The organism is Agreia sp. PsM10, assembly GCF_030433855.1.
In the GTDB taxonomy this organism is placed as follows: Bacteria; Actinomycetota; Actinomycetes; order Actinomycetales; family Microbacteriaceae; genus Agreia.
In genome coordinates this window covers 1-115,343 of sequence record NZ_JARUXC010000002.1, presented here as the reverse complement: position 1 = coordinate 115,343, position 115,343 = coordinate 1, and the positions used below count along the sequence as shown (strand labels likewise).

94 protein-coding genes and 2 pseudogenes (1 of these 96 running past the window's edge) are annotated in these 115,343 nt (G+C 67.7%); 24 read left to right on the top strand and 72 right to left on the bottom strand.

The window, feature by feature from the left end; all coding sequences use genetic code 11:
- Positions 1-1,693, bottom strand: partial view of a helicase HerA-like domain-containing protein gene (locus QCD70_RS02585; protein ID WP_301213581.1) — the 5' portion only. 146 nt of this gene lie to the left of the window's left edge; the window shows 1,693 of its 1,839 coding nt (coding positions 1-1,693); it begins with the start codon at positions 1,691-1,693; the stop codon falls past the left edge of the window.
- Positions 1,694-1,847: 154 nt separating this feature from the next.
- On the opposite strand from QCD70_RS02585, the gene QCD70_RS02580 reads away from it, so the two are divergent.
- Positions 1,848-2,765: a hypothetical protein gene (locus QCD70_RS02580; RefSeq protein ID WP_301213580.1), complete on the top strand. Its 918-nt coding sequence runs from the start codon at positions 1,848-1,850 to the stop codon at positions 2,763-2,765.
- Between the two features lie 87 nt (positions 2,766-2,852).
- On the opposite strand, the gene menC is transcribed toward QCD70_RS02580, so the two are convergent.
- From menC to QCD70_RS02525, 11 genes are all read right to left on the bottom strand, one after another.
- Positions 2,853-3,962 (bottom strand): o-succinylbenzoate synthase, encoded by a 1,110-nt coding sequence (gene menC, locus QCD70_RS02575; RefSeq protein WP_301213579.1) that lies wholly within the window; start codon positions 3,960-3,962, stop codon positions 2,853-2,855.
- On the bottom strand, positions 3,959-5,245 hold the full coding sequence (locus tag QCD70_RS02570) for a saccharopine dehydrogenase family protein (RefSeq protein WP_301213578.1): 1,287 nt from the start codon (positions 5,243-5,245) through the stop codon (positions 3,959-3,961). Before QCD70_RS02570 ends, menC begins: the two co-directional genes overlap by 4 nt.
- 9 nt (positions 5,246-5,254) lie before the next feature.
- The gene (gene arfA, locus QCD70_RS02565; RefSeq protein ID WP_301213577.1) at positions 5,255-6,766 is read right to left on the bottom strand and encodes an arabinosylfuranosidase ArfA; all 1,512 of its coding nucleotides are present in this window, start codon (positions 6,764-6,766) and stop codon (positions 5,255-5,257) included.
- A gap of 55 nt (positions 6,767-6,821) precedes the next feature.
- The gene (locus tag QCD70_RS02560) at positions 6,822-7,703 is read right to left on the bottom strand and encodes a carbohydrate ABC transporter permease (RefSeq protein ID WP_301213576.1); all 882 of its coding nucleotides are present in this window, start codon (positions 7,701-7,703) and stop codon (positions 6,822-6,824) included.
- A complete protein-coding gene (locus QCD70_RS02555; protein ID WP_301213575.1) occupies positions 7,700-8,620 on the bottom strand; it encodes a carbohydrate ABC transporter permease in 921 nt (306 codons plus the stop codon). The genes QCD70_RS02560 and QCD70_RS02555 overlap by 4 nt, the downstream gene beginning before the upstream one ends.
- A 97-nt stretch (positions 8,621-8,717) precedes the next feature.
- Positions 8,718-10,082, bottom strand: coding sequence for an ABC transporter substrate-binding protein (locus QCD70_RS02550; RefSeq protein ID WP_301213574.1), 1,365 nt, complete (start codon positions 10,080-10,082; stop codon positions 8,718-8,720).
- Positions 10,083-10,430: 348 nt separating this feature from the next.
- A complete protein-coding gene (locus QCD70_RS02545) occupies positions 10,431-11,441 on the bottom strand; it encodes a LacI family DNA-binding transcriptional regulator (protein ID WP_301213573.1) in 1,011 nt (336 codons plus the stop codon).
- A 35-nt stretch (positions 11,442-11,476) separates the two neighbouring features.
- Positions 11,477-12,187, bottom strand: coding sequence for a phosphatase PAP2 family protein (locus QCD70_RS02540; RefSeq protein WP_301213572.1), 711 nt, complete (start codon positions 12,185-12,187; stop codon positions 11,477-11,479).
- 52 nt (positions 12,188-12,239) lie between these two features.
- The gene (locus tag QCD70_RS02535; protein ID WP_441004905.1) at positions 12,240-13,526 is read right to left on the bottom strand and encodes a multidrug effflux MFS transporter; all 1,287 of its coding nucleotides are present in this window, start codon (positions 13,524-13,526) and stop codon (positions 12,240-12,242) included.
- 54 nt (positions 13,527-13,580) lie between these two features.
- Positions 13,581-14,678 (bottom strand): glycerate kinase, encoded by a 1,098-nt coding sequence (locus QCD70_RS02530; RefSeq protein WP_301213570.1) that lies wholly within the window; start codon positions 14,676-14,678, stop codon positions 13,581-13,583.
- Positions 14,675-15,877, bottom strand: a complete 1,203-nt coding sequence (locus QCD70_RS02525) for an ROK family protein (RefSeq protein WP_301213569.1) — start codon at positions 15,875-15,877, stop codon at positions 14,675-14,677. The genes QCD70_RS02530 and QCD70_RS02525 overlap by 4 nt, the downstream gene beginning before the upstream one ends.
- 91 nt (positions 15,878-15,968) lie before the next feature.
- On the opposite strand from QCD70_RS02525, the gene xylA reads away from it, so the two are divergent.
- Both xylA and QCD70_RS02515 read left to right on the top strand, forming a co-directional pair.
- A complete protein-coding gene (xylA, locus tag QCD70_RS02520; protein WP_301213567.1) occupies positions 15,969-17,162 on the top strand; it encodes a xylose isomerase in 1,194 nt (397 codons plus the stop codon).
- An 86-nt stretch (positions 17,163-17,248) separates the two neighbouring features.
- The gene (locus QCD70_RS02515; RefSeq protein WP_301213566.1) at positions 17,249-18,652 is read left to right on the top strand and encodes a xylulokinase; all 1,404 of its coding nucleotides are present in this window, start codon (positions 17,249-17,251) and stop codon (positions 18,650-18,652) included.
- 154 nt (positions 18,653-18,806) lie between these two features.
- Here QCD70_RS02515 and QCD70_RS02510 read toward each other — a convergent pair whose 3' ends face one another.
- The 9 genes from QCD70_RS02510 to QCD70_RS02470 form a co-directional block, all read right to left on the bottom strand.
- Positions 18,807-19,904 carry a substrate-binding domain-containing protein gene (locus QCD70_RS02510; protein WP_055942272.1) on the bottom strand — a complete coding sequence of 366 codons (1,098 nt, stop codon included), beginning with the start codon at positions 19,902-19,904 and terminating at the stop codon, positions 18,807-18,809.
- 54 nt (positions 19,905-19,958) lie between these two features.
- Positions 19,959-21,329, bottom strand: a complete 1,371-nt coding sequence (gene mmsB / locus QCD70_RS02505; protein WP_301213565.1) for a multiple monosaccharide ABC transporter permease — start codon at positions 21,327-21,329, stop codon at positions 19,959-19,961.
- Entirely contained in the window at positions 21,329-22,876 is a 1,548-nt protein-coding gene (gene mmsA / locus QCD70_RS02500) for a multiple monosaccharide ABC transporter ATP-binding protein (protein ID WP_301213564.1), read from the bottom strand. Before mmsA ends, mmsB begins: the two co-directional genes overlap by 1 nt.
- Positions 22,877-23,002: 126 nt before the next feature.
- Positions 23,003-24,193 (bottom strand): ROK family transcriptional regulator, encoded by a 1,191-nt coding sequence (locus tag QCD70_RS02495; protein WP_301213563.1) that lies wholly within the window; start codon positions 24,191-24,193, stop codon positions 23,003-23,005.
- A 163-nt stretch (positions 24,194-24,356) separates the two neighbouring features.
- Positions 24,357-25,874: an L-arabinose isomerase gene (gene araA / locus QCD70_RS02490; RefSeq protein WP_301213562.1), complete on the bottom strand. Its 1,518-nt coding sequence runs from the start codon at positions 25,872-25,874 to the stop codon at positions 24,357-24,359.
- Positions 25,871-26,593 carry an L-ribulose-5-phosphate 4-epimerase gene (locus QCD70_RS02485; protein ID WP_441004904.1) on the bottom strand — a complete coding sequence of 241 codons (723 nt, stop codon included), beginning with the start codon at positions 26,591-26,593 and terminating at the stop codon, positions 25,871-25,873. The genes araA and QCD70_RS02485 overlap by 4 nt, the downstream gene beginning before the upstream one ends.
- The gene (gene araB, locus QCD70_RS02480; protein WP_301213561.1) at positions 26,590-28,266 is read right to left on the bottom strand and encodes a ribulokinase; all 1,677 of its coding nucleotides are present in this window, start codon (positions 28,264-28,266) and stop codon (positions 26,590-26,592) included. Before araB ends, QCD70_RS02485 begins: the two co-directional genes overlap by 4 nt.
- A 103-nt stretch (positions 28,267-28,369) precedes the next feature.
- Entirely contained in the window at positions 28,370-29,389 is a 1,020-nt protein-coding gene (locus QCD70_RS02475) for a LacI family DNA-binding transcriptional regulator (protein WP_301213560.1), read from the bottom strand.
- Positions 29,386-30,042 (bottom strand): hypothetical protein, encoded by a 657-nt coding sequence (locus QCD70_RS02470; protein WP_301213559.1) that lies wholly within the window; start codon positions 30,040-30,042, stop codon positions 29,386-29,388. Before QCD70_RS02470 ends, QCD70_RS02475 begins: the two co-directional genes overlap by 4 nt.
- A 141-nt stretch (positions 30,043-30,183) precedes the next feature.
- Between QCD70_RS02470 and QCD70_RS02465 the strand changes: the two genes are divergently transcribed.
- Together QCD70_RS02465 and QCD70_RS02460 are read left to right on the top strand one after the other, a co-directional pair.
- Positions 30,184-30,768: a hypothetical protein gene (locus QCD70_RS02465; protein WP_301213558.1), complete on the top strand. Its 585-nt coding sequence runs from the start codon at positions 30,184-30,186 to the stop codon at positions 30,766-30,768.
- Positions 30,769-30,770: 2 nt separating this feature from the next.
- Complete coding sequence (locus tag QCD70_RS02460; protein ID WP_301213557.1) at positions 30,771-33,320, top strand: LuxR C-terminal-related transcriptional regulator; 2,550 nt, start codon at positions 30,771-30,773, stop codon at positions 33,318-33,320.
- A 12-nt stretch (positions 33,321-33,332) separates the two neighbouring features.
- Here the strand turns inward: QCD70_RS02460 and QCD70_RS02455 are convergent, their stop codons facing one another.
- The 4 genes from QCD70_RS02455 to QCD70_RS02440 form a co-directional block, all read right to left on the bottom strand.
- A complete protein-coding gene (locus QCD70_RS02455) occupies positions 33,333-34,169 on the bottom strand; it encodes a MetQ/NlpA family ABC transporter substrate-binding protein (protein WP_301213556.1) in 837 nt (278 codons plus the stop codon).
- Between the two features lie 41 nt (positions 34,170-34,210).
- Positions 34,211-34,918 (bottom strand): methionine ABC transporter permease, encoded by a 708-nt coding sequence (locus QCD70_RS02450; protein WP_301213555.1) that lies wholly within the window; start codon positions 34,916-34,918, stop codon positions 34,211-34,213.
- The gene (locus QCD70_RS02445) at positions 34,915-35,910 is read right to left on the bottom strand and encodes a methionine ABC transporter ATP-binding protein (RefSeq protein ID WP_301213554.1); all 996 of its coding nucleotides are present in this window, start codon (positions 35,908-35,910) and stop codon (positions 34,915-34,917) included. Before QCD70_RS02445 ends, QCD70_RS02450 begins: the two co-directional genes overlap by 4 nt.
- A 100-nt stretch (positions 35,911-36,010) precedes the next feature.
- Positions 36,011-36,472 (bottom strand): GNAT family N-acetyltransferase, encoded by a 462-nt coding sequence (locus tag QCD70_RS02440; protein ID WP_301213553.1) that lies wholly within the window; start codon positions 36,470-36,472, stop codon positions 36,011-36,013.
- Between the two features lie 67 nt (positions 36,473-36,539).
- Between QCD70_RS02440 and QCD70_RS02435 the strand changes: the two genes are divergently transcribed.
- Complete coding sequence (locus QCD70_RS02435; protein WP_301213888.1) at positions 36,540-37,292, top strand: ArsR/SmtB family transcription factor; 753 nt, start codon at positions 36,540-36,542, stop codon at positions 37,290-37,292.
- Positions 37,293-37,346: 54 nt separating this feature from the next.
- Here the strand turns inward: QCD70_RS02435 and QCD70_RS02430 are convergent, their stop codons facing one another.
- Together QCD70_RS02430 and QCD70_RS02425 are read right to left on the bottom strand one after the other, a co-directional pair.
- Complete coding sequence (locus QCD70_RS02430; RefSeq protein WP_301213552.1) at positions 37,347-38,687, bottom strand: O-acetylhomoserine aminocarboxypropyltransferase/cysteine synthase family protein; 1,341 nt, start codon at positions 38,685-38,687, stop codon at positions 37,347-37,349.
- Complete coding sequence (locus tag QCD70_RS02425; protein WP_301213551.1) at positions 38,684-39,883, bottom strand: MalY/PatB family protein; 1,200 nt, start codon at positions 39,881-39,883, stop codon at positions 38,684-38,686. Before QCD70_RS02425 ends, QCD70_RS02430 begins: the two co-directional genes overlap by 4 nt.
- A 98-nt stretch (positions 39,884-39,981) precedes the next feature.
- Here QCD70_RS02425 and QCD70_RS02420 point away from each other — a divergent pair, with 98 nt between their 5' ends.
- The 5 genes from QCD70_RS02420 (at position 39,982) to QCD70_RS02400 (ending at position 46,265) form a co-directional block, all read left to right on the top strand.
- Positions 39,982-41,424, top strand: coding sequence for an NtaA/DmoA family FMN-dependent monooxygenase (locus QCD70_RS02420; RefSeq protein WP_301213550.1), 1,443 nt, complete (start codon positions 39,982-39,984; stop codon positions 41,422-41,424).
- Between the two features lie 185 nt (positions 41,425-41,609).
- Positions 41,610-42,479 (top strand): DUF1684 domain-containing protein, encoded by an 870-nt coding sequence (locus QCD70_RS02415; protein ID WP_301213549.1) that lies wholly within the window; start codon positions 41,610-41,612, stop codon positions 42,477-42,479.
- Entirely contained in the window at positions 42,476-43,726 is a 1,251-nt protein-coding gene (locus QCD70_RS02410) for an LLM class flavin-dependent oxidoreductase (RefSeq protein WP_301213548.1), read from the top strand. The genes QCD70_RS02415 and QCD70_RS02410 overlap by 4 nt, the downstream gene beginning before the upstream one ends.
- The gene (locus QCD70_RS02405) at positions 43,723-45,102 is read left to right on the top strand and encodes an NtaA/DmoA family FMN-dependent monooxygenase (RefSeq protein WP_301213547.1); all 1,380 of its coding nucleotides are present in this window, start codon (positions 43,723-43,725) and stop codon (positions 45,100-45,102) included. The genes QCD70_RS02410 and QCD70_RS02405 overlap by 4 nt, the downstream gene beginning before the upstream one ends.
- Positions 45,102-46,265: an FAD-dependent oxidoreductase gene (locus tag QCD70_RS02400; protein ID WP_301213546.1), complete on the top strand. Its 1,164-nt coding sequence runs from the start codon at positions 45,102-45,104 to the stop codon at positions 46,263-46,265. The genes QCD70_RS02405 and QCD70_RS02400 overlap by 1 nt, the downstream gene beginning before the upstream one ends.
- A 51-nt stretch (positions 46,266-46,316) precedes the next feature.
- Here the strand turns inward: QCD70_RS02400 and QCD70_RS02395 are convergent, their stop codons facing one another.
- The 3 genes from QCD70_RS02395 to QCD70_RS02385 form a co-directional block, all read right to left on the bottom strand.
- Entirely contained in the window at positions 46,317-50,702 is a 4,386-nt protein-coding gene (locus QCD70_RS02395) for a beta-L-arabinofuranosidase domain-containing protein (protein WP_301213545.1), read from the bottom strand.
- Positions 50,703-50,943: 241 nt separating this feature from the next.
- The gene (locus QCD70_RS02390) at positions 50,944-51,888 is read right to left on the bottom strand and encodes a quinone oxidoreductase family protein (protein ID WP_301213544.1); all 945 of its coding nucleotides are present in this window, start codon (positions 51,886-51,888) and stop codon (positions 50,944-50,946) included.
- A 114-nt stretch (positions 51,889-52,002) separates the two neighbouring features.
- Entirely contained in the window at positions 52,003-53,301 is a 1,299-nt protein-coding gene (locus QCD70_RS02385; RefSeq protein WP_301213543.1) for an HNH endonuclease signature motif containing protein, read from the bottom strand.
- A 198-nt stretch (positions 53,302-53,499) separates the two neighbouring features.
- Here QCD70_RS02385 and QCD70_RS02380 point away from each other — a divergent pair, with 198 nt between their 5' ends.
- Positions 53,500-54,543 carry a GNAT family N-acetyltransferase gene (locus QCD70_RS02380; RefSeq protein WP_301213542.1) on the top strand — a complete coding sequence of 348 codons (1,044 nt, stop codon included), beginning with the start codon at positions 53,500-53,502 and terminating at the stop codon, positions 54,541-54,543.
- A gap of 73 nt (positions 54,544-54,616) precedes the next feature.
- Here QCD70_RS02380 and QCD70_RS02375 read toward each other — a convergent pair whose 3' ends face one another.
- From QCD70_RS02375 to QCD70_RS02355, 5 genes and pseudogenes are all read right to left on the bottom strand, one after another.
- Complete coding sequence (locus QCD70_RS02375; RefSeq protein ID WP_301213541.1) at positions 54,617-55,645, bottom strand: ABC transporter substrate-binding protein; 1,029 nt, start codon at positions 55,643-55,645, stop codon at positions 54,617-54,619.
- A gap of 79 nt (positions 55,646-55,724) precedes the next feature.
- Positions 55,725-56,558 (bottom strand): amino acid ABC transporter ATP-binding protein, encoded by an 834-nt coding sequence (locus tag QCD70_RS02370; RefSeq protein WP_301213539.1) that lies wholly within the window; start codon positions 56,556-56,558, stop codon positions 55,725-55,727.
- A pseudogene (locus QCD70_RS02365) lies at positions 56,555-57,514 on the bottom strand (amino acid ABC transporter permease); the annotation flags it as partial. The pseudogene QCD70_RS02365 and the gene QCD70_RS02370, both read right to left, overlap by 4 nt.
- Positions 57,515-57,790: 276 nt before the next feature.
- Positions 57,791-58,312, bottom strand: a pseudogene (locus QCD70_RS02360) (GNAT family N-acetyltransferase); the annotation flags it as partial.
- Positions 58,212-59,354, bottom strand: coding sequence for an LLM class flavin-dependent oxidoreductase (locus tag QCD70_RS02355; RefSeq protein ID WP_301213538.1), 1,143 nt, complete (start codon positions 59,352-59,354; stop codon positions 58,212-58,214). The pseudogene QCD70_RS02360 and the gene QCD70_RS02355, both read right to left, overlap by 101 nt.
- 161 nt (positions 59,355-59,515) lie before the next feature.
- Here QCD70_RS02355 and QCD70_RS02350 point away from each other — a divergent pair, with 161 nt between their 5' ends.
- Complete coding sequence (locus QCD70_RS02350) at positions 59,516-61,618, top strand: FAD/NAD(P)-binding protein (RefSeq protein ID WP_301213537.1); 2,103 nt, start codon at positions 59,516-59,518, stop codon at positions 61,616-61,618.
- A gap of 290 nt (positions 61,619-61,908) precedes the next feature.
- A complete protein-coding gene (locus QCD70_RS02345; RefSeq protein ID WP_301213536.1) occupies positions 61,909-63,708 on the top strand; it encodes a M1 family metallopeptidase in 1,800 nt (599 codons plus the stop codon).
- Between the two features lie 87 nt (positions 63,709-63,795).
- On the opposite strand, the gene QCD70_RS02340 is transcribed toward QCD70_RS02345, so the two are convergent.
- From QCD70_RS02340 to QCD70_RS02315, 6 genes are all read right to left on the bottom strand, one after another.
- Complete coding sequence (locus tag QCD70_RS02340; RefSeq protein WP_301213535.1) at positions 63,796-65,346, bottom strand: serine hydrolase domain-containing protein; 1,551 nt, start codon at positions 65,344-65,346, stop codon at positions 63,796-63,798.
- Positions 65,347-65,348: 2 nt separating this feature from the next.
- Positions 65,349-66,005 (bottom strand): histidine phosphatase family protein, encoded by a 657-nt coding sequence (locus QCD70_RS02335; protein ID WP_301213534.1) that lies wholly within the window; start codon positions 66,003-66,005, stop codon positions 65,349-65,351.
- A 92-nt stretch (positions 66,006-66,097) separates the two neighbouring features.
- Positions 66,098-67,069: an NAD-dependent epimerase/dehydratase family protein gene (locus QCD70_RS02330; protein ID WP_301213533.1), complete on the bottom strand. Its 972-nt coding sequence runs from the start codon at positions 67,067-67,069 to the stop codon at positions 66,098-66,100.
- The gene (locus QCD70_RS02325) at positions 67,066-69,759 is read right to left on the bottom strand and encodes an alpha/beta fold hydrolase (RefSeq protein WP_301213887.1); all 2,694 of its coding nucleotides are present in this window, start codon (positions 69,757-69,759) and stop codon (positions 67,066-67,068) included. Before QCD70_RS02325 ends, QCD70_RS02330 begins: the two co-directional genes overlap by 4 nt.
- A gap of 77 nt (positions 69,760-69,836) precedes the next feature.
- On the bottom strand, positions 69,837-70,859 hold the full coding sequence (locus QCD70_RS02320) for a 3-oxoacyl-ACP synthase III (RefSeq protein ID WP_301213532.1): 1,023 nt from the start codon (positions 70,857-70,859) through the stop codon (positions 69,837-69,839).
- A gap of 196 nt (positions 70,860-71,055) precedes the next feature.
- Positions 71,056-71,916, bottom strand: coding sequence for an SDR family oxidoreductase (locus QCD70_RS02315; RefSeq protein ID WP_301213531.1), 861 nt, complete (start codon positions 71,914-71,916; stop codon positions 71,056-71,058).
- A gap of 89 nt (positions 71,917-72,005) precedes the next feature.
- Here QCD70_RS02315 and QCD70_RS02310 point away from each other — a divergent pair, with 89 nt between their 5' ends.
- Positions 72,006-72,401: a winged helix-turn-helix transcriptional regulator gene (locus QCD70_RS02310; RefSeq protein WP_301213530.1), complete on the top strand. Its 396-nt coding sequence runs from the start codon at positions 72,006-72,008 to the stop codon at positions 72,399-72,401.
- Positions 72,402-72,485: 84 nt separating this feature from the next.
- Here the strand turns inward: QCD70_RS02310 and QCD70_RS02305 are convergent, their stop codons facing one another.
- Positions 72,486-73,979: an MFS transporter gene (locus QCD70_RS02305; RefSeq protein ID WP_301213529.1), complete on the bottom strand. Its 1,494-nt coding sequence runs from the start codon at positions 73,977-73,979 to the stop codon at positions 72,486-72,488.
- 228 nt (positions 73,980-74,207) lie between these two features.
- On the opposite strand from QCD70_RS02305, the gene QCD70_RS02300 reads away from it, so the two are divergent.
- Together QCD70_RS02300 and QCD70_RS02295 are read left to right on the top strand one after the other, a co-directional pair.
- A complete protein-coding gene (locus tag QCD70_RS02300) occupies positions 74,208-75,623 on the top strand; it encodes a dihydrolipoyl dehydrogenase family protein (protein WP_301213528.1) in 1,416 nt (471 codons plus the stop codon).
- Complete coding sequence (locus QCD70_RS02295; protein ID WP_301213527.1) at positions 75,620-76,045, top strand: META domain-containing protein; 426 nt, start codon at positions 75,620-75,622, stop codon at positions 76,043-76,045. The genes QCD70_RS02300 and QCD70_RS02295 overlap by 4 nt, the downstream gene beginning before the upstream one ends.
- Positions 76,046-76,069: 24 nt before the next feature.
- Here QCD70_RS02295 and QCD70_RS02290 read toward each other — a convergent pair whose 3' ends face one another.
- Complete coding sequence (locus QCD70_RS02290; RefSeq protein ID WP_301213526.1) at positions 76,070-76,957, bottom strand: helix-turn-helix transcriptional regulator; 888 nt, start codon at positions 76,955-76,957, stop codon at positions 76,070-76,072.
- A gap of 101 nt (positions 76,958-77,058) precedes the next feature.
- On the opposite strand from QCD70_RS02290, the gene hxlB reads away from it, so the two are divergent.
- Both hxlB and hxlA read left to right on the top strand, forming a co-directional pair.
- Positions 77,059-77,634, top strand: coding sequence for a 6-phospho-3-hexuloisomerase (gene hxlB / locus QCD70_RS02285; RefSeq protein ID WP_301213525.1), 576 nt, complete (start codon positions 77,059-77,061; stop codon positions 77,632-77,634).
- A gap of 52 nt (positions 77,635-77,686) precedes the next feature.
- On the top strand, positions 77,687-78,310 hold the full coding sequence (hxlA, locus tag QCD70_RS02280) for a 3-hexulose-6-phosphate synthase (protein WP_301213524.1): 624 nt from the start codon (positions 77,687-77,689) through the stop codon (positions 78,308-78,310).
- A gap of 334 nt (positions 78,311-78,644) precedes the next feature.
- On the opposite strand, the gene QCD70_RS02275 is transcribed toward hxlA, so the two are convergent.
- From QCD70_RS02275 to QCD70_RS02175, 21 genes are all read right to left on the bottom strand, one after another.
- Complete coding sequence (locus QCD70_RS02275; RefSeq protein WP_301213523.1) at positions 78,645-79,088, bottom strand: hypothetical protein; 444 nt, start codon at positions 79,086-79,088, stop codon at positions 78,645-78,647.
- Between the two features lie 84 nt (positions 79,089-79,172).
- Positions 79,173-79,583, bottom strand: coding sequence for a hypothetical protein (locus tag QCD70_RS02270; RefSeq protein ID WP_301213522.1), 411 nt, complete (start codon positions 79,581-79,583; stop codon positions 79,173-79,175).
- Positions 79,580-80,188, bottom strand: a complete 609-nt coding sequence (locus QCD70_RS02265) for a hypothetical protein (protein ID WP_301213521.1) — start codon at positions 80,186-80,188, stop codon at positions 79,580-79,582. Before QCD70_RS02265 ends, QCD70_RS02270 begins: the two co-directional genes overlap by 4 nt.
- Positions 80,189-80,520: 332 nt before the next feature.
- Positions 80,521-81,495, bottom strand: coding sequence for a class 1b ribonucleoside-diphosphate reductase subunit beta (gene nrdF / locus QCD70_RS02260; protein ID WP_055924138.1), 975 nt, complete (start codon positions 81,493-81,495; stop codon positions 80,521-80,523).
- Between the two features lie 55 nt (positions 81,496-81,550).
- Positions 81,551-83,656 carry a class 1b ribonucleoside-diphosphate reductase subunit alpha gene (gene nrdE, locus QCD70_RS02255; protein WP_301213886.1) on the bottom strand — a complete coding sequence of 702 codons (2,106 nt, stop codon included), beginning with the start codon at positions 83,654-83,656 and terminating at the stop codon, positions 81,551-81,553.
- Between the two features lie 35 nt (positions 83,657-83,691).
- Positions 83,692-84,102, bottom strand: a complete 411-nt coding sequence (nrdI, locus tag QCD70_RS02250; protein WP_301213885.1) for a class Ib ribonucleoside-diphosphate reductase assembly flavoprotein NrdI — start codon at positions 84,100-84,102, stop codon at positions 83,692-83,694.
- Positions 84,103-84,145: 43 nt separating this feature from the next.
- Positions 84,146-84,379 carry a glutaredoxin-like protein NrdH gene (gene nrdH, locus QCD70_RS02245; protein ID WP_044441583.1) on the bottom strand — a complete coding sequence of 78 codons (234 nt, stop codon included), beginning with the start codon at positions 84,377-84,379 and terminating at the stop codon, positions 84,146-84,148.
- Positions 84,380-84,677: 298 nt separating this feature from the next.
- Positions 84,678-86,084 carry an APC family permease gene (locus QCD70_RS02240; protein ID WP_301213520.1) on the bottom strand — a complete coding sequence of 469 codons (1,407 nt, stop codon included), beginning with the start codon at positions 86,082-86,084 and terminating at the stop codon, positions 84,678-84,680.
- Between the two features lie 71 nt (positions 86,085-86,155).
- Positions 86,156-88,117 (bottom strand): prolyl oligopeptidase family serine peptidase, encoded by a 1,962-nt coding sequence (locus tag QCD70_RS02235; protein WP_301213519.1) that lies wholly within the window; start codon positions 88,115-88,117, stop codon positions 86,156-86,158.
- Between the two features lie 9 nt (positions 88,118-88,126).
- On the bottom strand, positions 88,127-88,792 hold the full coding sequence (locus QCD70_RS02230) for a DedA family protein (protein ID WP_301213518.1): 666 nt from the start codon (positions 88,790-88,792) through the stop codon (positions 88,127-88,129).
- A 117-nt stretch (positions 88,793-88,909) separates the two neighbouring features.
- On the bottom strand, positions 88,910-90,076 hold the full coding sequence (locus QCD70_RS02225) for a N(5)-(carboxyethyl)ornithine synthase (RefSeq protein ID WP_301213517.1): 1,167 nt from the start codon (positions 90,074-90,076) through the stop codon (positions 88,910-88,912).
- Positions 90,077-90,118: 42 nt separating this feature from the next.
- Entirely contained in the window at positions 90,119-90,355 is a 237-nt protein-coding gene (locus tag QCD70_RS02220; RefSeq protein ID WP_301213516.1) for a hypothetical protein, read from the bottom strand.
- 50 nt (positions 90,356-90,405) lie between these two features.
- On the bottom strand, positions 90,406-91,563 hold the full coding sequence (locus tag QCD70_RS02215; protein ID WP_301213515.1) for a cystathionine gamma-synthase: 1,158 nt from the start codon (positions 91,561-91,563) through the stop codon (positions 90,406-90,408).
- Positions 91,564-91,607: 44 nt separating this feature from the next.
- A complete protein-coding gene (locus tag QCD70_RS02210) occupies positions 91,608-92,972 on the bottom strand; it encodes a cystathionine beta-synthase (RefSeq protein ID WP_301213514.1) in 1,365 nt (454 codons plus the stop codon).
- A 42-nt stretch (positions 92,973-93,014) separates the two neighbouring features.
- Positions 93,015-93,791 carry an aquaporin Z gene (gene aqpZ / locus QCD70_RS02205; protein ID WP_301213513.1) on the bottom strand — a complete coding sequence of 259 codons (777 nt, stop codon included), beginning with the start codon at positions 93,789-93,791 and terminating at the stop codon, positions 93,015-93,017.
- 28 nt (positions 93,792-93,819) lie between these two features.
- Positions 93,820-95,241 (bottom strand): mechanosensitive ion channel family protein, encoded by a 1,422-nt coding sequence (locus QCD70_RS02200; protein WP_301213512.1) that lies wholly within the window; start codon positions 95,239-95,241, stop codon positions 93,820-93,822.
- 7 nt (positions 95,242-95,248) lie between these two features.
- On the bottom strand, positions 95,249-97,426 hold the full coding sequence (locus tag QCD70_RS02195; RefSeq protein ID WP_301213511.1) for an adenylate/guanylate cyclase domain-containing protein: 2,178 nt from the start codon (positions 97,424-97,426) through the stop codon (positions 95,249-95,251).
- 77 nt (positions 97,427-97,503) lie between these two features.
- Positions 97,504-99,399 carry an ABC transporter ATP-binding protein gene (locus QCD70_RS02190; protein WP_441004907.1) on the bottom strand — a complete coding sequence of 632 codons (1,896 nt, stop codon included), beginning with the start codon at positions 99,397-99,399 and terminating at the stop codon, positions 97,504-97,506.
- Between the two features lie 104 nt (positions 99,400-99,503).
- On the bottom strand, positions 99,504-100,466 hold the full coding sequence (locus tag QCD70_RS02185) for a carbohydrate ABC transporter permease (RefSeq protein WP_301213508.1): 963 nt from the start codon (positions 100,464-100,466) through the stop codon (positions 99,504-99,506).
- Positions 100,463-101,806, bottom strand: coding sequence for a carbohydrate ABC transporter permease (locus QCD70_RS02180; RefSeq protein ID WP_301213507.1), 1,344 nt, complete (start codon positions 101,804-101,806; stop codon positions 100,463-100,465). The genes QCD70_RS02185 and QCD70_RS02180 overlap by 4 nt, the downstream gene beginning before the upstream one ends.
- A 165-nt stretch (positions 101,807-101,971) precedes the next feature.
- Positions 101,972-103,297: an ABC transporter substrate-binding protein gene (locus tag QCD70_RS02175; RefSeq protein WP_301213506.1), complete on the bottom strand. Its 1,326-nt coding sequence runs from the start codon at positions 103,295-103,297 to the stop codon at positions 101,972-101,974.
- A 305-nt stretch (positions 103,298-103,602) separates the two neighbouring features.
- Between QCD70_RS02175 and QCD70_RS02170 the strand changes: the two genes are divergently transcribed.
- Complete coding sequence (locus tag QCD70_RS02170) at positions 103,603-104,631, top strand: LacI family DNA-binding transcriptional regulator (protein WP_301213505.1); 1,029 nt, start codon at positions 103,603-103,605, stop codon at positions 104,629-104,631.
- A 42-nt stretch (positions 104,632-104,673) separates the two neighbouring features.
- Here QCD70_RS02170 and QCD70_RS02165 read toward each other — a convergent pair whose 3' ends face one another.
- From QCD70_RS02165 to rplJ, 3 genes are all read right to left on the bottom strand, one after another.
- Complete coding sequence (locus QCD70_RS02165) at positions 104,674-105,369, bottom strand: hypothetical protein (RefSeq protein WP_301213504.1); 696 nt, start codon at positions 105,367-105,369, stop codon at positions 104,674-104,676.
- 139 nt (positions 105,370-105,508) lie between these two features.
- Positions 105,509-105,892 carry a 50S ribosomal protein L7/L12 gene (gene rplL, locus QCD70_RS02160; RefSeq protein WP_055924190.1) on the bottom strand — a complete coding sequence of 128 codons (384 nt, stop codon included), beginning with the start codon at positions 105,890-105,892 and terminating at the stop codon, positions 105,509-105,511.
- A gap of 90 nt (positions 105,893-105,982) precedes the next feature.
- Positions 105,983-106,495, bottom strand: coding sequence for a 50S ribosomal protein L10 (gene rplJ / locus QCD70_RS02155; RefSeq protein WP_055924194.1), 513 nt, complete (start codon positions 106,493-106,495; stop codon positions 105,983-105,985).
- Positions 106,496-106,818: 323 nt separating this feature from the next.
- Between rplJ and QCD70_RS02150 the strand changes: the two genes are divergently transcribed.
- Positions 106,819-107,241 carry a DUF4190 domain-containing protein gene (locus QCD70_RS02150; RefSeq protein WP_301213503.1) on the top strand — a complete coding sequence of 141 codons (423 nt, stop codon included), beginning with the start codon at positions 106,819-106,821 and terminating at the stop codon, positions 107,239-107,241.
- Here the strand turns inward: QCD70_RS02150 and QCD70_RS02145 are convergent.
- Entirely contained in the window at positions 107,232-108,161 is a 930-nt protein-coding gene (locus QCD70_RS02145; RefSeq protein ID WP_301213502.1) for a TolB family protein, read from the bottom strand. The two genes, QCD70_RS02150 and QCD70_RS02145, sit on opposite strands and share 10 nt — an antisense overlap.
- A 36-nt stretch (positions 108,162-108,197) precedes the next feature.
- Positions 108,198-109,094 carry an LPXTG cell wall anchor domain-containing protein gene (locus tag QCD70_RS02140; RefSeq protein WP_301213501.1) on the bottom strand — a complete coding sequence of 299 codons (897 nt, stop codon included), beginning with the start codon at positions 109,092-109,094 and terminating at the stop codon, positions 108,198-108,200.
- Between the two features lie 128 nt (positions 109,095-109,222).
- Between QCD70_RS02140 and QCD70_RS02135 the strand changes: the two genes are divergently transcribed.
- Positions 109,223-110,479: a hypothetical protein gene (locus QCD70_RS02135; RefSeq protein WP_301213500.1), complete on the top strand. Its 1,257-nt coding sequence runs from the start codon at positions 109,223-109,225 to the stop codon at positions 110,477-110,479.
- 1 nt (position 110,480) lies between these two features.
- On the opposite strand, the gene QCD70_RS02130 is transcribed toward QCD70_RS02135, so the two are convergent.
- On the bottom strand, positions 110,481-111,968 hold the full coding sequence (locus tag QCD70_RS02130; protein ID WP_301213499.1) for a sensor histidine kinase: 1,488 nt from the start codon (positions 111,966-111,968) through the stop codon (positions 110,481-110,483).
- A gap of 29 nt (positions 111,969-111,997) precedes the next feature.
- Entirely contained in the window at positions 111,998-112,738 is a 741-nt protein-coding gene (locus tag QCD70_RS02125) for a response regulator transcription factor (protein ID WP_301213498.1), read from the bottom strand.
- A gap of 183 nt (positions 112,739-112,921) precedes the next feature.
- Between QCD70_RS02125 and QCD70_RS02120 the strand changes: the two genes are divergently transcribed.
- Both QCD70_RS02120 and QCD70_RS02115 read left to right on the top strand, forming a co-directional pair.
- Positions 112,922-114,430 carry an ABC transporter permease gene (locus QCD70_RS02120; protein WP_301213496.1) on the top strand — a complete coding sequence of 503 codons (1,509 nt, stop codon included), beginning with the start codon at positions 112,922-112,924 and terminating at the stop codon, positions 114,428-114,430.
- A gap of 67 nt (positions 114,431-114,497) precedes the next feature.
- A complete protein-coding gene (locus QCD70_RS02115; protein WP_301213495.1) occupies positions 114,498-115,166 on the top strand; it encodes an ABC transporter ATP-binding protein in 669 nt (222 codons plus the stop codon).
- On the opposite strand, the gene QCD70_RS02110 is transcribed toward QCD70_RS02115, so the two are convergent.
- On the bottom strand, positions 115,153-115,343 hold a 191-nt coding region (locus QCD70_RS02110), incomplete at its 5' end, for a hypothetical protein (protein ID WP_301213494.1). The genes QCD70_RS02115 and QCD70_RS02110 overlap by 14 nt on opposite strands.

Below are 115,343 nucleotides of genomic sequence, written 5' to 3'. Positions count from 1 at the left end.
TCTGGCGGGTCATCCGGTCGTACTCGGCGTCGATCTTCTTCTGCGCGGCCAGTCGCTCCTTCTCGGTCTTGGCGGCCTGCGCAGCGGCGGCTTCGGCGGCCTCCGCCTGGGCGGCCGCAGCGGAGGCGGCGTCGAGGCGACGGGCCAGCATCTCCCTCGCCGAGTCGGGGTCGACGGCGGTTCCGTAGCGCGCGAGCAGCGGCGACGCCTGCACGGTGGCCTGCATGTCGGTCGCCGGCGTCGGATCCATCGATCCCTGGGGTGCGCGCATCCGCGTCCATGCCACCGGGGTGGGTGCACCCTTCTCGTTCATGACCGTGACGATCGCCTCGCCGATGGCCAGGCTCTGCAGGACCTCACCGAGGTCGTACTCGCTCACCGGATACGTCTGGACGGTCTGCCGCAAGGCCTTGGCGTCATCGGGGGTGTGGGCCCTCAGCTGATGCTGCACGCGCGATCCGAGCTGGGCGAGCACATCGCCCGGAACGTCCTTCGGGGTCTGCGTCACGAAGAAGATGCCCACACCCTTCGAGCGGATGAGGCGAACCGTCTGCGTGATGGCCGACAGGAAGTCCTTCGAGGCGCCGTTGAACAGCAGATGGGCCTCGTCGAAGAAGAACACCAGTTTCGGCTTGTCGATGTCCCCGACCTCGGGAAGGTCGTTCATGAGATCGGCGAGCAGCCACATCAGGAAGGTCGAGAACAGCGCCGGCTTGTCCTGCACCCCCGGCACCTCGAGCAGGCTGACGATGCCGCGACCGTCGGATGCGACCCGCAGGAAGTCGGCCGTGTCGATCTCGGGCTCCCCGAAGAAGACGTCGGCGCCCTGGTCGGAGAACGTGATGAGCTCGCGCAGGATCACGCCCACGGTCGCGGGTGCGAGGCCGCCCAGCTCCTTCAGCTCGCCCTTTCCCTCGTCGCTCTGCAGATAGCTCAGAACCGAACGCAGGTCGGCGAGGTCGATCAGCGGCAGGCCCTGCGCGTCGGCGTAGTGGAACACCAGCCCGAGACTCGACTCCTGCGTCTCGTTGAGGCCGAGCACCTTCGACAGCAGGAGGGGCCCGAAACTGGTGATAGTCGCGCGGATCGGCACTCCGGTGCCGAGGCCGCCGAGGGTGAAGTACTCGGTGGGGAAGGAGGTGGACTTCCAGTCCTGACCGATTCCGCGGGTGCGCTCGGTCAGCTTGTCGCTGGATGCGCCCGGCGTGGCGATGCCCGACAGGTCGCCTTTGATGTCGGCCGCGAACACGGGCACGCCCGCAGCGGAGAGCTGCTCGGCGAGCCCCTGGAGGGTCTTCGTCTTGCCTGTTCCGGTCGCTCCGGCCACGAGGCCGTGCCTCGCGACCATGCCGAGCGGGATCCGCACCTGCACATCGGCGAGCGCCTCGCCGTTGACGAGCGCCCCCATCTGCAGGGCCTCGCCCGCGAAGTCGTAGCCCGCCCGCACCGCGTCGACCGCCGCCGGGCTCAAAGGGCCGGATGCGACGGGTGGGGTGGACGCGACGGGCTGCGTGGATGCGACAGGCTGGGGATCGACCGGCGCGGCAGCGGCCTCCGCCTCAGCGGCTCGCCGCGTCGCTTCGGCGAGTGCTGCTTCGGCCGCATCCGCGGCAGCCTGCGCCGCTGCAGCCGCGGCCTTCGCCTGCGCGAGTGCGGCAGCGGCATCCTGAACAGAACCGTCGTCGTTCGTCATACACAGACTCTACCGACGAAGCCCGCGCTCCGAGCGACGAGTCGAGTTGCCTCATTCCGCCGCCTTCCCGGGCGACAAGGCGGCAGATTCGGGCAACTCGGCGACGCTGTGGACAACTTCCGTGAGCATTCACGATTGTGGGCATAGTGAGCGGGTGAGTCCGGTCCCTCCCAAACGAATCGTGTTCCCGCACCGCGCGTTCACGGTGGCCGAGGCCCGAGCGAACGGTGTCACGGACAAGCGCCTCCGCGCCCGAGATCTGACGACGCCGTTCCACGGCCTACGCCTCCGCGCCGGATGGGAAGACGGTCTTCCGCCTGCGATGGTGTTCGAAGAGAGGTGCCGCGCTCTGGCACAGACCCTTCCTCCCGAGGCGGCCTTCAGTCATGCGACCGCCGCAGCCCTGCACCGGCTGCCCCTGCCGACCGAGTTGCAGAACTCACCTCTGCACGTGACGGTGCCTCGCGGCCGGCGCGCGCCTCACCGGCACGGAGTGGTCGGGCATCAAGCCACTCTGTCGCCCGGCGATGTCGATGCCCGGTTCGGCTTCGGGGCGACAACGCCCGAACGCACCTGGTGCGATCTGGCTGCGGTTCTCGCCCTTGCGCCGCTGGTAGCGATCGGCGACCGTCTCATCCACCGCTCCCTCCCCCGGACAGACCTCGCCCGTCTCGCTCTCGCCGTCGGCAACCACGGTTCCGGGCGGGGTGCCAGGCTTCTCGCTCGGGCACTTCCGATGCTCGACGACGGCAGCGAGTCACCGATGGAGTCATGGCAGCGGGTGACCATCATTCTGGCGGGGCTGCCCACGCCCGTCACCAACTACGAGGTATACGACGATCGGGGCGTCTTCGTGGCGCGCGTCGATCTCGCATACCCCGCCCTGAAGATCTCGATGGACTACGAGGGTGACCACCACCGCACCGACAAGAAGCAGTGGCGCCGCGACATCGCTCGATTCAGAAGGCTGAAGACGATGGGCTGGGACGCGAAGCGCTACACAGCCGACGACCTCACGGCGCCCGACGAGTTCATCGCCGATCTGGCGGCCTCGATTCGGGCCCGGTCGTAGCCGAGTTGCCCGAATCCGCCGCCTGGCAGGCGGTCGAGCGGGCAGATTCGTGCAACTCGACGTCGCGCAGAGGCGGCGGCGGCGCGCTCAGCGCAGCAGCATCGGGGGGCGGGTCGCCCACTCGGCCACGAGCTCGGTGCGCACGGTCACACCCGTTCCCGGGCCCGTGGGAACACGGAGGCGCCCGTCGACGAGCTCGAACGGCTCGGTCAGATCTTCTGCGTAGTAGCGCCTCGACGCCGAGGTGTCGCCGGGCTGCGTGAACCCCGGCAGCGCCGCGAGCGCCACGTTCGCCGCTCTGCCCAGTCCCGTCTCGAGCATGCCCCCGCACCACACGGGCACGTCGCGGGCACGGCACACGTCGTGGATGCGCACGGACTCGAGGTATCCCCCGACCCGACCGGGCTTCACATTGACGATGGATGTCGCGTCGCGATCGATCGCATCGCTCGCGACGGCGGCAGACGTGATCGACTCGTCGAGGCACACCGGGGTGTCGATGGCGGCGGCGAGCAAGGCGTGGCCCGCGATGTCCTCCTCGACGAAGGGCTGCTCGATGAGGAGCAGCCCGAACGCGTCGAGCTCGCGCAGGTGATCGATGTCGTCGAGGGTGTAGGCCGTGTTGGCGTCGACCTGCAGCAGGGCCTCGTCGCCGAGCAGAGCGCGCACCGCACCGACCGGCTCGAGATCCCACCCCGGCTTGATCTTCAGCTTGATGCGCCGATACCCCTCGGCGACATAGCCGGAGACCTCGTCGAGCAACTCGTCGATGCTCGGGGCGATGCCCACCGACACCCCGCAGTCGACCTCGTCGCGCACGGCGCCGAGGTACCGCCCGAATGAGAGCCCGGATGCGCGCAGCTGGGCGTCCAGAACGGCCGCCTCGACGGCGGCCTTCGCCATGCGGTGGCCGACCACGAAGCGCAGTCGCGCATCCAGTGTCTCGGCCGTGATGTCGGGCGCGGCCAGCACGGCGGGCGCCAGGTAGTACTCGATGACGTGCTCGCAGCCGGAGACGTACTCGCTCGAGTACACGGGGTCCGCCCCCGCCACGCACTCTCCCCAGCCCTCGACGCCGTCCGAGGTGACGACGTGCACGAGCAGCACGTCGCGCTCGGTCTGGGTGCCGAAGCTGGTCTCGAACGGCCTGACCAGGGGCATCGCGAGGCGGTGCAGGCTGATCCGTGCGATCTTCACGAGACGAGCGGAACGAGCCGGTCTTCCAGACCCCAGGCCTGGCCGTAGCCGCCCTCGGACTCCGGCGCCTTCATCAGGTCGAGGAAGGCGCTCGCGTCGAACGCCTCCGGGCCGAGCACGCCGACGCCCGACCAGGCGCCCGTGCTGAGCAGTTCGAGCGCGATCACGGGGTTCAGGGCGGTCTGCCAGACCACGCACTGGGCCTCGTACTCGCGCATCGTCCACTCGTTGTCGCTGACGTGATAGAGGTAGACCTCGCGGGGCCGGCCGTCGACGCCGGTGCCCGTGACCCACAGGCCCGCGCAGGTCTTGCCCGACATGCGGGGTCCGAGGGTGGCCGGATCGGGCAGCCCGGCGGCGACGACGTCGCGCGGTGCGACCTCGACGGGGCCGTTGGCCGAGCGCACCCTCACGGGCACGGTGGAGTCGAGCCCCAGCTGGTGCAGCGTCTTGAGGATGCCGATGAACTCGTTGCCGAGCCCGTACTTGAACGTGACCCGCTTGGCGTCGACCCAGCGCGGCATCAGCAGCACCTCCTCGTGCTCGACGTTGACGCACTCGACGTCGCCGATGCCCTCGGGGAAGGTGAAGATCTCGGGCTCCGAGAACGGCGGGGTCGTGAACCAGCCGCGCTCCTTCTCCCAGACGACCGGAGGGTTGAGGCACTCCTCGATGGTCGTCCAGATCGAGAACGACGGGGCGAAGATCTCGTTGCCGGCCTCGTCGCGCACCACGAGGTTGGCGCCGTCGCGGGTGCCGAGCTCATCGATCTCGCTGAAGAGGTGATCGGCGGCGTAGCGTGCGAACACGTCGCTGAGCCCGGGCTCCACCCCCATGCCCACGAGGGCGAGGCGCCCCGCGGTCTCCCAGTCGGCGGCCTGCGCGAACTGGTCGTCCCCGAGCTTCACGCCGGTCTCGGAGTGCGGGTCGGTGGGGTGCGGCTCCGACAGGCTCATCGCCATGTCGAGGTAGTCGGCGCCCGCGGCGAGCGCGCCCGCGAAGATCGTGGGCACGAACTTCGGCTCGACCGCGTTCATCACGTGGCTGGCGCCGTGGCGCCGGGCGACGTCGGCGACGCTGTCGGGGTCGGATGCGTCGATCGCGTCGACCGCGAAACGGCCGGCGACCTCGCTGCCGTGCTTCGAGGCGATCCAATCGACGGTGCGCTGCGCCCTCGAGATGTCGTAGTCGGTGACGACGATCTGCTCGTAGAACGACCGCCGCGCTGCGATCTTGGCTATGGCATCGCCGACGCCGCCGGCGCCGACCAGGAGGATTCTCATGGGTGAACGCTACCCCAGGCTCACCGCGCTCCACGAGACCGCCGGGAGGGTGATCGTGACGACGCCGTCGGCGAGGCTCGCCGTCGTATTCGGGGTGAGGCCGACTCGGTTCTGGTCGGCGAGCGTGTTCGCCGCGTAGACGTCGGCGTCGGCGAGCGTCGAGGCCTCGAGAATGCCCAGAGCCCCCAGCCCCGCGACGTCGATGGTCACGGTCGCCTCGTCCGTCTCGCTGCGGTTCACCAGGAAGACGGCAGCGGTTCCCGCCTCGGCGTCGAAGGTGGCGACAGCGTCGACCGTCGCCACCGTTCCGTAGTCCTTCGTGTCGTGGGTGTCGCTCTCGAGCTTGACCTCGAGGACCGTGCCGCGGGCGAGACGCGAGGTGACGGCGAAGGGGAAGAAGGTGGTCTGGCGCCACGAGTCGCCGCCCGGTTCCGTCATGATCGGCGCGATCACGTTCACGAGCTGGGCGAGCGAGGCCGACTGCACTCGATCGGCGTGCTTCAGCAGCGAGATGAGCAGGCTGCCGAAGACCACCGCGTCGGCGACCGAGTAGACGTCTTCGAGCAGGCGCGGGGCGACGGGCCACTCCTCGATGTCGGTGATCCTGTCGACGGCGTGGTACCGGTCGATGTACCAGACGTTCCACTCGTCGAACGAGATGTTGATCTGCTTCGACGAGCGCAGCTCGGCCTTCACGCTGTCGGCCGTCGCCACGACGGACTCGATGAAGTGGTCCATGTTGACGCCCGACGCGAGGAAGCTCGTGAGGTCGCCCCCACGCTCCTCGTAGTAGGCGTGGCACGAGATGTAGTCCACGTCTTCGTAGGTGTGCTGCAGCACGGTGCGCTCCCACGATCCGAAGGTGGGCATCTGCGCGCTCGACGATCCGCAGACCACCAGCTCGAGTCGCTCGTCGAGCTGGCGCAGGGCCTTGGCGGTCTGGCTCGCGATCTTGCCGTAGTCCTCCGCACTGCGATGACCGAGCTGCCACGGGCCATCCATCTCGTTGCCGAGGCACCACATGGTGACGCCGAACGGGTCGACCCGGCCGTTGGCGATGCGCAGGTCGCTGAGCGTCGAGCCCGAGCGGATGTTCGTGTACTCGACCAGGTCGAGCGCCTCTTCGACACCGCGGGTGCCCAGGTTGATCGCGAGCATCAGCTCGCTGTCGACCTTCGTAAGCCATGACGAGAACTCGTGCAGCCCGATCTCGTTCGTCTCGGTGGAGTGCCAGGCCAGGTCGAGCCGCCGCGGGCGGTCCTCCCGAGGGCCGACGCTGTCCTCCCACTTGAATCCCGAGACGAAGTTGCCGCCGGGGTAGCGGATGGTCGTGGTTCCGAGTTCTTTGACGAGGTCGATGACGTCGCCGCGGAATCCCTCGGCATCGGCCGTGGGGTGCCCCGGCTCGTAGATGCCGTCGTACACGCAGCGTCCGAGGTGCTCGACGAACGAGCCGAAGATGCGGCGATTGATCGCCCCGACGGCGAAGTGGGGATCGAGGGTGAGGCGTGCGGTGACCATGGATGTCTCCTGGATTTCAGGGGTGAGTGAGGTGAGTGGTGCTTCGCGAGCGGGACTACTTGAGTGCGCCGAGCGAGAGACCGCCCTGCCAGTACTTCTGCAGCGAGAGGAACGCGATGACGAGCGGGATGATCGAGATGAGCGACCCGACGACGATGAGCGTGTAGAGCGAGGTGCCGCCGCCGTTGTTCGACGCCGCGAGCGCCTGCCAGCCGCCCAGCCCGACCGTCACGGGGTAGAGGTTCTGGTCGCTCAGCACGGCGAGGGGAAGGAAGTAGTTGTTCCACGTTCCGACCACCGAGAGCAGCAGCACCGTGACGACGGCGGGGCGCATCAGAGGCAGCGCCACGGTGAAGAAGGTGCGCAGCTCGCCCGAGCCGTCGACGCGGGCGGCGTCGAGCAGCTCGTCGGGAACGGCGTCGGCAGCGTAGACCCGCATGAGGTACACGCCGAACGGGCTGAGCAGCGACGGGAGGATGACCGCCCAGATCGTGTTCGTGAGGTGCAGCTGCGACATGAGCATGAACGTCGGAATGACGAGCGCGGTGAGCGGCACCATGACCGAGCCGAGCAGGATCGCGAACGAGAAGTCACGACCCTTGAAGGCGAACTTGGCGAAGCCGTAGCCCGCGAGCACCGCGAGCACGGTGGCGCCGACGCCGCCGAGCAGCGAGTACAGCGCGGAGTTGCCGAGCCAGCGGAAGTAGATGCCGCCCTTGTAGGTGACGAGCTCCTGGATGTTCGCCAGCAGGTTGAAGTTCTTGTCGAACCAGAGTGCGCCTCCCGTGCCCGTGAACAGGCCCTGCGGGTCTTTCGTGCTGGCGACGAACAGCCACCACAGGGGCAGCAGGAAGTACACGATGAGGATGACGAGGAAGACGTGCGCCGCGACGTTCGGCTTCTTCCTGACCTTGATCGGGCTCGTGATCGTCGTCATGAGAGGCCTCCCCGGCGCTTGCGGCTGGCGAATAAGAAGATGTACACCGCGATGAAGACCACGATGCCGAGCGAGAACGAGATGGTCGACGCGTAGTTGAACTGCGAGAACCGGAACGCGAGGTCGAACGCGTAGATGTTGGGCGTGAAGCTCGAGGTGATCGAGCCGTTCGAGATCGGCCTCAGCACCTGCGGCTCCGTGAAGAACTGCAGCGTTCCGATGAGGGCGAAGACGAGGATCAGGGCCATCGCGCTCGAGATCATCGGCACCTTGATGCGCAGGGCGATCTGTCTCGGCGTCGCGCCGTCGATGCGTGCGGCCTCGTAGATCGAGGGATCGATTCCCCGGAGTGCCGCGTAGATGATGATCATGTAGTAGCCGGCCCACTGCCAGACGACGATGTTCATCAGCCCGCCGAAGATGTTTCCCGAACTCAGGATCTCGGGTGCGCTCTGATTGACCACCTTGAAGAGGTCGGTGAGCGGCCCGAAGGTCGGGCTGTAGAGGAAGCCCCACATGAGCGTGCCGACGACGGCCGGGATGGCGTAGGGCACGAAGATGGCCAGCCGGGCGAAGCGCGACAGCCTCGTGGTGAGCGCGTCGAGCACGAGCGCCGCCGCGAGCGATACCGCCATCTGGATGGGAATGAGGATGACCGCGAAGCGGATGACGAACCAGATGCCCGAGAGGAACTCCGGGTCGGTGAACGCCTTGATGTAGTTGCCGGCGCCGGCGAAGATCGTGCCGGTGGCGAGGCCTTTGGAGAAGAGGCTGAGATAGAACGCGTAGGCCAGGGGCGCCACGAGGAAGACGAGGAAGATCGCTCCGAACGGGGCGATGAAGAGCCAGCCTATCCAGGGGCGACGCAGGTTGCGGCGCCGGGAGGGTGCTCTCAGCACGGCGGCGGGGTGTGTCATGTCAGTCCTTCGATCGACTGTGAGGAAAGAGTGGGGGGGCATCGACGGGCTCAGGGAACGGTGTCGCTCCCTGAGCCTGTCGAAGGGTGGAGACGTGCTACTTGACCGTGAAGCCCTGCGCCTTGGCGTAGTCGGTCATCGTGCCCTGCAGGTCGTCGAGAGCATCGGAACCCGACTTCGACCCGTCGATGATCGAGACCATCGCCTTTGTGAGCTCCGAGTAGTAGTACGTGGTGAACGGGCTGTAGGTGTAGCCCTCGTACGCGTTCTCGGCGGGGATGTAGACCTCTTTGTTGGCTGTCTGGCCGCCGAAGAACTTGACGGGCGTGTCGGCGAACGCGTCAGAGGCCAAAATCTTCTGGTTGAGCGGGAAGATCGTCTGGGTGTCGACGCCGTCCTGCAGTTCGTCGTCGGATGCGTACAGCTCCTTGGCGACGGTCGCCGCCAGATCCTTGTCCTTGGCCTGCGTGGTGACGGCGAACGTGGATCCGCCCCAGTTCACGGAGACGGGGTTGGCGGGATCCCACTGGGGAAGCGGGGCCGCCTTCCAGTCTGCGCCGTCTCCCTCGGTCGAGGCTCCGGCTCCGGTCAGGTATCCGGGAGCCCACGCCGCGGAGACGTAGGTGGCGTAGGAGCCGTTGGCCAGGCCGCCGATGTAGTCGGTGTTGAACTGGTCCTGCGTGTCGACGATGCCCTTCTTGACCAGGTCCGCCCAGTAGTCGGCGACCTTCTTCGAGCCGCTGTCGTTCAGCTCGACGCCGATGTTCTGCGGGTCGGCCGACTCGTAGTCCCAGGCCTTCTGGCCGTTCTGCGTCATCAGAGCCGTGAACCAGGCGGGTACGTTGCTGCCGAAGTCGCCCATGAACGGGCCACCCGCGTCTTTGAGCTGCTGCCCCGCAGCGGCGTATTCGTCCCACGTCGTCGGCACGGCGATGCCGTACTTCGCGAAGATGTCGGCGCGGTAGATCATGGCCATCGGGCCGCCGTCGACCGGGATGGCGTAGACGGAGTCTCCGCTGGAGACGTCCTTCCATGCGCCGGCGCTGAAGTTGGCCTTCACGTCGTCGGCGCCGTGCTCGCTGAGGTCGACGAGGGCGTCCTGCAGGATGAACCCGGGAACGACCTCGGCCTCGAGCATGACCACGTCGGGGGCACCCGTTCCGGCCGCGATCGCGGTGGAGAACTTGGCGTATTCGTCTGCGCCCTGGCCCGCGTTCGACCAGCAGACCTGCACGTCGTCGTGCGATTTGTTGAACATGTCCACGACCGTGTTGATGTTCGGGTACCACGCCCAGACCGACACCTGGGGGGCGTCTTTGTTGACGATGGTGTTGCTGCACGAGCCTGCGTCACCGCCTGCGGAGTCGGTGCTGCCTCCTGCGCTGACATCGGGCGAGCAGCCTGCGAGAGTGACCAGGAGAGCGCCAGCGCTCACCACGGCCAGAAGTGATTTGGTCTTCACTGTGATGGTTCCCTTCGAGGAAAGAACCGCGACGATGCTGTCGCGAGTTCGGGTGGGGGTGCGTCGTCTCCCTAGCGCAGCGGTGCGTGCGCCGAGGCGGGAGAGGGGTGGAAGAACTCGACGATGACGCCTGCCTGCGGGTAGCGGCACATGACCATCAGCGAATCCTCCTTGATTCGGGCAATCGACATCGGCGTGGTGGGCCAAGTCGAATTCTTGTCATTTACAACGTTGTAAAGTAAACGTTGTAAAAGTGATTCTGCACTGCCTCGACACCCCTGTCAAGACAAGAATCGTGACGAGTGCGCAATCGATACGAACGGCACCCACGGCGCGCTCAGGCGGCACTCAGCGCGCGCTCGACTCCCGTTGCACCACGCGGAACACGGTCGCGAGATCGCGCGCCGGAACATCCGAATCGGGATTCTCGATGCGTTCGAGGAGCAGGTCGACGGCGGTCTCGGCGATCTCGTCCTTCGACGGGTCGATAGTCGACAGCGAGGGGATCGAATACCGCGTCTCGTCGATGTCATCGAACCCGATGACCGAGACGTCGTCGGGAATGCGGAGTCCCGCCTCCTGCATCACGCGCATGGCACCGAGGGCCATGGAGTCGTTGAACGCGACGAGCCCGTCGAACGGCACGTCCTGTTCGAGGAAGCGCCGCATCGCCGCGGCGCCGTCTTTGCGGTGCCAGTTGATGGCGGGGATCACGAGCGACGGATCGTAGGCGACCCCCGCCTCGTCGAGGGCCTGCCGGTACCCGTCGAGCCTGAGTCCCGCCGACCCGACCACCTCGCCGGGATGCGAGCCGAGGGCGGCGATCCGGCGCCTGCCCAGAGAGAGCAGATGCTCGGTTGCCGCCTTCGCGCCGGCCGTGTTCTGCATCGTCACGTGATCCTTCGGGCCGTGGAAGATGCGATCGCCGAGCAGCACCATCGGCATCCGGCTGTCGAGCTCGTGCGCGTCCTCCTCGCCAAGAGCGAGAACGCTGTAGAGGATGCCGTCGACGAGCTGCATGCGGGGCCCGCGCAGGATCTCGAGCTCCTCCTTCTTGCCGCCGGGCATCTGCTCGATGATCACCGACAGGCCCCTCGCCTGGGCCGCGCGCATGACCGCGTCGGCGAGTTCGGCGAAGTAGGCGTTTCGCAGGTCGGGGATGAGCAGGCTGATGACACCCGACCGCCCCGAGCGCAGACTGCGGGCAGAGAGATTGGGCTGGTAGCCCAGCTCTGAGATGGCGGCCTCGACCTTGGTGCGGGTGGTCGGCCTGATGTGCGGATAGTCGTTGATGACGTTCGAGACGGTCTTGATCGACACGCCCGCCATCCGGGCGACATCGTGCAGGGTAATGGCCACGGGTCGAGACTACAACGTTGCAGAAAGCGCAACCATCATTCGCGCTCCAGGACGAATCGGTGCACCCGCTCGTTCTCCCGGTACAGCCTGTTCGCGATCGGAGCCCACACGATGATCGCGACTCCGGCGCCCAGCAGCAGCCCTCCGAACGTGTCGCTCAGCCAGTGCGCGCCGAGATACGTGCGGCTCAGCAGCATGAGCACGACGTAGACGACTCCCACGATCCAGACCCAGCCGCGGCGCAGGATGATCGCGAGCACCACGGCCATGGTCGTCGCGTTCGCGACGTGGCCGGAGGGGAACGACCCGACGTCGGCGTGCACCAGGATCTCCTCGGGCCTCGCCCGGCCGAAGATGCCCTTGAGTAACTGCACGAGGCCGGCCGACAGGATGGTCGCTGCCGCGAAGTACAGCGCGGCCCAGAACCGGCCGAACAGGCAGAGCCCCACGATGATGGCGATCGGCACGATGAACACCCCGATCACCCCACCCCCGAGGTAGTTCATCGCGAGCGACGGGATCTCCCAGACGGGCGAGCGGTGCTCGACGATCTCGTCCATCCACTCGGTGTCGAAGCCGAGCGGGTTGCCGGCCCCGCGCAGCATCACGAGCGCGCCGATCAGCACAGCGACCACGAGCACGGCGAATGCACTGACCAGCGGCCAGAGCCGCTGCACTCTGCGAGTCTTCTGGTCGGTGCTGGGCTGGGTGCCCGGCTCGATGTTCTCGGGGTTGCGCGTCGTCATCCACCGACCGTAGCGGCTGCGTCGAATCCGTGCGCAGGGCTTGCTATCGGCGTCAGTGGCCCAGCGCCGGCACCGTCGACGGTCGCACGATGAGCCACAGGGCGAGCACGGCGACGGCCGCGGTCACGGCCATGACCGCCCCCATCGGCACCGCGCTGGTGATGCCGAGGAACCCGACGACGGGCGAGATGAGGCCCGCGAGGCCGAAGTTGACCGCCCCGAGAAGAGACGCCGCCGTGCCGGCCTCCTTGCCGTGCCGGTCGAGGGCGAGCACCTGCACGCACGGGAACCCGAAGCCGCAGGAGGCGATGAAGAACCAGAGCGGAATGAGGATGCCCACCAGCCCGGCTCCGGCAGAGTCGAGCACCACGATCGCGATGGCGCACACCAGCATGACCATCGTCGTTCCCGCCAGGATCCACTGCGGGGCCACGTATTTAGTGAGTCGGGCCGAGGCCTGCGTGCCGACGGCGATGCCGATCGAGTTGACGGCGAAGAGCAGCCCGTACTGCTGCGGGTCGAGCTCGTAGACGAGCTGGAACAGGAACGACGACGCCGACAGGTAGGTGAAGAGCCCGGCGAAGGTCATTCCGCCGATGAGGGCGACGCCCACGAAGATGCGGTCGCTGAGCACCGATTTGTACCGCTGACCCAGGGTCGAGTGCCCGTCGTCTCGCGGGCGATCCTTGGGCAGGGTCTCGACGATCCAGAGCCAGACCGCCACCACGACGAGGATGCCGTAGATCGCGAGCGCCCAGAAGATTCCGCGCCAGTCGGTGAAGCGCAGCATCTGCGAGCCGATGAGCGGCGCCAGAAGAGGCGCGAGCGTCGTGACGAGGGCGAGACGCGAGAGCATGCGCACCAGCGGACGGCCGCCGAACAGGTCGCGCACCATCGCCATGGCGACCACTCCGCCCGCGGCGGCACCGGCGCCCTGAAGCACGCGGAAGATTCCGAGCGACACGATCTCCGGAGCGACGGCTGCTCCGATGCAGGCCGCGATGTGAAGCAGCGTCGCGACGATGAGCGGCAGCCGTCGACCGACCTTGTCGCTCCACGGGCCGACCACGAGCTGACCCAGCGCGAATCCGATCGTGGTGCCGGTGAGGGTGAGCTGGATCGCTCCGGCCGACACCCCCAGGTCCTCCTCGAGGATCGGGAACGCCGGCAGGTAGAGGTCGATCGTGAGCGGCCCGAGCGCGGTCAGTCCGCCGAGAAGGAGGACGTAGACGAGGCGTTGGCGCCGCGAGAGCGAGTCGCCCGGGTGAACGACGGTGATGGAGTCAGTTGTCACGGGATTCCTTGCGCGATCGCGGCGGTAGACGAATGGAATCCACATTACCGAATCGATTCGACTTCTGATCCCGTGCGCTCGAATCGGTTCGAGTCGCTTTCAGTCGTCGCGCGAGAGATCGGCGGCGAGAACGGCCCCGGCCTGCTCCGCATAGACGAGCGGATGCGCGAGCGAGCGCTCCTGAGACCCGGCAAGGTCGGTCAGCGACACGGCCGCGGCGAAGTCGTCGCTCGGCGCTGCGATGCGCCCGGCCACGAGCATCGGCACGGTGGATGCGGCGCGAGCGGCCGAGAGAACGCGCGACGCCACCTTGCCGCCGGCGGACTGCTCGTCGAAGCTGCCCTCTCCCGTGACCACGACGTCTGCTGTGGCGATCGCCGCGTCGAGGCCGGAGAGGAGGGCGATCTCGTCCGATCCCGAGACGAGCACCGCGCCCCAGGCCACGAGGCCGAAGCCCGCTCCCCCGGCCGCCCCGACGCCGGCACGATCGGCGGGAACCGCGGGCAGGGCCGAGGCGAGGGCGGCGAGACCGCGCTCGAGCTCGTCGACGACGCCCTCAGAGGCGCCCTTCTGCGGTCCGAAGACCCGGGCCGATCCGCGCTCGCCCAGCAGGGGGTTCGTCACATCGCAGAGGACGGTGACTCCGCCCGGCGGCAGCGGCCTCAGGCCGCTGAGCTCTGCCTCGGCGAGGTCGTGCAGGCCCCGGTTGCCGTCGGCGATCGGCGAGCCCTCGGCATCCAGAAACCGCGCGCCGAGCTCGGTGAGCACGCCCGCTCCCCCGTCTGTCGATGAGCTTCCGCCGATGGCCAGCACGAGGCGGCCCACCCCGTGGTCGAGGGCCGCCCGCACGGCCTGGCCGAATCCGCGCGTGTGCGCATCCACAGGCCGGAGGCCGGCGAGCAGCGACAGGCCGCTGGTGTTCGCCAGCTCGACCACGCCCGTACCGTCGGGCAGGAGGAGCCATTCGGCGTCGACCAGCGCGTCGTCCGGGCCCGTGACCCGAACGGGCATGCGCAGCGACCCCGGCACCGCGGCCGCGACGGCGTCGATCGTGCCCTCTCCCCCGTCTGCCAGCGGCAGCAGCACGAGCTCGTCGTCGGGGCGCACACGGGCCCACCCCTCGGCGATCGCGCGGGCGACGGCATCGGCCGACGCGGTGCCTTTGAACGAATCGGGGGCGATCACCACCCGACTCACGGCCCGAGCACTCCCGCGGGGTCGGCCAGCATCGGCCCGAAGGCCAGCTCGGCGGCGCCCACCATCAGCAGGCGCGTGCGCAGCTGGGCGCGCTCCACGGTGACCTGCTCGCCGAGGGTGCCGAACGACGCGCGTCGGATGCCCTCCTGCAGCCGGGCGGGATTCGCGGCGAAGAGCGATCCGAGGAATCCGCCGAGGATGATCGACGACGGGTTGAAGATGGCCACGAAGTTGCCCAGCGCGACGCCCAGAACATCGAGCTGCCGGTCGATCTCGGCCCGCACCGCGTCGTCGACCGTCTCTCCGAGCATGCGGTCGAACTCGTCGCCGTCGACGGGATCCACACCGAGCACCTCGAGCAGGCGACCGACGCTCACCTCGGTCTCGAGGCATCCGGTCTTGCCGCAGAAGCAGGTGACGCCGTTGCTGTTCACGAGGGTGTGGCCGAGCTCGCCCGCGTAGCCGCGGGAGCCCTGCAGGGTGCGGCCCGCGACGAGCACGCTGCCGCCGATGCCCGAGGTCGACCCGTTGAGGTAGACGATGTCGTCGACGCCGCGGCCGGCGCCGAAGAGGCTCTCCGCGAGCAGGCCGAGCTGCGCGTCGTTCGCCGCGAGAGCCGGGATGCCGACCCGGGCGGCGACCGGTTCGGCGAGGGGCTCATCGTTCCAGAGCAGATGCGGGGCAAGGGTGACGACGCCGTCCGACGTGCGCACGAGGCCGGGCACGGCCAGGCCGACACCCACGATGCGCTGGTCGTCGTCGAGGCCGGCGCGCAGCGCATCCACCTCGCGTGTCACGATGTCGATGGTCTCGGCGACGCCCGGGGCCGCGGGCGTCTCGTGCCGCACGCGCGAGTGCACGCGGCCGCCGAGACCCACCAGGCCGATGGTCACCGCGTCGAGATCGGGGTTCACCGCCACGGCGAGCATGCGGTCGGTCAGGTGCACGAACGGGCTGGGGCGTCCCACGGTTCCGGGGTCTGTCTGCTGGGTCTCGTACACGAGCCCGAGCTCCGCCAGCTCGGCGACGAGCGCAGCGATCGTGGAGCGGTTCAGGCCGGTCGCCCTGGTGAGGCCGGCCCGCGTCTGCGACCCTCCGTGGTGCAGCAGCGTCAGGATCGTGGAGAGATTGTGCCGCCTGGCCTGGTCGTTGCTGTTGCCCACGCGACTGAGAGGGGCGGGCGCAGACTCGACACTCATGATCCGAATACTAGTCTCCCGATCGCCGTCGAAAGCTGATATGTTTTCGACAGCAACAATTCACCAATGACGTTGAGAGACGGGAATCACCATGGCCCTCGAGCCCACGCGCGACGATAAATTCTCCTTTGGCCTCTGGACCATCGGCTACAACGGAGCCGACCCGTTCGGCGGCCCCACCCGAGCCCCCCTCGACGTCGTCGAGGCCGTGCACAAGCTCAACGAGCTGGGCGCCTACGGACTCACCTTCCACGACGACGACCTCTTCGCCTTCGGCTCCACCGACGCAGAGCGCCAGACGCAGATCGACCGCCTCAAGCAGGCCCTCGCCGACACCGGCGTGATCGTGCCGATGGTCACCACCAACCTCTTCTCCGCTCCCGTGTTCAAAGACGGCGGCTTCACCTCGAACGACCGCGGCGTGCGCCGCTTCGCGCTGCGCAAGGTGCTGCGCAACATCGACCTGGCCGCCGAGCTGGGCGCCAAGACGTTCGTCATGTGGGGTGGCCGCGAGGGCGCCGAGTACGACTCCGCCAAGGACATCCGCCAGGCTCTCGAGCGCTACCGCGAGGCCGTCAACATGCTCGGCGACTACGTCACCGACAAGGGTTACGACATCCGGTTCGCCATCGAGCCCAAGCCCAACGAACCGCGTGGCGACATCCTGCTGCCGACCCTGGGCCACGCGCTCGCATTCATCGACACGCTCGAGCGTCCCGAGCTCGTGGGTGTGAACCCCGAGGTCGGCCACGAGCAGATGGCCGGACTCAATTTCGCTGCCGGAATCGCGCAGGCGCTCTACCAGGGCAAGCTCTACCACATCGACCTCAACGGCCAGCGGGGCATCAAGTACGACCAGGACCTGGTCTTCGGCCACGGCGACCTGCAGAACGCCTTCGCCCTCGTCGACCTGCTCGAGAACGGCGGCCCGAACGGCGGACCGGCCTACGACGGCCCCCGCCACTTCGACTACAAGCCGTCGCGCACCGAGGACATCACGGGCGTCTGGGACTCGGCTGCCGCGAACATGCGCACCTACCTGCTGCTCAAGGAGCGCGCCGCCGCGTTCCGCGCCGACCCCGAGGTGCAGGAGCAGCTCGCCGCGTCGCGCGTTCTCGAGCTGTCGCAGAACACGCTCGGCGAGGGCGAGAGCTACGACGACCTGCTCGCCGACCGCAGCGCCTACGAGGAGTTCGACGCCGACGCCTACTTCGACGGCAAGGGCTTCGGCTTCGTGCGCCTGCAGCAGCTGGCACTCGAGCACCTGCTCGGAGCTCGCGGCTAGTAATCCCTCCGTTCCCTGAGCTTGTCTAAGGTCCCCTTCGACAGGCTCAGGGAACGACCCGTTTTCATCCTTAAGGAACCACACCCATGCCCCTCGTCGCCGGAGTCGACTCGTCCACCCAGAGCTGCAAGGTCGTCATCCGCGACGCCGAGACCGGCGCGCTCGTTCGCATGGGCCGCGCGCCGCATCCGGAGGGCACCGAGGTCGACCCCGCCGCCTGGTGGCAGGCACTGCGCCAGGCGCTCACCGCCGCGGGCGGTCTCGACGACGTCGACGCACTGGCCGTGGCCGGCCAGCAGCACGGCATGGTCGCTCTGGATGCCGATGGCCGGGTGATCCGCGACGCCCTGCTCTGGAACGACACCCGCTCGGCCGCCGCGGCCTCCGACCTCATCGCGGAGTTCGGCGCCGAGGAGCTGGCGCGACGCACCGGCTGCGTTCCGGTCGCGTCGTTCACCATCACCAAGCTGCGTTGGCTGCGCGACGCCGAACCCGCCAACGCCGAGCGCGTCGCCGCCGTCGCCCTCCCCCACGACTGGCTCACCTGGCGACTGCGCGGCTACGGTCCCGCCGACGATGAGACCAGCCCGCTGGGCCCGGTCCTCTCCGAGCTCACCACCGACCGCTCCGATGCGAGCGGCACCGGGTACTTCGACTCGGTCGCAGGCGAGTACGACCGCGAGCTCCTCGTCGCCGCGCTCGGCCACGACTGCATCCTTCCGCGCGTGCTCGGCCCGGCGGAGTCTGCCGGAACGACTCCCTCGGGCGTCGTCCTCGGCGCCGGCGCCGGCGACAACGCGGGCGCGGCTCTCGGCCTGGGCGCACGCGCCGGAGACGTCGTCGTCTCGATCGGCACGAGCGGCACGGTCTTCGCCGTGACCGAGGCCCCCATCAACGACGCGTCGGGCACCGTCGCCGGCTTCGCCGACGCGAGCGGACTGTCGCTGCCGTTGGTCGCCACCCTCAATGCCGCGCGCATCCTGGATGCGACGGCCCGGCTGCTCGGGGTCACTCACGACGAGCTCGGCTCACTCGCCCTGGCCGCGGCGCCGGGATCGGACGGCCTCGTGCTGCAGCCGTACTTCGAGGGCGAACGCACACCGAATCTGCCGGATGCCACGGCCACCCTCTTCGGCATGACCCTCGCCTCGACCACGCGCGAGGGCCTCGCGCGCGCCGCCATCGAGGGAATGCTCTGCGGCCTCGCAGACGGCGTCGCCGCCGTGACCGCGCTGGGTGTGCAGGCCGAGCGGCTGCTCATCATCGGCGGAGCCGCCCTGAACCCGGCCGTGCAGGCGATCGCCGCCCAGGTGTTCGAGCTGCCCGTGAGCATCCCGACGCCCGGCGAGTACGTGGCCGACGGCGCCGCGGCACAGGCCGCCTGGGTTCTCACGGGCACGCGCCCGACCTGGACCGTCTCGACCGTGGCGACCCCGACTCCCGACTACCGCCCGGAGATCCGCGCCCAGTACGCGGCGCACGCGGTCTGAATCCCGCAGCTGCGCCCACTGCGGACAAGAATTACCGGCGCACCGGGCACGACTGACCGCACCGGCACCTACTGGCTCGAGGCTGCGTAGAAACAGCTCAGGCCGACCCGAGAGATCTCGGATCGGCCTGAGCCTTACTGCTGTCGAGCGGGTGCTACTTGGTGAGCGGCTCGAGGGTCGGGTCGTTGGCGTACGCCTCGGCCGCGTTGTCCTTGGTCACGATGACCGGGTCGAGCAGGAAGGCCGGAACGACCTTCACGCCGTTGTCGTACGACTCGTCGTCGTTCGTCGTGGCCTTGCCACCCTTCTGCAGCTCGCCGACCATGTCGATGGCCTGCTTGACCAGCGCGCGGGTGTCCTTGTTGATGGTCGAGTACTGCTCGCCCGCCATGATGGACTTCACGGACTCGACCTCGGAGTCCTGACCGGTGACGACCGGGATCGGCTTTCCGGCGGCCTTCACCGAGGTGATGATCGCGCGAGCCAGCGTGTCGTTCGGGGAGAGGACTCCGTCGAGCGACGTGGTGCTGTACGTGCTGGTGATCAGCGAGTCCATACGGCTCTGGGCGTTCTCCGCCTTCCAGCCGGCGGTCGCCGTCTGCTTGATGTCGGTCTGGCCCGAGCCCACGACGACGGTGCCGTCGTCGATGGCCGGCTGCAGAACGCTCATCGCGCCGTCGAAGAAGACGGCCGAGTTGGCGTCATCCGACGAACCCGAGAACAGCTCGATGTTGTACGGGCCTTCGGCCTTCTTGGCCTTCATGCCGTCGAGCAGGGCCTGGCCCTGGAGCTCGCCGACCTTGAAGTTGTCGTAGGCCACGTAGTAGTCGACGGCCTCGGTGTTGAGGATCAGGCGGTCGTACGCGATGACGATCGCGCCGGCGTCGTGCGCGGCTTCGACCTGGGTTGAGAGCTGCGAACCATCGGCGGCACCGATGATGATGACCTTCGCGCCCTTGGTGACCATCGACTGGATCTGGCCCTGCTGGTCGGCGACGGTGCCGGATGCGGCGGCGTACTGCACGTCGCCCTTGTAGCCGGCCTCCTTGAGGCCGTCTTCGAACAGTCCACCGGCGAGGACCCAGTTCTCACTGGTCTTCGAGGGCAGTGCGACTCCGATGACGGAATCGGCGGCGAAACCGGCCGACGCTCCATCGGTGGAGGTCGTGTCTCCGGCGCGGCTGGAGCAACCGGACAGCGCCAATGCTGCGACCGCAGCGACAGCTGCAGCGGTTAGTGCGACTTTACGCATTTCAATCACTTTCTTTTGTGTGGTGCAGGGATGAGTGGTGCAGGAAGGAAAGATCTAGTTGTTGGGGGTGACCGACGAGGGGCGGTTCGTCTCCGAGGCGCCGACGGTGGGCTCGAGGGCGTTCGTGTCGTCCTGCACCCGGGGAACCGGAGGCGTCTCGGTGGTGAGTGCGCCGCCCGTGCGCTTGCGGGTGAGGAATCCGGTGATCGACGGGCGACCCTGGCTCTTGTTCCAGACGTCGATGGCGACGGCGGCGAGGAGCACGAGGCCCTTGATGATCTGCACCCGGTCGGACGGAACGCCGACGAGTTGAAGACCGTTGTTGAGAACGGCCATGACCAGACCACCGATGATCGAGCCGGTCACGGTTCCGACACCACCGGCGACGGCGGCGCCGCCGATGAACACGGCCGCGATCGCGTCGAGCTCCCAGTTCAGGCCGTCCTGCGGGCCGGATGCCGTGGAGCGGGCCACGAAGATCATGCCGGCCAGCGAGGCGAGCACCGACATGTTCATCATCACGAAGAAGTTGACCCGGCGGGAGTTGACGCCCGAGAGCTCGGCGGCGTGCGAGTTGCCGCCGACCGCGTAGATGTGGCGGCCGAAGATCGTGTTGCGGGTGACGAACGAGTAGAGCAGAACGAGTACACCGAGGATGATGCCCGAGATCGGGAAGCTGGTGCCGACGCGACCGGACGAGAAGAGGTAGGTGGCGTAGCCGGTCACGATGACGAGTCCCGCGATCTTGACCAGGGAGACCCACAGCGGAGCCATGTCGCTGCCCATCTCGGCCTGCGTGCGGCGGGCCGAGAACTCACGCCAGACGATGGCCACGATCACGACGAGCCCGAGCAGCAGCGTGAGGTTGTTGTAACCGGTGTCCGGCCCGACCTCCGGCAGGTAGCCGGCGCCGATGAACTGGAACTCCTTGGGCACGGCGACCGAGTTGGCGTTTCCGATGAACTGGTTGCCGCCGCGGAAGATGAGCATGCCGGCCAGCGTCACGATGAAGGCCGGAACTCCCACGTAGGCGACCCAGAAGCCCTGCCAGGCTCCGATGAGGGCGCCCACGACCAGGCCGAGCACGATCGCGACGGGCCACGGCACGTTGAAGTTCTGCATCAGGCTCGCCACCACGATGCCGGAGAACGCCGCGACCGAGCCGACCGAGAGGTCGATGTGGCCCGCGATGATCACCATGACCATGCCGATGGCGAGGATGAGGATGTAGGAGTACTGGCTCACCAGGGCGATCAGGTTGCCCGGGGTGAGGGTGAGCCCGCCCGTCCACACCTGGAAGATGATGATGATGACGACCAGGGCGCCGAGGATGCCGAGCTGCTTGGCCCCGGATCCGCTGCCGAACATCTTGCCGAGGTCGCGAATGCCTCCGGACTTCTTGGGGGCTTCGGTGATTTGAGTCATCAGGAAAGAACCTTTTTCTTGGCGGAGGTCATGCTCTTCATGAGCGTTTCGGGATCGGCCTCGGCGGCCGGGATGTCATTGGTGATGGCGCCTTCGAAGACCGTGTAGATGCGGTCGGAGATTCCGAGGAGCTCGGGCAGCTCGCTCGAGATGACGATCACGCCCTTGCCCTCGTCGGCGAGCTTCTGGATGATGCCGTAGATCTCGAACTTGGCACCGACGTCGATGCCGCGTGTCGGCTCGTCGAGGATGAGCAGGTCGGGGTCGGTGAACATCCACTTGGCGAGGACGACCTTCTGCTGGTTGCCGCCCGAGAGCTTGCCGACACCCTCGTTGACCGTGGGTGTCTTGATGCGCAGGCTCTTGCGGTAGGCATCCGAGATCTCGTACTCCTTGACCTCGTCGACGACGTCGCGCTTCGAGATCTTCTTGAGCTTGGCCGAGACCGTGGAGCGCTTGATGTCGTCGAGCAGGTTGAGCCCCAGGACCTTGCGGTCCTCGCTCACGTAGGCGAGACCGTGGTCGATCGCGTCGCCCGCGTTCTTGAGCACGATCTCCTTGCCGTCCTTGATGATCGTTCCCGAGACGTAGGTTCCGTAGGAGCGGCCGAAGATGCTCATGGCGAGCTCGGTGCGACCGGCGCCCATGAGCCCGGCGATGCCCACGATCTCGCCGCGGCGCACGAAAAGACTCTCGTCTTTGCAGACCAGGCGGTCGGAGATGAGCGGGTGCTGCACGGTCCAGTTGCGCACCTCGAAGAAGACCTCGCCGATCTTGGGGGTGTGCTCGGGGAAGCGGCTCTCGAGGTCGCGGCCCACCATGCCGCGGATGATGCGGTCCTCGTTGACCCCGTCCTCCTTGACGTTGAGGGTCTCGATGCTGCGGCCGTCGCGGATGATCGTGATGGAGTCGGCCACCTGCTCGATCTCGTTCAGCTTGTGCGAGATCATGATCGACGCGATGCCCTTGGACTTGAGGCCGCGGATCAGGTCGAGCAGGTGCTGCGAGTCGTTCTCGTTGAGCGCCGCCGTGGGCTCGTCGAGGATGAGCAGCTTCACGCTCTTGTTGAGCGCCTTGGCGATCTCGACGAGCTGCTGCTTGCCCACACCGATGTTCTTGATGAGCGAGTCGGGGTCGTCCTTGAGGCCGACCCGGGCGAGCAGCTCGATGGCGCGCTTCTTCGCGTCCTTCCAGTCGATGACGCCGCCGCGGCCGGGCTCGTTGCCCAGGAAGATGTTCTCGGTGATGGAGAGCTCGGGGATGAGCGCCAGCTCCTGGTGGATGATGACGATGCCGGTCTGCTCGCTGGAGCGGATGTCGCGGAAGCGCACCTCGCTGCCCTGGAAGACGATGTCTCCCTCGTAGGTGCCGAAGGGGTAGACGCCCGAGAGCACCTTCATGAGGGTGGACTTGCCCGCGCCGTTCTCGCCGCAGATCGCGTGGATCTCGCCGGCCCTGACCGTCAGCGACACGTTGGAGAGGGCCTTGACCCCGGGGAACTCCTTGGTGATGGATCGCATCTCAAGGATCGTGGGACTAGAAGACATTCATGCGCTCCTTGAAAGACTCCGCTGTCGGACTCGAGGATTCTGTCGAAATCTCTCGCTTAGGTAGTAAACGCCCTCGACCCCCTTGTCGTCAAATAGTTAACGCAACGACTTGATAACGGGAGGTCAGTGCGGGTGCACGCCGGGCTGCTGCAGCACGAGCGCGGCGGCGCCCAGGGCCTCGGCCCGGTCGCCGAGCGACGACATGCGGATGGCGGTGGTCTCGCCCACGATCGGCAGGGCGTTGCGCACCAGACCCCGCTTCACCGGCTCCAGGATGATGTCGCCCAGGGCGGCCAGCGGCCCTCCGATGAGCACGACCTCGGGATTGATCATGTTGGCCATGTTGGCGATCGCGCGGCCCACTGCGGTGCCGGCGTCGTCGAGCACACGCAGCGTGGCGGGGTCGCGTGCGAGCCCCCGCCGCACGATGTCGGCCGTGGTCACCGGCACGGGCGACCCGCGGCCGAGCAGCTCGATCATGATCGAGATGGATGCCACGGTCTCGAGGCATCCCCGGTTTCCGCAGCGGCACACGAGACCGTGGTCGGAGACCGGGGTGTGCCCGATCTCGCCGGTGATTCCGAGGTGGCCCCCATAGGGCGCCCCGTTCAGGATGAGGCCCGAGCCGATGCCCGAGCCGATCTTCACGAACACGAGGTTGCGCACGCCGCGATTCTCTCCCCAGGTGACCTCGGCGAGGGCGCCGAAGTTGGCGTCGTTGTCAATGATGACGGGGAAGGCGAAGCGCCGTTCGAGGTCGGTGAGGCCCACTCCCACCCACTCGGGAAGGATGGCGCCGACGACCACGGTATTGGTGCGCCGGTCGATCGGTCCGGGGATTCCTATGCCCACCCCGAGCACCTGGGAGCGCTCGATGCCGTTCTCCTCGAGCAGCCGGTCGAGCAGCTCGGCGCCGACGATGAGGCCGTCCTCCGCGGCGTAGCCGAGGGGCAGGGCCAGGGCCTCCTCCGCACGCACCTCGTAGCCGAGGCTGGTGATGACGACGCGCACGTGCCGCCGTCCGAAGTCGACTCCCACGGCCACCGAGCCGCTGTCGAGCAGACGCACCGAAAGGGCGCGGCGCCCCGAACTGGTGACGGGCGAGGTGTCGACGAGGCCGTTCGACTCCATGTCTTTCACGATGTTGGAGACCGTGGCGGTGGACAGCCCCGTGATGCGGGCGAGCTCGGCCTGGGTCGAGGGCCCCCCGGTGAGCAGGGACTCGACGATGCGCTGCTGGTTCTGCTGCCGCAGAGCCCCCTGTGACCCCGGGTTCCGAGGGCGGCTCTTCGCTGAGCGTGTTCGTGCGGGCATGTTAGTAGGGTGCATCATGTTCACCTTGTAGTCAAGAAGTTAACGCATAGCCGACAGAGAATGTGACCGGTCACTCGATAGGTGCAACAACGCCACCATGAGAAAGGCCCGCCGGGCCGCACCGCGATGGATGCGACCCGTCGGGCCCAGGGGACGACTCGGGTCAGATCGCCTGCGCAAGGCGGTAGTAGGCCGCGTTCCAGCGCACCTCTTTGGCGAACTCGCGCAGTTCGGTGTTCTCGTCGATGACGAGCAGCTCGGTCTTCGCGATCTCGGCGAAGTCCTGGAACACCTCGAGGCCGATCGTCGTCGACATCACCGTGTGGTGCGCCGCACCGGCCGTGAGCCACGCGGCGGCCGACGTCTGGAAGTTCGGCTCGGGCTTCCACACGGCACGCCCGACGGGAAGCTTCGGCAACGGAGCCGTGGGCTGCACGACCTCGACCACGTTGGCCACCAGGCGGAAGCGGTCGCGCATGTCGCTCAGGGCGACCACGACGGCGGGGCCGGAGTCGGCGGTGAAGACCAGGCGCACCGGGTCGTCCTTGCCGCCGATACCGAGCGCGTGGATCTCGAGGGTCGGCTTCGCCGTGGTGAGCGACGGGCTGACCTCGAGCATGTGGGCGCCCAGGATGAGCTCCGCCCCGGGAGTCATGTCGTAGGTGTAGTCCTCCATGAGGCTCGCGCCTCCGGGCAGGCCCGCACCCATCACGTTGGCGGCGCGCACGAGCACCGCCGTCTTCCAGTCGCCCTCGGCACCGAAGCCGTAGCCCTCGGCCATCAGGCGCTGAACGGCGAGACCCGGAAGCTGCTTCAGCCCGCCGAGGTCTTCGAAGCTCGTGGTGAAGGCTGAGAATCCTTCGGCCTCGAGGAAGGAGCGCAGCCCCAGTTCGATGCGCGCACCGTCGCGCAGCGACTCGTGACGCTCTGCACCCTTGCGCAGTTCGGGGACGACGTCGTAGAGCTCTTCGTACTCCGCCACGAGGGCGTCGACATCGGCATCGCTCTGCGCATCCACGACCTCGACCAGCTCGTTGACACCCCAGGTGTTGACCTGCACGCCGAACCGCAGCTCGGCCTCGGTCTTGTCGCCCTCGGTGACCGCGACGTAGCGCATGTTGTCGCCGAACCGGGCGAGCTTCAGCTCGTGCGTGGCTGCCCAGCCGGCGGCCGCGCGGCTCCAGTCCGAGATCTGCTTCTGCACGCTCGGGTCGGTGACGTGGCCGACGACGGTCTTGCGGGCCACGCCGAGGCGGGCCTGGATGTAACCGAACTCGCGGTCGCCGTGCGCCGCCTGATTGAGATTCATGAAGTCGAAGTCGATCTCGCCCCAGGGCAGTTCGACGTTCGCCTGCGTGTGCAGGTGCAGCAAGGGCTTCCGCAGCAGGTCGAGGCCCGTGATCCACATCTTGGCCGGCGAGAACGTGTGCATCCAGGCTGTGACGCCGATGACCTTGTCGTTCGCGTTGACCTCGAGGGCCATGCGACGGATCGCGTCGGAGTCGGTCAGCACCGGCTTCCACACGATGCGAACCGGGATGCCCGTGGACGCCTCGAGCGTGTCGGCGATCGTCTTCGACTGCTCGGCCACCTGGCGGAGGGTCTCCTCTCCGTAGAGGCCCTGGCTGCCGGTGAGGAACCAGATCTCGTAGTCGTCGAGGGTGGTGCGGAGTGTGCTCATGCGAGGGATCCTTCGGGGTTCTGTCCGTAGACGTTCTGGTAGCGGTCGAAGAGGGAGTCGATCGCGGGCTCGGGAATCTCGACCGGCGCGCCGAGCTGGCGGGAGATGTGCACGGTACGGGCGACGTCCTCGACCATGACGGCGGCCTTCACCGCGTCGCGGGCATCTTTTCCGATCGTGAACGGGCCGTGGCTCTTCATGAGCACGGCGCGCGAGCGGTGGCCCTTCAGCGTCTCGACGATGCCGCGCCCGATCGAGTCGTCGCCGATGATGGCGAACGGCCCGATCGGGATCTCGCCGCCGAACTCGTCGGCCATGGCGGTGATGACGCACGGGATCGGCTCGGCGCGCGCGGCCCAGGCGACCGCGTAGGTGGAGTGCGTGTGCACCACTCCCCCGACCTCGGGCATGTGCCGGTACACGTAGGCGTGTGCCGCCGTGTCGCTCGAGGGCGAGCGCTCGGAGCCCGGCGTGCCGGGGATGACGGCGCCGTCGAGGTCGCAGAGGATCATGTTCTCCGGCGCGAGGTCGTCGTAGTCGACGCCCGAGGGCTTGATCACGAACAGGTCGGCGCCCGGAACGCGGCCCGAGATGTTGCCTCCCGTCCAGATGACCAGGCCGTAGCGCACCAGCTCGCCGTGCAGCCGCGCGACGTCGTCGCGGACGCGCGCGATCGCATCCTGGATCTCGGGGGTGAACTCTGTCACGGTGTCGCTCACGCGAGGGCCTTCTTTCTGGCGGTCTTCAGCCGCTTCATCACGTCGTTGGCGCCGCGACCGAAGTAGTCGTGCAGCTCGGAGTAGTCGGCGTAGAGGTCGTCGTAGGCGTCGGCGTTGGCCTCGTTCGGCACGTAGACGGCCTCATCGAGGCGGCCCATGGCATTGCTCGCGGCGAGCACGTCGGGGTAGGCGCCGGCCGCGACGGCAGCGTGGATGGCGGAGCCGAGCGCGGGGCCCTGGGTGCTGGCGAGGATCGAGATCGGCAGGCGCAGAATGTCGCTGTAGGTCTGCATGAGGAACGCGTTCTTGATGAGTCCGCCGGCCACGATGAACTCGGTGACCTCGACGCCGGAGGCGTTGAACGTCTCGATGATCTTGCGGGTTCCGTAGGCCGTCGACTCGAGGAGCGCCCGGTAGATCTCTTCCGCGCGGGTCGCGAGCGTCTGGCCGACGAGCAGGCCCGACAGCTCGGTGTCGACGAGCACGGAGCGGTTGCCGTTGTTCCAGTCGAGGGCCAGCAGTCCGTGACCGCCCACCGGCTGGTGCTCGCTGAGCTCGGTCAGATACTGGTGGATGCTGATGCCGCGTGCGTCTGCCGCCTCGCGATAGTGGGCGGGCACCTGGTTCTCGACGTACCAGGCGAAGATGTCTCCGACGCCGGACTGCCCCGCCTCGTAGCCGTAGAGGCCCGAGACGATGCCGCCGTCGACGACGCCGCACATGCCGGGCACCTCTTTCAGCACCTCGGCGTTCATCACGTGGCAGGTCGAGGTGCCCATGATGGCCACCATCTGTCCGGGCTTGACTGCTCGGGCGGCGGGGGCGGTCACGTGGGCGTCGACGTTGCCGACGGCCACCGCGATGCCCTCGGGCAGGCCCGTCCAGGCCGCGGCCTCCGCGGAGAGCCGACCCGCGGCATCCCCCAGCTGGCCGATGCGGTGCTCGACTTTGCTGGTGGCGAAGTCGGCGAAATCGGGGTTGAGGGCTGCGAGGAAGTCGGACGACGGGTACTCCCCGTCTTGCCAGATGCCCTTGTAGCCGGCGGTGCAGGCGTTGCGCACGTACTCGCCGGTGAGCTGCCAGACGATCCAGTCGGCGGCCTCGACCCAGTGGTCCATGCGGTTGTAGAGCTCGGGGTCCTCTTCGAGAAGCTGCAGGCCCTTGGCGAACTCCCACTCGCTCGAGATGAGCCCTCCGTAGCGGGGCAGCCAGGCCTCGCCGCGCTCTTCCGCGACGCGGTTGATGCGGTCGGCCTGGGGCTGGGCGGCGTGGTGCTTCCACAGCTTCACGTAGGCGTGGGGGCGGTCGGCGTATTCGGGCAGCTCGTTCAGCGGAGTGCCGTCGGCCAGGGTCGGAACCATGGTGCAGGCGGTGAAGTCGGTGCCGACCCCGATGACCTTCGACGGGTCGATGCCCGCCTCGGCCAGCGCGGCGGGAACGGTGTGCTTGAGCACATCGACGTAGTCGCTCGGCACCTGCAGGGCCCACTCGGGCGGCAGGGCGGCTCCGGATGCGGCGAGCGTGCGATCCATGACCGCGTGCGGGTATTCGAGAACACCGCTGCCCAGTTCGGCGCCGTCGCTGACGCGCACGACGACCGCTCTGCCCGAGAGCGTTCCATAGTCGATGCCGACGACGTAGCGCTCGTCGTCGTTCGTGTCGGAAGTGCTCATCGGGGGAACTCCTTTGTTCGCGTCACGCGGTGGATCCGGTTAATGTGACCGTTCACATTGCCGTCTTCATGTTACCTGAGCGGCGCCGCCCGATGTCAAGCGCTCACCGCGCGTGCGGCGGAGCCGTCGATGCTCGAACGATGAGGTCGGGAACCAGGGCGCGCTCCTCCGCCGGCGTGCCGCGGATCGCCGCCAGCAGCAGCGCGATGCAGCGCCGCCCGAACTCGTCGAAGTCCTGCCGCACGGTCGTGAGCGGCGGCCAGAAATGCGAGGCCTCGGGAATGTCGTCGAAACCGACGACGCTCACGTCACCCGGGACATCCAACCCCGCGTCGCGGAGCGCGTGAAGCAGGCCCAGCGCCATCTGGTCGTTCGCCGAGAACACGGCGGTGACGTCGCCCTCTCTGGCGATCCTCTGCCCGGCGAGATAACCCGACTCCGGCGTCCAGTCGCCGACGAGCGGCTCGCTGGGGGCGAGCCCCGCGGCCTCGAGCTCGGCGTGGAAGCCCACGATGCGCGCCTCCGCCTCGATCCAGTCGAGCGGGCCCGCCAGGTGCCGGATGCGCGTGTGCCCCAGCTCCAGGAGGTGCCGCGTGGCGCGCCTGGCCCCCGTGATCTGGTCGACCGAGAGCGCGTGATCGCCGCGACGACCGGTGGACTGCATCGTGACGAACGGAAGTTCGAGCCCTCGCGAGACCAGCGCGTCGAACACACGCACCTGCGGCGCGATCACCACCAGACCCTCGATCCCGAGGTCGAGCAGGTGGGTGAGCGCCGCCTGGATCTCGTCGACGTCGTTGCCGTCGACATTGACCGTGTTCACGAAGTAGCCCTCGGCGCGGGCCGCCCGCTCGATGGCGCGGATGCTCGATGCCGGCCCGTACTGCGCACTCGACGCCGACAGCACGCCGAGGGTCGCCGAGCGAGAGGTGACCAGGGCACGGGCCGCGCGGTTGGGTCGGTAGTTGAGCTCGCCCATCACGGCGAGCACCCGCTCCTTGGTCTCGGGCCGGATGCTCGGGTGCGCGTTGAGCACGCGCGAGACGGTCTGGTGCGAGACCCCCGCAATGCGGGCGACGTCGCGGATGCTGGGGGCGCGCCCGGATGCCGGCGGCTGCGTCACTCGGCCCTCCGCAGGGCGTGCGCCATCCACCACCACACCAGGGAGCCCGCGGCCGCATAGACGAGGAGCGAGAAGATCGTGGCGAGGATCGAGGCCGCAAAGGTCAGAGCGATTCCGGACGCGTCCTCCCCCGAGACGGAGCCGCTGCCGAGGACGGCGCCGAAGACGATCGTGATCAGCGGCGCGATCAGCGGAGACATGACGGTCGACGCGATGAGGCCGATGCCGACCAGGATCCCCGTCGCGCTCCAGGTCACCGCCCACGGGCGAGCGACTCCGACCGACGCGATCATGGCCTTGCCGATCCAGATGCCCGCCCAGCCGACCGCGGCGCCCAGCAGCATGCCGACGATCAGCACGAGCCACGCCACCCAGGCATGCTGAGGCGACAGCCCCACGGCCTCGAGAACGGAATCGAGGGGCCTTACCTGGTAGCCGTCGGACTGTCGGGCGATGCCCTGCACGAGCGACATGATCACGACGATGAGGAACAGGACGCCGGCCAGCGTCACGATGGTCAGGCCGGCGGTGAGAACGGTGTTCGACACGGCGCCCGCCAACCACGCGCGATTGCGGTGCGCCCGCGTCAGAGGCGGCCTCACGACGCGCTCGTTCGGGTACGAGAAGCCGGGCGGCTGAGTCAACTGGCTCACACGATCTCCTGTCGAACGTCGTGCCGTCAGGATACCGGCTGGCTCGATTCGCGGCCCGTACCCCCCGCGCGGGTGTTTAATGAATCATCATGACGATATGGGACTTCCCTGATTCCACCCGATCGACCCCGCACTCCTGACGTGACGAGAACAGGGGGCAGATCATGGATCGTATCGGCGTGGAGTACGTCGATGCTGCTTCAGTGCGCGGCATTCGGAGCCCTGACGGCCGTGCTCATCACGGCCATGAGCCCGATCACCTCGTCGATCGCCCTCGCCTCTCCGGTGGCCTACTCCCTCGTGGGATCGATCTCGTCGCTCGGCCCGCTGATCGCCGCCCGGTGGCTGCGCGCACCGGGCTCGCTCCTGATCACGGCACTCGTGGCCGGCCTCCTGGCGATGCCCTTCACCGCGCTCGGATTCCTGATCCTCGTGGCGCTGGGACTGCCCGCGCTCGCCGGCGAACTGGTGCTGCTGGCCAGCAGCTTCTCCACCAGACCTCGAGAGGCGTCCTGGTACGCCGCGGCCGCCACCCTCGCCCTGGTGCTCTTCGCCATCTCGCTCGTCGTGATCGATCCGGCGGTCATGTCGCCGTGGGTGGTCATCCTCACGCTGGGCGGCCGGATGCTGTCGATTCTGCTGCTCGCTGCCGTCGCCGTGCGCGTCGAGAAGGCGCTCACACGGTCGGGCCTCCGTCGGCGGCCCGTCGGCGGGGGCACCCTGTGACGGTGTGGGGCGCGCCGCGACTGCCGCCCAACTTCGTGTCCAGGCCCGGACTGGTGGAGATCCTCGAGGCTCCGGTTCCGCTCGCCATCGTGCACGGGCCGGCCGGTGCGGGCAAGACGTCGCTGCTCGCCGAGTGGGCGGCCGGAACGGCCCAGCACGGCGTCTGGGTGCAGTTCGAGACGGCCGACACGACCGGGCCCGCGGCTGTCTCGATGATCGCCGCCGAGCTGTCGGCCGCGGGAATGATCGCCGAGCCGAACCCCCTCCATCTGGCCGACGCGGCGATGGCGGGCGGCGCCGACGAATGGTCGTTGCTGCGTCGTGGCCTGCAGGCGCTCGGTCGCGAGCTCGTTCTCGTGATCGACCGCGCCGATCTCCTGATCCCCTCCGAGCTGCAGTCGCTCCTGTCGATTCTTCCCCGCGTGGAGGGCCTGCGACTCGTCCTCTCGACACGACGCATCTCCGTCGTCGACGCCTCGACCCCCGTCGTCGGCGTCGTGCGCTCCGTCATCGGGTGGAAGGAGCTCGCCTTCTCCCGCTCCGACGTCCGCGTCGCCCTCGGTGCGGGCGAGACCGAGCAGCTCGTCGACGAGGTGGTGCGTTTCGGCGGTTCGCCCCTGCTCACGCGCGCCCTCGCAGCGGCCGGACCGAGGACATCCGATGTGCCCGAGCGGATCGCCCGCGCCGTCGACACCTACGCGAGCTACGTCTGGGCGAACACGGCGGCCAGCGGCGATTCCGGCGCGAGCGCCGAGCAGTACCGCTCCTTCCTCCTCTCCATCTCGATCGCCGATGTGCTCGACGCCGAGCTGGCCGAGACCCTCTCCGGATCGCCGCTCGCGGCGGCGCTGCTCGATCGCGCCGAACGCGACGGGCTCGGACTCTGGCACGGCGAAGGCGCCACCCGCACCTTCACCCTCACGCCGCTGCTGCGCGAGACCTTCCTGCGCGAGCTGACAGGCGAGAGACGCGGCTCCCTGGTCGAACTGCGTCGGCAGGTCGCCGTGTGGTCGCACGCGCACGGCCGGCCTTTCGAGGCCCTCGACTTCGCGGTGCGCGCCAAAGACCTCGCCTTCGCGTCGACGGTCGCTCGCAGTTCGTGGATGCTGCTGCTGCGCAACCACGGGTCTCAGGTCATCGAGACCTTCGCCACCACCCCTCTCGTGGCACTGCGCCAGTACCCGCTCCTCTCGCTGCTTCTCGCGCTGATCTTCAACGCACGCGCACACCACCGGGTTCGGGCGATCGAGTTCTTCGGCCTCGCGATCGCCTCCTCGCGCATCCTCGGGTCGCGCGCCGCCCCGGCCGACCGCGCACTGTTCCGCACGATCGAGAGCAGCTCGCTGCGGGTGCTCGGGTCGTTCGAGCCTGCGCTCTCCGCGGCGGAATCGGCCTACGAGACGCTCATGGGGCTCGACCTCGAAGACCTCGCCAGACTCGGCCGTCTGCAGCCTGCGCTCTTCAATCACGTGGGCATCAGCTTCTTCTACAACGGGCGCATGGAGAAGGCCATGGCCAGCTTCCGCCGCAGCTCGTCGATCGGAGAGGCCGAGAACGTGCCGTCGGGACTCGAGGGCCTCGCGCTCGAAGCGGGAGCCGCAGCCATCACGGGAGATCTCGTGACGGCCGAGGACCGCTCGGCCGATGCGGTGCGCCGCCACTGGCCCGATGGGTGGATCACCGGATACATGGGCAGCTTCTACCAGGTCGCCGAGGCGTTCATCGCGCTCGAACGCTTCGATGCAGACAAGGCCGACGAGCACGTGCGCTCACTCGACCGGCACCGTGCGACCATCGAGCATTGGCCGATCCTCGCGCACCTCGATGCCCTGATCGCCATGTTCCGCGGAGACCCCGATCGCGCTCTGCTCGACCTCGAACGAGAGATCGCCACCCATTCGAAGCGCTCCTCGCTCGGCCCCTTCACGGCGGCACGGCTCCGAGCCACCCGGTCGCTCCTGCACCTCGCGGCGGGCGATGCCGACGCCGCCGAGAACGCCCTGGCGGTTCAGGGCCGGCGCGCGCGGCGCGACACGGTCGCCCTGGCCCGCATCATGCTGGCACGAGGAAATCCCGACGGCGCCCTCGAACTGCTCGGGCAGACCGCGCCCGGCAACGATCAGACGCCCCGGGTCGAGGGCGAGGTGCTGGTACTCATGGCCGCCGCGCTCACGGCCGGCGAACGGACCGAGGCATCCGCCGCCACGCGGCGGGCGGCGACCTTCCTGCAGCACAGCCACCAGGGACTCGCCTTCGCACTCATCCCCGAGCTGCACCAGCGCCCGATGATGCCGGGCATGCTCGCCGTGAATCCCGCCCTCGCGTCCGCTCCGTCGCTCGTGCCGGTCGCGGAGACCAGGGTGTCGCTCACCGCCAGGGAGGAGGCGGTCGCCGAACAGCTGGCGCGCTTCGCCTCGATCTCGGACATCGCGACGGCGTTGACCGTGTCGCCGAACACGGTCAAGAGCCAGCTCAGGTCGATCTACCGCAAGCTCGGCGTCTCGAATAGGGCAGACGCGATCGCCGTACTGAGCCAGCGTCGCGTGCCCTGAGACGGGCCGAGGCTAGGAGACGGGAACGACGAGCCCGCCCCAGGTCTCGTCGATGTAGTCCTTGGTCTCCTGCGAGGTCAGCAGCTCGTAGAGCTTCGCGACCCGCGGGTCGTCCTTGAGCTTGTCGCTGGTGGCCAGCACGTTGAAGTACGGGCTGTCGCTGCCCTCGATGAGAATGGCCTGCTTGGCGGTGAGACCAGCGGGAAGCGCGAAGGAGATCGTGACGAACGCCGTGTCGACGTCGGCGACCGCCTGGGCGAGGGTGGCGTTCTCGATCTCGACGAACTCGTAGTCGTGCGGGTTCTCGGTGATGTCGGCGAGCACCGTCGGCTCGTCGGTGACCTCGATCAGGCCCTCGGAGGCGAGGATCTTGAGGGCGCGGCCCTCGTTGGTCGGGTCGTTGGGGATGGCGATCTTCGCGCCGTCCTTCAGATCGTCGAGGCTCGTGATCGTGTCGCTGTAGAACGCCGCACTGGGCAGGTAGACCTCGCCCGCGCTGACCAGCGTGCCGCCGGCCTGCTCGTTGTACGTCTCGAGGAAGGTGCTGTTCTGGAAGAGGTTCGCGTCGATCGAGCCGTCGCTCAGGGCTGTGTTGGGCGTGTTGTAGTCGGTGAATTCGGTGAACTCGATCGTGAGGCCGGCGTCGGCGGCCAGGTTGTCGGAGACGAACGTGAGGATGTCGCCGGCGGGCGTCGCGAGCGCGCCTACCTTGATCGTGCCCAGGTCGCCCGAGCCGGAGCCGGAACCGGCGTCGGAGGGCGAATCGGAGGTGGTGGAGCACGCGGCGAGCGCGGTGAACGACAGTGCGGCCGTTGCGACGGCGGCGGCGATGCGGATGCTGTTCTTCATCAGGGTGCCTTTCGGATCGAGGTGCAGGGGTGGTGAGGAGATCAGGAGTTCTGGCGCTGGAGGCGTCGTGCGCCCCACGCCGCCAGGGCGGCGAGGGCCTGCACGATCAGGTAGATGACGATGATGACCGCCACCATGTGGATGGTGCTGTAGCGCTGGTAGCCGTAGCGGAACGCGACATCGCCGAGTCCGCCGCCGGCAACGGTGCCGACCATCGCCGAGAAGTTGATGATCGAGGTGACCGTGGTGGCGAGCCCGAGGAGGATGCTGGGGAGCGCCTCGGGCACGAGCACCTTGCGCACGATCTGCCACGAGGTCGCGCCCAGGGAGTCGGCCGCCTCGGACAGCCCGGGCTCGACCTCCTTGATCGCGATCTCGACCATGCGGGCGAAGAAGGGGATGGCCACCAGCGACAGCGGCACGATCGCGGCTGTCGAGCCGATGAACGTGCCGACGATGAGGCGGGTGAACGGGATGACCGCGATCATCAGGATGATGAACGGCACGCTGCGACCGAGGTTGACGACGAAGTCGAGGACCCGGTTGATGACGATGCCTGCGCGACGGGAGCCGAAGGGCGCAGAGAAGAGCCCGCCCTTCTCCGTGCCGACCAGCAGGATGCCGAGGGGCAGGCCGACGATGATCGTCACGAGCAGCGCGACGCCGACCATGTAGAGGGTCTGGCCTGTGCCGATCAGCAGCACCTCGAACAGGTCGGACCAGAACCCGGGAGCGGATGGGTCGATCATGCGTCCGCCCCTCCCACGACCTCGACGAGAAGCCCCTGGCCGCGCAGGTCGGCGAGCGCCCTGTCGATGTCGTCGCGCGCGCCGGGGAGGGCGAGCCGCGTGCGCCCGGCCTGATTGCCGCCGATGGTCTCGACGGCGGCGCCGAGGATGCTGACGTCGAGTCCGTGCACCCGTGCCAGCTGGGCGATCACCGGCCGGTCGGCCAGGCCGCCGCTGAAGGTGATGTCGACGACGGTGTGGCCGGCCGGGGTGTGCACCTCGCCGAGCGGGAACAGGTCGCGCGCGAGACGCGAACCCGGAGTGCGGATGAGGTCGACGAGGTTGCCGGTCTCCGTGACCCGGCCACCCTCGAGAAGGGCGGCCGAATCGCAGATCGTCTTGACGACATCCATCTCGTGGGTGATGAGCAGCACGGTCAGCCCGAGCTCGGCGTTGATCGTCTTGAGCAGCGCGAGGATCGATCGCGTCGTCTCGGGGTCGAGGGCGCTCGTGGCCTCGTCGCTGAGCAGCACCGACGGTTTCGCGGCGAGCGCGCGGGCGATTCCGACACGCTGCTTCTGCCCGCCCGAGAGCTGGCCCGGGTAGACCGACGCCTTGCTCGACAGGCCCACGAGGTCGAGGATCTCCGCCGCCCGGCGGCGACGCTCTCGCGCTTCGACGCCCACGATCTCGAGGGCGAGCTCGACGTTGCCCTGCACCGTGCGGCTGGTGAGCAGATTGAAGTGCTGGAAGATCATGCCGATGCCCCGCCGCGCACTGCGCAGCTCCGCGCCGGCGAGGCTCGTCAGAACGCGTCCGTCGACCTCGATGCTTCCCGAGTCGGGCCGCTCGAGCAGGTTGACGGTGCGGATGAGCGTGCTCTTACCCGCGCCGCTCTGGCCGGCGACGCCGAAGATCTCGCCTCGCTCGACCGTGAGGCTCACGTTGTCGAGGGCGGTGACCCGGCGGTCAGCGCGGCCGAACGTCTTGGTGACGTCGGTGATGGCGATCATGGGATTCCCGGGGGTCGGTGGTGCAGACGACATTGCACAGCACCGCGCAACTCAAGGTCTTCCCAGTGTGGCCGAGCCCGAACCGGCCGACCAATTCGTGTTACCGAATGTGAACGACGCGCTTCCAGGCGACCTCGCGGTCGAGCTGCCCGGTCCGCCGGAAGAGGGCGACCTGCGTCGTCTCGCCGAGAGCCGCGGCCAGCGATGCGGTCGACACCCGCTCGAAGCCGAGCTTCTGCCAGAACGGGCCGGAGCGCCGACTGAACAGCCAGGCATGCTCGATGCCCGCAGCCCGCGCCGCATCGAGGGCGAACCGCGCCAACTCGCTGCCGACTCCGGCTGCTCGAACGGAGGAGGCGACGGCCACGCTGCGGATCAGGGCGTCGGGCGCCGAGGGCGACCGCTCGAAGCCCGTGCTGCCGACGATCTCGCCCCGCTCCCCTCGCACGATCCAGTACCGCGCGCCCCGCACATCCAGCCCGGCCGTCGTAAGGTCGGCCTCCGCGAGAAAGTCATGCAATTCCGCGGTGTCGCGCGGATCCACGGGTATCGGTCGGATCATTCGATCGAGCGTAGCAACGGAAGAGAATCCTTGACAGGTGACCAAACAGTCACCTATTTTTGACGGCATGGACGAGGTGTTCCGGGCTCTGGCAGACCCCACGCGGCGGGCGATCCTCGACGCGCTGTTCATCGAAGACGGCCAGACCCTCGGCGCACTCGAGGCGCGGTTCGACATGAGCCGCTTCGGCGTGATGAAGCATGTGGGAATCCTGGAGGAGGCACGGCTCGTGGTCACTCGACGACGAGGCCGCGAGAAGCTGCACTTCCTCAATCCCGTGCCCATCCGGCTCGTGCACGACCGGTGGACGAGCAAGTACGCGGAACCCTGGACGGCCGCTCTCAGCGACCTCAAGACAGAACTGGAGAGAACCATGGAGAAGGTATTCGAGATCTACATCCGCACGACGCCCGAGCGTCTGTGGCACGCGATCACCGACACCGAGATGCGCAGCGTCTACAGCTTCGGCAATCGCATCGAGTCGGACTTCACCGAGGGGTCGAGCTATGTGCAGACCAATCCCAAGGCCAACGCGCCCCTCGGCGACGGGGTGAACCTCGTGGTCGATCCGCCTCGCAGACTGGTGCAGTCGATGGTGGCGCGCTGGAGCGACGAGGTCGCCTCCGAGGGCACCACCCGCATCACGTGGGAGATCGAGCAGGTCGGAGACTCGTGCCGCCTCGTCGTGACCCACGACGAGCTGCGCGAGGGCGCGAACGAGGAGCTGTACGGCGGCTGGCCGATGATCCTCTCCGGCCTCAAGACCCTGCTCGAGACCGGCGAGAAGCTCACCACGCCGGGTTCGCTGATGTACACCTGATCCGTTCCCTGAGCCCGTCGAAGGGCACGTCCGCTGAGGTTCCCTTCGACAGGCTCAGGGAACGATGACGCGGGCGAGCGCCTGGTCGAGGTCGGCGATGAGATCGTTCACGTCCTCGATGCCGACCGACAGCCTGATGAGCCCCGGGGTGATTCCCAGTCTCTGCCGCAGCTCCTCGGTGAACGAGATGTGCGTCGTCGTGGCGGGATGCAGCGCCATCGACCGCACGTCGCCGATGTTCGTCATGCGGGAGATGACACGCAGGCCGTCGAGGAAGCTCCGTGCCCCGGCTGCTCCCCCGCGAACGGTCACGGCGAAGACCGACCCGGTGCGGCCACCGTACAGACGCTGCGCCAGCTCGTACGCCGGGTTGGATTCCAGCCCGGCGAAGTCGACGCTCTCGACCTTCGGGTGCTGCTCGAGCCAGCGGGCGATCGTGACCGAGCTGTCGAGGTGCCGTTCCATGCGCAGTGACAGGGTCTCTATTCCCTGGTGCAGCAGGAACGAGTTGAAGGGCGACAGCGCCGGCCCGATGTCGTTGACCACGGCCTCGCGCGCGAGCCGCGCGTAGCCGGTGCGGCCGTAGCGCTCGAGCAGCGATCTGCCACCGGATGTCTGCGGCTCGGTCAGCAGCGGATAGCGCCTCTCCGAGGCGGCCCAGTCGAACGTGCCCCCATCGACGATCGCCCCGGAGAGCCCGGCGCCGTGGCCCGAGAGGAACTTCGTCGACGAGTGCACGACCACGGCGGCGCCGTGCTCGATCGGGCGGATCACGTAGGGCGACGCGATCGTGTTGTCGACCACGAGGGGGATGCCGTGCCGGGCGGCCACCCGGGCCACCTGGTCGATGTCGACGATGTCGTTCTTGGGATTGGGGATGGTCTCGGTGAAGATCGCCTTCGTGTTCGGCTGGATGACGCGATCCCACTCGTCGTCGTCCGCCGTGTTCCACACGTAGTCGACCGAGACACCGAAGCGGGCGAAGCTGCGCCCGAAGAGCACCCGCGTTCCGCTGTAGATGCTGGCGGTCGACACGATGCGCTCGCCGTTCTCCGCGAGCGCGAGCAGGGCCGCGGTGATCGCAGCCTGCCCCGACGAGACGACGATGGCCTCCGAGCCCCCTTCGAGCGAGGCGATGCGCTTCTCGGCCACGGCTCCTGAGGGGTTGCGCTGTCGGGAGTAGATGAGTCCGTCGGCGTCTCCGGAGAACCTGTCACGGGCGTCGTCGAACGAGTCGAAGCGGTAGCCGGCGGTCATCGCGATGGGCGAGACGCGGGCTCCGGCGTTGAGGTCGTCGTACTCGCCGGCGTGCACCTGGCGGGTGTCGAAGGCGTAGCCCTGCCAGTCGTATTCGGGCTGCGCGGCATCGGTCGCGGGCTGGTTCGCATCGGTCACAGAACACTGCTTTCTTTGGCTGAAGGGCTGAGACATCGACGCACGGCGGCCGCCATGTCGAGCACCGCCTGCTCGAGGATGGGCCGGGGCATGGCGAAGATGAGGCGCGCGTACCCCTCGTAGCCGCGACCGCAGAGGGATCCGTCGGTGAGCGTGACGCCCGCCTCGAGGCGGAAGAAGTCGGCGACCGAGCCGTCGATCCGCAGATCGGAGCAGTCCAGCCAGGCGATGTACGTCGCATCCGGGATCGTGTAGCGCACCTCGGGCAGGTGCTCGTCGAGCAGCTCCCCGAGAAGCCGGCGGTTGCCGTCGAGGTAGTCGACGACCTCGCCCAGCCACTCGCGCCCCTCGGTGTAGGCGACGGTCGCGGCGATCACGCCCGGGGTGGCGGCCCCGTGCATGACCGCGAACCCGAAGGTCTGGTACAGCTCCTCGTCTGACGTGTTCGAGGTGATCAGCTGCGCGGTCTTCAGGCCGGGCAGGTTCCAGGCCTTCGATGCCGACGTCGACGTGATCGTGTGCCTCGCCGTGGTCTCGGACAGCGACGCGTACGGGATGTGCGCGACGCCGTCGTAGCGCAGGGGCGCATGGATCTCGTCGGCGAACACACGCCCGTTGTGCCGGTCGACGATGCGGGCGATCGCCTCGAGCTCGTCGCGCGTGAGCACCGTTCCGGTGGGGTTCTGCGGGTTGCAGAGAATGAGCGTGCGGGCGCCGGCGCGGAAGGCCGCCTCGAGCCCGGCGAGGTCGTGCTGCCAGCGGCCGTCGGCGTTCACGACCCCGGGAACCTCGAAGACCTCGCGGCCCAGCGTGGGAACGAAGCTGAGGAACGGCATGTACGCCGGCGTGGGGATGATGACCCCCGTTCCGGATGGCGAGAACTTGGTGATGGCCACCTCGAGCGCGGCCATCACGTCGGAGACGGCGTGCACGTTCTGCCATGGAAAATCCCAGCCGTACTCGTCGCGGTGCCAGGCCGCGGTGGCCTTGCCCATCTCGTGCGAGGTCGCCGGAGCCAGGTAGCCCAGGTTGCCGTCGTCGATGGCCTGATGCAGCGCGCGGGTCACCTGCGGCGCCGTTCCGAAGTCCATCTCGGCCACCCAGGCTCCGATGGTTCCGGGGTGCAGGCTCCACTTGCGGCTCGAGGGGATGCTCAGCTCGGCACGGGTGATGTGGTCGAAGCGGGCGTGAGTCATGCAGCGATCGTACGGACAACGCGCCCGATCCCGTTCCTGCTTTACGCCATGTGTCATCGGCCCTCGGCGTTCCCCGTCTCCGCGCTTATGGTCGTCGCATGACCACCCCCACGCCTGTCCGCATGTTCGAACGCGATGGACAGCTGGTTCTCGGGGCGATGGTGCGCACGCTCGGGGCGTTCCCGTCCGGATGGCGGTATCCCGGCGCCCACAAGAACCCGGCGAACGACCCGGCGGCGCTCAAACGCCTCGCCCGCACCGCAGAGAAGGCCGGCCTCGACTTCCTCTTCCTGGGCGACTGGCTGTCGTCGAGCCCCGACCTCGAGTACACGGAACCGTCGCTCCTGGCGCGCATCGATCCGTTCAGCTCGGCCGCGTACCTCGCCGCCGTCACGAACCGCATCGGGCTGATCGCCACGGCCAGCACCGCGCATTCCGAGCCCTACGCGATCGCCCGGGCCGCGGCATCCATCGACCGTCTGAGCGGCGGGCGCTTCGGCCTCAACCTGACCGTGGGAACCGACCCGAGGGCCGGTGCGAATTTCGGCAGAACGGATGCCGGCGGCGCCGACGACAACCGCTTCGAGACCGGGGTCGAGTACGTGCGGCTGCTGCGCAGCCTCTGGGACAGCTGGGACGACGATGCCGTCGTGGCCGACGCGAAGCGCGGAATCCTGGTGGACCACTCACGGGTGGATCCGGTCGACCATGAGGGCAGGCGGTTCAGCGTGGCCGGGCCCCTCAATGCGCTGCGCCCCGTGCAGGGGCAGATACCCGTGGTGCACGCGGGTGTCTCGGTTCGCGCCAGGGAGTTCGCGGCGGCGCACGCCGACATCCACATCGTGGCGCCGTCGAGCCTCGGAGATGCGGTGAAGTTCTACCGCGAGGCGGGCCTCCGGGCGACGGCGGCCGGTCGGGCACCCGGCGACATCACGATCATCGCTCCCATCCTGCCCATCGTGGGCGAGACGCGACAGGCCGCCTTCGCGATCTACGACGAGCTCGTCGCGCTCGTGCCCCTCGACGACGGCAGCCCCCGCGCGCAGGCTCTCGGTCTGCCGGCGAGCCGGTCGACCTCGGCGCTCCTGCGCTCCGTGGGACTGCCCCTGCTCGAACGCGGCCTCGACGAGGCCGTGTCGCTCGCCACCGCCGAGCGCTTCAACGCCGTGGGGCAGCGCCTGCTCGAGGTCGTCGAGGCGCGCTCCGGGCGCACCGTCGGCGGCGCACGGCCGATCACCTATCGGCACCTCGTCGTCGCGCAGGCCATCGCGGCTCCGCTCGTCGTGGGATCGGCCATCGACATCGCCGATCACCTCGAGACCTGGTTCCGCGCCAGCGCCGCCGACGGCTTCGCCATCCAGAGCGCGTTCCTGCACGAGCAGTTCGACGCGTTCGCGCACTCCGTCGTACCCGAGCTGGTGCGCCGCGGCCTCGTGCACGAGGGCTACGACGCGAAGACCCTGCGAGGCCACCTGAACCTCACGAAGCCCCTTCGCGAGGCACCGGTCGCGCCGACGGTCGGCCCGCACTGGGTGATCTGACTCCTGCTCGAACGTCAGTAGTGCCCGCCGCGGACAAGAGGTACCGGCGCACCGGGCACCATTGACCGCATCGGGCGCTACTGGACTCGCGGGCGGCGTCAAGTTGCGTTACCTCGCGTTGCATCCATGACTCTCTGTGTCGGGGCATCACGGCGAAAAGCAGCCGACGTTCGTAGCGTGTGACCATGAGCACATTGCAGTCAGAATCCGAAGCCGCCGTCGATGACACCGCCTTCGCGGCCGAGTGGCAGGCATGGCACGAGGCCCACGAGAAGAACCGCGCAGACCCGCACGGATTCCTCGCGGTCACGAGCCTCAACTGGCTCGACGAGACGCCCACGAGATACCCGGATGCGCCGGGCGAGTGGTCGACGTCGGCCGCCGGCCCCGTGGTCACCCTCGCAGACGGAGAGCAGATCGTGGTCGACGGGCGGACCATCGCCGGCGGCGCCGAACCCGTCACCTACGAGTTCGGCGTCATCCCCGAGCGCGGCGGCATCACGGTGATCTCAGGCGACGCCGAGCTCGAAGTGGCCCGCCGCGGCGGCGCCGATATCGTGCGCCCGCGGCATCCATCGCACCCGACCCGCGTCGAGTATCAGGGCACGCCGGTCTACCCGCCCAACCGCAGGTGGGCCGCCGAGGGAACGTTCCGCCCGTTCGACGAGCCGAGGCCGGTGACCGTCGGCTCGGTGGCCGAAGGGCTCGAGCACATCTACGACTCCCCCGGCACGGTCGAGTTCGACCTCGCCGGCGAGCCGCTGTCGCTCACGGCCTTCAACGGCCCCACGCCCGGGTCGCTGTTCGTGCTCTTCACCGACGCCACCAGCGGGGTCACGACCTACGCCGCGAACCGCTCTTTGCAGATCGACGCACCAGATGACTCAGGTCGCGTGATCGTCGACTTCAACAGGGCCACGAACCTGCCCTGCGCCTACACCGAGTTCGCCACCTGCCCGCTGCCTCCCGCCGAGAACCGGCTGCCCGTCGGCATCGAGGCCGGCGAGAAGACGCCGCTGCACCCGAGCGCCGGAACGGACGGCGACGCGCGATGAGCCGCACCCCGTTCCACCTCGGCGTCGCCCTCGACGGGGCCGGCTGGCATCCCGCCGCGTGGCGCGACGCCACCGCGCGGCCCGAAGCCCTGTTCGACCCCGACTACTGGGTCTCGCTCGTCGTCGAGGCGCAGTCCGCCGGAATCGACCTCGTCACCATCGAGGACTCCTTCGGACTGCAGAGCGGTGGCTACGGACCCTTCGAGCTGCGCGGCGACGAGGTGCGCGGCCGGCTCGACGCGCTGCTGCTCGCCAACACCATCGCGGCGCAGGTGCCCGGCATCGGCATCGTGCCGACCGTGACCACCACGCACACCGAGCCGTTCCACACGGCCACGGGCATCCAGACCCTCGATCACGTCTCCGAAGGGTGGGCCGGATGGCGGGTGCAGGTCTCGGGCCGCTCCCACGAGGCCGCCCACGTGGGCCGCCGCGAGATCCCCGTGCTCGATCCCGCGCGCGCGGCGAGCGGCACCGACGAGGAGCAGACAGCACTCATCCGCAGCCTGTTCGGCGAGGCCGCCGACGCCATCGAGGTGGCTCGTCGACTCTGGGACAGCTGGGAGGACGACGCGGTGATCCGCGACGTGCCGACGGGCCGCTTCATCGACCGCGACCGGCTGCACTACGTCGACTTCGACGGCGAGAACTTCAGCGTGAAGGGGCCGTCGATCGTGCCGCGATCGCCCCAGGGCCAGCCCGTCGTCTTCGTTCTGGCTCACCAGACGGTGCCCTACGAGCTCGCCGTCGCCCAGGCCGACATCGTGGGCGTCACGCCGCACTCCGACGAGCACCTCGAGCAGATCCTCGGCGAGCTCGGCGACGCGGAGCTGTCCGTCGAGCGCCGCGCCGGCGAACCGCTGCGCGTCTGGACCGAGGCCGTGGTGCTCATCGAGGACACGAGCGAGGCCGCCGTCGCCGCCCTCGCGGCGCTCGACGACCTGCACGGGTCGCCCTACGCATCCGACGCCCTGATTCTGGCCGACACCGCAGAGAAGGTGGCCGCGCAGCTGCTGCGCTGGCAGCAGGCCGGCATCACCGGCGTGCGCCTGCGCCCCGCGCGCCTGCCGCTCGACCTCGAGCGCATCACGCACGAACTCGTGCCCGTGCTCGCCGAGACCGGCGTGCTCGAGCGGCCGGCATCCGCGTCGTCGTTGCGCGAACGCCTCGGTTTGGCGCGCGCCGTCAACCGCTACGCGAGCGCCAGCCCCGACACCGCCGAACTGATCGAAAGCGCCAGCCGATGACAACTCAGAAGCCCGTCAAGCAGATCCACCTCGCCGCGCACTTTCCCGGCGTGAACAACACCACCGTGTGGAGCGACGAGCGTTCGCAGAGCCAGATCGCGTTCTCGTCGTTCCGTCACTTCGCCCAGAACGCGGAGCGCGGCAAGTTCGACTTCCTGTTCCTGGCCGAAGGGCTGCGGCTGCGCGAGACGCGCGGCCTCATCCACGACCTCGACGTGGTCGGTCGCCCCAACACGCTCGCGATCCTCGCCGCGCTGGCCGGGGTCACGTCTCACATAGGGCTCGTCGGAACGCTGAGCTCGACCTTCAACGAGCCCTACGAGCTGGCCAGGCAGCTCGCGACCCTCGACCACCTCAGTCGCGGCCGCGCCGGCTGGAACATCGTCACCACGTCGGACGCATTCCACGGGGCGAACTTCCGTCGCGGCAAGTTCCTCGACCTCGCCGACCGCTACAGCCGCGCGAGTGAGTTCTTCGACGTCTCGTCGCAGCTGTGGGACAGCTGGGCCGATGACACGATCGTCGCCGACAAGGCATCGGGCGAGTTCGTGCGCACCTCTCGGCTCGGGCTCGTCGACCACCACGGACCGCAGTTCGACGTGACCGGCTACGCGACCCTGCCGCCCAGCCCGCAGCGGCATCCGGTGATCGTGCAGGCCGGCGATTCGCCCGACGGCCGCGACTTCGCGACCGGCTCGGCCGATGTCATCTTCTCGAGGCACGCCGACTACGAGGCCGGGCGCGCGTTCTACGACGACGTGAAAGGGCGATTGGATGCGGTGGGTCGCCCCCGCGATTCGCTCAAGATCCTGCCCGCCGCCACCTTCATCCTGGGCGACACGCACGCCGAGGCGCTGGAGCGGTCGCGCGAGATCTCCCGCCTGCAGGTGAGCCCGCAGACGGCCATCTCGTTTCTCGAGCAGGTGTGGAACACCGACCTCTCGGGCTACGACGTCGAGGGTCCGCTGCCCGAGATCGACCCCGTCGTCACGGCGGAGGGCGGCGCGAAGGGCCGCGCCCACGTGCACACCGACCCTGTCGCCACGGCGAATGCGTGGCGCGAACAGGCCGCGGCATCCGGCTGGTCGATTCGAGAGCTCGTGATCTCGTTCGCCGCGAAGCACACCTTCGTGGGCACGCCCGGCGTCGTCGCGGAGACGATCAACCGGCACGTGCAGGAGGACGCCTCGGACGGCTTCGTCATCGTGGGAAACACCAACCCGACCGGCCTCGACGAGTTCGTCGACCGGGTCATTCCCGAGCTGCAGGAGCGCGGCGTATACCGCACCGACTACGACGAGAACGCCACCCTGCACGAGACGCTCGGGCTGCCGGCTGTCTCTTCTCGTTCGGCCGCGGCGCTGGCCTCGGCGTAGTGGTCACGCGCGCAGACGTCGTCGTCGTGGGCGGCGGGGCCATGGGCTCCGCCGCCGCCTGGCAGCTCGCCCGGCGGGGGCGCGAGGTGACCCTGCTCGAACGCTTCGGCCCCGGGCACACGCAGGGCGCCTCGCACGGGGCCTCGCGCAACTTCAACCTCAGCTACGGCGACGACACCTACCTGTCGCTGCTGCGCGAGGCGCTGCCGCTGTGGCGCCAGCTCGAGGCGGAGTCAGGGGTCGCCGTGCTGGACCAGGTCGGGCTCGCCAATCACGGCACGAATCCGGCCTTCGATGCGGTGGCGTCGGCGTTGCCGACGTACGGTTTCGACGCGTCATTCCTCACACCGGAGGAGGCGGGCGAACGCTGGCCGGGCATCCGCTTCGATGGTCGAGTGCTCTTCACTCCCCAGGCCGGCAGGCTCGACGCGGATGCTGCGGTGTCGGCCCTGCAGCGGGCGGCGGCCGCGCGCGGCGCCGCGGTTCGGCACCATTCCCGGGTCGTCGCCATCCGGGTCGTGTCGGACGAATCGGTGCTCGTCGATGTGCAGCCGGTCGATCCCGACTCCGGCGAACCGGCCGGCGCGGTCGAGACGCTCGACGCTCGACGCGTCGTTGTGACCCTCGGCGCCTGGACGTCGAAACTTCTCGGTTCGTCGGTCCCCTCCATCGCGCTGCCGCGTCTCGTCGTGACGCAGGAGCAGCCCGCGCATTTCGCCGTGCGCGACGCGACGCTGACCTGGCCCGGCTTCAATCACGCCCCGAACCCCCTCGACCCGTCGTACGAGTACTGGTACTCGGGCGTCTACGGCATGTTCACGCCCGGCCAAGGCGTGAAGGCCGGATGGCACGGCACGGGCGCGGTGGTCGATCCCGATGCGCGCACGTTCGTCTCGGAGCCGGCCCAGCTGGCGGCGCTGCGGCGCTACGCCCGGGAGTGGCTTCCGGGCGCCGTCGCGGACTCCTTCGTCGAGATCAGCTGCACCTATACGACGACTCCCGACTCGAACTTCGTCGTCGACAGCGTCGGACCCGTCTCCGTGGGTGCGGGCTTCTCGGGCCACGGGTTCAAGTTCACGCCGTCGATCGGCCGCATCCTCGCCGACCTCGTCGATGGCACAGGTCTCGCGCCCGCCTTGTTCTCGCTCGCGGCGGCTCGGTGATCTCGATACGCGATGCTCGTTCCTCGCGGCGTATCGAGACCACCTCGCAGGCTAAGCCTTCACCGCCCGTCGGTGGCGGCCGAGGACCAGCAGCGCCGCCCCCGCCAGAAGCGTGAGGAGAGCCGCCGCCCACACCCCATGGTCGACGGAGAGTCCCGTCGCCGGAAGCATCGTGTCGCCCGTGCCGGCGACGGCCGCGTCCGCCGGTGGAACGACGATCCAGGGCGATCCGCCGGAGCCGGGCAGAGTCGGACCGGGGCCCGGGTCAGTGCCCGGATCGGGAACCGTCGGGGCCAGCACGGTGACGGCCGCCTCTCCGATGATGCCGGAGCGTTCACCCGTGGCGCGCAGGGTGTGCGCTCCCACCGGCTGCTCGGCAGGCACGGTGAATGTTCCCGTGAACGCACCGGCACCGTCGCTCTGCACCTCGGCCAACGTGACCGGCTCGGAGAACAACTGCACGATCACCTTCTCGTCGGCGTCGAAGCCGGTGCCGCTCAGGGTGAAACTGCCACCGGCCCGGAGCTCGGTCGAGTCGAGTTCCAGGACGGCGGCCTCGACGGGAGGTGCCGCATCTGCGGTGATGGTGATGTCGTAGGTCGACATCGTCACGTGGTCCTGCGCACTGGCACGCAGGGTCAGGGTGGTCGGTCCGCTCTCGGCGAGTGTCACGGTGCGAGGCAGCGAGTCGTCGATGAGCACGTCGCCCACGAAGACGAGGCCGCTCGGCACGGCGGGGTCGGCATCGAACGTCGCGGCCGTCGCGCCCTCGGGCACGCTCACCCTGTAGGAGTAGACGCCACCCGCCAGCTGCGGGGTCAGGCTTCCGCCCTCGAACGACAGGCCCGCCAGATCCGACTCTGTGGCGAATGAGGTATCGGATGCGGTGTAGACACCGAACACCCCGCCCACGTAGCTCGATCCGTTTCCCTGGAATCGAACGGTCACGACCGGGATCTTCTCGCCTTGCGCGTCGAGCACGTAGGCACCGCTCTGATCGCGCTTGTAGCTGTCCTCTGCCTCGATGGAGGCCAGCACGGAGGCCGGAATCTCGTCGTACTGGATGTACCACGAGCTGGATCCATTGGCATTCGTCACGCGCTCGTTCTTCAGCAGAACGTCGTTGAGGTAGACATCGAACGTGCGCCCATTGTCACCTCCGAAGTAGCGGACCCCGAGGTAGTTCTTCGGCAGCGACGGGTCGACGATCATCTCGTACTGGAAGAACGCGTCGGTGGCCCTCTGCCCGTCTCGGTAGCCCTGGCCGAGGTGCACCCCGACGCCGGACTTGGCGAAGCGGTAGTTCTTGTCGGCCTCGCTGTTGTTGTTGTCGAACGAGGTGAGCGAATCGATCGTGGTCTCGTCGACCCGCAACTGCTCCTTGTTCTGGCGGATCAGAGCCTGGGCCTGCGCCGAGTCGGGCTCGATCAGGTTCATGTAGGTGGCGTAACGCGCGTTGTAGAGGCTGTAATACGGCTCGAAGACGAGTGCGGCCGATGCGGCATCGGTGCCCTGCAGAGCGAAGCGCATCGTCGTGAGGCCGTTCTTGTTGGCACCATCGTCAAGCCGCACGAGGTTGTGGGCGATGTCGTCCCTGAATGCCGTCGCATCCGGAACGACGATGTCGTTGCTCACCGACTTGTCGGCCTGGCTCATGCGCACGAGCACGCCGGCCACATAGTCGGCGTCGACGTTGTTGCGGTTGAGCTCGGTCGCAAGAAGCACGGGGCCGTACTTGAAAGCGACCCAGTCCTTGTTCTCGGTGTTGTTGTCGACGGTCACCGACGCGGGAATCACGTAGCTGATCTGATCACCGGCGGAGACAGGCAGAACGGCGTACCCATCCGACGTGATCGTCGCGACATCGACGGGCGATCCGTTGACCGTGAGGGTCGGGGTCGAAGCGACCCACGCGGGCACACGGAGCTTCAGGGTCGTTCCGTCGCGAAGGGCGCCGCCATCGATGGACTCGACGGTCAGGGAGACCGTGTCGCTCGAGGGCACGTCGGCCACCTGCCGGAGCCGGAGGTTCTGCGCGTCGGAGGTGAACACGGACGACCGGAACTGGTTCACGTAGACGGTGGAGTCCTTCGTGAAGTAGATCGAGTCGCCGAGCTTCGTGAAACTCTCGGTGGCGGTGCCGTGGTCGCACCAGAACTCGTCGAGTTCGCGCCCGAACACCTTGGCGTAGCCCGCCGCCTGAGGCTGGAAGTAGGTCATCATTCCGGTCTCGGGGTTCTGCGAGGCGAGGATGGTGTTGATGTAGGTCGACTCGTAGAAGTCGGCGTACTTCACGTCGGGATCGACCTGGAAGAGAGCCTTCGAGAGCTTGAGCATGTTGTACTCGTTGCAGCCCTCCGAGGTGCTGTTCTCGCCGTACCCGGTGGTCGATCCGCTCGTGCCGTACTGGTAGAGGGTGTCGGCTTCGTGGAAGTGCTCGGAGTAGCTGTTGCCCCCGTTGGCGTAGGTGTGGTCGTCGACCACCATCTGCCAGAAGTTCTCGGCCGCTGTGCGGTACATGCCGAGGTTCGCCTTCTCCGCCTCGGTCAGCGTGGCGTAGAGGTTCGGATTCTCGGTGAACACCGTGTAGCGCTTGAGTGCTCCGATGAGCTTGGGGATGGTGGTGTTCGCGTGCTTTCCGTTCAGCACGTCCTGGCCCGCGGCCAGCTGCTGGAAGAGCGTCACCTCGTCGAAGTACTCCGCCGCGCGCTTGTGGGTCGGATCCTCGGTGATGGCGTAGAGCGAGTAGAGCGCCTCGTTCATTCCGCCGTACTCGGTGTTCAGCAGAGCGCCGGGGTTCGACTGTCGGCCTGCCCAGTTCGTGACCCAGGTGCCGAATCCGCTCGCCACCGCCAGCGCATCCGCCGACACATCCGCGGGGGCGTACTTGTGGGCATCGAGCAGCCCCGCCTCGATCTTGTGCAGGTTGTAGAAGGGAACGAGCAGTCCGTCGCCACCGCCCGGAAGCAGGTTCACCGAGAAGGGAGCCACGTAGCCGGCGTTCGCGGGATCGACCTGGGCATAGGCATCCTGCGCCTTCTTGAGACCGCTGACCGCGGTCGTGAGTTTGGCGAGGAGCGCCGCCTTGGTCGTCGCGTCGGTGGTCGTCGAGTACGACTGCGACAGGGCCGAGATGTAGTGCCCGAAGAAGTGGCCCTGGAAACGCACACCGCTCGTGCGCTCCCATCCGCCGTACGGATCGGCCGTCACGGGCAGGCCCGCCTGTGTGTAGAAACCGTTGAGGAACTTCTCGGGGTCGAGGCTCAGCAGGTAGTCGATCATCTTCTGGTTGCCGTTGACGAGGTAGGGATCCTCGAGCAGTACCTGATCGAGACCCGTCGCGTCGAGGAACGGCGATTCGGCGGATGCGTCGGTCGGCACGATCACCTCGAACGTCTTCGACACGGGGGCGCCGGATCCGTAGGCGGCCGACGCGGTGAGAACAACGGTCGCCGCATCATCGCCACGCACGACGGTGGCTGTGGCTCCGTCGACCGAAATGCGCTCGGGGTCCGACGACGACCAGGCGAAGCGGGTTCCATCGGATGCCTCGACCGGCAATGTGAAGGATGTCGCCGACTGGGCGGGGACGGTCACCGCATCGAGCGCCGCCTGGGCGATCGTCTGCGGGTCGAATGCGGAGTCGTTCTTCTGCGTCAGCGTCACGACATCGTCGATCGTGGCGACCGAGCTGTAGAGCGAGTAGTCGTCGACCAGTCCCGCCACGTGGCCGCCGTTGTAGGTCGGGCCGTTGAAGCCGAGGGTCTTGACCGAGGTGTTCTCGGAGCCGAGCACGCCCGATGCCGCCGACGACACGGGCGTGGAGATCGTTGCGACCTGCCGTACTCCGTTGCGGTAGAAATCGACCTTCTTCGTGGCGCTGTCGTAGCTTGCCACCACGTGCGTCCACGCCCCGGACGGGAAGAAGTCGGAGCGGGGAGACTGAACGACCACCTTGTACGGCTGCCCATCCGAGGGCCCGATCGAGAGAGCGAGCGGGGTGCCGGCACCCTCCGAGGTGAGGTACCAGCCATCCGAGTTGTACACGGTCTTGCTCCAGGCGAACACCTGCTCGCCCGACATCGCGCCGTTCGGCTTGAACCAGAACGAGACCGTGAGGTCGGTCGGCTGCAGTGCCGAGTCGGTTCCGAGGTTGATCGCATTCGACCCGTCGAACGAGAAGGCCTGCCCGTCGATTCCGGTGTCGTACTTCTCGGTGCCCTTCTGCATCGTGGCGTTGCCGGCGCGCGTGCTCGAGTCGGACAGCGAACCGTCGAACGTCAGGTCGAGCACCTTGGCTGCGTCGAGGGCCCCGGATGCGACGGGCTCGGCCGCGACGAGCTGGGGCGCTCCTGTCGACAGCCCGAGGGCCAGAACGGTGGAGAGTGCGAGGGCGAGAGGCGTGCGAAGACGAGTTCGCGAGATGACGCCGGTCATAGTTCTTTCCTTCTGTCGACAGCAACGTTGCTGAGGTACCAGGTCAATTCAGAAGCGCTCGATGATGCGAGATGTGAGCGGTAACAATGACCATAGGGTATGGATTATGAGACGGCAATGATCAAAATTGTGAGCGCTCATAGTTGAACCGTTCCAACGTCCTGCAGACGTCGATCTGCCCCCGGACTGCGCAGGCGTCGCCACGCGTCAGCACCCCGTGACCGTTCGATGTGAGGATCCGCTAAGGGATGAGCACGATCTTTCCGCGGGTGTGGCCCTCTTCGCTGAGGCGTTGCGCATCGGCGGCACGGGCCAGCGGGAACCGCTCCGAGACCTCGACGTCGAACTGTCCCTGCGACGCGAGCTCGATCGCCGCGGGAACTCCCTCGGCGCGCAGCCGCAGCTCCTCGTCGGTGAGCGGAACCGGGCTTCCGCCCGACCAGGCGCGGATGCCCAGTTCGGCTGCCCTGGGGCCTGCCACGATCGTGCCGATGTGCGAACGGTCGTCGACGAGGGCGAAGGATGCCTCGAGCGCCTCGTCGGTGCCGGCCCCGTCGAGCACGACATCGATTCCGTCGGGTGCCGCCTCACGCACGCGCTCGACGAGGCCGTCGCCGTAGCTCAGGGGAACGGCGCCCAGTTCGGCCAGCCGAGCGTGATTCGACGGACTCGCCGTGGCGAACACCGTCGCACCCCAGGCCACCGCGAACTGCACCGCGGCCTGACCGACGCCGCCCGTTCCACCGTGGATGAGCAGGCGGGTCCCCTCGCCCACTCCGAGCGAGCGGAGCGCCTGGTACGCCGTCGACACGGGAATGCCGACGGCCGCGGCCTGCGACCAGGTCCACACCGACGGCTTGCGCACGAGCGTGGAGGGCTCGAGCACGAGGTGGCTCGCGTAGGCGCCGGTGGCGCCCTGAACGATGACCTCGTCGCCAGCGGCCCAGCCGTGGACCCCGGACCCGACCTCGAGAACCACGCCCGACGCATCCGACCCCACGCGCCGCGGCGCGTCGATCGGAGGGGTCGGCCGCTTGCCCGAGCGCAGCTTCGAGTCGATGGGGTTCACCCCGACGGCCTGCACCTCGACGAGCACCTGCCCGTCCGAGACTGCGGGGATCGGAACCTCGACGACCTCCAGAACGTCCGGTCCTCCGAGACGTGAATACTGAACAATCGTCGCCATCGTCGACTCCCTCTTCTGCTTCTGCTCATGCCCACTCGTTCTGCATGAGGCGGGTCGAGCGCGACGCTAGTTCGCGTCGGCGCGCATTGCAAGTGCATGCAGCCGACAGAATTCTCAGAAGGGGCAGGGTTCTTCTGTGGTCGCCTCCCCCGGTGTGGTCTTCGTCATCGCGTCGATAAGCACTTCGGGGGCGGGTCGCATGATGCCTTGGGGTTCGAAGACGTAGACGAGGCCGGCGGGCGAGGTCCAGCTGAGGGTGTTGTTCTCTCCTTGCTCGATCTGCCACCGGGTGTGATGCTTCACCCGGTGATGGGTGGGCGAGAGCGGAGCGAGGTTGTCGTCTTCAGTCAGTCCCGCGGCCGCGAAGTCGACGGTGTGGTCGATGTCGGCCCCGACGGAGTCGTCGGCGCAGCCGCCGAACACGCAGTACGGATGCACCAGGGTGGCGTGGTCACGCATCTCCTGCGTCGGCCGGTAGTCAGTTGGGCTCACCTGCAGGATGCGGCCCGTGATCGGGTCGGTCAGGATGCGCCGCCACGAGGTCGCATCGGCGGTCAGCCGTGCCGCGGTGACCGGGTCGATCGGGCCGTACCCGCGGAGGATCGCCGGCTCTTCCCCCACACCGAGCAGCGTCATCGCGGGGACCATCACATGCACCCGGCCCCGGATGCCCTGTGTTGCACCCGGGATCGATGGTTCCCCGTTCAGCGTGAGGTCGGTGAGGACATCGACGCGCAGTTGGGTGATGCTACGCGGGTCACCGCCCGCTTTCAGACCCTTCGCCAACACCATTGCCCGGTTCGCGATCGTGTAGATCTCAGGGGCCGGGGCGAACAGGGTGAGGTAGGCCATGCCATCCTTGCCTGGGTCGACCGTGACGCGCCTCGTCTTGACTGCCTTCTCAACCTGCTCGACCACCGTCTTCGGGTTCGCGGTCTGGGCCTGCGAACGCGCGCGGTACTCGAGTTGCTTGTAGGTGAGGGCGGGAGCGAGTTTTGCCATGCGGCTGTCGTACTTCTCGAGCGCCTCCCCCTCCAAGCCGTCGGAGTGGACCGCGATCACCGTCGCATGCTCCTGGGACATCTCCCCCGCGGCGAGCACGGCGAACGATGCCGGGAGTTTCGATACCAACGCGATCGCGGTGTCTGCCAGGGTGCGGGCACGGTACTCGGTGCGGTGGGTGAGCATGGCGACCTCGGTGAAGAACTCCACCTCGGCCACTCGTCGCGGCGACCACTGTGGGCCTGCCGTGGACTGATCGTGCGGGGCGTCGGCCAGCAGCAGCTGCCAGGCGTCGTGCACGTCGGTGGCCCGCAACGCAGACAGCTCGGCTATCTGTCTGTCACGGGCGGCTATTCGCTCGAGTGCCACCACATATGGTGACTGCTCGGGAGGGATATCGGCTGGTGTCATAGGAGAAGTCAAACAGTGACCACCGACATCGGATCGATCACGACAATCGGTTCTTGATCAGGGGTTACGCCTGTGGATAACCCACCGAAAGGGCACCCTGTGGAGGAGTAGTCGTGACTGAGTGGACTGCCCTTCGACAGGCTCAGGGAACGGGTCTGCGATTCCTCTCTGTCAGGTCGGATCTCGTAGTCTCGACTGGTGTCCGAACCGCTTGAAACCCAGCCCGAACTCGCCTTCACTGTGCGGCAGGCGCGAGAAGACGAGTACGAGGCCACCGGCGAACTCACCTCGCTCGGCTTCGCCACCGGCCCCTACGCCCACCTGCCCCGCCGACCGGAACGCGTCGCCCTCGAGCGCGACGCGGGTGCCCGCGCCGGCGACGGCGGACTGCTCGTCGCCGTCGAAGACGACACGAACAGGCTCCTCGGCACCGCCACGGTCACTCGGGCCGAGAACCCGATCTCACGGCAGGCGCGCGACGGCGAAGCCGAGCTGCGCCTCGTCGCCGTAGACCCGGCCGCCCGGGGTCGCGGCGTCGCGCAGGCGCTGGTGCAGGCATCCATCGACCTGGCCCGCAGCTGGGGCGTGCCGGGGCTCGTGCTCGACACCGGCCCCCTCAACCACACCGCGCAGCGCAACTACCTGCGCGCCGGATTCGAGCGGGTCGTCGCTCGCGAACTCGGCACCGAGACCGGCATCGGCACGCCCCAGGTCTACCGCTACGCGTTCGACGATGTCGCGCCCGTGCGCATCCGGCTTGTCCGGCCGCACGAACTGGATGCCGTGGCCCGGCTCACCGTCGAGGCCTACACCCGCGACTACCGGCTTTCAGAGACCTATCGCCGGTCGCTCGTCGAGGTGCACGACCGGGCCCGCTCCGGCGAGGTGTGGGTGGCCGAGGACACGGCGACCGGCGAACTCCTCGGAACCGTCTGGACGCCCCGCGAGGGCTCGCGCCTGTCCGACGTCGCGCGTGACGACGAGCTCGACTTCCGGTTGCTCGCCGTGGCCCCGGATGCGCGTGGTCGCGGCATCGGGGCGGCCCTCACCGAGCACGTGATCGGTCTCGCGCGCATCCGCGGCGTTCGACGAGTCGTTCTGAACACCGGAAGCTCGATGGTCGGCGCCCAACGCCTCTACGAACGGCTAGGCTTCGTGCGGCTTGCCGAGCGCGAGGGCCGCATCGAGGTCGAACCCGGGTTCTTCGTCGACCTCCTGGCCTTCGGCTACGACCTCGACTGAGCAGAGAAGAGCCCTTCGACAGGCTCAGGGAACGGGTTTCGTTCCCTGAACCTGTCGAAGGGGCCGGGTTCAGCTAGTCGGTCTTCGGCAGTCCGGGAGGGTTGACCTGGCTCGTCGGGATCGACTCGCTGTCGAGGCCCCAACGGTCGAGCACCTCCTGGTACTCGCCGCCGTCGATCGCGGCGTTGAGCACGATGTTCACGGCGTCGATCAGGCCGTTGCCCTTCTTGGTGGCCGCCGCGATGTCGGCCGTCTGGGGCCATCCGCCGCTGATGGTGCCGACGAGCTTCGTGTCTCCCGTCGAGGCCGCGGCGTAGGCGCCGGTCGCGTTGGGCTCGAAGTACGCGTCCGCCCGACCCGACTGAATCGCGAGGTTCGCCGCCGCGGTGTCGTTGTAGTACACGAGCTCGGCGGGCTTCTCGCCTGCGGCGGTGAGCTCCTCGTTCCAGGCGAGCAGGATCTTCTCCTGGTTGGTTCCCGATCCCACGATGATGGTGAGCCCGGAGATGTCCTTGGCCTCCTCGATCGATGCGATGTCGCTGTCGGCCTTCACATAGAAGCCGAGCAGGTCGACCCGGTAGCTGGCGAAGTCGTACAGCTCCTTGCGCTCCTCGGTGACCGTCACGTTGTTGAGGATGATGTCGTACTTGCCCGACTGGATTCCCAGCGGCCAGTCGGCCCAGTCGACCGAGACCGGGTTGTACTCGAGGCCCAGTCCGTCGGCGACGAGGGCGGCGAAGTCGGCTTCGCTTCCCAGCGCCGTGGTGTTGTCGTCGGATGCCGCGAAGACCAGGGGCGGGGCGCCGCTCGCGACGGTCTGGGCGACGGTGAGCTTGCCGGGTTCGATCGGCTGGAAGCCGCTCGCCTCGAGGGATGCGACGGCGTCGGCGACGGGGTCGATGCTCGGCCGGTCGTCGGCATTCTTCGACGTGAGGTCGAACGAGGTCGCAGCGGCGACCTGATCCTCTGTCGAACCGGTCGGCTTGACGTCGGCCGAGGTCGAGCTGTTCGCGTTGGCGGCGAGGGCGATGCCGCCTCCGGCCAGGGCCACGACGACGACTGCGCCGACGATGACCCCGATCTGCTTCTTGTTTATTGCCATGATCTGGTGGTGCCTCTCTGGAGTGATGCTGTGATGGAGCGGTGGAGTGATGCTGGGGTGCTCGGGCTGTGACGAATCGTCAGAGCACCTTGCGGAGGAAGTCCTTGGTTCGGGGGTGGCGCGGCTTCAGCAGCACCTGGCTCGGCGTGCCCTCTTCGAGGATCTCGCCCTGCTCGAGGAACACGACGCGGTCGGCGACCTCGCGGGCGAAGCCGATCTCGTGGGTCACGATGATGAGCGTCGTGCCGCTCTTCGACAGCTCCCGGATGACGTCGAGCACCTCCCCGACGAGCTCCGGGTCGAGCGCGCTGGTCGGCTCATCGAAGAGCAGCACCTTCGGGTTCAAGGCCAGCGCTCGGGCGATCGCCACGCGCTGCTGCTGACCGCCGGAGAGCTGACGCGGGTAGTGGTGCTCCTTGTCTGCCAGCCCGACGCGCGCGAGCAGGGCCTTCGCCTGTTCACGGGCCTCCGCCTTGGTCGCGCGTTTGAGTGCGACCGGTGCCGCGACGACGTTCTCGAGGGCGGTGAGGTGCGGAAAAAGATTGAAGTTCTGAAAGACGATGCCGATCTGCGTGCGGCGTTCGAGCACGTTCTTCTCGGGTAGCTCGTGAAGCCGGCCCGAGCGCAGTTCGTAGCCGATGTACTGGCCGTCGACCGTCACCGATCCGGAGTCGACCGTCTCGAGGTGGTTGATGGTGCGCAGCAGCGTCGACTTGCCCGAGCCCGACGGTCCGATGAGGGCGATCACCTCTCCCGGCTGCACGGTCAGGGAGACGTCGCGCAGCACCCGCACGGCCCCGTAGCTCTTCGAGACGTCGGTGATCTCGACGAGCCCGACCGTGGCCCGCACCGGCTTCGAAGGCAGAGGGATGGCCTGCTCGTCGAACGATCTGATGAACGTCGGTGTGCTCATGATCCGCTCCCCAGGATGGTGTCGTGTCGTCGGTTCTTCTCTGCGGCGAGCGGGTCGCCGGTCGTGTCGTCGCCGAGGCGGGCCCACTGCTGTTTCACCCAGGCCGTGGCCCGCTGGATGGGTGTGGGCGGCAGCTCGCGATGCGCCCCGCGGGCGTAGTGCCGCTCGACGTAGAACTGGATGATCGAGAGCACGGTCGTGATGATCGCGTACCAGACCACCGCCACGAGCAGCAGGGGAATGACCCGCTGGTTGCGGTTGTAGATGACCTGAACCGTGTAGAACAGTTCGGGCAGCGCCACGACGAACACCACCGAGGTGCCCTTCACGAGACCGATGACCTCGTTGAAGAAGTTCGGCAGAATGGCTCGGGCAGCCTGCGGCAGGATGATGCGGAAGAACCGCACCCGGCGTGGCAGCCCGAGGGCGGCCGAGGCTTCGAGCTGACCCTGGTCGACCGACAGGATGCCGCCGCGAATGATCTCGGCGAAATAGGCGGCCTGGTGCAGCGTGAGTCCGATGGTCGCCGCGGCGAACGCGGTGATCAGCGTGGTGGTCGAGAACTCGACCAGCCAGAAGTCCGTGGTGAACGGGGTTCCGAGCCCCAGCGTCGGATAGAGGTAGCCGAGGTTGTACCAGACGAGGATCTGCACCAGCAGCGGCACCGAGCGGAAGAACCAGATGTAGGCGTAGGCGGCACCGCTGAGCAGTGGTGATTTCGAGAGCCGGAAGTTCGCGAGCACGGCTCCGAGGATGAATCCTCCGATGACCGACACGACCGTCAGACCCAGGGTCACGCCGAGGCTGTTCAGCACCGACTGCGAGAAGAAGTACTCGGCGAAGACGTTCCACTCGTACTGCTGGTTCGTGAAGAGCGACCACACGAACTGCAGCACGACGAACGCGACGAGCGCGCTGAGCACCCACCGCCACCAGTGCCGAGTGGGCACGACCTTCACGGCCCGTTCCCTGAGCTTGTCGAAGGGCTCGTCCGATCGCCATTCCCTGAGGTTGTCGAAGGGCTTATCCCCCTTCGACAGGCTCAGGGAACGGTCGTCTCCCTTCGACGGGCTCAGGGAACGGTTCGACCGGCTCAGGGAACGCACGGCGAGACTCTCGTCATGGGCCGTCGTGATGCCGGCCACGTCGAGCGGCTCGTCATCCAGGCTCTTGGCGAACCCGTGCACGATCACCTCTTCGGGGTCGAGCGTGGTGTCGAAGAGCGGCGTGTAGCCGGTCTGGAAGTAGAGGTGCTTCGCCTCGGGCTGGCGAGGACCGGTGGTGAGGTAGGCCCGTGTGTAGCCGCGGCGCACGGCCTCGTCTTCGAGCTCTCTCACGACGCGGCGGGCCAGTCCCTGGCGGCGGTGCGCCGACGAGGTCCAGATGCGCTTCAGCTCGGCCGTGCGATCGTCGAATCTCTTGTAGGCGCCGCCGGCGATGGGCACGCCGCCGCGAAGCAGCAGCACGAACGCTCCGCCCTGCTCAGCCGAGAACGCCTCGACCGGATAGCGCCGGATCTCGGCCGACGCCTTCTCTCCGAAGAACTCGCCGTAGCGGGCGTCGTACTCCTGCTCGAGTTCACGCAGAAGGGGCTCGGCGAGCACGTCGTCGGCCGCGACGTAGACGAAGCGGTCGGTCACCTGCACGGTGTGCTCATGCAGCGTCACGGGACGCCTCCGGCCCGGCTGCAGAGGACGTGCTCGCGGCGGCCGCGTCGCGCTTCGCGACCTCGTCGCGCACCAGCGGAATGACATAGCGGCCGAAGTCGATGGTGTCGTTCACGAAGTCGTAGCCGCGCGCCGAGATGATGTCGACTCCGAGGTCGATGTAGTCGAGCAGAGCGGCGGCCACCGTCTCGGGTGTGCCGACGAGGGCGTTCGAGTTGCCCCGACCGCCGGATGCCGCGGCGGGCCTGGTCCACAGCGCCCGGTCGAAGCGGTCGCCCTGGCTCGCGATCGAGAGCAGCCGCTGCGATCCGGCGTTCTCGGGGTTCTTCAGATCTCCGACGAACGAGTTCGGCGCCGCCTGAGCCTGCCGTGCCTCGATCTTTCCGAGGATCTCCTCTGCCTTCTTCCACGCCAGTTCCTCGGTGGCGCCGAGGATCGGACGGAACGCGACCTGGATGCGGGGCCGCTCGGTGCGTCCGGCCGCGAGCGCCTCGACCGTGATGCGCTCGATCTGCTCGGCGGTGTTCGCCAGCGGCTCGCCCCACAGCGCGTAGATGTCGGCGTCGGCCGCACCGATGCGATACGCCGCGTCGCTGGAGCCGCCGAACGAGATCTGCGGGCGGGGCTGCTGCGCCGGCCAGATGTCGCTGACGAAGTCATCGAAGCGATAGTGCGCCCCGTCGAAGCTGAACGGCTCGCGGCTGGTCCACGCCTTCTTCACGATCTGGATGTATTCGCCGGTGCGGGCGTAGCGCTCGTCCTTGGTGAGGAAGTCGCCCTCCGCGGCCTGGTCGGCCGTCGATCCGCCCGTGATGACGTGCACGTTCAGGCGTCCGTCGCTGATCTGGTCGAGCGTCGCGAAGACCTTCGCCGCATAGGTGGGGTACGACACGTTCGGCCGGTGCGCGAGCAGGATCTTGAGGTGATCGAGCTTCGACGCGATGTAGGCCGCCGCGGTCGCCGGGTCGGGCGAGCCCGAGTGGTAGGCGAAGAGGATGCGATCCCAGCCGTTGTCCTCATGCGCTCGGGCGAACCGCAGCGTGTAGTCCTTGTCGAAACTGGCGCCGGAACGCGACTGGGTCTCGCCGCCGTCATTGAGCCCGGCGATGCCGAGGAATTCGATGGGCATGTCTGCCTCCTTCTCATGGTCTCGACACGGGCCGTGTCGCGTTGGAGAGACGTTAGGTGGGCTCGCGCAAGCCGGCCAAGCGATTTCGTTCACAATTCGTCACGTCGTCATGCGGGGTCACATTCCTCGATTTCGATGGACGAAACGTCGACGGTTGTGGGATGTCGCACGCGCACCACTCCTCAGCCGCTTCGCCCGAGCTCCACGTCGCCCTCATCGGCGGCGGCCCTCGCGGAGCCGGCGTTCTCGAGCGGCTCGCCGCCAACCTCCCCGAGCTGTGGGTCGCCGACGCACGGATCGTCATCCACGTGATCGACCCGCATCCGGCCGGCCCCGGCCGCATCTGGCGTTACGCGCAGTCCCCTCTTCTCAAGCTCAACTCCATGGCGGCCGACGTCACGATGTTCACCGACGAGTCGTCGACGATCGAGGGACCGGTGCGGCCCGGCCCGTCGCTCATCGAGTGGGCCGGCCTCGTGAACGCGGGCGAGATCGCGATCCCCCGCGTCGATGCGCGCCTCCGCCAGGAGATCGAGAACCTGTCGCCCGCGAGCTTTCCCACGCGCCGCCTGCAGAGCCTCTACCTCAGCTGGTTCTTCGAGGATGCCGTGGGTCTTCTTCCCGCGACCGTCACGGTCGTCGTGCACCGGGCATCCGCCGTCGAGACCGTCGACGAGGGGCCGACCCATCGCATCCGGCTCGACGACGGCGTCTCGATCGCGGCCGACGTGGTGCTGTACTCGCTCGGCCACACCGGGGCCGAGGCCGAGCCGGAGCACGCCGATCTCATCGACTTCGCCCGTCGCCGCGAGCTGTTCTATCTGCCCCCGGCGTTCACGGCGGATGCCGACACCCGCGCGATCGTTCCCGGCCAGCGCGTGATCGTGCGCGGCATGGGCCTCGCGGCCGTCGACCTCACGGTGCTGCTCACCGAGGGCCGGGGCGGCCGCTTCGATCGCGGCGACGACGGAGTGCTGCGGTATACGGCGTCGGGGCTCGAGCCGCGGCTGTACTTCGGATCGCGCCGTGGGGTGCCGTACCACTCGAAGATCTCGTCGACGCTGGTGGGCGAGCGCCCCGAGACCCGGTACTTCACGCCGGCCGTGGCCCGCTCGCTCGAGGAGTCGCTTCCGTCGCTCGATCTCAGCGTCGACGTGTGGCCGCTCATCGCGAAGGACATGCTGTGGGGGTACTACCGCGAGCTGTTCACCGGACACCCCGAGCGGGTGGAGTCGAGCTGGGATGCGTTCGTTCAGGTCTTCGACCGGCTCGACCCGCGGGCGCTGCTGCTGGCCGCGCCGCACATCGATGTCGCCGACAGTACACCGCGCGGCCACGCGATCCCGTCGTTCGAGGGCGAAGACGAGCACATCGCCCGTGACGCGCAGACCTTCGTCGACCTGGTCGAGGGCACGGTCGCCTACGCCGACGACAGGCTCTTCCTGCCGGAGCTCGACCGCCCTCTCGGCGGCGCCCTCGTCGCCGACCCGGGCGAGCTGCAGGAGCTCGTGCGCGACTACATCCGCACAGACCTGCAGCTGCGCACCAGGCCGGAGCACAGCGCCACGCTCGGCCTGTTCATCGCTCTTCTCACGAGCCTCTTCACCCTGTCGGACATCGTGGACTCGCCCAAGTGGACCGCTCAGTCGCGGGTGCGCGACATCCACGGCTGGTGGCTCGGCTACTTCAGCTTCATCGCCAGCGGGCCGCCCGCGCACCGGCTCGAGGAGCTCGTCGCCCTGTCGGAGGCGGGCATCGTCGAGTTCCTCGGCGCCGGAATCTGGGTGGAGGCCGACGAGAACGAGGGCATCTTCCGCGCGGGCAGCGCCACGACGCCGGCGACCGTCACCGCGAGCGCCCTGGTGGATGCGCGGCTGCCCGAGACCGCGATCTCGCGCAGCGACAACGAGCTGTTGAGGTCGCTGGTCTCGAGCGGCGCCGGCCTCGAGGAGATCGTGAGCGACGGAGCGTACTCGGCCAGCACGGGGAGGCTGTCGGTGCGGCAGCTCGACACCCGGCTGGTGAGTGCGGGCGGTTCGCACTCCTCGCGCCAGTACGCGATCGGACCGTACACGAACTCTCCGTTCGTGGGGGCGTTCTCGCGCCCGCGCACCAATGCGATCTCGTTCCGCGAGAACGACAAGGTCGCCCGCGCCATCCTGAACAGCCTCGCCGAGCTCGCCGAGGAGCGTGGCCTCGATACGCCCGCTCGTTCCTCGGGGGCTACTCGACCGGCGCCGTCCTCCCCCGCGCTGATCGAGTAGCTCGCCCCGCGCACCTCCCGCGCTGATCGAGTAGGTCGCGCAGCGACCGTATCGAGATCACTCCCTCTGAGATGACGCACATGGCGGCTTTCAGACGAGCGAAGCTACCATCTGCGCCACCTCAGTACCGTGCAATACTCCGGCGCACGAGAGGTGGCGCCGGCGCATCCGGCTCGACTGGCGCATCCGGCACGCGAAATGTACCTGTAACAAACTGACTTCGTTCGAGTCTGGTGCTCAACGACACGATCTCGATAAGGTCGCCACACCGCAATGAGATGGGACCTTCTGTGACGACGTGTGTTCTGGCCGCGACCGGATTCGATTCGGGGCCGATGCTCCTGATCATCGCCGTACTTCTTCTCGCGATGGGAAGCGCCGCGTGGCTGCTGCTCGGGCGCCGCAAGCGCGGCGCGAAGGCCGCCGTATTCGCCGCCGTGCCCCTCCTGCTGCTGGCCCTCGTCGCCACCGGCGGCATCGCACCTGCCCCTGCCAGCGCGGCAGAACCGTGCCCGCCGGGGATGAGCGCTCCCGTCACGACGACCCCGACCACCACCAACCCGGTCACTCCCGTCACGCCGGTCGACTTCGAGCCCGGGGCCGCAGGAATCGGCGACGAGTACTACCCGCTCGACGGCAACGGCGGCTACGACGTCGAGCACTACGACCTCGACCTCGCCTACGCGCCCGACACCGATGTGCTCTCGGGCACCACCACGGTCACCGCGATCGCCACCCAGAACCTGTCGGCCTTCAACCTCGACTTCGATACCCGCGACGTGAACGGCGACGACGCCATCGTCATCTCATCGATCACCGTCGACGGCGAGCCCGCCGAGTGGAGCCTCGCGACCACTCAGATCAGCGCATCCACCGGCCAGCCGCAGGTCGAGGGATCGACCGACGACGACGCCACGCCCCCGCGCACCGAGCTGACGATCGTTCCGCCGGCGGGCATCCCGCTCGGCGCCAGCATCACCACCGCCGTCACCTACAGCGGCGTGCCGATCGTGGTGTCGGATGCGTTCGGTCCGGCCGGTGTGTTCCCCACCCCGACCGGCGCGGTCGTCGTGGGCCAGCCGCGGGTCGCGGCTACCTGGTTCCCGTCGAACGACCACCCCAGCGACAAGGCCACGTTCTCGACACGCATGACCGTTCCCACGGGCCTCGAGGTCATCGGCAACGGGCGACTGGCATCGCAGACCACCACGGGCGGCCTCGACACCTTCGACTGGGAGATGGAGAAGCCGATGGCCACCTACCTCGCCACGGCGACACTGGGCGACTTCGAGGTCGAGACGAACACCGACCCGGCCACCGGCATCACCTACGTCGACGCGATCGACCCGACGCTGTTCCTGCGCAATGCCGCCGGCGGAGGTGGGAGCGGCGTCAAGGTGGGAAACATCGCGAAGGGAATCTTCGAGACGGAACCCCAGGTCATCGACTTCCTGTCGACGTACTTCGGCCCCTACCCATTCAGCGAAGCCGGCGGAATCGCCATCGGCTACATCGACGAAGGTGACCCGACAGCCACACCGCCGGTGCCACCGACCGACCTCCCGTACGCGCTCGAGAACCAGACACGACCGATCTACCCGGCCTGGGCGTTTCGCGCGAACAGCGACGCCAGTGTCGTCGTGCACGAACTCGCGCACCAGTGGTACGGCGACGACCTGTCGATGAACCGCTGGTCGGACATCTGGCTCAACGAGGGCTTCGCGTCGTATGCCGAATGGCTGTGGACCCAAGATCAGGAAGGGGTGTCGACGCAGCAGAGCTTCGAGGAGGCGTACAACGACATTCCTGCGAATGATCCGTTCTGGCAGACCGTCGTGGCGGATCCGGGCCCGGCCGGGATCTTCGACGACGCCGTGTACACCCGGGGCGCCATGACCTTGCAGGCGCTGCGCAACGAGGTCGGAGACGAGCCGTTCAGGGCCATCCTCCAGGGCTGGGCAACAGAGAACGCGGGCACGTCGGTGTCGACGGCGCAGTTCGTCGACTACGCCGAAACCGTATCTGGCAAGGACCTGACGGCGTTCTTCGACACCTGGATCTATACGGCAGGCAAGCCGGCGCTCGACTGAGCTGCGCTGAAACGCTGATCGAGCGGCCAGCGTATCGAGACCACCCCACGGTGGTCTCGATACGCTTCGGCAGCAAACGGCCTCGGGCTACTCGACCGGCGCAGCCGGGGCGACCAACGCCGGCACATAGTGGCGCAGCACTGGCGAGAGCGGTGTGGTCGGCGTGCGCACCGCCACATCGAAGCGCTGCAGCATCGCCGGCGTGGTCGGCGTCAGCTCGATGCGGCACTCCAGTTCGCCCGTGCGGCCGGGAATCGTCCAGGCGACGTGCGCAGGCGCGACCGACCAGGTGAGCCGGGCGTCGAGCGGCGGCGTGGTGTCGGCATCCAGAACCCCGCCGACCTCGGCGATCGCCGCGGCGATGCGCTCATCGCGCACCTCGGCCGGCACATCGCCGAGCAGGTTCGGGCTGAAGACCGTGGGTGCGACCTCGGCATCGAGGATGCGCCCCGACCCGCGAACGGCCGAGTCGACGGCGCGGGCCGCCGCCACCGTCGAGGGCCACAGCGGGATGCGCCGCGCGGGTTCGTCGCGAGACTCCAGAACCGCGCGCAATATGGCCGCCGCCGCGACCGCGAGCTTCAGCCCGTTGGTGTTGCCGAAGACCACCGCGCCGAGGCCGGACTCGAGGTGCCAGCGCATGTTCGACGTCCAGCCGGGCAGGCCGCCCGAGTGCTGGGCGAAGCGGCCGAAGCGCACGTCGTGCTCGATGTAGAGGCCGAGACCGTAGCCCTGCGCCTCGAGGGTCGGCTCTGCGGTGCGGTCGGCGGCTCCGGGCGCGACCGTGTGGATGCGCTGCATCTCACGCCGCGACGCCCGGCTGAGGATGGCGTCGTCGGTGTTCGTCGGGTCGAAGGCGCTCGAGAGCCAGGCGCTCCAGCGCGCGATGTCGGGCGGGGTGCTGAACATGCTCGCCGCGCAGGCCCCGATGCCACCGCCCACGACGGGACGCGATACCCAGCTCGCTCCCTTGTCGTAGCTCGTGTAGCCGTGGGCGATGCCGTCGCCGCCCTCGCCGTCGTCGGCGAAGTCGGCCGGCTTGTAGCCGGTCGATGCGAGGCCGAGCGGCTCGAGGAACGTCTCGCGGGCGAACTGCTCGAAGCCCTGGCCGGTAAGGTCTTCGACGATCACACCGAGGAGCCAGAAACCCACGTTGGAGTACTGGAAGCCGACGCCGGGAAGGCCCGCGAAGCCCAGCCCCGCCTCGACGACGGCCAGGAAGTCCGCTCGGGAGAGGGCCAGCTCGTGGTCGGCCCAGCCGTTGTCCTCGGGCAGCCCCGAGGAGTTGCTCATGAGCATCCGTACCGTCATGGGCTGCACCACGCCGGCGTCGTCGACCGGGTCGCGGAACTGCGGCACCAGATCGGAGACCCGATCGTCGAGCGAGAGCAGTCCGCGGTCGCGCAGCACGAGCACGGCGGCGATGCAGAAGCTCTTCGACATCGAGGCGATGCGGTAGATGGTGTTCTCCGCGGGGGCCCGGCCGTCGAGCTGGAACTCGCCGATGCCGTTGTGGAACAGCACCCCGGTGCGGTCGAAGACGGCGTAGCTGATCGACGGGCTCACCAGCTCCGTGTCGTCGAACCAGGCGCCAAGGCGCGCGACGACGTCGGCGGACAGCTCGGATGCGGCGGTCATGGTCAGCGGGTCTCGGATGCCGGGCCCGCATGGGCGGCGTCGTCGACCGCGGCCCCACCGATGGCCTGGCCCATCCAGGTGAGGGCGCGCCAGCCGGACTCGGGAGAGCCCTCGAGAACGACCACGCCCGTGTTGCTGAGGGAATGCTCTGCCGAGAAGTCGGCGCTCACGTTCTCGGCGCGAGCCCCGACCCAGGATCGGATGATGGCTCCGTGCGACACGATCGCCACAGTGGCGTGGCCCGTCGCGACCGCCTCGGCGATCACCTCGTCGTAGCGGGCATATACCTCGGCTCCCGACTCGGCCCCCGGCATGCGGCGGTCGATGTCGCCGTCGGCCCAGGCGATCACGGTCTCCATATAGATGCGCACGGCCACGTCGTCGTTGCGCATCTCGAGATCTCCGGCATCCACCTCGCGCAGGCCGGAGCGGATCTCGACGTCGAGCCCTCGCGCCTCGGCCAGGGGCGCAGCGGTGAGCTGCGAACGCACCTGCGTCGACGCGAAGATCGCGCCGATCGTCTCCTCGACGAGCGCGCCCGGAACCGCGGCGGCCTGCTCGACGCCGAACTCGGTGAGCCCCGGTCCGGGAACGCCGGTATCGAGGGCTCCGATGATGTTCGAGGGGGTCTGGCCGTGGCGGATCAGCAGTAAACGCATGAGGTCAATTGTCTCGCACGGATTCGGGTACGTAATTCAGGAGGAGCGGTCGGCCGCGTGGATAGTGGCGACGGCCACGCTCTCCTCCTGAATTAGTCACGCGCGTAGTGCGCGGCGAGGCGGCGCAGTCCCTCGTCGAGGCTCACTGCCGGCTGCCACCTCAGCTCTGCCCGCGTGCGTCGCTGGTCGAACCAGTGCGCGGTCGAGAGCTGCTCGGCCAGAAAGCGCGTCATCGGCGGCTCGTCGACACCCGGCTTCACGCGCCAGACAGCCTCGATCAGAGAGCCCGCGGCCCGGGCCACCCCGGCGGGAACACTCCACGCCGGCGCCGGAACACCCGCGGCGGCGCAGATTCCGGCGAGCAGCTCGGCGACGGGGCGGGGCTCGCCATTGGTGATCACGTAGGCATTTCCGTGCACCTCGTCGACGCGCTCCAGGGCGGCGGCGATCGCGGTCGCGGCGTTGTCGATATACGTCGTGTCGATCAGCGCAGCGCCCCGGTCGAGCAGCGGAAGCCGCCCGGCCCGCGCGCGCTCCACGATGCGCTCGATGAGCTGCGTGTCGCCCGGACCCCACACGAGGTGCGGCCGCACGGCGACGACGCGCAGCGATTCGGAATCCGATCCCAGCGCCAGCAGCTCGGCGCGCGCCTTCGTACGGGCGTACTCGCCCCGCGCGTGCGCCGGGTCGGCCGGCTGCGCGTCGTCTCCGACGATGGATGCCCCGGCGTGCGCCACCGACGGCGACGACACGAACACGAGACGGCCGGTCCCGGCCCGCCGCATCGCCGCGATCAGAGTGCGCGTGCCCCCGACGTTCACGGCCTCGAACTCGGCCGGGTCGCCGGCCAGCGAGACCTTCGCGGCCAGGTGCACCACGGCATCCATGCCCTCGACGGCACGCTCGACGTCGGCCTGCGACGTCAGGGAACCGAGAACGTCGTCGACGCCGTCGACACCGGATGGCCGCCGCTGGAACGTGCGCACCTCGTGTCCGGCGCGGGCGATCTCGCGGGCGACGGCGCCTCCGAGGAAGCCGCTGGCACCGGTGACGAGAACATTCACGGCGCGCTCAGCTTCGCGCCGGAGAGCACTCCCTCGGCCCAGCGCGACAGGGCCGAGCGGTCGATCTTCGAGTTGTGCCGGATGTCGGTGGGCAGCGAGGCCACAACGAGCACCGCGGCGATGTCGAGTGCGGTCGCGTGGCGAACCGCGGCCACGAGGTCGCTGTCGCCGAGGGCGGCAGGGCGACTGGCGGCAGGCTCGGTCTCGAGCACCGCGACGAGCTGCTGCGTTCCGCGAGGGCCGATGCCGGCCAAGGCTGCCCTGTTCACGCCGAGCAGCGACTCGATCCTCTGCTCGGGGCCGACCGGGGTGATGACTCCCCCGGCCGTGACGATCACGTGCGGAAGGCGGCCCTCCACCCAGAGGCGTCCGGCGGAGTCGAGGTGTCCGACGTCGCCGGTGCGATGCCACCGCTCGCCCTGCTCGCCCGCGGCGGCCGGAACCGAGTCGGCGTCGGCGACGCGGTTGGTGACCCAGAGTCTGTCGTACGCCTGTTTCAGGTGCGGAGCCGACAGGACGATCTCGCCCGTGACACCGGGCTGCTCGCCCGGCGCGCCCACGGGCATCCCGTCGTCGTCGAGGGCCGCGATGCGCACACGCACCGACCCCGCGGGGCGTCCGACGCAGACGCCGCCCGCGTGCTCGCCGTCGGGCAGCGCGGCGGCATCGTCGGCGGCGGCACGGATGCCCTCGAGCGTGATGTCGGTCATCAGCAGCCCCTCGGTCATGCCGTAGGGGGTGTGCGGGGTGGCGTTCGGCATCAGGCGGCCCGCGGCGGCGAGCAGCGACTCGGGCACAGGGGCGCCCGCCGAGAGGAAGGTGTGCACGCCCGCGAGCGCCGCCGTGTCGGAGGCGTCGAGGGCATCCGCCGTCGCGACCACGTTGGCGAGCGCGGCCGGCGAGAGGAAGACGACCGAGGCATCCACCGCGGCCGCCGCCCGGGCCGTGGCCTTCGCCGTGAGGGTGCGCGGCGACGTCACGTTCATATCGGGAGTCACCGAGCGCGCGCCGAGGGCGGGGCCTAGCAGTGCGAACGGAGCGAAGCCGGCGACGAGGCCGGTGCCGACTCCCACGTCGTACTGCGACGACAGGGCGTCGCGCACGGCCTCGAGCTGGGCGTGCGTGTATACGACGCCCTTGGCCGGTCCGGTCGATCCCGACGTGAAGAGAACGGCGGCGACAGCGGATGCCGCGGGCGGCTCGGGCAGGAATTCGTCGGCCCCCAGCCGCGCGACCTCGCCGAGGGAGTGACGCACGCCGAGGGCGAGCGCGGTGGGCAGGGGAAGCGTGGTGGTGGAGATCTTCTGGCCGGGCCACGAGAACGCGCGGGCAACGGTCAGCCCGGGCAGGGCGCCGATCACGTGGTCGGGGCGGGCGCCGCGCACGGCGCGGGTCAGACCGGGCAGGCCGAGGCCCGCGTCGGCGACGACCACGACCGCGCCGATGCGCAGGCAGGCGTAGAGCACGGCGGTGAGATCGGCGCTCGGGGGAATGAGGAGGGAGACGCGGTCGCCGGGCTTCACTCCGGCACGCACGAGGCCTGCGGCGAGCTGGCGCACGCGCCTGGAGAGGAGCCTCCACGAGACCGTGCGGAAGGGCTTCATGTCGACGAGCGCCGTCTCGGTGCTGTCGCGCAGCTCGTCGAGCACGCTCCAGAGGGGGCGCTCCGACGGCTCTCGTTCCCTGAGCTCGTCGAAGGGAAGCTTTTCGACGGGATCGGTTCCCTTCGACAGGCTCAGCGAACGGGAATGGATTCCACCCAGCCAGTCCAGCACGACCGGCGCGTACTCCACGTCCTCCGCGATCATGTGCCCGGCGCCCTCGAACCTGTGGATGTCGGCCTGCGGCATCCGTTCGGCGAGATCGTCGAGGTAGGTGTCGGAGAAGATCGGGTCGCGCGGACCCCAGAGCATCAGCGACGGAACGCCCAGCTCGCGCACGCCGGCCGCGATGCGCTCGAGCTCGTTCCACGACACGTGCTGTTCGTCGACGGGGATGTCTGCGACGAACGCCCCGATGCCGCCGCGCCGGTCGGCCGAGCGGTACGGCGCGCGGTAGCCGTTCTTGACCTCGGCCTCCAGAGGCGGATGCGCCAGCGCCAGCGTCGTCTCGAGGAAGGCGGGCGTGGCCACGGTCGCGCGCCCCAGCATGCCGCGCTGCAGCGTGAGGCGCAGCGGCCACGGAATGGCGCGGTCCTCGGGCTGGTGGATCGCGGTGTTCAGCAGCACGACGCCGGCGAGTTCGTCGGGGTGGTCGACCGCCCAGCCCATCGAGACGACGCCGCCCCAGTCGTGGCCCACCGTGACGACCGGGCCGGAGAGTTCGAGAGTGTTCGTGAGCGCGGAAAGGTCGGCGACTCGGCGCTCGAGCGGCCGCTCCGTGCCGGTGCGCTCCGAGAAGCCCATCTCGAGCTGATCGACGGCGATGACCCGCCACACGTCACCCGAGCCAGAGCCCGAGCCCGACTCTGAGCCCGACTCCGCGACTGCGGTGGCGGCATCCGTCGCGGCGGCCACGAGCCCGCGCCACAGATACGACCAGGTGGGGTTGCCGTGAACGCAGAGCAGCGTGCCCACGGGGGTCACGCCGAGCTCGTCGAGCACGGGGCCGTTGTCGAGCAGATGCCAGGCGACCGGGCGACCGGAGCCGCCGTCTGACACCTCGACGAGGCGGGAGAATCGCGCATCCATGCCCGGCAGACCGGCGGGCGGAAGAGATGCGGCCGCGGTTCGACCCGCCGACCGGGGCAGGCGGGAGGAGCCGTGACTCACCAGGCGATCTCCATCATGGAGGTGTTGAGGCCGGAGCCGACCCCCATCAGCAGAACGCGGTTGCCGCGCACGAGCTTCGAGGCCTCCTGCGCGAGCGTGATCGGAATCGAGGCGGGGCCCACGTTGCCCAGCAGCGGGAACGTGACGGGCACGCGGGTGGCGTCGAGGTTCGCGGCCTTGACGATGGCGTTGGTGTGCACCGACGACACCTGGTGCATGATGTAGCGGTCCATGTGCGACCAGCTCCACTGGCGCTTCGCGTCTTTCCAGGCGCTCACGACCAGCTCCATGCCGCCCTTGAGCAGGGCCTTCGCGTCGGTGAACATGCCGTCGACGCTGCCGACGCAGAGGTCGTTGAACTGGGTGGCCGCGCGGGTGATGCCGCCGAGCATGCGGTGGCCCTCCGGATGCAGGTCGGCCCGGCCGATCACGGCCGCAGCGGCGCCCGAACCCAGGGTCAGGCTCGCGAACTCGCTCATGAAGTCCTTGCGCTTGATGCCCTCGCGGCCCAGTCGCTCGATGGTGTTCACCTGGATCTCGTCGGCGTCTTCGCCATCGATGATCACCGCATAGTCGATCTGGCCGGCGTCGATGAGCTGGCCGGCGAGCGCCATGCCGTTGACGAAACCGAGGCAGGCGTTGGCGATATCGAAGTTCGTGGCCGAGCTCGGCAGGCCGAGGCCGTGGTGGATGCGCACGGCGACGGAGGGCTCGAGGTGCTTGCGGGTCACGGAGGTGTTGATGAGCAGGCCCACCTGGTCGGGCCGGATGCCCGCCTCGGCGAGAGCCTTCTTGCCCGCCTCGATCGCGGCGTCGTCGAAGGTCTGGCCTTCTCCCCAGTTGCGTCGCTCGTGCACTCCGGCGACGCGCTGCAGGAGGCCGGTGGGCAGTTTCAGGCGTTTGAGCGCGGGAGCGAGGCGACGATCGATCTCTTCGGATGTCGTGATTCGGGTCGCCATGGTGGTTGCGACCGACAGAAGTGCGACATTGCGGTGAGTCGTCGTAGCGTTTCCGTCCAACGGAGGTTCCTATCGAGTTGTGTTCGTGGGGTGCGGCTCGCAAACTGAGCGATCGTCCACAGGAGAGTTTAGTTCCTCACAAGCTGGGGGTTGCCCCACTTGACTCCGCACCGCAGAGCGGGAGTTCCCGCCGAGAGCGGCGGCCTCGCCACCGCGCCCGGCGGGAACTCCCGCGCATCCACTTCTTCTCGGCGGGCTACTTGAGCGCAGCCGCGATCGCGTCGGCGAGCGTCGTGCTCTCGCGTCCGAGCAGTCGCTGCAGGTCGCCCGAGTCGGTGAAGAGGTCGCCTCGCTTGGTCGCGACGTCGAGCGCCGTCACGAATCCGGCCGTTCCCGAATCCAGGCCCACGCTCTCGAGAGTGGCGACGAGCTCGTCGGGGGTCACGTCGCGGTAGACGATCGTGGTGCCCGTGGCCGCGGAGAGCGCCGCCGCGAGGTCGGTCATCGTGAAGGCCGGCGCACCGCCCAGCTCGTAGACCGCGTTCTCGTGGCCGGGCTGGACGAGGGCGGCGGCCGCGGCCTCGGCGAAGTCGGCGCGAGGTGCGCCCGAGACGAGTCCGTCTCCGGCAGCCCCGACGATCTCGCCCGTGGCGCGGTACTGGTCGACCTGGCCGAGGTAGTTCTCGATGTACCAGCCGTTGCGCAGAATGGTGAAAGCGACGCCGGATGCCCGGAGGGCCTCTTCGGTCGCCTTGTGCTCGGGGGCGAGAACGAGTTCGGTCGTGTCGGCGCGCGGCGCGCTCGTGTAGGCGATGCGCGAGACGCCGGCGGCTTTCGCCGCGTCGATCACGTTGGTGTGCTGGGGGACGCGCTGTCCGACCTCGCTGCCCGAGACGAGCAGAAGGGTGTCGACACCGGCGAGAGCGTCCGGCAGCGTGGCGGCATCGGCGTAGTCGGCGACGCGGACCTGGACACCCTGATCGGCGAGGTCCTGAACCTTCGAGGGCGTGCGCACGAGGGCGACGATGTCGCTCGCGGGCACCCCGGCCTCGATGAGTGCGGTGACGGCGTGGTGACCGAAGGGTCCTGATGCTCCGGTTACGGCGTAGGTGGTCATGGTGTTGCTCCTTCTCGAGGGCTTTCGTTCGTGTAGCACTAACTATTACACAGTACCCCCGAATGCGCAGCACAGGTTACGATGGAGACATGACAGATCAGGAAACTCCGAGCAACGAGCTCGTCACATCTGTCTTCGCGCGCGACTGCACGTCACGCGCGGCGCTCGAAGACGTCTCGACGAAGTGGTCGAGTCTTGCCCTGCTCGCGCTCGGCGAAGGCGACTTCCGGTTCAATGCGCTGCGACGCAAAGTCGAGGGCGTCAGCGAGAAGATGCTCTCCCAGACCCTGCAGACCCTCGAACGCGACGGAATGGTCACGCGCGAGGTGCACTCCACGATTCCGCCGCGGGTCGAGTACTCCCTCACGGCGCTCGGCACTCTCGTCGCCGAGAACCTGCGCACCCTCGCCGACCTGCTCGAGGCATCCGCCCCTGGCATCGGGGCGTCGCGCGCCACCTACGACGAGGGCCGCGCGACCGCCTGACGCGGCCGAGGCATCCGCTCCTGTTCGGCACATCGGCGCCCGGTCGTCCGGTGGCGGATGCGCCGAACAGGCGCGGATGCGGCTCTAGTGACCCGTGTTCGTGCGGCGCGGCAGCGCGAACACCAGGATGAACGCCAGCACCGCGAAGCCGAGTGAGACGACCATCGCGGCGGCCGCCGCGTCCGTGAATCCGGTGGCCACGGCATCCGGCGTCTTGCCGCCGATCACGAGACTGCCGAAGAAGACGCTGCCGATCACCGCGATGCCCACGGCGCTTCCGATGCGCTGAACTGCGCCGATCACGCCACTGGCCGCGCCCGCCTCGCGAGGGTCGACCGTGGCCACGATGAACTGCGCGTTCGGCGCGATGAAGAGTCCGTTGCCGAGGCCCGCGATGAGCAGCGGGGCGATGAGCAGCCAGTTGGTGAGATCGGCCGCGTCGGTCAGCAGCAGCACGAGCCACAGCCAGGCCAGGCCGATGACGACCAGCAGCGTACCGACGATCAGCACGGTGCGACCGAGGCGCTGCGTGAGGCGGTTGCTCTGCGAGCTGCCCACGATGCTTCCGATCGCGAACGGGATCGACACGATGCCCGATTCGAGGGCGGTGTGGCCGAGGCCCGACTGCCAGAGGATCGAGATCGTGAAGAAGATGCTCGTGAAGGCGGCGAAGTAGACGAGCGCGAGGATGACTCCGCCGGTGAACGCCGGGTGGGAGAAGAGCCGCGGCGGAACCAGGGGGCTGCGCCCACGCTTCGTGTAGGCGACCTCCCATGCGCCGAATGCGACCATGAGCAGGGCGCCCGCGACGAGGGAGAGGATCGTCCAGAGCGGCCAGCCCGTGTCCTGGCCCTCGATCAGTGGAACGAGCAGGGCGATGAGGCTCGCCGAGACCAGCACGAGACCGATCCAGTCGAGGCCCGAGCGGTCGGCGTGGCTCGCCTCCTCCTCGCTCTGCTTCGGCAGCAGGATGGCCGCCGCCACGAGCGTCGCGATGCCGATGGGCAGGTTCACCCAGAACACCAGTCGCCAGCCGTCGGTCTCGCCAAAGGCCTGGATGAGGAGTCCGCCGATGATCGGACCCAGCGCGGAGGAGACACCGATGACCGCTCCCATGATGGCGAAGGCCTTGCCGCGCACGCGGCCGGGGAACAGAAGCTGGATGAATGCGGTCACCGCGGGCAGGAACATTCCGCCGGCGAGACCCTGCACGACGCGGGCAATCACGAGCTGCAGGTCGTTCTGGGCCAGGCCGCAGAAGAGGCTGGCCAGGGTGAACAGCGCGAGCCCCGTGAAGAACACCCACTTGTGCCCGATGCGGTCGCCCACGCGGCCCGCAGGAATCAGGGCGAGGCCGAACGCGAGCGCGTAGCCGGAGATGATCCACGAGAGCGTGCCCTCGCTGGCGTCGAGCGTGGTGCGGATCGTGGGCAGGGCCACGTTGACGATGGTGGTGTCGAGCAGCGCCATGAACATGCCGGCGAGCAGAACGATGAGCGCCTGCCAGGCCCGCCGCGAGACGACGGGAGGAGCAGACGGAGAGGAGGTGGGGTTGTGGCCCCGGACAGTTTCAGCCACGAACGGGCCTTTCAGACTCAAAATCAGCCGCGCGAATCGATCGCACGAACGAAGCCCGGGTGCGGACGACTTCAGAATCATACGCTCGCATCCGCCTCGCGGCGCACCCATTGCGATTCTGTTCAGCACGAGTTCGTCCGTGTTGCTCCCCGACGCGGTCAGCCCCGGCTGCACCGTTTCGCGCGCCACCCCTGCCGCGTTCGTGGTCGGCCGCGCTACCCTCCCACCATGACTGACTACAGGGATCACTACGACGTGGCCGTGATCGGCGCCGGCCCCGCGGGCACGGCCGCCGCCCTCCGCGCAGCAGAGCTCGGCGCGAGCGTCGTCGTTCTCGAGGCGGCGCGGGTGGGCGGCACCTGCGTGAACACGGGATGCGTCCCCACACGCGTGCTGGCCAAGACCGCGCGACTCATCCGCGAGACACGCCACGCCGACGTCTACGGGGTCGAGGTCGCGGCTCCCACGATCGACTGGGCCACGACGGTCGCCCGCGTCAGAGAGCGCGTCGATCGGGTGCGCTCGATCAAACGCGAGGCCGAACGCTTCGCCGAGGCCGGCATCCATCTCATTCACGAGGGACGGGCGAGGTTCGCCGACGACAAGACCCTCGTTCTCGACAGCGGGCGTCGTCTCACGGCATCGTCGATCCTCGTGTGCGTCGGAGGCCATTCGAGGCGCCTGCCGATCCCCGGCGCCGAGCTCGCCACGGTGCCCGAGCAGGTTCTCGACCTGCCGTCGCTGCCGGGCCGCGTCGCCGTGATCGGGGCGGGCAACACCGGCGCGCAGCTTGTCACCGTGTTCAGCTCCTTCGGGTCGCAGGTCACCGTGCTCGACCTCGCCCCGCGGGTGCTCATGCCGTCCGATCCGTCGATCTCCGAGGCTGTGGCGGCCGCGTTCGTCGAGCAGGGAATCGAGGTGCGCACCGGCATCGACGGCGTCGATGGACTCGCGCGCGCAGACGATGGCGGCATCACCCTGTCGTGGAGAGACGGCGATGCCGCACATTCGGCCGATTTCGACGCCGTCATCATGGCGACCGGATGGCCGGCGGACGTCGAGGACCTGGGTCTCGAGAAGGCGGGCATCGAGGTCGTGCGCTCGGCCATTCCCGCCGATGCGTACTTCCGCACGGTGGTTCCGCACATCTTCGCCGTCGGCGATGCGAACGGACGGGACATGCTCGTGCAGGCAGCGCAGTTCGAGGGCGAGGCCGCGGCGGAGAACGCCGTGCTGGGCGCCAACCGTCGAACGCCGCATCATCTGCTGCCGGCGGGCGGCTTCACCGACCCCGACTACGCGGGCGTGGGGCTCACCGAGCAGCAGGCCAGGGAAAAGGGTATCGACGGCGTCGTAGCGACCGTTCGATTCGCCGCGGTCGACCGCGCGGTCATCGACGACCGGGAGACGGGTTTCCTGAAGCTCATCGCCGACCCACGGCGCGAGCTGATCCTCGGAGCTCACGCCGTCGGGGAGAACGCGATCGAGGTCATCCAGTCGGTCACCACCGCGATGGCAGCGGGAGTCGACGTGTCGACCCTCGCGAACGTGCGCTTCGCCTATCCCACCTACAGCGCCGTGATCGGTATGGCGGCGCGGGCGCTGCTGTCCGAAACCCGCGACGACGATGGCGAGCTGAGGTGAGCCACGCCACTCAGCACCGACTCCGCCTTGTCGGGGCCGCTTCCGCCGTCGCTGCATCGCTTCTCCTCTCCGCCTGCGCCTTCGGCGGACCGGCCTCGACGCCCGCGTCGACCGTCGTCCTCCTCCCCGGCGGGCTCGTCGGCACGTGGACAGAAGACGGAAGCGATTCCCTCCTGCAGCCGTACATATCCCTCGAGAAAGATGGCACATTTCGGGGCAGCGATGGATGCAACACGCTCAGCGGCACCTGGACCTACGCGGAGAGCGACGGGGTGGTCTTGGGCGACATCGCGTCGACGGAGATCGCCTGCGAGGGCATCGACACGTGGCTCTCTCAGGTCGCGACCGCCCATGTGCAGGCCGGCGTCATGACCGTGAGGTCGGCCGACGGCACCGTCATCGGTCGCCTCGAGGGCTCTTAGAACCCCGCCGCGCCGGGGCGGTCACTACGCCCCCGGGCGACTCAGCACCGCGAGCTCTCCGCGGGTGCGCACGCCCGCCTTGCGCAGCACGTTCGACACATGGAACTTCACCGTGTTCGCGCTGACGCCCAGCTGCTCCGCGATCGCGCGGTTCTGCGCGCCCGATGCCACGAGCTTCAGCACCTCCCGCTCCCGCGGCGACAGCGACACGACGTCGGCGAGCGGCTCCGGAACGGCGGGCGGGTCGAGCGGCAGGGTGATCGCGACCGAGGAGCCCCACCCGGGAGTCGCCGTGACGTCGAAGCCGCCGTTCAGCGCCGTGACCCGCTCGGCGATCGGACGCAGCGAGTCGTCGTGCGGCGTGAGCTCGCCCGCCCCGTCGTCGCGGATTCCGATGAGCAGGTTCAGCCCGTCGCAGTCCCACTGGATGCGCACCTTGCGGCTCTCCCCCTCGTCGACGAGGGCGAGCACGGCGCTGCGCACGATGGCGCGGGCGGCGTGCGCGATTTCGCCGGGAAGCGCCCGGCCGGTCGACGGCGGCTCGACGAACTGCACGTCGAGGTCGCCGAACCGCACAAGCGGCCGCAGGTCGCTTCGCAGACGCGCGAACGCTCCGACCACCGGCTCGAGCTGAACGCTCGAGCGTTCGTCGCTCGCCGTGCGCAGACCCACGAGCGCAGACGCGGCCACGTCGATCGCCATGGCTCTGGATGCGCGATCGTCGAGCCGGGTCGACCTGAGCACGGCGAGCACGGACTCGAGGGCCACGGCGTGCTTGTCGGTCTGTTCGGCGGAGAGGCGGGCCTGCTCGGCTCGCCAGCGCCTGCTGGCGGCTGAGACCGTGTCGTCGAACGCGGTGTCGTCGAGGGGGGCGTCGTCGAGTGCGGTGTCGTTCACGTCGGGGTCGGGCATCCGGCCACCCTACCCGCTGGATCCCCACCTACCCATCGGTATAGGCGAAACCGGCCGTCCGGGCGGGGGCGCCGGTCGGCCGACCCGCGAAGACCGGAGAAATGAGTTCAGATGCACCCGGGTTCGATCGCTCCCTCTCACTGATCGCGGAGGAGCTCGAATCGGTCGTCGAGCGGCTCACCTCTGCCGATGCTTCTGCCGAGGCGCTGGTCGACGAGATCGCGCGAGCTCGCAGGGTCTTCGTGCACGGCGCCGGCCGCTCCGGTCTCGCCCTGCGCATGACGGCCATGCGGCTGATGCACCTCGGCCTCGACGTGCACGTCGTCGGAGAGACCTCGGCGCCCGCGATCGCCGAGGGCGACGTGCTGCTCACCGCCAGCGGCTCGGGCACGACCGAGAGCATCGTGCGGGCTGCCCGCACCGCTGTCGAGGCGAAGGCCCGTGTCGCGCTCATCACGACGGCCACCGATTCCCCGCTCTCCGAACTCGCATCGGCCACCCTCGTCGTGCCCGCCGCGGCAAAACTCGACAGGTCGATGACGGCATCCGCCCAGTACGCCGGCGGCCTCTTCGAGCAGACGGTCGTGCTGGTCGGCGACGCCCTCTTCCACACCCTGTGGCAGCGCTCGGGCCGCACGGCCGACGAGCTCTGGCCGCGGCACGCGAACCTCGAGTGACCCGGCTCTATTCGATTTTCCCCTCCCTCCACCCGCAACACGAAGGAACACAATGAAACTGCAGTTCGCCATGGACACCCTCACCACCGAAGCCGCCCTCGAGCTGGCCGCAGCGGCCGCGCCGCACGTCGACATCCTCGAGCTCGGCACCCCGCTCATCAAGAGCGCCGGCCTCTCGGCCGTCACAGCCATCAAGGCCGCTCACCCCGACAAGATCGTCTTCGCCGACCTCAAGACGATGGATGCCGGAGAACTCGAGGCCGACATCGCGTTCACCGCGGGAGCCGACCTCGTGACCGTGCTCGGCACCGCCGGCGACAGCACGATCGTCGGAGCGATCAAGGCCGCGAAGAAGCACGGCAAGGGCATCGTCGTCGACCTGATCGGCGTCGCCAACAAGTCCGAGCGCGCCCAGCAGGTCGTCGCCCTGGGTGCCGAGTTCGTCGAGATGCACGCGGGCCTCGACGAGCAGGCCGAGGAGGGCTTCACGTTCTCGACCCTGCTGGACGACGGCAAGGCATCCGGCGTGCCGTTCTCGGTTGCCGGCGGAATCAACGCCTCGACCATCGCGTCGGTTCAGCAGTCGGGCGCCCAGGTCGCGGTCGCCGGAGGCGCCATCTACGGGGCCCCCGACGTGGGAGCCGCCGCCGCAGAGCTGCGCGCAGCCATCGTCTGACGCACCGCTGATACGACGAACGCGGGTGTTCCCGCCTGCCGCTGTGGTTCAACCACTGCACTGGGCGGGAACACCCGCGTTCGTTGCGTCTAGGGCGCTTAGAAGTCCCAGTCCTCGTCTTCGGTGACAACGGCCTTGCCGATGACGTAGGAGGAGCCCGACCCCGAGAAGAAGTCGTGGTTCTCGCATCTGCTAGAAACTGACGGTACTCTCGCGGAAGCTAGAGACAGTTGAGAAGGTGTCGCCCCGTTTGGCCCTAGCCAGAGCCCTGCGGCGACGGTCTAATCGTCAAGAAGTTCCCCGCGTTAATGAACCGGCGGGCTCAATGAGCCATTTATGGGCGTCCGACGAAGTACGCGAGCTTCATTCTGAAGTTTTGCCGGGTGGCGTCGGTCATCTGATATAGCTTTGCCGACTGCAACTGTGACGTAACTGTCTGCGCGGGCCCCATCGAAGTCATAGCACTAAAATCAATGACACCTTTTTGAATTCCTTCTGGGCGAGCAATCTCAACTGGGAACAAATGACCGAATGAAATCGTGTCGACGCTCATATCGCCCGAGTTCATAATCTCGTCATGACGCTCCCCAGGAGAGGCGGGCACGGGAATTACAGGCGCTACTAAAATTCCGGTTCTTCCACGAGGGTTCTCCATGTCGCAATCATGCGAGCACAATGCGACCAGAGGTTGCTCCTGACGCAGCAACTTCGCCATAGTGGGAATGACGATTGCAGACGTGCTGCCATCGGAGTCAACCATTGCGTGGGACTTGTTCACGGCCCATTGTGGATATGCAACTACCTTTACGATGTCGCCCTGACGCAACTCGGAAAAAGACGGGTTTGGTTCCCACATTTGCGCTCAGTCGGTCCACTCCGACGGCATAACGAAGTTTGGATCTTCGACCACAGTTTTGGTCCCCAACGACACGAGCCATTCACGGGGAACAGTTTCTGGCATCGGCTCTGCAAATAGGTAGTCGTAAGGATCGGATTCGGGCTCAGGAAGATTCAGCCACTCGACCACTAAGTCGAGAAGCATACGGCTCATCGGCACAGTGGAAGTACTTAGCGATTCGTCGGACAACCGTCGAGAGCCGGTGTCCTTCGGGAGGAAAGCAATTATCTCCCCGAGGGATGGTTCGTTCGACACTGCTCTCAGGGCTCGCACACTCCGATCGTTTGCCGCGACAAGCCAGCTCCGGCCTGGCGCAGTCCCTCCCGACATCGAGAACGGCGCGCCGATCTTGTTGGCGGTGGACGAGGACGTCATGCGGACACCTTTACCAAAGCTTCCATGTTGTGGCCTATCTCCTCGACGATTCGAAGAGAATCGCGAAGTTGATCGACTGCCTCGACAGCTGAACCATGGGCTGATAGGTCAAAGTGAAAATTGAAATCCAGTACGACGTCGCCGGGATTACTAGTCGAGACGGTCACTCTCGCGATGCTTTCATTACCGCGCTTGAATGAATAAGCGAGGTCTGCAGTGATCGGATTCGTACCCAGCATCGTCTCAGCGGGAGCCTGATTCGCCAAGAGCCGAAGGATTTCAGATTTACGTGACTCCGAGCCAGGCAGAAGCCACTGTGCGTTATGGCCCACCGCGGTGATTGTGCGTCTACCAACATAATCAAAAAACGTGGTCGCTAGCTGTACCAAGCCTTCGCTCTGCTTATCCAAATCGTCGGGCTTCTTCACTGCGACGTCGAAGCGCTCAGAGAGTATCTGCATCGTGGCCAACTCGTTCTCAGCTTGAATTGCGATAGGTACGCGCACCATTTCCTTCAGGGGACGGTGGCGGAAGGAAAAGTCATCTACGCGCACTGAAGATACAGGGAAATTTTCGCCGGTCATGACGAGGTTGAAAGCTGTCACCGTCATATGATTCGGCCTCCATTCTCCTCGTGGACCGCTGCTATGCGAGTCATGACCAAAGTATGTCAGATGCTTGTGCCGCCGAGAATCCCCAGATGGTGGCCCCAAGCGAACGCTCAGACGCCTACGTACATTCCAGCTGAGTTCCCGGCGCATGTAGGGGAACCGGAATCGATACCCGTCTGCGGCGCCTTACTGAGCGCGACGATCAGGTAATACGAGGCGCCGCGAAGGACTCGGCTGACAACACGAAACGCAGGTGTTCCCGCCTGCCGCTGTGGTTCAACCACTGCGCTGGGCGGGAACACCCGCGTTCGTTGCGTCTAGGGCGCCTAGAAGTCCCAGTCCTCGTCTTCGGTGACCACGGCCTTGCCGATGACGTAGGAGGAACCCGACCCCGAGAAGAAGTCGTGGTTCTCGTCGGCGTTCGGTGAGAGCGCCGACAGGATCGCCGGGTTCACGTCGGTGACCGTCTTCGGGAACATGGCCTCGTAGCCGAGGTTCATGAGCGCCTTGTTGGCGTTGTAGTGCAGGAACTTCTTGACGTCTTCGGTGAGGCCGACCTCGTCGTAGAGGTCTTGCGTGTACTGCACCTCGTTGTCGTAGAGCTCGTAGAGCAGCGAGAACGTGTAGTCCTTGATCTCGTCGCGGCGCTCCTGGCTGACCGTCTCGAGCCCGCGCTGGAACTTGTAGCCGATGTAGTACCCGTGCACGGCTTCGTCACGGATGATGAGGCGGATCATGTCGGCCGTGTTCGTGAGCTTGGCGCGGCTCGACCAGTACATGGGCAGGTAGAAGCCCGAGTAGAACAGGAACGACTCGAGCAGCGTCGAGGCGACCTTGCGCTTCAGGGGGTCGTCACCCGTGTAGTAGTCCATGACGATCTGAGCCTTCTTCTGAAGGTTCTCGTTCTCGGTCGACCAGCGGAACGCCTCGTCGATGTCCTTCGTGTTCGACAGGGTCGAGAAGATCGACGAGTAGCTCTTGGCGTGCACGCTCTCCATGAACGCGATGTTCGTGTAGACGGCCTCTTCGTGAGGCGTGATCGCGTCGGGGATGAGGCTGACCGCGCCGACCGTGCCCTGGATCGTGTCGAGCAGGGTGAGGCCGGTGAACACGCGCATGGTGAGCTGCTGCTCGGCGGGCGTCAGCGTGTTCCACGACTGCACGTCGTTCGACAGCGGGATCTTCTCGGGCAACCAGAAGTTGTTGACGAGACGGTTCCACACCTCGACGTCTTTGTCGTCCTGGATTCTGTTCCAGTTGATCGCATTGACATGCGACACGAGCTTGAGCTTCTCGACCATGGGTTCTACTTACTTTCGTTCACTGAGCTTGTCGAAGTGGGAGATACCGGGAACGTCAGAGCGCGCAGGAGACGCAGCCCTCGATCTCGGTGCCCTCGAGGGCCATCTGGCGGAGACGGATGTAGTAGATCGTCTTGATGCCCTTGCGCCATGCGTAGATCTGCGCCTTGTTGATGTCGCGGGTGGTGGCGGTGTCCTTGAAGAACAGCGTCAGCGAGAGTCCCTGGTCGACGTGCTGCGTCGCCGCGGCGTAGGTGTCGATGATCTTCTCGGCGCCGATCTCGTACGAGTCCTGGTAGTACTCCAGGTTGTCGTTCGTCATGAACGGGGCCGGGAAGTAGACGCGACCCAGCTTGCCTTCCTTGCGGATCTCGATCTTCGCCGCGATCGGGTGGATCGACGCGGTGGAGTTGTTGATGTACGAGATCGATCCGGTGGGCGGCACGGCCTGCAGGTTCTGGTTGTAGATGCCGTGCTCCATGACGGATGCCTTCAGCTGGTCCCAGTCGGCTTGTGTCGGGATGTGCACCCCGGCCGTGTCGAAGAGCTCGCGGACGCGGTCGGTGGCGGGCACCCACTCGGCGTCGGTGTACTTGTCGAAGAACGCGCCGGATGCGTAGGTCGAGTCCTCGAAGCCCTCGAACTTGACGCCGCGCTCGATGGCGATGGCGTTCGAGGCGCGCAGGGCGTGGAACAGCACCGTGTAGAAGTAGATGTTCGTGAAGTCGATGCCCTCTTCGGAGCCGTAGAAGATGCGCTCACGAGCGAGGTAGCCGTGCAGGTTCATCTGGCCCAGGCCGATGGCGTGCGACTTGTCGTTGCCGTCTTCGATGGAGCGCACCGACGTGATGTGGCTCATGTCGCTGACGGCGGAGAGACCCCGGATGGCCGTCTCGACCGTGAGGCCGAAGTCGGGCGCATCCATCGCCAGGGCGATGTTCATCGAGCCCAGGTTGCACGAGATGTCCTTGCCGATCGTGTCGTACGACAGGTCTTCGTTGTACGTGGTCGGGGTGTTGACCTGCAGGATCTCGGAGCACAGGTTCGACATGTTGATGCGGCCCTTGATGGGGTTCGCCGCATTCACGGTGTCTTCGAACATGATGTAGGGGTAGCCCGACTCGAACTGGATCTCGGCGATCGTCTGGAAGAAGTCACGGGCCTTGATCTTGGTCTTCTTGATGCGCGAGTCGTCGACCATCTCGTGGTACTTCTCGGTCACCGAGATGTCACCGAAGGGCACGCCGTACACACGCTCGACGTCGTAGGGCGAGAAGAGGTACATGTCTTCTCCCTTCTTGGCGAGCTCGAACGTGATGTCGGGCACGACGACGCCGAGGGAGAGCGTCTTGATGCGGATCTTCTCGTCGGCGTTCTCGCGCTTGGTGTCGAGGAAGCGCATGATGTCGGGGTGGTGAGCGTGCAGGTACACGGCACCGGCACCCTGGCGCGCGCCCAGCTGGTTGGCGTAGCTGAAGGAGTCTTCGAGCAGCTTCATCACGGGGATGATTCCCGAGGACTGGTTCTCGATCTGCTTGATGGGAGCGCCCGACTCGCGGATGTTCGACAGCAGCAGGGCGACGCCGCCGCCGCGCTTGGAGAGCTGGAGGCTGGAGTTGATTGCGCGGGAGATGGACTCCATGTTGTCTTCGATGCGAAGAAGGAAGCAGGAGACGAGCTCGCCGCGCTGGGCCTTGCCCGTGTTGAGGAACGTGGGGGTGGCCGGCTGGAAGCGGCCTCCGATGATCTCGTTGACGAGGTTGATCGCGAGCTGCTCGTTGCCGCCGGCGAGGCCGAGGGCCGTCATCACGACGCGGTCTTCGAAGCGCTCGAGGTAGCGCTTTCCGTCGAACGTCTTCAGCGTGTACGAGGTGTAGTACTTGAACGCGCCGAGGAAGGTGTCGAAGCGGAACTTCTTCGAGTAGGCGAGGTCGTTGAGCTTGGTGATGAACTCGAACGAGTACTGCTCGATGGTCTCGGCCTCGTAGTACTCCTTCTCGACGAGGTAGTCGAGGCGCTCGCGCAGCGAGTGGAAGAAGACCGTGTTCTGGTTGACGTGCTGCAGGAAGAACTCGCGCGCCGCCTCTTTGTCTTTGTCGAACTGGATCTCACCGTTCGGCCCATAGAGGTTCAGCATCGCGTTCAGCGAGTGGTAATCCATCTGCACCTGACCCGGGGTCTCGATGCGGGTGTTCTCTAGTGCTGCTGTGGGGACGTCCAAAATGCTTCCAATCCATCGTGGACGGCATTCACGTCGTCCGGTGTTCCGAATACTTCGAATTTGTAGAGGTGGGGAACTGCGCACTTGCGGGAGACGATGTCGCCGGCCTTGCAGAAGGCTTCCCCGAAGTTGGTGTTGCCTGCAGAGATCACTCCGCGGATCAGGGACCTGTTGTGCTCGTCGTTGAGGAACGAGATCACCTGTTTGGGAACCGCCCCGCCCTCGGTGCCCCCACCGTAGGTGGGGAGCACGAGGACGTAGGGTTCGGTGGCCATCAGTCTCGGCTGCCACTTGTGCAGTGGGATGCGATCCGCCGGCAGACCCAGCTTCTCGATGAAGCGGTGGGTGTTGCCCGACACCGACGAGAAGTAGACCAGGTTCGACAGCGTGGGGATCGTGTCGACCACCGCTGCGAGCGACACGGCGTGACTAGCCGGCGAGGCGGGCCAGCTCATCGATCTTGTCGGGGCGGAATCCCGACCAGTGGTCGTTGTCAGTGATGACGACGGGCGCCTGCAGGTAGCCCAGCTCCTTGACGGCGGCCAGGGCCTTCTCGTCGACCGACACATCGAAGATCTCGTACTCGAGGCCCTTGTTCTCGAGGGCACGGTAGGTGGCCGTGCACTGCACGCAGGAGGGCTTCGTGTAAACCGTGATTGCCATGGAAATGCGCCTTTCAGACGAAGGAGAAGGGTGGGATGTTCTGTATTGGTTTGTGGTGCTGGCGGGGCGTCGCAGGGGCCCTGGGGCCCCGTCACCGTGCCGGGAGTTCAATACTACATATAGGGATGGGTCTCTTCGACTGCCACTAGATGAAGTGTTACACCCGTGTAATTCTCCACACGAAGTGCACACCCTTATCAACCATTTCTCCACAAGAAAAATGCCTGAAATTCACGGTTGATCTCTCCTCTTGTGGATAACTCGGGCGTCGAAAAACTTTCCAAAAAAGATGCGACGATCATTCCGCTCGGCGTGTCGCGACGCGTCCGCCCACCAGACGCCCGATGGCCCAGAGCACCACTCCGATGCCGAGCAGCACACCCGCGATCTCGTACTGCTCCGCCGGCCTTCCCGACGACCAGGGCAGCACGAGGTAGACGCACACGATCACGCCCAGAACCGGAAGCGCCGTGGGAGTTCTGAAGTGCTTGTGCTCGACCTTGTCGCGCCTCAGCACGAGCACGCTCACGTTCACGAGCGCGAAGACCGCGAGCAGCAGAAGCGAGGTCGTTCCTCCGAGCAGGATGACGAGCGGGTTCTCGGGATCGATCGACACGTAGGCGGTCAGGGCGAGCGCGATGGCCGTGGTGAACAGGATCGCGGCGAACGGCGTCTGCCGCTTGGTGTGCACTTTCGACAGGAACGACGGCAGAACGCCCCTCTTGCTCATGCCGTAGAGCAGGCGGCTCGCCATCATCATGTTGATGAGGGCGCTGTTGCCCACCGCGAAGAGGGAGATGAACGGGATCAGCGCCGAGATCGGGAAGTCGGGCGCCGCCGTCTGCACGACGGTCACGAGCGGGGTGTCATTGCCCGCCAGCTCGCCCACCGGCACGACGGCCACGGCGATGATCGCGACGACCACATAGACGACGGCTGTGATCGTGAGGCCCGAGAGCAGCGCCCGGGGAAAGATGCGCGAGGGGTTCTTCACCTCTTCGACCATGTTCACCGAGTCCTCGAAGCCGACCATGGCGAAGAACGCCAGCGACGTCGCCGTGCTGATGGCCAGGAAGAGACCCTTGTCTTCGGGCGTCTCGAACGCGACGACCCGCGAGAAGTCGGCGCTGCCGCCGAAGATGGCGAAGCTGCCGATGAGGATCACGAGCAGCAGACCCGACAGTTCGACGAGGGTCAGCACCACATTGAGCCCCACGCTCTCGGCGACCCCGCGCAGGTTGACCGCCATGACCAGCAGCATGAACAGCAGCGCCACGACCAGCAGGATGCCCGGATTGGAGCTGTCGAGGCCGAACCCTGTGGCGAAGTTGCTGGCGAATGCACCCGATGCGGCCGAGGCCGAGGTGAGCCCCGAGCACATCACCGTGAAGCACACGATGAACGTCACGAAGTGGATGCCGAAGGCCTTGTGCACATACAGCGCCGCCCCGGCCGCCTGCGGGTACTTGCCCACCAGCTCGAGATAGGAGCACGCGGTGAGCAGGGCGACGCCGAATGCCACGAGGAAGGGCAGCCACGCCGCTCCCCCGACCTCGGCCGCGACCTGGCCGGTGAGCGCGTAGATGCCCGTGCCGAGAATGTCGCCGACGATGAACAGCAGCAGCAGCTTGGGGCCCATCACCCGCTTGAGTTCGGGCTGCGCGGAGTCGCCGTCGCCGGCCTTCCTGTCATCGAGAACCGTCATCGCACTCACTCCCGTCCGTCACCACCGTCGTGCCCGTCTGCACCAAGACTGCATGGGGGCCGGGGCGCGGTCTACCCCTTGAGTTCGAGCACGGGCACGTCGACCGGCGTGAAGCCCATGACCTGTCCGTAGAACGAGAGCTCGGCCTCGGTGGCCGAGATGATGGTGGATGCACGCCTGAACCCGTGCGACTCGCCCTCGTAGGCCAGGTAGGCGTGCTTCAGCCCCTTGGCCTCGAGCGCGTCTCTGAAGCGCTCGGCCTGCGACGGCGGAACGATCTCGTCGTCGAGCCCCTGCAGCAGCAGCACCGGGCACGACAGCCCGTCGACGTTGTTCAACGGAGCCCTCTGCTCGTACAGCGCCGCGGCCTCGGGCAGCGGGCCCACCAGTCCGTCGATGTAGCGCGACTCGAAGTCGTGGGTCTCCTGGGCGAACAGGGTGAGCTCGGCGACGCCGAAGTACGAGGCGCCGCAGGCGAACACGTCGGACTGCGTCAGCGAGGCCAGCACGGTCCACCCGCCTGCGGAGCCGCCGCGGATGGCCAACCGCTCGCCGTCGGCCAGGCCCGCCTCTGCGAGCCCGCGCACGGCGGCGACCGTGTCGTCGACATCCACGATGCCCCACTGCCCGCGCAGCCGGTCGCGATATTCGCGGCCGTAGCCGGTCGAGCCGCCGTAGTTGATGTCGACCACGCCGATGCCCCGCGACGTGAAGTAGGCGATCGCGGGGTTGACCGCGGGCACGGTGCGGCTCGTGGGGCCGCCGTGCACGAAGGCCACGAACGGGGGCAGCTCGCCCTCGGGCGCTGCGAAGTCGGGGTTGGCGGGCTCGTAGACGAAGGTGTGCACGGGCCTGTCGGCCGTGCCGAAGGTGCGCGCGGCGGCGGTGGGCAGGTACGCGTCGTCGGGCAGGTCGTCAACAGAAAGCCGGATGTCTGTGAGCACGCCGGTCTGCAGGTCGAGTTCGCGAAGCCCCGACGCCAGAACGGCGCTGCCGCCTGTGACGAGGATGCGATCGCCTCGGCGTGCCCCGAAGGAGACGGAGTCGACGGGCAGCTCGATGTCTTCGAGAAGCCCCGTGTTGACGTCGAGGATCGCGGCCTGGTCTGTGCCGAAGGTGCTCACGGTCAGCAGCGTGTCGGCGTCGAGCACCGAGTACCAGGTGGTGCCGAGCATCCACAGGGCGCCGCCGAAGTCTCTCGGTGAGGGGTGCAGCGCCCGCGCTTCGGGGCTCTGCGATTCGAGATCGAGCAGGTAGAGGTTCCACCAGCCGGTGCGATCGCTGATCACGAAGAGGCTCTGCTCGTCGCGCCACTCGGGCTGCAGAACCGACTCGGTGGTGCTGCCGGCGAGGGTGCGCCAGTCGAGGACCCGACCGTCGTCGCCCAAGGACCCGACGCGCAGCTCCGTGCCGTCCCACGGCATCTGCGGGTGCTCCCACGCGATCCACGCGATCATCGTGCCGTCGGGCGAGAGGCGCGGCGACGCCAGAAAGCGCGACCCCGCCACGATCGAACGGATGCGCCCTGCGTCGGCCGCGGCACTGCCGTCGAGCGGAATGGCGACGATGTCGCGCTCGAGGTCGCCGCCCGAATGGGTCTCGCGAATCGCGATGATCTCGGCGCCGCGGTACTGCAGCTCGGCGAAGCGCATGCCGAGTCCATCGGGAGTCAGAGGTGTCGGATTGGCACCCACGGTGTCGACGTCGAGTCGGTAGACCCGCTGGTCGTCGAAATTCGCGAAGACGAGTACGGGCGGGCCGTCGGCGAGGCCCGCCACCGTCCACGCTCCCCCGCCGTATTCGTGCACGCGGGTTCGCGCGTTCCACGGCTGCGGAAGCACATCGACCGGCTCGCCGCCCGGCCCCGCGCGTCGGATGGAGATGCGGCCGCCCTCGGTGGGCCGGAGTTCCTGCCACCACACCTCGTCACCCGCGTATGCGCCCCCGCCCACGGCGTGACCCGAGCTCGCGAGGGACTCCGCGGTGATGGGCGAGGTCCAGGTTCCGTACGGGGCGATGCGGGGCTCGGTCATGCATTCACGCTACAACGGCGCACCGACAGCCACGATGTCGGGGGTTGCGACGGGCCCGGCGGCCTCGCCCGACGCCTCCCTCTTCGCCCGGGCCGCGCGAGACATCACGCGATCGACCAGCAGGCCGAGGAGCACCGCCGACGCTGCCGCGATGAGGGCCGAGAGCAGCGGGTTGTCCTGGATCCAGGCCGAGGCGATGAGGGCGACGGCGAACATGTAGAGCGACCAGGATGCGCCTGCCACGATGCTGAGCGGCACGAAGGTGCGGCGCGGCAGGCCGACGCTGCCCGCCGTCAGGTTCACGGCGATCCGGCCCACCGGGATGTAGCGGCCCGTGATGATGAGGCTCGCGGGCCGGGCCCGCAGCTGTCGCTCGGCGCCCGCGATCGCCGCCCGCATCGGGCGTCCGCGCATCCAGCGATAACGGCCGGCGCCCACCCGCCTGCCGATCTCGAAGACGATGTTGTCGCCGATGATGGCGCCGACCGCGGCGACGAGAACGAGCGGCACGAGAAGCGCCGGCGACCCTCCGGCCGCCATCGCGACGGCGGCGACGAGCACGATGTCACTGGGAACGGGAGGGAAGAAGGCATCGAGCATGCACACGGCGAAGACCACGACGAGGGCCAGGGGCGACGACACGCATGCGACGAGGAAGTCCGTGATCTGTTCCATGGTTCCTCCGAAATGGGGTGCGGGGTGCATCTCCCACCGTAGGAATCCTCGGCGGGGGCTGCATCCACCCGGGGGACCACGCGCATCGCACCCCGGTCTCATTCCTCACGCTAGGCGTCACTGCATCGTCGTATAGGGGTATTCCGTTGAACGTTTCTGGAACTCCAGGATCGCCGGGTTGCGCACCTCGCCACCGTCGATCTCGATCGCCCGCCTGATGGTGTCGGACTCCGCCCACGACGGGGCGCCCTCCATGACGATCCGGAGGAACGGCATGAGCGCCTCGCTGATCTCCCAGGTCGTGGAGTTCCACAGCAGCGAGGGGCTGTGATCGACGGCGTAGTAGTTGGTCGAGTCGCCGACCGTGAACATGGGGTCGGCGAAGGTCGTGGCCCTGGCCCATTCGAACCCCATGCCCTCGTCGACCGACACGTCGACGATGAGGCTTCCCGGCCGGAATGCGCCGAGATCCTCGGTGCGCAGATAGGTGAGCGGCGCGTTCGGGTCCTGCAGCGTGCAGTTCACCACGATGTCGTTCTCGGCGAGGAACGGAGCGAGCAGCACGGGCCCGTCCTCGGTGTTCACCGTGCTCTCGAAGGGAGCGGAGTCGTTGTGCTCGAACTGGATGATGTCGACCGACGGGATGGGCGACCCGACGGCCGCTATCCCCCGGTTGGTCAGCACCCGCACATCGTGGATGCCGTGGGCGTTGAGCGCGGTGACGGCCCCACGGGCGGTGGCACCGAATCCGATCACGACCGCCGTGAGCCGACGCCCGTAGTCGCCGGTCGACCCGCACAGCTGCAGGGAGTGCAGCACGGAGCAGTAGCCGGCGAGCTCGTTGTTCTTGTGGAAGACGTGCAGCCCGAAGCCGCCGTCGGCCTGCCAGTGGTTCATGGCCTCCCAGGCGATGAGGGTGAGCCGCTTGTCGATGGCGAGCTGGGTGATCTCCCGGTCTTGCACGCAGTGCGGCCATCCCCACAGCACCTGGCCGTCGCGCAGGTCTTCGAGGTCGGATGCTTGGGGCTTGGGCAGCAGCACCACGTCGGCTGTCGCGATGATCTCGTCGCGCGTCGCCATGGCCCCGACCAGCGGCTCCAGCTCGGAGTCGTGGATGCCGAACCGCAGCCCGTAGCCGCGCTCGAGGATCATGTTCGCGCGCAGGTCCTCGTCGATGCGCTCGAGATGCGCCGGGTGGATCGGCAGTCGACGCTCGTCGACCTTGCGCGACGTCGCCAGCACGCCGAGGCGCAGAAGGGCGGGCGTAGAAGTGGTTTCGCTCATACCTGACCCTAGGCCACGCCCCGCCGCCCCGGAGCCCGGGCGTTACTCGGCGATGTCGCCCGCCACGATGGCATCCGCGTACTTGCGGATGTCCGGCCCCGGCTTGAAATCGATGAAGCGGTCTTTCAGACGCGCGAACAACTGCTCGTACGCCTCGTCGGACTCATGTCCTTCGAGGGTCTTCGACAGCTCGAGCACCGCCTCGCGGAGCACCCGGTCGCTGTCGTCGAGGATCTTCGCGCGGGCTTCGTCGTTCCATACGATGTCGGTGGAGTTCATGTCTCCACGCTAAGCGCGGTCACGTGCACGAATGAGGGGGTTGCGGGCCGCTACTTCTTGGGCAGGGCCTGCTCGATGTCGGCGAGCAGGTCGTCGGCGCCCTCGATGCCGACCGAGAGGCGGATGAGGTTCTCGGGCACCTCGAGCGCCGTTCCCTTGACCGATGCGTGGGTCATCTCGGTGGGGTACCCGACAAGCGACTCGACGCCTCCGAGGGACTCGGCCAGCGAGAACAGCTTCGTCGACTCCGCGAACTTGCGCGCAGCCTTCGGGCCACCCTTGAAGGCGAGCGACAGCATGCCGCCGGGACGACGCATCTGCCTCTTCGCGAGCTCGTAGCCGGGGTGCGACTCGAGGCCCGGGTAGAACACGGTCTCGATGGCCGGGTGCCCCACGAGGTACTCGGCGATCTTCTGCGCGTTGTCGCTGTGGCGCTCCATGCGCACGGCGAGGGTCTTGATGCCTCGAACGGTGAGCCAGGCATCCATCGGGCCCGACACCGCGCCGGCGGCGAACTGCTGGAAGCGCACCTTCTCGTGAAGCTCGTCATCGTCGAGCACGAGCGCGCCGCCGAGAACGTCGGAATGGCCGCCCAGGTACTTGGTGGTGGAATGCACGACCACGTCGGCACCCAGCACGAGGGGCTGCTGCAGGTAGGGAGACGCGAAGGTGTTGTCGACGACGACGAGCGCGCCCGCCGCGTGGCCGATCTCTGCGAGCTCGGCCACGTCGCTGACCTTCATCAGGGGGTTCGACGGCGTCTCGAGCCACAGCACCTTGGTCTTGCCCGGGATGACCGCCTTGGCCACCGCCTGCAGGTTCATCATCTCGACGGTGTCGTTCTCCACACCCCAGCGGCCGAAGATGCGATTGATGAGCCGGTGGGTTCCGCCGTAGACGTCGTTGCCCAGCACCACGTGGTCGCCGGGCTCGAGCACCGCGCGCAGCAGGGCGTCCTCCGCCGCGAGCCCCGACGAGAACGAGAGACCGTGCTTCGCACCCTCGAGTGCCGCGACCAGCGTCTCGAGCGACGAGCGGGTGGGGTTGCCGCCCCGGGCGTACTCGTAGCCGCCCCGGAAGCCGCCGATGCCGTCCTGCACGAAGGTCGACGTCTGGTAGATCGGCGGGATGATCGCACCGGTCGTCGGGTCGAACTCCTGTCCGGCGTGGACGGCGACGGTCTCGAACTGCTGCTTTTTCTGGGGCATGTCTACTTTCAAGTCTCTTCGGGAGCGTTTTATTCGGCCGCGCGCTATTCGCTCAGGAAGGTGAGCAGGTCGTGCCGGGTGATCACGGCGACGGGCTTGCCGTCGTCGGTCACCAGCAGTGCCCCGGCCTTGCCGAGAAAACGTCGCGCCGAGGCGACAGACTCGTGGATGCCGATGAGCGGCAGAGGATCGCTGGCGAAGGCCCCGACATGGTCGGTCATGTCGGCCCGGCCTGAGAAGACCTCTTCGAGCAGGCTCTGCTCGTTGAGCGAGCCGGTGACCTCGCCCATGACGACGGGCGGCTCGGCCGAGAGCATCGGCAGCTGCGAGACGCCGTAGCTCGTCATGATCTGGATGGCGTCGCGCACGGTGTCGCTGGGGTGCGCGTGCACGAGCGCCGGCAGCGCCCCCGTCTTCGACTTGAGGATGTCGCCGACCGTCGCCTCGTCGGTGGCGTCTGCGAAACCGTAGCTGCGCATCCACTTGTCGTTGAAGATCTTGCCGAGGTAGCCGCGGCCTCCGTCGGGAAGGAGGACGACCACGACGTCGTCGGGGCCGAGCTTCGCGGCGGCCTTGAGCGCCGCGGCGACGGCGAGCCCGGAGGATCCGCCCACGAGCAGGCCCTCCTCGCGCGCCAGCCTGCGGGTGAGGGCGAACGACTCGGCGTCGCTGGCGGCGATGATCTCGTCGACCACGCTGGCGTCGTAGGCCTCGGGCCAGAAGTCCTCTCCGACTCCCTCGACCAGGTACGGCCTGCCGGTTCCGCCGGAGTAGACCGAGCCCTCGGGGTCGGCGCCGATGATCGTGACCCGGCCGTCGGAGACCTCTTTGAGGTAGCGGCCGACGCCCGAGATGGTGCCGCCCGTTCCCACGCCGGCGACGAAGTGCGTGATCTTGCCCTCGGTGTCGGCCCAGATCTCGGGGCCCGTGGTCTCGTAGTGACTGAGCGGACCATTGGGGTTGGAGTACTGGTTCGGCTTGAATGCGCCGGGAATCTCACGGGCAAGCCGGTCGGAGACCGAGTAGTAGGAGTTCGGGTCCTCGGGCGCCACCGACGTGGGGGTGACCACGATCTCGGCACCGTAGGCGGTGAGCACGTTGCGTTTGTCTTCGCCCACCTTGTCGGGGAGGACGAACACGCAGCGGTAGCCGCGCTGCTGGGCGACGAGGGCCAGGCCGATGCCCGTGTTCCCCGACGTCGGCTCGACGATCGTGCCGCCCGGCTTCAGCTTGCCCTCGCGCTCGGCCGCATCGATGATGCGCGTGGCGATGCGGTCTTTCGACGAACCGCCCGGGTTCAGGTACTCGATCTTCGCGAGCACCGTGGCCTGGATGCCCTCGGTGACGCTGTTGAGCTTGACGAGGGGGGTGTTGCCGACGAGGTCGATGACGGTGTTCGCGTATTTCACCTCACGAAACTATCACCGACGCCTGTCGGGCAGCCCCCGCGATCAGGTGGCGGCGAGCTTTCGCACGCCGTCGAACAGGTAGCGGTAGCTGAGGCCCGCGATCAGGCCGCCCACGATCGGGAAGACGATGAACACCCAGAGCTGCGCGAGCCAGTCGCCTCCGCCGAAGACGGCGGTCGCGATGGAGCGCGCCGGGTTGATCGAGGCGTTGTCGACGGGGATGGAGATGAGCAGCAGCAGGGTGAGCGTGAAACCGATCGCGATCGGGGCGAAGCCCTGATGCGCTCGCGAGTGGGTCACGCCGAGGATCACGAAGAGGAAGAGGCAGGTGATGATGATCTCGATCGCGATGGCAGATCCGATTCCGAAGCCGCCCGGCGAGTGCTCGCCGAAGCCGTTCGACACGAATCCGCCCGACACGGCCTTGTCGAGGAAGCCCTCGGGACCCCCCGACGCGATCGCGAACACCGCGAGCGCCCCGAGCACGGCGCCGACCAGCTGGGAGACGATGTAGACCGGCACGTCCTTCCAGCCGAAGCGGCCGGCCGCGGCGAGGCCGAGGCTCACGGCGGGGTTGAAGTGTCCGCCCGAGATGGGGCCGAACGCGTAGGCGCCGATCATCACGGTGAGGCCGAGGGCGATGGCCACACCGAGGAAGCCCACGCCGAGCGGGTTCGTGCCGTCGGCGTCGCCGAAGAACGCTGAGAACGTGGCGGTGCCGACGAGGCCGAAGACCAGAAGGAACGTTCCGGCGATCTCGGCGATGATCTTGGCCGCGAGCGACGGCTCGGCGGGTGCGGGGGCATCGGGAAAGGACATGGGTTCCTCCGGGGCTGCGAGACGGGCGTCAGAGTGCGATGGTTCCCGACGACGCCTGCGCGGCAGCGAGTGCGGCCGCGGCGAGTGAACGCCGGTTGTCGAGCGTCTCACCGATGCGGCGAGCGAGCGACGGGTGCTTGTGCACCATGTCGTCGACGACCGCACTGGGTACACGCAGAACGGTCACCGGGCGACTGGCGACCACAACGGTGGTGGTCTTCTGCCTCGTGAGCGCGGCTTGTCCGATGAACTCGCCCCGCTCGACGACGCCGATGCGCAGCCTCCCCGCCTCGTACGGTACCGACAGCTCGAGCACGCCGCTCAGAACGACACGCACACAGTCCGGAACAATTCCCGCCTTCTGCAATATTTCTCCCGTACCGTACTGCTCGATGCGGCACGAATCGGCGACCGCGTCGAGATCCTCCTGCGGCAGGTTGAGCCCCGGACCGACGAATCCCAGCGCCTCGATCACGTTCTCCCGGGTGTTCACCGGGTCTGTCGTGTCTCCGTCGAGCCCGAGATCGTGCCGACGCGCGGCGTACCAGAGCCAGGCGAGGAAGAGCGAGACGGTCTCGCCCTCGACGGCGGGACTGGTCACGGGAAGGCTCACCGTGTACGACGCCTTGCCCTCGTAGCTGACGCTCGGCCTGCTGCGACTGTCGAGCTGCGGCAGCGCCGACGCGGTCTCGGAGAGCATGCCCAGCACGACGTGCGGCGCATCGTCGGTGGTGAACGTGACCGGCACGGTGGCCACGTAGCCGTCGACCGGCTGGCTCAGGTTGGTGAACGACCCGCCGGCCAGCGACGAGTTGGGCATGATCTGGATGCCGTTGCCCGTGTCGATGTGCACAGAGCGCCAGTTGACCTCGACGACCCGGCCCCGCACATCCCCCACGTCGAGGTAGTCGCCGAGCTTGAACGGCTGCTCGAAGAGCAGCAGCAGGCCCGAGATGATCGACCCCACGGCGTTCTGCAGCGCCAGGCCGATGACGATGGATGTCACGCCCAGCGCCGCGAAGAGACCCCCGACATCCGCGCCCCACACCCACGAGAAGAGGATGGCGAGACCCACCAGAATGAGCGCGAGCCGCGCAAGGGTGACGAAGATGGAGGGCAGGCGCTCGCGCCAGCTGCCTTCGCGCGCGTTGCCGAAGAGGGCCACGTTGAAGGCGGAGAGCACGAGCAGGATGAGCAGGAAGCCGAGCACCGTGCCGACGATGCGCACCCAGGTCAGATCGAAGCTCTGCTGCGATGCGAAGGTGAGCAGCGCGAAGATCGCGGCGACGGGAACCACGAAGTTGCGAAGCAGCCGAACAGGCTTGGCCGCGGGCGATTCGCGTCGCTGCAGCACCCCGTAGATCTCGGTGAGCACGACGAGCAGAACGGGCAGGGCGATGACCACGCCCAGGGCCCAGCCGAACCACGGTTCGCTCCAGAGATCGATCACGGCGTCGTCATCCCCTCTGCTGCGAGATCTGCCAGACCGACTGCGGGCCGGCCTTCGTCTCGATCGTGCCCACCTCGGTCATGTTCGGCAGCTCACCCACCTTGTCGCGCACCCGCTGGCTGATGAACACGCCGGGTTTGCCTGCCAGCGCCTGCACCCTGTTGGCGATGCTCACCGCGTCTCCCCACATGTCGTACGCGATCGACGACCGGCCGACGAGTCCGCTGGTGACCGTGCCGGTGTCGATGCCCGCCCGCAGCGAGAGGGCCGCCCCGTGCTGGGCGTTGAACCGCTCGACGATGCGGATCATCTCGAGCGCGAAGTCCACCGTGCGACGAGCACTGTCGACCCGGGGGACGATCAGTCCGCAGCTGGCGAGGTATCCCTCGCGCAGGGTGCGCACCTTCTCGATGCCCTTCGACTGTGCCGCCTCGTCGAACTGGCGCACGAGGTCGTTGAGCAGGGCGAGCTCCTTCTCCGCTCCCAGCCCGGCCGCGAAGTCGTCGAAGCCCACGAGGTCGGCGAACAGCACCGATACGTCCTGGTGGTCCTCGGCGATCGTCTCGTCGCCGTCGCGGTAGCGTCGCGCGACCGACTCGGGCATCAGCGTGTGCAGGATCTTGTCGTTCTCGGCCTGCTGCTCGTCGATGAGCGCCTGCTTCACCTGGAGGCTCCGACTCATGTCGTTGAACGCCATCGAGAGGTCGCCGAACTCGTCACGGGTGTTCGCCGCCACCTCGACGCCGAGGTCTCCCCCGGCCACCTGTCGAACGGCGCCCACGAGCCGGCGCACCGGACGGGCGAAGACTTGCGCGAGGAGGAGGGAGAGCAGAGCCACGACCACCAGCAGCGCCGCGATCGACAGCACGAGGTTGCGCGTGAAGTCGGCCACCGGCGCGAAGGCCTCCGCCGCGGTGATGCTCGCCACGATCACCCACTGCTGGCCCTTGATGTCGAGCGGCCCGTAGGCGGCGAGCGTCTCCCTGTCGAGGTAGCTCTGCGCCACCATGACGCCGGTCTTGCCCTGCTGCGCCTCGCGCACGGGGGCCGTGTCGACGGTCTGCAGCTCGACTGTTCCGCCCACGTCGATGATCCGCTGGGCGACGGCGGGAGACAGTCCGCCCGAGATGGCCCGCTCCCTGTACGCCTCGGGGTCGTCGATCAGCAGACGGGACACCGAGCGCATGGTGTCGTCCGGCCCCACGATGTATGCCTCGCCGGTCTCGCCGAGTCCGTCCTTCGTCCACTGCTGGTCGCCGGTCATCACGTCGTTGATCGCGGTGATCGGCAGCTGCACGGCCAGCACCCCGACGACGTCTCCGTCCACCCCGATCGGAGACACGCCCCAGGCGGTGGGCACCCCGAGACTCGGCTGGTAGCGCTCGAAGTCGGTGATCTGCACGTAGTCGACCACGTTGGAGTTCAGGGCGTCGGTGTAGGCACCGGCCAGAGCAGTCCCCTTGTACGGCCCCGTGTTCACGTTCGAGCCGAGGTCCACTCCCTTGTAGACCGAGTAGACGATGTTGCCCTGCGTGTCGAGGATGAGCGCATCCTCGTACTTGTTCCTCTGGGCCATCTCGCGGAAGTAGGGGTTGTACTGGTCGTTGACCGCCGACCAGGTGCTGCCGTCCCCCGCGTTGTCGACCTCGGCTGCCGCGTCGAAATCACCGGCGGGCGGCACCGTGTAGAAGTTCTGCAGATAGGTCTCGGCGCTCGACTGGGGCACGAAGATGTCCGACACGCTCGTCGTTCCCGAACGGGCGTTGAGCTCGGGGATGAAGACGTCGTCGTAGTACGAGTCGACGGCCGTCGTCTGCGCGGGGTCGGTGGGCTGCGCCTGCAGCTCGGCGAAGGCCGACGTGTAGGCCGTCGCGGCCTGGTTGGCCGTAGCTCCGACCGAGTCGAGCACCAGCCCCGTCTCGATGGTGGTGAAGAGCGTCTCGATCGCGTCCGACTTCGCCTCGCGAAGGTTCGTCATGCGGTCGAACTCGGCCTGGCGAAGACTGTCGGTGCCGGAGGTATAGCCGATGTAGCCGACGATCAGGGTCGACCCGATGCTCACTCCGAGCAGCATGATCAACAGTTTCGACTGGATGCTCAGGCCGCGCCGCACCAGCGTTCCCGCCGACGAGCCGAGCCGCGTGGCTCGCCTCCGGCTGTTCGAAAGAGAGTTATCCCCTGACATCGCGCCCCGATTCGATTCCCCGAGCCGCCACCGAACCGCCGCCCCCTGGGTGCAACTCTAGTCACACCCGTCACTTTTCATGACGAATTTTCGCGTTGTTGAGAGTAAAGCGTCGAGTAGACCCCGTCGGCGTCGATGAGCTCCTGGTGCGTCCCGCGCTCGACGACCTCCCCGTTGTCGATGACGAAGATCACATCCGCCGACAGCACCGTCGACAGACGATGCGCGATCGCGATCGTCGTGCGGCCGCGGGATGCCGTGTCGAGCGCCGCCTGCACGACCCGTTCCGAGATGGTGTCGAGCGCGCTGGTGGCCTCGTCGAGGATGAGCACCGCCGGGTCCTTGAGAAGCACCCGCGCGATCGCGATGCGCTGCTTCTCGCCACCCGACAGCCGATAGCCGCGCTCCCCCACCACGGTGTCGTACCCGGCGGGAAAGCTCATGACGCGGTCGTGGATGTTCGCCTGCCGCGCCGCATCCTCGATCTCGGCCTGCGTCGCATCCGGCTTCGCGTAGCGCAGGTTCTCGCCGATCGTGGCGTGAAAGAGGTACGTCTCCTGGCTGACGATCCCCAGATTCGCCACGAGCGAGTCCTGGCTCAGCTCGCGCACGTCGGTGCCGGCGAAGCGCACCGTGCCGTCGGTCGCCTCGTAGAAGCGCGGCACGAGGTACGACACGGTCGTCTTGCCCGCCCCCGACGGCCCCACGAACGCGGCGAACTGGCCGGGCTCGATCACGAACGAGACCCCGTTGAGGGTCGGGCGCGAGTCGGTCTCGGCATCCGGGTAGCGGAAGACGACATCGTCGAACTCGACCCGACCGAGGGATGCCTGCTCGACCGACCGCGCGTCGGGTGCGTCGGCGATGGCCGGCTTCAGATCGAGGTACTCGAAGATGCGCGCGAAGAGGGCGCTCGAGGTCTGCAGGTCGAGCGCGACGCGCATGAGCCCGAGCAGAGGGAACAGCAGCCTGGCCTGCACGGTCGTGAAGGCGACGATCGTGCCCGCCGTGATGTCGGGTGCCCCGCCGACAAGCAGCCAGCCGGCCACGAGGTACACGATGGCGGGAACGGCCGACAGGAAGATGTTGACCATCGCGAAGAACCACTGGCCGCTCATCTGCTGGCTGACCTGCAGCCGCACCTGCGTGGCATTCTCGTCGGCGTAGCGGCGGATCTCGGTCTGCTGGCGGTTGAAGCTCTTCGACAGCAGGATGCCCGAGACGCTCAGCGTCTCCTGGGTGATCGCCGTCATGTCCGACAGCGACTCCTGCGTCTTCGTCGCGATCCGGGCACGCACCTGGCCGACCCGGCGCTGCGCGAGCACCAGGATGGGCATGAGCACCAGAGCCACGATCGTGAGCTGCCAGTTCAGCAGGATCATGGCGACGACGGCCGCGATGAGCGTGACCGTGTTGCCGAGGATCGACGAGATCGTGTTCGTGAGGACGTTGGCCACGCCGCCCACGTCGTTCTGCAGGCGCGACTGGATGACGCCCGTCTTCGTCTTGGTGAAGAAGCTCAGCTCCATCGCCTCGAGGTGCGTGAACAGGCGCACACGGAGCGCGCCCATCACACTGTTGCCGACCTTCGCGGTGAGATAGGTCTGCCAGACGCTCAACAGGCTCGACACGACATAGATCACGATCATCAGCACGACGATCTCGATCAGCACCGGCAGGTTGGGGCCCTGGATGACGGAGCCGGCGTCTCCCGTATCGCTCCCTGCGCCTGTCGACGGGAAGAGCCCGTCGTCGAAGGCACGCTGAGTGAGAAGAGGAGGGATCACCGTGAGGCCCGCACCGAGAAGCACGAGAACGATGGTGCCGATGATCGGTCGACGGTAGGGCGAGAACAGCGAGAGGATGCGACTCAGCAGATGGTCGATCTTCGGGGCGTCCTTGTTCAGCTCCTTCTGGAGGTCTGCGTCGCCCGCGCTGACTCCGCCTCGGCGGCCGCCGCCGCCCCCTCGCATACTCATCTGTTCAACCTACCCGCCGTACAACGAACGAAGCCCTTCGACGGGCTCAGGGCACGATGCGTTCCCTGAGCCCGTCGAAGGGCAGTGTGCCGCTTCGGTCAGCCCTTCGTGGCTCCGGCGAGCAGGCCTCGAACGAAGAAGCGCTGCAGCGAGAAGAACACGATGAGCGGCACGATGATCGAGATGAACGCACCGGCCGACTGCAGGAACCACTGGTTGCCCCAGGTGCCCGACAGCGAGTTGAGCGTCTGCGTGAGCGGCAGCGAGGTCGACGGCGCGAAGATCGTCGCGACCAGCAGGTCGTTCCACACCCAGAGGAACTGGAAGATGGCGAACGACGCGATGGCCGGCGTGGCCAGGGGAAGCACGATACGGAAGAAGATCTGTCCGTGTCCGGCTCCGTCGACGCGCGCGGCCTCGATCACCTCGCCCGGAATCTCCGAGATGAAGTTGTGCAGCATGAAGATGGCCAGCGGCAGGGCGAAGATCGCGTGGGCGATCCACACCGTGGCGAAGCTGTGCTCCGCGTCACGCAGCTCGAACCCCGGGAAGATGCCGACGCCGTTGACGGTGAGGCCCTTCGAGAAGAGGCTCAGCAGGGGAACGAGCGCCATCTGGATGGGCACGATCTGCAACGCGAAGACACCCACGAACACGATGTTCTTGAACTTGAAATCGATCCAGGCGAAGGCATAGGCCGCGAGCGAGGCGATGACGAGCGGGAACACGGTGGCGGGGATGGTGATGCCGAGCGAGTTGATGAACGACTGGCCCAGGGTGAGCGCCGTGCCGCCCGAGTTCAGCGCCTGCGAATAGTTGTCGAGCGTGAACGACGGGTTGACGAAGACGGTCCACCAGCCGGTCGACTGCGTGTCGGCACCGGGTCGGAACGATGTGACGAAGAGGCCGAAGGTCGGGATGGTCCAGATGACCGCGATGATGATCGCGGCGATCGTCGCGCCCTTCGAGGTGAGGCGCTTCTGCGCCATCTTCTCGCTCTTCTGGGTCTGCCGGGCGACCTGACGCTTCGTGCGTGTGTCGACGAGAGTGTCGGCGGTCATCGGATCTCCCTCTGCTTCCTCATCTGGTTTGCGTTGTAGATGATCAGCGGCAGCACGAACAGGAACAGGACGACGGCGAGGGCCGCCGAGTGTCCGTAGCTCTGGAAACGCTGCTGCTGGTTGACCATCTCGAAGCCGAGAACGGTCGTGTTGGCGCGACCACCGGTCATCACGGCGACGATGTCGTACACCTTGAGGGAGCCGATGGCGATCGTCGTCAGAACGACGATCAGGGAGGAACGGATGCCGGGAACGGTGACGTTGCGGAAGCGCTGCCAGGCGTTGGTGCCGTCGAGTTCGGCGGCCTCCATCTGCTCGGTCGGAACTCCCTTGATGGCGGCCGACAGGATCACCATGGCGAAACCGGTCTGCGTCCAGATGAAGACGACGAGAAGAAGGAGCGTGTTGATCAGCGGCTGCGCATCGAGCCACGAGACGGGCTGGCCGCCGAACGCGGTGACGATGGCGTTGAGCAGACCGACCTGCTCGCCCTGCCTGTTGTCGTAGATGAACTTCCAGATGATTCCGGCACCGACGAACGAGATGGCCATCGGCATGAACACCAGCGACTTCAGGTACTTCTCGCCGCGGGCCTTGTCGATGAACACGGCGTACGCGAGGCCGATGATCGTGGAGAACACCGGAGCGACGAGCACCCAGATGAGGGTGTTGACGACCGACCAGAATCCCTCGGGGTTGGTGAAGACCCAGAAGTAGTTGTCGAGTCCGACGAAGGTGGTCGTGGTCTTGTCGAAGAACGACTGGTAGATCGTCGCGACCGTCGGGTAGATGAGTCCGATGGCGAGCAGCAGCACTGCCGGCGCCATGAACGTCACGAGCTGGAAGAGGTAGCCCGCTCCCTGCCTCGACCGGTAGTCGGCGAAGAAGAGCAGGGCGCCGACGACGAGCGCGATGGCGAGGACCCAGATCAGGGCGTTCTGGTACGGGCGCAGCAGCATGAACGCGAGAACGGGAATCACGAAGCACGCGGCGAGCCGCAGCCAGAAGTAGAAGTTGCCCGATCGAGGCGCGTACTCGATGAGAACGAGGATCAGCGCGATCACGAGGCCGAAGATCACGATGATGATCGGAATCTGAACCAGGGGGTTCAGGTTGCCCATCCATCGGAAGAGGCTGTTCAGCGAGAAGCCGAGCGAGACGGGCTTGGCGTCATCGTTCGGAGGCGAGGTGATCAGCAGGATGAAGACGACGGCCAGGATGACCGCGGCCCCGGCGACGACCAGCCTGGTCGTGCGGGCCGACGGCGGCCGCTTCGGGGAGTCGTGCGGCTCCGGAGGTACTTGCGACACCGGAGGCGTCTTCGTTCGTGTGTCGGACATGAATACCCTTTCGAGTACAACGGTGGACTCTTGGATTGGCCAACAGTAGCGCTTAATGAGCCAGCGCGTTGAATGCGATCTGCGGGGCCGAGAGTGGGGGCCGCCCCGTTGCAAGAGCGGCCCCCACTGGGCGCCGGGCACGAGTGCCCGACAGGTGGTTATGCGTTAGTTGTCGTAGCCGGCCTGGATGTCGCTGAGCACCGTGTCGGTGTCCTTGCCATCGATCCAGCTGACCATGCCCTTCCAGAACGAACCGGCACCGACGGTCGACGGCATCAGGTCTGAGCCATCGAAACGAACGGTGGTGTTCGGGTCCTGGAGGAGCTTCATGGCGTCCTGCAGAAGCGGGCTGGATGCCTTGGAGGGGTCGGCGTTCAGGTTGGCCGAGATGCTTCCGCCGAGACCGACGCGAATGTCAGCCCACTCGGGGGTCGCCATGTAGGCCGTGACCTTCTGGACTGCCTCGGAGTCGGTGAACGGGGTGACGAACTCGCCGCCGACCTCGATGTTGGCCGCGTCGGCCTTGATGCCGGGGAGCACGAAGCCGTAGACGTCTCCGTCGGGGCCGACCGTGGGGGTCTCACCCGCAGCGGTCTTGACGTCGAGGAAGTTCGCCGACAGGAACGATGCCTGGTGGGTCAGCGGGCAGGAGCCATCGGCGACCTTGGCCGCGACGTCACCGAACGCGGTGGAGTTGATGCTCTTGACGTCGCCATAGCCGGCGTTCACGTAGTCCGGGTTCAGCAGGATCTGGCCGACGGCGTCGAACGCGTCCTTGATCTCGGGGTCGGTGAACTTGACGTCACCGGCGACCCAGCTGTCGTAGACATCGGGACCGGACTGGCGGAGCACGAGGTCCTCGATCCAGTCGGTTCCGGGCCATCCCGAAGCGGCGTCGGAGGCGAAGCCAGCACACCACGGGGCGGCACCCGTCTTGTCGCGGATGGTCTGCGTCATGGTGAGGACCTCGTCCCACGTCGTGGGAACCGTGATGCCCCACTCCTTGAACTGGGCCGGCGAGTACCAGACGTAGCCCTTGATGCTGGCGAGCATGGGGGCGGCGTAGAACTTGTCGTCGAAGGTGCCGTACTTCTTCCAGTCGGGCGACCAGTTCTTGTCGACGTTGGCCTCGGTCTCTTCTCCGGCCTCCTTCACCTCGCCCGTGTCGACGAGGGTCTTGAGCAGACCCGGCTGGGGAACGATGGCGATGTCGGGGGCGGAACCACCCGTGACCTTCGTCACGATGTTGCCCTCGAAGCTCTTGTCACCCGTGTACTCGACCTTGATGCCGGTGTCTTTGGTGAACTCGTCGAACGACTTGTTCAGCGCGTCGGCCTCGGTGCCGGTGATGCCACCGGAGATCTTGACGGTCTGGCCCTCGGTCGAACCGGAGTCGGTGCCGCTTTCTTCGGCGCAGCCGACGAGTGCGAGTCCGACGATTGTCGCGATGGCGATGGGTGCTGTGATACGGCGATGCAGGGAAACCCGCATTTCTCCTCCTCATTGAGTCGAGAACAGATCGTCAGGACTGCCGATCTGCCTGCCGGTTGAGTGACCGGACTAGGACGGCCCAACCGCGCGAACAGGCCGCGGGGAGGGCAGGTAGGAAAACCTTTCCATAAGTCCTAATAAATCACAAGCTCTCCCTCGGCAGGCAAAAATTCCGTAACGATTCGATACCGAGAGCGCTCTCAGAGTTCCGCGGATTTTCGGGGACGCCACTATGGTTGGCAGCGGAATTGTGACGGAGACGTTACGATTCTGGAAGCGGTTGCAGACGAGGAGGTCGGCCAGGAATGTCGGGCATCGAAGACGTCGCGCTTCGAGCGGGGGTATCGAAAGCCACTGTCTCGCGCGCGCTGAGCGGTCGGGGATACGTGTCGACCGTCACCCGCAACAGGGTGGAGACCGCGGCCAACGAGCTCGGCTATGTGGTGTCGTCGAATGCCTCGAGCCTCGTCACGGGTCGCACCAACAACGTGGGCGTCATCATCCCCGTGATCAATCAGTGGTTCTTCGGCAGCATCATCGAGGGCGTCGAGCGCGCGCTCCTCGATCGCGGCTACGACCTCATGCTCTACAACCTCACGAAGAACACCGAGGCCCGCAGCCGGGTCTTCGAGTACTTCCTCGTGCGCAAGCGCGTCGACGCGATCATCGCCGTGACCCTCGAGATCTCACCCGACGAGGCCACCTCGCTCCTCGCGCTCGGCAAACCCATCGCCGGAATCGGCGGACCGCTCGCGGGGATCCCCACTCTGAGCATCGACGACATCGCTGCGGCGAGGCTCGCGACCGAGCATCTCATCGCCCTCGGGCACACCAACATCATGCACGTCGGCGGCGACTCGGCCGAGCTCATGGACTTCCACGTGCACTCCAAGCGCCTGCAGGGTTTCCGAGATGCGCTCGGAGCCGCGGGCCTGCCGTTCAGCGACGAGTCGTACATGGCGACCCACTTCGACATCCCCGGAGGCTACGCGGTGGCGAAGCAGATCCTGGGTGACCCCCGACGACGGCCCACCGCGATCTTCGCCGCTGCCGACGAGGTCGCGATCGGGGTCATTCTGGCGGCCCGAGAGCTCGGCATCTCCGTGCCGGACGACCTCTCGGTGATCGGAATCGACAACCATCCACTGGCCGAGCTCTTCGGCCTCACCTCGATCGCGCAGAATCCTGCGAAGCAGGGCGAGCAGGCGGTCGACCTCGTCATCCGCCAGCTCGAGACCTCCGGGTGGACTCCGCCGAGCATCCACACGATGGTGCCCGCCCAGCTCGTGATGCGCTCGAGCACGTCGGCCCCGAGAGCGGGCGCCCAGCGCTGACGCCCCTCCGCGCGGGTTGCCCCACCCCTGGGCCGGATGCGACTAGTCGCGTTCTCCTCGGAAGGCGCGGCCCGAGGCGGCCAGGAACTCCTCGACAGCGGCTCGCGCCCGACGGCGACGGTCGCCCGGCGCGTGACCGGCTACCCGCACGCGCGGCTCGGGCCGCTTGGTGCGCAGGCGTTCGGGGCGCCAGCGATCCGGCCACCAGGTGTGCGCGAGCGAGAAGGCGAGGAGCAGCCATCCCGGAACCAGCAGCCAGCCGTTCGGCGCTCCCCCTCCGCCGAGAATGGCCGACGCGATGAGAAGACCCGCACCGACCAGGGTGCCGGCCAGGGCGACCTCTCCATTGCGGATCCACCAGAGCCGGGCGCGGCGTGTAAATCGGAGCGGAACTCCGAGCACCACGACGAAGACGGTGGAGATCGCCGAGGCGACGACCGCGGCGAGCAGGCAGAGCAGAAACGGCCCGACCCCGCCATCGGCGTAGCCCGAACCGAGCAGGAGGATCGTGGCGGCTACCGAGAGAGCGGCGCCGGTTGCGATGACCTGGGCCGTGAGCACCCCGAGTTGGGCAGCACCGCTCGCGACGGGAGGGGCTACGGCTTTGACGGTGCCGACGACCCGGGCAGCCGAGGCGCGCACGCCGGGGCGCGCCGTGGGGCCGAAGGAGGAGCGTCTGTCGCGCGGGGGCGGGGCATCGTGCACCCGCGGGGGAACGTCGTCGTAGACCGTGGCCATGATCGCTCCTCTCCCGCGCTGATCTTCAGGGTACACATGACGGCTGGGAACACAGTGTTTTCGGGAACACGAAAGGCCCCCGCACCTTCAGTGCGGGGGCCTTCCGATTCAGTAGTGTGCTCCGAAGCCGGAGCGCAGACTACTTGAGGGTGACGGTTGCGCCAGCCTCTTCGAGCTGAGCCTTGGCCTTCTCGGCGGTCTCCTTGTTGGCGCCCTCGAGGACGGCCTTGGGAGCGCCGTCAACGAGTGCTTTCGCCTCTCCGAGACCGAGGCTCGTGAGGGCGCGCACCTCCTTGATGACCTGGATCTTCTTCTCGCCGGCAGCCTCGAGGACGACGTCGAAGGAATCCTTCTCCTCGACCTCTTCGGTTGCGGCGGCAGCGCCACCGGCCGCGGCGACCGCGACGGGGGCAGCAGCGGTGACCTCGAAGGTCTCCTCGAACGCCTTGACGAACTCGCTCAGCTCAATGAGCGTGAGCTCCTTGAACGCGTCGAGCAGCTCTGCAGTTGACAGCTTTGCCATGATTTTCTCCTTGTTTCCCCTTCGACAAGCTCAGGGAACGGTTTGGTGTTACCTGCGCATAACGCTCAGGGAACGGTTTGTTGAAGGGTGTTAGTTACTTGACTGCTTCTCGCGCAGCGCATCGACCGTGCGAACGGCCTTCGACAGCGGTGCGTTGAAGAGGTATGCGGCACCGAACAGCGAGGCCTTGAAGGCGCCTGCGAGCTTCGCAAGCAGCACCTCCCGGGATTCGAGGTCGGCGAGCTTCGAGACCTCTTCGGCGCTCAGGGGGTTACCGTCGAAGTAACCGCCCTTCACAACGAGAAGAGGGTTTGCCTTGGCAAAGTCGCGCAGGGACTTCGCGACGGCGACAGGGTCACCGTGAACGAATGCGATGGCGGACGGGCCGGCGAGTTCGTCGTCGAACGACGAGATGCCGGCGTTGTTGGCCGCAATCTTGGTCAGCGTGTTCTTTACCACGGCGTAGCTTGCGTGCTCACGAAGGGTGCCGCGCAGCGTCTTCAGCTGGGCGACCGTGAGACCGCGGTACTCGGTCAGCAGAACGGCGGTCGAGCTCTGGAAAAGTTCCGTGAGTTCGGCAACCGAGGCTTCCTTGTTCGCCATGGCGCTCCTTGTGGTTTCAATGCCGGTAGCCCCAGGCTCACCCCACAAAAAAAGCTCCGGCGCAGGAGGCCGGAGCGAATGCACACGAGTGTGCGTTTACTGACTGTTCCTGCGCAGGTCTTCACGGACGTGAACCTTCGATCACAGCGTCTGCGTTCGAGCGAGTCGAATGCGGGCACGGCGATAACCGGCGGTCTTTGGCTTCGTTCACTGTACGTTATGCGCCGGAGCCATGCAAGTGCGGCGCCGGATCATGCCGTGGTACTACGAGAACACGTCCCGGGTCCGATGCCCGGCAGCGGCCCCGTTCGTAGCGTTGAAGCATGACAACTTCGACACTCACCCCAGACACCCCGAACACGCCCGACACGACCGACACGACCGATACGGCGACGATCACCCCCGACCTCACGGCCACCACACCGCTGCCCGGCACCCCGCCGACGGCCCCCGCCCAGCCGGCCACCCCGGCATCCCCGCAGTACGGCTACCAGCCCGTGCGGCCGACCAACGTGCTGGGCATCATCACCCTGGTCCTCGGAGTGCTCGGGTTCGCGATCGTTCCGGTGGTCACCGGGCACATCGCACTGGCGCAGATCAAGCGCACGGGCGACGACGGTCGCGGCATCACGATCGCCGGCCTCATCCTCGGCTACATCGGCCTCGCGGGCTACCTGCTCGCCGCCCTGTTCTTCTTCGGGGCGCTCTTCCTCGGAGCGGTCGGCGCCATCGGTTCCTATCGCTGATGCGCCGGGCGCAGGTCGCCGCTCGCGCCCTCCGTCGTCGGATAGGCGACGTAGGCGACGCGGCGGCCATCCGGTGACCAGCCGGGCACGTTCGTCGTGCCCTGCCCGCCCAGGAACGAGTCGATCGTGGTCACCGTTCCCGACGCGAGCTCGATGAGTTTCAGCTCGACCTCGAGGTTCGGCGGATGGCCCGTCGTCCCGACCGGGTAGCTGAGGTAGAGCACGTGCCGCCCGTCCGGCGAGGGATGCGGGAACCAGTTCACTCGATCATCGTGCGTGACCCGCGTGAGCTCCGTGCCGTCGGTGCGCATGCGGAACAGCTGCGCATGGCCCGGGTACTCGCCGGCCCGCTCGGAGTTGAACCAGATCCACTCGCCGTCGGCCGAGAAGTCGGCCCCGTCGTCGGCGAACGCGTCGTCGGTGAGCTGCGTGTGCGGCCCGCCCGAGGCCGGCAGCGTGTAGACGTTGGTCACCCAGTCGCCGGATGCGTCGAGGCCGCCCCCGATGGCGGCGAGCGTCAGGCCGTCGGAGGAGACCCCGTGCAGGTAGTACTTGAACCGCAACGCCGGGTCGGGCAGCTCGGTCACCGGCGTCGCGGCACCGCCGCCCCACGGAAGCCGGTACAGCCGGCCGTCGCGGGCGGAGACCAGAAGGTGGTGCCCGTCGGGCGAGATCACGTGATCGTTGTTCAGCACGAGCGGTGCGGGCACGTGCATCGGCTCGAGCGCCGGTGACCCGTCTGCGCGCAGGCGCACCAGACCGCCCTCCACGTTGAGCACGAGCCATTCGCCCCCGGGATGCCAGTTCGGCGCCTCGACGAACAGCGAGCTCGAGCTGAAGACGACAGACGTCTCGCCCGTGTCGAGGTCGAGAATGCGCACGTCGGCGCGCTGATCCGCGCGGAGGGTCAGGAAGGCCATGCCCTCCATTCTGGCCGCCCGCCGCGTCTGTGCGACTCAGGTCGATTCGGGCCTGCGGCGTCGGCGCACGAACAGCACGGCGGCGAGACCCAGGATGGCGGCCAGAGTCGCCCCGATGAAGGGCAGCATCGCGTGGGCCCCCGTATCGGCCAGAGAACGATCGCCGCCGACGGGACTGGTCGTTCCCGTGCTGTTCCTGGTGCTGGAACCCGGCGCGGTGGAGCCCGGCGTGGTCGTTCCTCCTGTGCCCGATCCCCCGGAATCCGACCCGCCGTCGACCGGCGTCGTCGTGGGCGGCGTGGCGACCAGGACGGAGACGGTCGACGGGGTGCCGAGAACGCCGCCGCCCGTGGGAGCCGACAGCGAGACGGTGAACGGAGCACTGCCCGCCTCGGCCGCAGCGATCGCCCGCGAGACCGCGTGGTCTGTGGAGACCGACGTCGCTGCCCTCGCCGATCCACCCCCGAGACCCGGCGCATCCGTCGGATCACTCGGCGGCACATCGCCGCCCGATGGCACATCGCCGCCGACGGGCAGATCACCCGGCGCGTCGCCGAGAAAGACGATCGGAATCACCTTGTCGGCGGTGTCGTGGTCGAGGAAGGTGACCTGGGTGTCGATGGGGGCGATCACAGCAGCGAGCTCGGCGGGCAGCACCTGCGAGTCGACATCGACGCCGACGACCCCGTCTGCGCCGCCGCTGCGGTGGACGCTGATGAAGGCCCGGTCTCCCTGTGCGACGCTGAGGGATGACGCACTGATCGTGAGGACGCCCGGAGCGGCCTCAGCGGCGGATGCCGCGAGCGGTGCGCTCAGCGGGTCGGCAGAGACGAGGCCAGCGACGAGGGCCGCTGCGGCGGCCACGAGAGCCGCAGCACGCGTCGCGGCGGTGGGACGGTCGACCATGCGGCGACGGAGTGAACTAGTACTCACTGTGCGGGAAATCCAATTCGGTTACGAGAACGTTTCTTTTCCCCCAGCATCAGTACTATAGCTCACAGGGCCCACAGGGGGCGGGTTCTGTCGATGATGCACCGCCGACTCACGCACCCGGAGAACAGATGGCCAAGAACGACGCGCGGTTTCCGACGGTCGGCGCGAGCCACCACCTCGCGCCGGGAAGCACGCCCGACATGCCCGAGCTCGTGCCGTCCGGCCCGAGTTCGGGTGCCCGCCTCAAACGCGCAACGACGGTGCCGTTCGACAAGCCCGTCGCCCCGCGTCGCCACCGACGCGCCTTCCGGGTGGCCCTCAGCGTCGCCTTCTGGCTCACGCTTGTCGCCGGGGGAACCTCACTGATCGTCGCTGCCACCGGGTCGGGCGGATCGGACGATCGGCCCGCATCCGATCCCGATTCCCGATCCAAGGCCTACGTGACGGCTGTGAACGAGTTCCGCAGCAGCTGGTCGGCGGAGGCGATCGCCGGGCTCGGCGTGACCTCGATCGGCATCACGCTCGAGACGAAGTACGACGAGTTCTCGCAGACCCCGCGTGCCTACGACGCTCTGGCGGAGCAGTGCGCCGCCCTCGACGGGACGCGGAGCCGGTTCGATGCTCTCGCCGACGTACCGCCTCCGACGACTCCGTCGCCTGCCCAGCGTTCGACCGACGAATCCGTGAACGCCCGCGTCGACGAGGCGGCCGAATCGATCGCGCCCCTGGCCGCAGCGGCGAACGAGCTGCTCTCCGACGGCAGAACCCAGCTCGAGACCCTCGACACCCTCTGCGATTCGCTCACGCGACTCCGGCCGATCGCCGACGCACGCGCATCCGAGACGGCCGCCACCGCCACACCGCTGATGGTTCCGCCCGGGCAGTCCGAGCAGGTCGCCACCACCAGCGGCACGGTCGAGTTCGCCTGCTCGGGCGATGCACCCTGTCAGCCACTCGCGAGCCCGGCGCGCGAGAGCTACGGTGCGGCGAACAGCGCGGTGAACACCCGCTTCGACGACGACGCCGCCGCGTTCTACTCCGATCACTGCCCCGTGACCGCCCTCGCCGACTACTGCGTTCTCGCGGCCGATCTCTGGTCGCAGCGCTCCGCGGTCGACACCGAGTCGGCGGCCCGGTTCGCCAAGGAGACGCCGTTGAACTCCAGCGTTCCCCTGCCCGAGTACAGCGCCTGGCTCGAGAAGGCCGACGCCGAATTCGAAGCGGGTCAGGCCGCTCTCGACGGCTGGCTGACGGCCTACTCGGGCGGCACTGCCGCGCCGCCCGGCGACAGCGCGTTCGTCACGGTGGTGTCGACGACCGCGGACACGGCCGAGAGCCGCTTCGCCCAGCTCCGCGATGCGGCGAGCGCCGCTGCCGCAGGCTGAGTCAGCGAGCGGCCGCGCCCACCGCTCGCTTCGGCAGCGTGATGCGGAACGCGGTGGCGCCGGGACGCGACTCGACCGAGACGCTGCCGCCGTGTGCATCCACCACGGCCCGCACGATGGCGAGACCGAGCCCGGTGGAGGTCGAGCCCGCCTGGCGGAACCTCGACACGTCGCCGCGCACGAATCGCTCGAACAGGGTCTCGACCAGCACGGGATCGATGCCGGGACCGTCGTCGGACACGGTGATGATCGCACTCGGAACCCCGGATGCGTCGACCCCCGACGCGAGCGCCACGGTCACCTCGGTGCCGGCGGGCGTGTGCACTCGTGCGTTCGCGAGCAGGTTCGACGCCACCTGGTACAGCCGGGGCCCGTCGCCCGAGACCTCGATGGGCTCCTCGGGAAGATCGAGCACCCACTCGTGGTCGCCGGCTGCGACATGGGCATCGCTCACGGCGTCGACGAGCACACGGGTGAGGTCGACCGGAGCCGTCTCGATCGAGGGGCCCTCGTCGAGTCGGGCGAGCAGCAGCAGATCCTCGACGAGGCTCGTCATGCGCGTGGCCTCTGACTCGATGCGTCCGAGGGAGTGCGTGACGTCGGGCGGCAGGTCGAAGTCGCCGCGCCGGGTCAGCTCCGCATAGCCGCGGATCGAGGCGAGGGGCGTGCGCAGCTCATGGCTGGCGTCGGCCACGAACTGGCGCACCTTGTTCTCGCTCGCCTGCCGCGACGTCAGGGCGGAGGCCACGTGTCCGAGCAGCTTGTTGAGCGAGGCGCCCACCCTGCCCACCTCGGTGCGCGGATCGGTGTCGGCATCCGGAACCCGCTCGGCGAGCGCGACATCGCCCCGGTCGAGCTGCAACCGGGTCACCCGGGTCGCCGTGGCGACGACGCGATCGAGCGGCCGCAGCGCCAGGCGGATGAGCACGGTTCCGAGAAGCGCGGCCACCACGAGGCCGCCGATCGTCACGAGAACGGTCACGATCACGAGCTGCGTCACCGTCGCCGTGACGTCGGCGAGGGGAAGACCCACGACGATGCCGTTGCCCGAGTCGGAGAGGTCGAACGCCACCCGGTAGTCGCCGAGCGACCCGCCCAGGTTCACCGTCTGGGGCTCGCCCGACGCCGCGAGCGAGGAGAGGGTGTCGAGCTGCTCGCTCGTGAGCTGCTGCAGCACCCCGGCGGAGTCGACGATCGCGGCGCGGTCCACTACTCCCCCGAGGCTGAAGCCGCCCAGGGTTCCCGCGGCCTGGCCGGGGCCTCCCACGAAGGCGGGATCTCCGGAGGATCCGGTGCTGCCCGAGCTCGGGGAGTCGGGCCGAGGCCCGTCGATCGACATGAGCGACCTATTGGTGGCCGTCTGCAGCTGGGTGTCGAGCCGTGCGAGGAGGAACCCGTTGAGGGCGAGCGACGAGACCACGCCGATGATCAGCCCGACAAGAGCGATCAGGGCGAGAACGCTCAGGATGAGCCGATTGCGCAGGGTCATGGATCGCACGGGTGCAGGCCGGACGGCGCTCAGGCCGCTTTGAGGATGTAGCCGGCGCCGCGTACGGTGTGGATCATCTGCGGGCGTCCGGCATCCACCTTCTTGCGCAGGTACGAGATGTAGATCTCGACCACGCTGGAGCGGCCGCCGAAGTCGTAGCTCCAGACCCGGTCGAGGATCTGGGCCTTCGACAGCACACGGCGGGGGTTGCGCATCAGGAACCTCAGCAGTTCGAACTCGGTCGCCGTGAGCTCGATCGGGTCGCCGCCGCGGTGCACCTCGTGGCTGTCCTCGTTCAGCACGAGGTCGCCGATCGAGACCTCCGGGTCGAACGCGTCGGTGAGCGTCAGGGTCGAACGACGGATGAGCCCGCGCAGGCGGGCCACCAGTTCTTCGAGGCTGAACGGCTTGGTCACATAGTCGTCGCCGCCCGCGGTGAGGCCGGCGATGCGGTCGTCGAGCGCGTCCTTGGCCGTGAGGAACAGCACGGGCGTCTCCTGCCCGTCGGCGCGCAGGCGCTGCAGCACGGCGAGGCCGTCGATGTCGGGCAGCATGATGTCGAGCACGATCACGTCGGGCTTGAATTCGCGGGCGATGCGCAGCGCGGTCTGACCGTCGCCCGCCGTGCGGATCTCCCACCCCTCGTAGCGCAGGGCCATCTGGAGCAGGTCGGTGAGCGTGGCCTCGTCGTCGACGACGAGGGCTCGCACGGGCGAGCCGTCGGCCCGGGTGATCTTGGGGCGGGAGGCGGAAGCGTGGGTCTCGGTCACAAGCCCCAAGTATCGACCCCGTTCCTATGCGGATTCTATGAATCAGGCTGCGATCGGCTGTGGACCACGCGAGCCCTCTCCTCTTGTCCGATTCATAGCCTCGTCATAAGCCTCGCCGGGGTGGCGTCCATACCGTGTGACCGCGGACCACCCGCACCGACACCGCCTTCCCAAGGAGCCCCCATGTTCATCACCTACCTCCGGCGAGAACTCGTCAACAGACGAAAGCAGACCATCATCATCGCCGTGGGCATGGCCCTCGCCATCGCCCTCGTCATCATCGTCAACTCCGTTGCGGCCGGCGTCAAAGATGCCCAGACCTCCGTTCTCGGCAGCGTCTACGGAGTCGGAACGGACATCACCATCTCGAAGGCCGCGGCCGCCCCCGACGAGGACGGCACCGACGGGCCCGGCCAGCGCTTCGACTTCGGCGCCGACGCGGGCTCGACGACAGACGGCACGACGGCCGTCGCGACCTCGCGACTGACTGCGGGCATGGGCACGTCGACGTTCGACGCGACGGCCCTCGACACCGTCACGGCGGAGAGCGGCGTCTCGGACGCCGCCGGCGTCCTGTCGCTCACGAACACGACCTTCGACGGCGAGCTGCCCGACTTCAGCCAGATGCAGCAGGGTCAGACCGGCGGCGCTCCGGGCGAGGCGGCAGAAGGCACGGCCCCGACCGGCGGCGCGGATGGCGCGGGCGGCTCCTCGTTCAACGTCGATTCGTTCACGGTGCTGGGTCTCGACCCCGCGGCATCCGCTGTCGGCCCGCTCTCGGCCGTGACACTGACCGATGGCCGCACCCTCGCATCCGGCGACACCGGCACGAACGTGGCCGTGCTCGACAGCGCCTACGCCACGACCGCCGAGCTCGCCGTCGGCGGCACGATCGACATCGGCGGCACGTCGTTCGAGATCGTGGGCCTCGTCGAGTCGTCGAGCGGCGACGCGTCGACCGCCTCGAACGTGTACATCCCCCTCGACGTCGCGCAGAGCCTGAGCGGCGAAGACGGCAAGATCTCGAGCATCTACGTGCAGGCCTCCTCGGCCGACGACATCGCCTCGCTCAAGACCTCGCTCGAGACGGCCCTGCCCGACAACACGGTCAGCACCCAGTCCGACCTCGCGTCGAGCGTGTCGGGTTCGCTGTCGACGGCGTCGACCCTCGTGGGCAACCTCGGCACCTGGCTGTCGATCATCGTGCTCGCCGCCGCCTTCCTGATCGCGATCCTGTTCACCATCTCGGGAGTCACGCGCCGCACCCGCGAGTTCGGAACACTGAAGGCCATCGGCTGGAGCAACCGGCGCATCGTCGGCCAGGTCGCCGGGGAGTCGCTCGTGCAGGGGCTCATCGGTGGCGTCGCCGGCATCGCGATCGGACTCGTCGGCGTGGTCGTGGTGAACCTCGTGGCCCCGACCCTCAGCGCGACGGCGTCGACCCAGACGGCCGGCGGGCTTGCGGCACCGGATGGCGCGGCGGCCGGCGGTCCCGGCATGGGCGGCGGCGGCTTCGGTCAGGCGGCACAGGCCGCGGCGACCTCGGACGTGGTGCTCAACGCCCCCGTGACGGTGTCGGTCATCCTGATCGCGGTGGGACTCGCCGTGGTCGGCGGACTGCTCGCCGGGGCGATCGGCGGCTGGAGGGCATCGCGCCTCCGCCCGGCCGAGGCGCTGCGCGCCGTCGCCTGATCCATCCACCCACCCGCACATCCCCACTCGCGCAGCCACCACTCGCGCATCCACGAAGGAGCGACACATGTACCAACTCACCGACGTCACGAAGAGCTACACGAAGTCGAAGCACACCGTCACCGCCCTCAAGGGCGTCACCCTCACCATTCCGAGCGACCAGATGGTCGCCATCCAGGGCCCGACGGGCGGTGGCAAGTCGACGCTGCTGCAGATGCTCGGCGCACTCGACCGACCGACATCGGGCGAGGTGGCCCTCGGCGACTCGACGCTGTCGAAGCTCGGAGACGCGAAGCTGGCCCACATCCGGGCCAAGGAGATCGGCTTCGTGTTCCAGGGGTTCAACCTGATTCCCACCCTCTCCGCGCGGGAGAACGTCGAGACCGCGCTCGCGCCCCTGGGGCTCTCCAACGCCGAGCGCACCTCGCGCGCATCGGCAGCGCTGGAGTCGGTGGGTCTCGGAGAGCGCATGCTGCACCTGCCCGCCGAACTGTCGGGCGGTCAGCAACAGCGCGTCGCGATCGCCCGGGCGATCGTGAAGAACCCCGAGGTGCTGCTGGCCGACGAGCCCACGGGTAGCCTCGACGAGGAGACGCGCGACGAGATCATGGAGCTGCTCGAGGGCATCTGGCGCGAGAAGCAGCTGACCCTGATCATCGTCACGCACGACTCCGCGGTCGCGAAGCGCGCAGAACGCCGCCTGCACATCAAGAGCGGCACGGTCAAGGAGCTGTAGGCGCCCGTTCCCTGAGCCTGTCGAAGGGCCGTTCCCTGAGCCTGTCGAAGGGCCGTTCCCTGAGCCTGTCGAAGGGCCGTTCCCTGAGCCTGTCGAAGGGCCGTTCCCTGAGCCTGTCGAAGGGCCGTTCCCTGAGCCTGTCGAAGGGCCGTTCCCTGAGCCTGTCGAAGGGCCGTT

Excerpts from the sequence above, each read along its gene's own strand:
- QCD70_RS02240 (WP_301213520.1), bottom strand. The coding sequence starts at position 86,084 with ATGACGGTTCTCGATGACAGGAAGGCCGGCGACGGCGACTCCGCGCAG.
- mmsA (WP_301213564.1), bottom strand. The coding sequence starts at position 22,876 with ATGTCTTCTAGTCCCACGATCCTTGAGATGCGATCCATCACCAAGGAG.
- nrdE (WP_301213886.1), bottom strand. The coding sequence starts at position 83,656 with ATGGATTACCACTCGCTGAACGCGATGCTGAACCTCTATGGGCCGAAC.
- QCD70_RS02230 (WP_301213518.1), bottom strand. The coding sequence starts at position 88,792 with ATGGAACAGATCACGGACTTCCTCGTCGCATGCGTGTCGTCGCCCCTG.
- QCD70_RS02220 (WP_301213516.1), bottom strand. The coding sequence starts at position 90,355 with ATGAACTCCACCGACATCGTATGGAACGACGAAGCCCGCGCGAAGATC.
- arfA (WP_301213577.1), bottom strand. The coding sequence starts at position 6,766 with ATGGTCACCGCACGCCTCACCCTCGATCCCCACTTCGCCGTCGGGGCG.
- QCD70_RS02415 (WP_301213549.1), top strand. The coding sequence starts at position 41,610 with ATGAGCACATTGCAGTCAGAATCCGAAGCCGCCGTCGATGACACCGCC.
- QCD70_RS02535 (WP_441004905.1), bottom strand. The coding sequence starts at position 13,526 with ATGTGGATTCCATTCGTCTACCGCCGCGATCGCGCAAGGAATCCCGTG.
- QCD70_RS02355 (WP_301213538.1), bottom strand. The coding sequence starts at position 59,354 with ATGCCCATCGAATTCCTCGGCATCGCCGGGCTCAATGACGGCGGCGAG.
- QCD70_RS02130 (WP_301213499.1), bottom strand. The coding sequence starts at position 111,968 with ATGACCCTGCGCAATCGGCTCATCCTGAGCGTTCTCGCCCTGATCGCT.
- QCD70_RS02180 (WP_301213507.1), bottom strand. The coding sequence starts at position 101,806 with ATGTCCGACACACGAACGAAGACGCCTCCGGTGTCGCAAGTACCTCCG.
- QCD70_RS02270 (WP_301213522.1), bottom strand. The coding sequence starts at position 79,583 with ATGACGTCCTCGTCCACCGCCAACAAGATCGGCGCGCCGTTCTCGATG.
- QCD70_RS02495 (WP_301213563.1), bottom strand. The coding sequence starts at position 24,193 with ATGCCCGCACGAACACGCTCAGCGAAGAGCCGCCCTCGGAACCCGGGG.
- QCD70_RS02445 (WP_301213554.1), bottom strand. The coding sequence starts at position 35,910 with ATGATCGCCATCACCGACGTCACCAAGACGTTCGGCCGCGCTGACCGC.
- xylA (WP_301213567.1), top strand. The coding sequence starts at position 15,969 with ATGGCCCTCGAGCCCACGCGCGACGATAAATTCTCCTTTGGCCTCTGG.
- QCD70_RS02395 (WP_301213545.1), bottom strand. The coding sequence starts at position 50,702 with ATGACCGGCGTCATCTCGCGAACTCGTCTTCGCACGCCTCTCGCCCTC.
- araB (WP_301213561.1), bottom strand. The coding sequence starts at position 28,266 with ATGAGCACTTCCGACACGAACGACGACGAGCGCTACGTCGTCGGCATC.
- hxlB (WP_301213525.1), top strand. The coding sequence starts at position 77,059 with ATGAGTTCAGATGCACCCGGGTTCGATCGCTCCCTCTCACTGATCGCG.
- QCD70_RS02175 (WP_301213506.1), bottom strand. The coding sequence starts at position 103,297 with ATGCGGGTTTCCCTGCATCGCCGTATCACAGCACCCATCGCCATCGCG.
- QCD70_RS02570 (WP_301213578.1), bottom strand. The coding sequence starts at position 5,245 with ATGAGAATCCTCCTGGTCGGCGCCGGCGGCGTCGGCGATGCCATAGCC.
- QCD70_RS02515 (WP_301213566.1), top strand. The coding sequence starts at position 17,249 with ATGCCCCTCGTCGCCGGAGTCGACTCGTCCACCCAGAGCTGCAAGGTC.
- QCD70_RS02525 (WP_301213569.1), bottom strand. The coding sequence starts at position 15,877 with ATGAGTGTCGAGTCTGCGCCCGCCCCTCTCAGTCGCGTGGGCAACAGC.
- QCD70_RS02350 (WP_301213537.1), top strand. The coding sequence starts at position 59,516 with ATGTCGCACGCGCACCACTCCTCAGCCGCTTCGCCCGAGCTCCACGTC.
- rplJ (WP_055924194.1), bottom strand. The coding sequence starts at position 106,495 with ATGGCGAACAAGGAAGCCTCGGTTGCCGAACTCACGGAACTTTTCCAG.
- QCD70_RS02225 (WP_301213517.1), bottom strand. The coding sequence starts at position 90,076 with ATGAGCGAAACCACTTCTACGCCCGCCCTTCTGCGCCTCGGCGTGCTG.
- QCD70_RS02450 (WP_301213555.1), bottom strand. The coding sequence starts at position 34,918 with ATGATCGACCCATCCGCTCCCGGGTTCTGGTCCGACCTGTTCGAGGTG.
- QCD70_RS02510 (WP_055942272.1), bottom strand. The coding sequence starts at position 19,904 with ATGCGTAAAGTCGCACTAACCGCTGCAGCTGTCGCTGCGGTCGCAGCA.
- QCD70_RS02375 (WP_301213541.1), bottom strand. The coding sequence starts at position 55,645 with ATGGCAATAAACAAGAAGCAGATCGGGGTCATCGTCGGCGCAGTCGTC.
- QCD70_RS02145 (WP_301213502.1), bottom strand. The coding sequence starts at position 108,161 with ATGGCCTTCCTGACCCTCCGCGCGGATCAGCGCGCCGACGTGCGCATT.
- QCD70_RS02390 (WP_301213544.1), bottom strand. The coding sequence starts at position 51,888 with ATGGCGACGATTGTTCAGTATTCACGTCTCGGAGGACCGGACGTTCTG.
- QCD70_RS02190 (WP_441004907.1), bottom strand. The coding sequence starts at position 99,399 with ATGCGAGGGGGCGGCGGCGGCCGCCGAGGCGGAGTCAGCGCGGGCGAC.
- QCD70_RS02150 (WP_301213503.1), top strand. The coding sequence starts at position 106,819 with ATGACAACTTCGACACTCACCCCAGACACCCCGAACACGCCCGACACG.
- QCD70_RS02235 (WP_301213519.1), bottom strand. The coding sequence starts at position 88,117 with ATGACCGAGCCCCGCATCGCCCCGTACGGAACCTGGACCTCGCCCATC.
- QCD70_RS02405 (WP_301213547.1), top strand. The coding sequence starts at position 43,723 with ATGACAACTCAGAAGCCCGTCAAGCAGATCCACCTCGCCGCGCACTTT.
- QCD70_RS02120 (WP_301213496.1), top strand. The coding sequence starts at position 112,922 with ATGTTCATCACCTACCTCCGGCGAGAACTCGTCAACAGACGAAAGCAG.
- QCD70_RS02115 (WP_301213495.1), top strand. The coding sequence starts at position 114,498 with ATGTACCAACTCACCGACGTCACGAAGAGCTACACGAAGTCGAAGCAC.
- QCD70_RS02185 (WP_301213508.1), bottom strand. The coding sequence starts at position 100,466 with ATGACCGCCGACACTCTCGTCGACACACGCACGAAGCGTCAGGTCGCC.
- QCD70_RS02310 (WP_301213530.1), top strand. The coding sequence starts at position 72,006 with ATGACAGATCAGGAAACTCCGAGCAACGAGCTCGTCACATCTGTCTTC.
- nrdH (WP_044441583.1), bottom strand. The coding sequence starts at position 84,379 with ATGGCAATCACGGTTTACACGAAGCCCTCCTGCGTGCAGTGCACGGCC.
- QCD70_RS02340 (WP_301213535.1), bottom strand. The coding sequence starts at position 65,346 with ATGACCGCCGCATCCGAGCTGTCCGCCGACGTCGTCGCGCGCCTTGGC.
- QCD70_RS02335 (WP_301213534.1), bottom strand. The coding sequence starts at position 66,005 with ATGCGTTTACTGCTGATCCGCCACGGCCAGACCCCCTCGAACATCATC.
- QCD70_RS02325 (WP_301213887.1), bottom strand. The coding sequence starts at position 69,759 with ATGGATGCGCGATTCTCCCGCCTCGTCGAGGTGTCAGACGGCGGCTCC.
- araA (WP_301213562.1), bottom strand. The coding sequence starts at position 25,874 with ATGAGCACACTCCGCACCACCCTCGACGACTACGAGATCTGGTTCCTC.
- QCD70_RS02315 (WP_301213531.1), bottom strand. The coding sequence starts at position 71,916 with ATGACCACCTACGCCGTAACCGGAGCATCAGGACCCTTCGGTCACCAC.
- QCD70_RS02440 (WP_301213553.1), bottom strand. The coding sequence starts at position 36,472 with ATGATCCGACCGATACCCGTGGATCCGCGCGACACCGCGGAATTGCAT.
- QCD70_RS02425 (WP_301213551.1), bottom strand. The coding sequence starts at position 39,883 with ATGACTCACGCCCGCTTCGACCACATCACCCGTGCCGAGCTGAGCATC.
- QCD70_RS02560 (WP_301213576.1), bottom strand. The coding sequence starts at position 7,703 with ATGACGACGATCACGAGCCCGATCAAGGTCAGGAAGAAGCCGAACGTC.
- QCD70_RS02165 (WP_301213504.1), bottom strand. The coding sequence starts at position 105,369 with ATGGCCACGGTCTACGACGACGTTCCCCCGCGGGTGCACGATGCCCCG.
- rplL (WP_055924190.1), bottom strand. The coding sequence starts at position 105,892 with ATGGCAAAGCTGTCAACTGCAGAGCTGCTCGACGCGTTCAAGGAGCTC.
- QCD70_RS02435 (WP_301213888.1), top strand. The coding sequence starts at position 36,540 with ATGGACGAGGTGTTCCGGGCTCTGGCAGACCCCACGCGGCGGGCGATC.
- QCD70_RS02370 (WP_301213539.1), bottom strand. The coding sequence starts at position 56,558 with ATGAGCACACCGACGTTCATCAGATCGTTCGACGAGCAGGCCATCCCT.
- mmsB (WP_301213565.1), bottom strand. The coding sequence starts at position 21,329 with ATGACTCAAATCACCGAAGCCCCCAAGAAGTCCGGAGGCATTCGCGAC.
- hxlA (WP_301213524.1), top strand. The coding sequence starts at position 77,687 with ATGAAACTGCAGTTCGCCATGGACACCCTCACCACCGAAGCCGCCCTC.
- QCD70_RS02300 (WP_301213528.1), top strand. The coding sequence starts at position 74,208 with ATGACTGACTACAGGGATCACTACGACGTGGCCGTGATCGGCGCCGGC.
- QCD70_RS02385 (WP_301213543.1), bottom strand. The coding sequence starts at position 53,301 with ATGACACCAGCCGATATCCCTCCCGAGCAGTCACCATATGTGGTGGCA.
- QCD70_RS02410 (WP_301213548.1), top strand. The coding sequence starts at position 42,476 with ATGAGCCGCACCCCGTTCCACCTCGGCGTCGCCCTCGACGGGGCCGGC.
- QCD70_RS02555 (WP_301213575.1), bottom strand. The coding sequence starts at position 8,620 with ATGACACACCCCGCCGCCGTGCTGAGAGCACCCTCCCGGCGCCGCAAC.
- QCD70_RS02215 (WP_301213515.1), bottom strand. The coding sequence starts at position 91,563 with ATGCCCCAGAAAAAGCAGCAGTTCGAGACCGTCGCCGTCCACGCCGGA.
- QCD70_RS02540 (WP_301213572.1), bottom strand. The coding sequence starts at position 12,187 with ATGACGACGCGCAACCCCGAGAACATCGAGCCGGGCACCCAGCCCAGC.
- QCD70_RS02195 (WP_301213511.1), bottom strand. The coding sequence starts at position 97,426 with ATGTCAGGGGATAACTCTCTTTCGAACAGCCGGAGGCGAGCCACGCGG.
- aqpZ (WP_301213513.1), bottom strand. The coding sequence starts at position 93,791 with ATGTCCTTTCCCGATGCCCCCGCACCCGCCGAGCCGTCGCTCGCGGCC.
- QCD70_RS02420 (WP_301213550.1), top strand. The coding sequence starts at position 39,982 with ATGACCACCCCCACGCCTGTCCGCATGTTCGAACGCGATGGACAGCTG.
- QCD70_RS02135 (WP_301213500.1), top strand. The coding sequence starts at position 109,223 with ATGGCCAAGAACGACGCGCGGTTTCCGACGGTCGGCGCGAGCCACCAC.
- QCD70_RS02290 (WP_301213526.1), bottom strand. The coding sequence starts at position 76,957 with ATGCCCGACCCCGACGTGAACGACACCGCACTCGACGACGCCCCCCTC.
- QCD70_RS02455 (WP_301213556.1), bottom strand. The coding sequence starts at position 34,169 with ATGAAGAACAGCATCCGCATCGCCGCCGCCGTCGCAACGGCCGCACTG.
- QCD70_RS02170 (WP_301213505.1), top strand. The coding sequence starts at position 103,603 with ATGTCGGGCATCGAAGACGTCGCGCTTCGAGCGGGGGTATCGAAAGCC.
- nrdF (WP_055924138.1), bottom strand. The coding sequence starts at position 81,495 with ATGGTCGAGAAGCTCAAGCTCGTGTCGCATGTCAATGCGATCAACTGG.